General features: G+C 61.5%; 100 protein-coding genes and 2 pseudogenes (1 of these 102 running past the window's edge). 50 read left to right on the forward strand and 52 right to left on the reverse strand.

Translation table 11 applies throughout. The annotated features are described in order from the left end of the window. Positions 1–1341, forward strand: partial view of a beta-glucosidase gene (locus CO667_RS22925; RefSeq protein WP_097620592.1) — the 3' portion only. It extends 1122 nt beyond the left edge of the window; the window shows 1341 of its 2463 coding nt (coding positions 1123–2463); its start codon lies off the left edge, out of view; it ends in the stop codon at positions 1339–1341. 85 nt (positions 1342–1426) lie between these two features. On the opposite strand, the gene CO667_RS22930 is transcribed toward CO667_RS22925, so the two are convergent. The 11 genes from CO667_RS22930 to CO667_RS22980 form a co-directional block, all read right to left on the reverse strand. After that, positions 1427–1963 carry an OmpA family protein gene (locus CO667_RS22930; protein ID WP_097620594.1) on the reverse strand — a complete coding sequence of 179 codons (537 nt, stop codon included), beginning with the start codon at positions 1961–1963 and terminating at the stop codon, positions 1427–1429. 13 nt (positions 1964–1976) lie between these two features. Further along, complete coding sequence (locus tag CO667_RS22935) at positions 1977–2651, reverse strand: L,D-transpeptidase (protein ID WP_097620596.1); 675 nt, start codon at positions 2649–2651, stop codon at positions 1977–1979. 130 nt (positions 2652–2781) lie between these two features. Then, positions 2782–3717 (reverse strand): dihydrodipicolinate synthase family protein, encoded by a 936-nt coding sequence (locus CO667_RS22940; protein ID WP_097620597.1) that lies wholly within the window; start codon positions 3715–3717, stop codon positions 2782–2784. A 24-nt stretch (positions 3718–3741) separates the two neighbouring features. Continuing rightward, complete coding sequence (locus CO667_RS22945; protein ID WP_097620598.1) at positions 3742–4695, reverse strand: ABC transporter ATP-binding protein; 954 nt, start codon at positions 4693–4695, stop codon at positions 3742–3744. Then, entirely contained in the window at positions 4696–5712 is a 1017-nt protein-coding gene (locus CO667_RS22950; protein ID WP_097620599.1) for an ABC transporter ATP-binding protein, read from the reverse strand. Between the two features lie 7 nt (positions 5713–5719). Further along, positions 5720–6637: a dihydrodipicolinate synthase family protein gene (locus CO667_RS22955; protein WP_097620600.1), complete on the reverse strand. Its 918-nt coding sequence runs from the start codon at positions 6635–6637 to the stop codon at positions 5720–5722. An 18-nt stretch (positions 6638–6655) separates the two neighbouring features. Further along, positions 6656–7534 carry an ABC transporter permease gene (locus tag CO667_RS22960; RefSeq protein WP_097620601.1) on the reverse strand — a complete coding sequence of 293 codons (879 nt, stop codon included), beginning with the start codon at positions 7532–7534 and terminating at the stop codon, positions 6656–6658. Positions 7535–7536: 2 nt separating this feature from the next. Beyond that, entirely contained in the window at positions 7537–8496 is a 960-nt protein-coding gene (locus tag CO667_RS22965; protein ID WP_097620686.1) for an ABC transporter permease, read from the reverse strand. A gap of 56 nt (positions 8497–8552) precedes the next feature. Continuing rightward, on the reverse strand, positions 8553–10151 hold the full coding sequence (locus CO667_RS22970; protein WP_097620602.1) for an ABC transporter substrate-binding protein: 1599 nt from the start codon (positions 10149–10151) through the stop codon (positions 8553–8555). Continuing rightward, positions 10135–10878, reverse strand: coding sequence for a FadR/GntR family transcriptional regulator (locus tag CO667_RS22975; RefSeq protein ID WP_097620603.1), 744 nt, complete (start codon positions 10876–10878; stop codon positions 10135–10137). Before CO667_RS22975 ends, CO667_RS22970 begins: the two co-directional genes overlap by 17 nt. A gap of 148 nt (positions 10879–11026) precedes the next feature. After that, positions 11027–12307, reverse strand: coding sequence for a GGDEF domain-containing protein (locus tag CO667_RS22980; protein ID WP_097620604.1), 1281 nt, complete (start codon positions 12305–12307; stop codon positions 11027–11029). 419 nt (positions 12308–12726) lie between these two features. Between CO667_RS22980 and CO667_RS22985 the strand changes: the two genes are divergently transcribed. After that, positions 12727–14898, forward strand: coding sequence for a TonB-dependent siderophore receptor (locus CO667_RS22985; protein WP_097620605.1), 2172 nt, complete (start codon positions 12727–12729; stop codon positions 14896–14898). A 167-nt stretch (positions 14899–15065) separates the two neighbouring features. Here CO667_RS22985 and CO667_RS22990 read toward each other — a convergent pair whose 3' ends face one another. From CO667_RS22990 to CO667_RS23005, 4 genes are all read right to left on the reverse strand, one after another. Continuing rightward, entirely contained in the window at positions 15066–16472 is a 1407-nt protein-coding gene (locus CO667_RS22990) for a M20 family metallopeptidase (protein ID WP_097620606.1), read from the reverse strand. A gap of 104 nt (positions 16473–16576) precedes the next feature. Then, positions 16577–18541, reverse strand: a complete 1965-nt coding sequence (fhuB, locus tag CO667_RS22995; protein ID WP_097620607.1) for a Fe(3+)-hydroxamate ABC transporter permease FhuB — start codon at positions 18539–18541, stop codon at positions 16577–16579. Further along, positions 18541–19401, reverse strand: coding sequence for an iron-siderophore ABC transporter substrate-binding protein (locus tag CO667_RS23000; RefSeq protein ID WP_097620687.1), 861 nt, complete (start codon positions 19399–19401; stop codon positions 18541–18543). Before CO667_RS23000 ends, fhuB begins: the two co-directional genes overlap by 1 nt. Before the next feature lie 26 nt (positions 19402–19427). Further along, positions 19428–19919, reverse strand: a complete 492-nt coding sequence (locus CO667_RS23005) for a GNAT family N-acetyltransferase (protein WP_097620608.1) — start codon at positions 19917–19919, stop codon at positions 19428–19430. Positions 19920–20084: 165 nt separating this feature from the next. Here CO667_RS23005 and CO667_RS23010 point away from each other — a divergent pair, with 165 nt between their 5' ends. Next, entirely contained in the window at positions 20085–20744 is a 660-nt protein-coding gene (locus CO667_RS23010; protein WP_097620609.1) for a sigma-70 family RNA polymerase sigma factor, read from the forward strand. Here CO667_RS23010 and CO667_RS23015 read toward each other — a convergent pair. Genes CO667_RS23015 through CO667_RS23025 form a run of 3 tightly spaced genes read right to left on the reverse strand, consistent with a single transcriptional unit; the run spans position 20635 to position 24248 of the window. After that, positions 20635–21822 carry a PLP-dependent transferase gene (locus CO667_RS23015; protein ID WP_097620610.1) on the reverse strand — a complete coding sequence of 396 codons (1188 nt, stop codon included), beginning with the start codon at positions 21820–21822 and terminating at the stop codon, positions 20635–20637. The genes CO667_RS23010 and CO667_RS23015 overlap by 110 nt on opposite strands. A 21-nt stretch (positions 21823–21843) precedes the next feature. After that, positions 21844–23262: an MATE family efflux transporter gene (locus CO667_RS23020; protein WP_097620611.1), complete on the reverse strand. Its 1419-nt coding sequence runs from the start codon at positions 23260–23262 to the stop codon at positions 21844–21846. After that, positions 23259–24248 carry a GNAT family N-acetyltransferase gene (locus CO667_RS23025; protein ID WP_179874205.1) on the reverse strand — a complete coding sequence of 330 codons (990 nt, stop codon included), beginning with the start codon at positions 24246–24248 and terminating at the stop codon, positions 23259–23261. Before CO667_RS23025 ends, CO667_RS23020 begins: the two co-directional genes overlap by 4 nt. A gap of 194 nt (positions 24249–24442) precedes the next feature. Here CO667_RS23025 and CO667_RS23030 point away from each other — a divergent pair, with 194 nt between their 5' ends. The 3 genes from CO667_RS23030 to CO667_RS23040 are packed head-to-tail and all read left to right on the forward strand — an operon-like array spanning position 24443 to position 30025. Further along, complete coding sequence (locus tag CO667_RS23030) at positions 24443–24661, forward strand: MbtH family NRPS accessory protein (RefSeq protein WP_097620613.1); 219 nt, start codon at positions 24443–24445, stop codon at positions 24659–24661. 16 nt (positions 24662–24677) lie between these two features. After that, positions 24678–28670, forward strand: a complete 3993-nt coding sequence (locus tag CO667_RS23035; protein WP_097620614.1) for a non-ribosomal peptide synthetase — start codon at positions 24678–24680, stop codon at positions 28668–28670. Continuing rightward, on the forward strand, positions 28667–30025 hold the full coding sequence (locus tag CO667_RS23040; RefSeq protein WP_097620615.1) for a SidA/IucD/PvdA family monooxygenase: 1359 nt from the start codon (positions 28667–28669) through the stop codon (positions 30023–30025). The genes CO667_RS23035 and CO667_RS23040 overlap by 4 nt, the downstream gene beginning before the upstream one ends. Here the strand turns inward: CO667_RS23040 and CO667_RS23045 are convergent. Next, on the reverse strand, positions 29998–30717 hold the full coding sequence (locus CO667_RS23045) for a 4'-phosphopantetheinyl transferase superfamily protein (protein ID WP_097620616.1): 720 nt from the start codon (positions 30715–30717) through the stop codon (positions 29998–30000). The two genes, CO667_RS23040 and CO667_RS23045, sit on opposite strands and share 28 nt — an antisense overlap. 296 nt (positions 30718–31013) lie before the next feature. Between CO667_RS23045 and CO667_RS23050 the strand changes: the two genes are divergently transcribed. After that, the gene (locus CO667_RS23050; protein ID WP_097620617.1) at positions 31014–32891 is read left to right on the forward strand and encodes a HAMP domain-containing methyl-accepting chemotaxis protein; all 1878 of its coding nucleotides are present in this window, start codon (positions 31014–31016) and stop codon (positions 32889–32891) included. 192 nt (positions 32892–33083) lie between these two features. After that, positions 33084–33473 carry a RidA family protein gene (locus CO667_RS23055; RefSeq protein ID WP_097620618.1) on the forward strand — a complete coding sequence of 130 codons (390 nt, stop codon included), beginning with the start codon at positions 33084–33086 and terminating at the stop codon, positions 33471–33473. Here CO667_RS23055 and CO667_RS23060 read toward each other — a convergent pair. From CO667_RS23060 to CO667_RS23085, 6 genes are all read right to left on the reverse strand, one after another. After that, a complete protein-coding gene (locus CO667_RS23060) occupies positions 33470–34051 on the reverse strand; it encodes an NAD(P)H-dependent oxidoreductase (protein WP_097620619.1) in 582 nt (193 codons plus the stop codon). The genes CO667_RS23055 and CO667_RS23060 overlap by 4 nt on opposite strands. Then, positions 34048–35457, reverse strand: coding sequence for an FAD-binding oxidoreductase (locus tag CO667_RS23065; RefSeq protein ID WP_097620620.1), 1410 nt, complete (start codon positions 35455–35457; stop codon positions 34048–34050). Before CO667_RS23065 ends, CO667_RS23060 begins: the two co-directional genes overlap by 4 nt. A gap of 1 nt (position 35458) precedes the next feature. Next, a complete protein-coding gene (locus CO667_RS23070) occupies positions 35459–36772 on the reverse strand; it encodes a cytosine deaminase (protein ID WP_097620621.1) in 1314 nt (437 codons plus the stop codon). Then, positions 36772–37626, reverse strand: a complete 855-nt coding sequence (locus tag CO667_RS23075; protein ID WP_097620622.1) for an ABC transporter permease — start codon at positions 37624–37626, stop codon at positions 36772–36774. The genes CO667_RS23070 and CO667_RS23075 overlap by 1 nt, the downstream gene beginning before the upstream one ends. Then, complete coding sequence (locus CO667_RS23080; RefSeq protein WP_097620688.1) at positions 37626–38450, reverse strand: ABC transporter ATP-binding protein; 825 nt, start codon at positions 38448–38450, stop codon at positions 37626–37628. The genes CO667_RS23075 and CO667_RS23080 overlap by 1 nt, the downstream gene beginning before the upstream one ends. Before the next feature lie 64 nt (positions 38451–38514). Then, complete coding sequence (locus CO667_RS23085) at positions 38515–39531, reverse strand: ABC transporter substrate-binding protein (RefSeq protein ID WP_097620689.1); 1017 nt, start codon at positions 39529–39531, stop codon at positions 38515–38517. A gap of 183 nt (positions 39532–39714) precedes the next feature. Here CO667_RS23085 and CO667_RS23090 point away from each other — a divergent pair, with 183 nt between their 5' ends. Continuing rightward, a complete protein-coding gene (locus CO667_RS23090; protein ID WP_097620623.1) occupies positions 39715–40704 on the forward strand; it encodes a LysR family transcriptional regulator in 990 nt (329 codons plus the stop codon). Here CO667_RS23090 and CO667_RS23095 read toward each other — a convergent pair. The 3 genes from CO667_RS23095 to CO667_RS23105 form a co-directional block, all read right to left on the reverse strand. Further along, on the reverse strand, positions 40667–41533 hold the full coding sequence (locus tag CO667_RS23095; protein ID WP_179874206.1) for a creatininase family protein: 867 nt from the start codon (positions 41531–41533) through the stop codon (positions 40667–40669). The genes CO667_RS23090 and CO667_RS23095 overlap by 38 nt on opposite strands. Positions 41534–41728: 195 nt before the next feature. Then, positions 41729–42373 (reverse strand): NrsF family protein, encoded by a 645-nt coding sequence (locus tag CO667_RS23100; protein WP_097620624.1) that lies wholly within the window; start codon positions 42371–42373, stop codon positions 41729–41731. Continuing rightward, entirely contained in the window at positions 42370–42918 is a 549-nt protein-coding gene (locus tag CO667_RS23105) for a sigma-70 family RNA polymerase sigma factor (RefSeq protein WP_097620625.1), read from the reverse strand. The genes CO667_RS23100 and CO667_RS23105 overlap by 4 nt, the downstream gene beginning before the upstream one ends. A gap of 186 nt (positions 42919–43104) precedes the next feature. Between CO667_RS23105 and CO667_RS23110 the strand changes: the two genes are divergently transcribed. The 22 genes and pseudogenes from CO667_RS23110 to CO667_RS23215 all read left to right on the forward strand — a co-directional run bounded on the left by CO667_RS23110 (position 43105) and on the right by CO667_RS23215 (position 66437). Continuing rightward, entirely contained in the window at positions 43105–43353 is a 249-nt protein-coding gene (locus CO667_RS23110; protein ID WP_097620626.1) for a pentapeptide MXKDX repeat protein, read from the forward strand. 88 nt (positions 43354–43441) lie between these two features. Beyond that, positions 43442–44284, forward strand: coding sequence for a cytochrome b/b6 domain-containing protein (locus CO667_RS23115; RefSeq protein ID WP_097620627.1), 843 nt, complete (start codon positions 43442–43444; stop codon positions 44282–44284). Beyond that, the gene (locus CO667_RS23120) at positions 44281–45057 is read left to right on the forward strand and encodes a molybdopterin-dependent oxidoreductase (RefSeq protein ID WP_097620628.1); all 777 of its coding nucleotides are present in this window, start codon (positions 44281–44283) and stop codon (positions 45055–45057) included. The genes CO667_RS23115 and CO667_RS23120 overlap by 4 nt, the downstream gene beginning before the upstream one ends. Positions 45058–45199: 142 nt before the next feature. Next, positions 45200–45958: a FadR/GntR family transcriptional regulator gene (locus tag CO667_RS23125; protein ID WP_097620629.1), complete on the forward strand. Its 759-nt coding sequence runs from the start codon at positions 45200–45202 to the stop codon at positions 45956–45958. Positions 45959–45981: 23 nt separating this feature from the next. Beyond that, entirely contained in the window at positions 45982–46956 is a 975-nt protein-coding gene (locus CO667_RS23130; RefSeq protein WP_097620630.1) for a sialic acid TRAP transporter substrate-binding protein SiaP, read from the forward strand. A 319-nt stretch (positions 46957–47275) separates the two neighbouring features. Beyond that, the gene (locus tag CO667_RS23135; RefSeq protein ID WP_097620631.1) at positions 47276–47848 is read left to right on the forward strand and encodes a TRAP transporter small permease; all 573 of its coding nucleotides are present in this window, start codon (positions 47276–47278) and stop codon (positions 47846–47848) included. A 4-nt stretch (positions 47849–47852) separates the two neighbouring features. Then, positions 47853–49259 carry a TRAP transporter large permease gene (locus CO667_RS23140; RefSeq protein WP_097620632.1) on the forward strand — a complete coding sequence of 469 codons (1407 nt, stop codon included), beginning with the start codon at positions 47853–47855 and terminating at the stop codon, positions 49257–49259. 10 nt (positions 49260–49269) lie between these two features. Continuing rightward, positions 49270–50304 (forward strand): L-idonate 5-dehydrogenase, encoded by a 1035-nt coding sequence (locus CO667_RS23145; protein WP_097620633.1) that lies wholly within the window; start codon positions 49270–49272, stop codon positions 50302–50304. A gap of 298 nt (positions 50305–50602) precedes the next feature. Continuing rightward, positions 50603–51295 (forward strand): GntR family transcriptional regulator, encoded by a 693-nt coding sequence (locus CO667_RS23150; protein ID WP_097620634.1) that lies wholly within the window; start codon positions 50603–50605, stop codon positions 51293–51295. 132 nt (positions 51296–51427) lie between these two features. Continuing rightward, positions 51428–52314, forward strand: a pseudogene (locus CO667_RS23155) (dihydrodipicolinate synthase family protein). A gap of 1 nt (position 52315) precedes the next feature. Further along, positions 52316–53662, forward strand: a complete 1347-nt coding sequence (locus tag CO667_RS23160; protein ID WP_097620635.1) for an FAD-binding oxidoreductase — start codon at positions 52316–52318, stop codon at positions 53660–53662. Between the two features lie 418 nt (positions 53663–54080). Beyond that, positions 54081–55274, forward strand: a complete 1194-nt coding sequence (locus CO667_RS23165; protein ID WP_097620636.1) for an ABC transporter substrate-binding protein — start codon at positions 54081–54083, stop codon at positions 55272–55274. Between the two features lie 22 nt (positions 55275–55296). Further along, on the forward strand, positions 55297–56169 hold the full coding sequence (locus CO667_RS23170) for a branched-chain amino acid ABC transporter permease (RefSeq protein WP_097620637.1): 873 nt from the start codon (positions 55297–55299) through the stop codon (positions 56167–56169). A 43-nt stretch (positions 56170–56212) separates the two neighbouring features. Further along, positions 56213–57199 carry a branched-chain amino acid ABC transporter permease gene (locus CO667_RS23175; RefSeq protein WP_097620638.1) on the forward strand — a complete coding sequence of 329 codons (987 nt, stop codon included), beginning with the start codon at positions 56213–56215 and terminating at the stop codon, positions 57197–57199. After that, complete coding sequence (locus CO667_RS23180; protein ID WP_097620639.1) at positions 57196–57969, forward strand: ABC transporter ATP-binding protein; 774 nt, start codon at positions 57196–57198, stop codon at positions 57967–57969. Before CO667_RS23175 ends, CO667_RS23180 begins: the two co-directional genes overlap by 4 nt. After that, positions 57959–58702, forward strand: a complete 744-nt coding sequence (locus CO667_RS23185) for an ABC transporter ATP-binding protein (RefSeq protein WP_097620640.1) — start codon at positions 57959–57961, stop codon at positions 58700–58702. The genes CO667_RS23180 and CO667_RS23185 overlap by 11 nt, the downstream gene beginning before the upstream one ends. Positions 58703–58736: 34 nt before the next feature. After that, positions 58737–59945 carry an aspartate transaminase gene (locus CO667_RS23190; protein WP_097620641.1) on the forward strand — a complete coding sequence of 403 codons (1209 nt, stop codon included), beginning with the start codon at positions 58737–58739 and terminating at the stop codon, positions 59943–59945. 77 nt (positions 59946–60022) lie between these two features. Further along, on the forward strand, positions 60023–60961 hold the full coding sequence (nac, locus tag CO667_RS23195) for a nitrogen assimilation transcriptional regulator NAC (RefSeq protein ID WP_097620642.1): 939 nt from the start codon (positions 60023–60025) through the stop codon (positions 60959–60961). 193 nt (positions 60962–61154) lie between these two features. Further along, the gene (locus CO667_RS23200; RefSeq protein WP_097620643.1) at positions 61155–63218 is read left to right on the forward strand and encodes a hydantoinase/oxoprolinase family protein; all 2064 of its coding nucleotides are present in this window, start codon (positions 61155–61157) and stop codon (positions 63216–63218) included. 11 nt (positions 63219–63229) lie between these two features. Next, the gene (locus tag CO667_RS23205; protein ID WP_097620644.1) at positions 63230–64906 is read left to right on the forward strand and encodes a hydantoinase B/oxoprolinase family protein; all 1677 of its coding nucleotides are present in this window, start codon (positions 63230–63232) and stop codon (positions 64904–64906) included. Between the two features lie 9 nt (positions 64907–64915). Further along, positions 64916–65719, forward strand: coding sequence for an SDR family oxidoreductase (locus CO667_RS23210; RefSeq protein ID WP_097620645.1), 804 nt, complete (start codon positions 64916–64918; stop codon positions 65717–65719). Positions 65720–65735: 16 nt separating this feature from the next. Continuing rightward, positions 65736–66437 (forward strand): aldolase/citrate lyase family protein, encoded by a 702-nt coding sequence (locus CO667_RS23215; RefSeq protein ID WP_097620646.1) that lies wholly within the window; start codon positions 65736–65738, stop codon positions 66435–66437. A gap of 177 nt (positions 66438–66614) precedes the next feature. Here CO667_RS23215 and CO667_RS23220 read toward each other — a convergent pair whose 3' ends face one another. The 9 genes from CO667_RS23220 to CO667_RS23260 all read right to left on the reverse strand — a co-directional run bounded on the left by CO667_RS23220 (position 66615) and on the right by CO667_RS23260 (position 77166). Next, positions 66615–68270, reverse strand: coding sequence for a thiamine pyrophosphate-dependent enzyme (locus CO667_RS23220; protein WP_097620647.1), 1656 nt, complete (start codon positions 68268–68270; stop codon positions 66615–66617). Positions 68271–68411: 141 nt separating this feature from the next. After that, on the reverse strand, positions 68412–69236 hold the full coding sequence (locus CO667_RS23225) for an MBL fold metallo-hydrolase (RefSeq protein ID WP_097620648.1): 825 nt from the start codon (positions 69234–69236) through the stop codon (positions 68412–68414). Positions 69237–69389: 153 nt separating this feature from the next. Further along, positions 69390–70406 carry a TIM barrel protein gene (locus tag CO667_RS23230; protein WP_179874207.1) on the reverse strand — a complete coding sequence of 339 codons (1017 nt, stop codon included), beginning with the start codon at positions 70404–70406 and terminating at the stop codon, positions 69390–69392. A 120-nt stretch (positions 70407–70526) separates the two neighbouring features. After that, positions 70527–71465: a myo-inosose-2 dehydratase gene (gene iolE / locus CO667_RS23235; protein ID WP_097620649.1), complete on the reverse strand. Its 939-nt coding sequence runs from the start codon at positions 71463–71465 to the stop codon at positions 70527–70529. Positions 71466–71504: 39 nt separating this feature from the next. Then, entirely contained in the window at positions 71505–71993 is a 489-nt protein-coding gene (locus tag CO667_RS23240; RefSeq protein WP_097620650.1) for a hypothetical protein, read from the reverse strand. Next, a complete protein-coding gene (locus tag CO667_RS23245) occupies positions 71990–73108 on the reverse strand; it encodes a ferritin-like protein (RefSeq protein ID WP_097620651.1) in 1119 nt (372 codons plus the stop codon). The genes CO667_RS23240 and CO667_RS23245 overlap by 4 nt, the downstream gene beginning before the upstream one ends. Before the next feature lie 100 nt (positions 73109–73208). Further along, complete coding sequence (locus CO667_RS23250) at positions 73209–75080, reverse strand: GMC family oxidoreductase (protein ID WP_097620652.1); 1872 nt, start codon at positions 75078–75080, stop codon at positions 73209–73211. Between the two features lie 96 nt (positions 75081–75176). After that, the gene (locus CO667_RS23255) at positions 75177–76610 is read right to left on the reverse strand and encodes a glycoside hydrolase family 15 protein (protein ID WP_097620653.1); all 1434 of its coding nucleotides are present in this window, start codon (positions 76608–76610) and stop codon (positions 75177–75179) included. Positions 76611–76821: 211 nt separating this feature from the next. Beyond that, positions 76822–77166 carry a helix-turn-helix transcriptional regulator gene (locus tag CO667_RS23260; RefSeq protein WP_097620654.1) on the reverse strand — a complete coding sequence of 115 codons (345 nt, stop codon included), beginning with the start codon at positions 77164–77166 and terminating at the stop codon, positions 76822–76824. A 288-nt stretch (positions 77167–77454) separates the two neighbouring features. Between CO667_RS23260 and CO667_RS23265 the strand changes: the two genes are divergently transcribed. Both CO667_RS23265 and CO667_RS23270 read left to right on the forward strand, forming a co-directional pair. Further along, positions 77455–78093 carry an acyl-homoserine-lactone synthase gene (locus CO667_RS23265; protein WP_097620655.1) on the forward strand — a complete coding sequence of 213 codons (639 nt, stop codon included), beginning with the start codon at positions 77455–77457 and terminating at the stop codon, positions 78091–78093. Positions 78094–78255: 162 nt separating this feature from the next. Continuing rightward, positions 78256–78981, forward strand: coding sequence for a LuxR family transcriptional regulator (locus CO667_RS23270; protein ID WP_097620656.1), 726 nt, complete (start codon positions 78256–78258; stop codon positions 78979–78981). Between the two features lie 16 nt (positions 78982–78997). On the opposite strand, the gene CO667_RS23275 is transcribed toward CO667_RS23270, so the two are convergent. Continuing rightward, complete coding sequence (locus CO667_RS23275) at positions 78998–79462, reverse strand: Lrp/AsnC family transcriptional regulator (protein ID WP_097620657.1); 465 nt, start codon at positions 79460–79462, stop codon at positions 78998–79000. A gap of 138 nt (positions 79463–79600) precedes the next feature. Here CO667_RS23275 and alr point away from each other — a divergent pair, with 138 nt between their 5' ends. Then, a complete protein-coding gene (gene alr, locus CO667_RS23280) occupies positions 79601–80734 on the forward strand; it encodes an alanine racemase (RefSeq protein WP_097620658.1) in 1134 nt (377 codons plus the stop codon). Positions 80735–80764: 30 nt separating this feature from the next. Next, a complete protein-coding gene (locus CO667_RS23285) occupies positions 80765–82051 on the forward strand; it encodes a D-amino acid dehydrogenase (protein WP_097620659.1) in 1287 nt (428 codons plus the stop codon). A 129-nt stretch (positions 82052–82180) separates the two neighbouring features. On the opposite strand, the gene CO667_RS23290 is transcribed toward CO667_RS23285, so the two are convergent. Next, positions 82181–83515 (reverse strand): aspartate aminotransferase family protein, encoded by a 1335-nt coding sequence (locus CO667_RS23290; protein WP_097620660.1) that lies wholly within the window; start codon positions 83513–83515, stop codon positions 82181–82183. A gap of 142 nt (positions 83516–83657) precedes the next feature. Between CO667_RS23290 and CO667_RS23295 the strand changes: the two genes are divergently transcribed. Further along, complete coding sequence (locus tag CO667_RS23295; protein ID WP_003592244.1) at positions 83658–84206, forward strand: cupin domain-containing protein; 549 nt, start codon at positions 83658–83660, stop codon at positions 84204–84206. A gap of 81 nt (positions 84207–84287) precedes the next feature. Here CO667_RS23295 and CO667_RS23300 read toward each other — a convergent pair whose 3' ends face one another. The 3 genes from CO667_RS23300 to CO667_RS23310 are packed head-to-tail and all read right to left on the reverse strand — an operon-like array spanning position 84288 to position 86219. Then, entirely contained in the window at positions 84288–84713 is a 426-nt protein-coding gene (locus CO667_RS23300) for a DUF5086 family protein (RefSeq protein ID WP_097620661.1), read from the reverse strand. After that, positions 84710–85495: a pyrroline-5-carboxylate reductase gene (locus CO667_RS23305; protein WP_097620662.1), complete on the reverse strand. Its 786-nt coding sequence runs from the start codon at positions 85493–85495 to the stop codon at positions 84710–84712. Before CO667_RS23305 ends, CO667_RS23300 begins: the two co-directional genes overlap by 4 nt. Positions 85496–85499: 4 nt before the next feature. Next, positions 85500–86219: a GntR family transcriptional regulator gene (locus tag CO667_RS23310; protein WP_097620663.1), complete on the reverse strand. Its 720-nt coding sequence runs from the start codon at positions 86217–86219 to the stop codon at positions 85500–85502. A 199-nt stretch (positions 86220–86418) separates the two neighbouring features. Here CO667_RS23310 and CO667_RS23315 point away from each other — a divergent pair, with 199 nt between their 5' ends. The 11 genes from CO667_RS23315 (at position 86419) to CO667_RS23365 (ending at position 96498) form a co-directional block, all read left to right on the forward strand. Further along, a complete protein-coding gene (locus CO667_RS23315) occupies positions 86419–87249 on the forward strand; it encodes a transporter substrate-binding domain-containing protein (RefSeq protein ID WP_097620692.1) in 831 nt (276 codons plus the stop codon). 63 nt (positions 87250–87312) lie between these two features. Further along, positions 87313–88095: an amino acid ABC transporter ATP-binding protein gene (locus CO667_RS23320; RefSeq protein ID WP_097620664.1), complete on the forward strand. Its 783-nt coding sequence runs from the start codon at positions 87313–87315 to the stop codon at positions 88093–88095. 12 nt (positions 88096–88107) lie between these two features. After that, the gene (locus tag CO667_RS23325) at positions 88108–88770 is read left to right on the forward strand and encodes an amino acid ABC transporter permease (protein ID WP_097620665.1); all 663 of its coding nucleotides are present in this window, start codon (positions 88108–88110) and stop codon (positions 88768–88770) included. Between the two features lie 9 nt (positions 88771–88779). Beyond that, complete coding sequence (locus CO667_RS23330) at positions 88780–89445, forward strand: amino acid ABC transporter permease (RefSeq protein ID WP_097620666.1); 666 nt, start codon at positions 88780–88782, stop codon at positions 89443–89445. 30 nt (positions 89446–89475) lie between these two features. Further along, positions 89476–90354 carry a dihydrodipicolinate synthase family protein gene (locus CO667_RS23335; protein ID WP_097620667.1) on the forward strand — a complete coding sequence of 293 codons (879 nt, stop codon included), beginning with the start codon at positions 89476–89478 and terminating at the stop codon, positions 90352–90354. A 60-nt stretch (positions 90355–90414) separates the two neighbouring features. After that, complete coding sequence (locus CO667_RS23340; protein WP_097620668.1) at positions 90415–91653, forward strand: FAD-binding oxidoreductase; 1239 nt, start codon at positions 90415–90417, stop codon at positions 91651–91653. Positions 91654–91684: 31 nt separating this feature from the next. Then, on the forward strand, positions 91685–93175 hold the full coding sequence (locus tag CO667_RS23345) for an aldehyde dehydrogenase family protein (RefSeq protein ID WP_097620693.1): 1491 nt from the start codon (positions 91685–91687) through the stop codon (positions 93173–93175). Further along, a complete protein-coding gene (locus CO667_RS23350) occupies positions 93172–94206 on the forward strand; it encodes a proline racemase family protein (RefSeq protein ID WP_097620669.1) in 1035 nt (344 codons plus the stop codon). Before CO667_RS23345 ends, CO667_RS23350 begins: the two co-directional genes overlap by 4 nt. 8 nt (positions 94207–94214) lie before the next feature. Continuing rightward, a complete protein-coding gene (locus tag CO667_RS23355; RefSeq protein WP_097620670.1) occupies positions 94215–94979 on the forward strand; it encodes an SDR family oxidoreductase in 765 nt (254 codons plus the stop codon). A 10-nt stretch (positions 94980–94989) separates the two neighbouring features. Beyond that, on the forward strand, positions 94990–95745 hold the full coding sequence (locus CO667_RS23360) for an SDR family NAD(P)-dependent oxidoreductase (protein WP_097620671.1): 756 nt from the start codon (positions 94990–94992) through the stop codon (positions 95743–95745). A gap of 75 nt (positions 95746–95820) precedes the next feature. Next, positions 95821–96498 carry a GntR family transcriptional regulator gene (locus tag CO667_RS23365; protein ID WP_097620672.1) on the forward strand — a complete coding sequence of 226 codons (678 nt, stop codon included), beginning with the start codon at positions 95821–95823 and terminating at the stop codon, positions 96496–96498. A gap of 27 nt (positions 96499–96525) precedes the next feature. Here the strand turns inward: CO667_RS23365 and CO667_RS23370 are convergent, their stop codons facing one another. Beyond that, the gene (locus CO667_RS23370) at positions 96526–97527 is read right to left on the reverse strand and encodes an Ldh family oxidoreductase (RefSeq protein WP_097620673.1); all 1002 of its coding nucleotides are present in this window, start codon (positions 97525–97527) and stop codon (positions 96526–96528) included. 263 nt (positions 97528–97790) lie between these two features. Here CO667_RS23370 and CO667_RS23375 point away from each other — a divergent pair, with 263 nt between their 5' ends. Both CO667_RS23375 and CO667_RS23380 read left to right on the forward strand, forming a co-directional pair. Beyond that, positions 97791–98843, forward strand: a complete 1053-nt coding sequence (locus CO667_RS23375) for a proline racemase family protein (protein ID WP_097620674.1) — start codon at positions 97791–97793, stop codon at positions 98841–98843. Between the two features lie 108 nt (positions 98844–98951). Further along, positions 98952–99803 carry a hypothetical protein gene (locus CO667_RS23380; protein WP_097620675.1) on the forward strand — a complete coding sequence of 284 codons (852 nt, stop codon included), beginning with the start codon at positions 98952–98954 and terminating at the stop codon, positions 99801–99803. Between the two features lie 10 nt (positions 99804–99813). Here CO667_RS23380 and CO667_RS23385 read toward each other — a convergent pair whose 3' ends face one another. From CO667_RS23385 to CO667_RS34955, 8 genes are all read right to left on the reverse strand, one after another. Next, positions 99814–100944 (reverse strand): hypothetical protein, encoded by a 1131-nt coding sequence (locus CO667_RS23385; RefSeq protein ID WP_210421748.1) that lies wholly within the window; start codon positions 100942–100944, stop codon positions 99814–99816. An 11-nt stretch (positions 100945–100955) separates the two neighbouring features. Then, positions 100956–101477: a hypothetical protein gene (locus CO667_RS23390; RefSeq protein WP_097620694.1), complete on the reverse strand. Its 522-nt coding sequence runs from the start codon at positions 101475–101477 to the stop codon at positions 100956–100958. Positions 101478–101612: 135 nt separating this feature from the next. After that, positions 101613–102197 (reverse strand): TadE/TadG family type IV pilus assembly protein, encoded by a 585-nt coding sequence (locus CO667_RS23395; protein ID WP_097620677.1) that lies wholly within the window; start codon positions 102195–102197, stop codon positions 101613–101615. A gap of 1 nt (position 102198) precedes the next feature. Next, positions 102199–102729, reverse strand: coding sequence for a TadE/TadG family type IV pilus assembly protein (locus CO667_RS23400; protein ID WP_097620678.1), 531 nt, complete (start codon positions 102727–102729; stop codon positions 102199–102201). Continuing rightward, positions 102726–104090, reverse strand: coding sequence for a TadE/TadG family type IV pilus assembly protein (locus tag CO667_RS23405; protein WP_097620679.1), 1365 nt, complete (start codon positions 104088–104090; stop codon positions 102726–102728). The genes CO667_RS23400 and CO667_RS23405 overlap by 4 nt, the downstream gene beginning before the upstream one ends. A gap of 345 nt (positions 104091–104435) precedes the next feature. Continuing rightward, positions 104436–105686: an ABC transporter substrate-binding protein gene (locus CO667_RS23410; RefSeq protein WP_097620680.1), complete on the reverse strand. Its 1251-nt coding sequence runs from the start codon at positions 105684–105686 to the stop codon at positions 104436–104438. A gap of 56 nt (positions 105687–105742) precedes the next feature. After that, complete coding sequence (locus CO667_RS23415) at positions 105743–107854, reverse strand: EAL domain-containing protein (RefSeq protein WP_097620681.1); 2112 nt, start codon at positions 107852–107854, stop codon at positions 105743–105745. 643 nt (positions 107855–108497) lie between these two features. After that, complete coding sequence (locus CO667_RS34955; RefSeq protein ID WP_143540743.1) at positions 108498–108803, reverse strand: hypothetical protein; 306 nt, start codon at positions 108801–108803, stop codon at positions 108498–108500. 1 nt (position 108804) lies between these two features. On the opposite strand from CO667_RS34955, the gene CO667_RS23420 reads away from it, so the two are divergent. Beyond that, the gene (locus tag CO667_RS23420) at positions 108805–111354 is read left to right on the forward strand and encodes an EAL domain-containing protein (RefSeq protein WP_097620695.1); all 2550 of its coding nucleotides are present in this window, start codon (positions 108805–108807) and stop codon (positions 111352–111354) included. A gap of 36 nt (positions 111355–111390) precedes the next feature. On the opposite strand, the pseudogene CO667_RS23425 reads toward CO667_RS23420, so the two are convergent. Continuing rightward, positions 111391–111999: pseudogene (locus CO667_RS23425) on the reverse strand (substrate-binding domain-containing protein); the annotation flags it as partial. Between the last annotated feature and the right edge of the window lie 82 nt (positions 112000–112081).

The raw sequence follows: 112081 nt of genomic DNA on the forward strand, positions 1-112081 counted from the left end.
GCCGTCGGCTGCCGCCATAACCGTCTGATCGACGTGTTCAAGGGAAAGATCACGGTCGAATATTTCAAGGGCCGCGGCTGCCAGGGCAATCCGCTGCATGTCGAGACTGTCGACAAGGGCGAGTTCTTCTGGTTCGAGCTGCCGTCCGATGAGCTCGATCCAGCCGATTTCTCGGCCCGGATGACCATGCAATTCGTGCCGGAGGAGAGCGGCGATCATGTTTTCGGCATGACCAATGCCGGCCTGGCGCGGCTCTTCGTCGATGCTGCGCTGACGGTTGACGGCCATGATGGCTGGACGCGCGGCGAAAACTACTTCGGCACCGCCAATGACGAACAGCGCGGCACCGTGGCGCTCGAAGCCGGCCGGGCCTATGCGGTCGCCGTCGAATATGAGCCGTCCACCGCGAGCGGCGAGGGCATCAACCTCATCGCCGTTCGTTTCGGCGTTGAAAAGCCGCTCGGCGACGCCGATATCGCGGCAGCCGTCGAGACGGCCGGCAATGCCGATGTCGCGCTTCTCTTCGTCGGCCGCGACGGTGAATGGGATACCGAAGGGTTGGATCTGCCCGACATGCGGCTTCCGGGCCGGCAGGAGGAGCTGATCGAGAAGGTGGCCGCCGCCAATGCCAATACCGTCGTCGTGCTGCAGACCGGCGGCCCGGTGGAAATGCCCTGGCTTGGCAAGGTTCGCGCCGTGCTGCAGATCTGGTATCCGGGGCAGGAGCTCGGCAATGCCGTCGCCGATGTGCTGTTCGGCGATGTCGAGCCCGGCGGGCGCCTGCCGCAGACCTTCCCGAAGGCGCTGGCCGACAATTCCGCCATTACGAGCGATCCCGCCATCTATCCCGGCAAGGACGGGCATGTGCGCTATGCCGAAGGCGTGTTCGTCGGCTACCGTCATCACGACACACGCGCCGTCGAGCCGCTCTTCCCCTTCGGCTTCGGCCTTGGCTATACACGCTTCAGCTGGGGTGAGCCGCGGCTGTCGGCCGGCGAAATGGGGGCTGACGGCATCACCGTCAGCCTCGGCCTGACCAATACAGGCGATCGGGCCGGCTCGGAACTGGTGCAGCTCTACGTGCGTTCGCCGAAGGCCAAGGTGGAACGGCCGGACAAGGAGCTGCGCGCCTTCGCAAAGCTGTCGCTGCAGCCCGGCGAGACCGGCACGGCCGTGATGACGATCCGGCCGCGCGATCTCGCTTATTTCGACGTCGAGGCCGGCGCCTTCCGTGCCGAGCCGGGCGACTACCAGCTGGTCGTGGCGGCGAATGCAGGGGATATCAGGTTCGTCATCGATTTGCCGTCGCCACGCGAGTATGTGCTGCCGCCCTCGCAATAAAGGCAGGCTGGCGACACTATGGCGTAGTCGAGCCGAGCCTGGCCGTTAGCGTGCCTGCGCAAACGTTAAATGGTTTTGGCTGCGGTCAGACCGCGTCGGGCTGAGTGCGCAGATTGGTGACGACGCGCCGGTTCTGCACCTTGCAGGAGCGCTCCGTGCAGTCGCGGACTTCCCGGTCGTTGCCGTAGCCCTTGGCCCACATGCGTTTGGCGTCCACGCCCTTCGAGGCGAGATAGGCCATCGCCGCATCGGCGCGCTTCTGCGACAGCGTCTGCATTTTCGACGCGGAACCGGAATCGTCGGCAAATCCCTGCAGCTTGAGCAGCCAGGTCGGGTTGTTGTTGAGCCAGACGGCCTGGTTGTCCAAGGTTGCCATGGCGACGGAATCGAGAGCGGCGGAATCCTGCTTGAAGTAGATCCGCCGGCCGACATTGAGGATAAAATCCTCTTCGCTGCCGGCTGCGACATTCTCGAAACCGGGCGCGGGATCGTTGGTCTGGCCGGTCATCGGCGCGGCCGTCGGTTCTTCCAGGGAGGCGACCTCCGTGGTGGAGCAGGCGGCAAGCGCCAGGAGCATGGCCGCGGCGAGAAGGCGCCTCGTATATTCTGCTGTAGCAGACATCAGGGTGATATCCTTATTCGACCGGGGTTGTTTGGCTGACCTGAGTGGCGCTTTCGGCCTGGTCGGCAATATGCGGCAGAACCTGTACAGCCGTGCCGATGGGGCACCGCTGATAAAGGTCGATGGCGTCTTCGTTGAACATGCGGATACAGCCGCTGGAGGCATCCTTGCCGATGCTCCACGGCTCAAGCGTGCCATGGAAGCGATAGCCGGTGTCGACGCCGTCGCGATGCAGGTACATGGCGCGGGGGCCGAGCGGGTTCTTCGGTGAGCCTCCCGCCACGAATTCAGGCAGTTCGGGATGGCGCTTGCGCATTTCCGGCGGCGGCGTCCAGCGCGGCCAAAGGGATTTGGCGTCGATCGTGGCGCGGCCGAACCATTTGAAGCCCTCGCGGCCGACGCCAACGCCATAGCGGATGGCCGTCTTGTTCTCCATGATCACGTAGAGAAAATGGTGTCTGGTATCGACGACGACGGTGCCGATCGGCTCGCTGCTGAAATATTTGACAACCTGACGCTGCCACTTCCTGTCGATCTTGGCGAAGTTGGTCCTTTGGAAGGTCACGCCATTGTCGACGGCGGTGCCGGCAAAATTGGAAGACGCCGCGGCAAATGCGGGTTTCTGAACTGCACCGGCGCCAAGTAACGCCAATCCACCAAGCACAATATCTCTGCGTGTCCACGGCATCGGCAATATCCCCCTCAAAGCCAAGCAGCGGAGTAGCAGTAAATCAGATTTTTCATTTGCGACAACAGAAAATTCTTCTTCTGCGCCTGGAGATCGGGATCGAGCGGGTCTGCACTCAACCCGAGCAAAGTCAGGGGAAAAGATCGGGCAGTTCGGAGCGGGCGATGCGTCGCAGCCTGACCGCTTCCGCCTGATCTATCGAGCGATAAGGAGACCGTAAACGCGTGCCGACAGGTCCCCAATTGCCGATGGCGCTCAACAATTTGTCGAGAGCGGCGTTCGAATAGCCGAATTCCTGCCGAAACGGGACGATATGCGCGTCCATGAACGTGCAGATGCGTCGTTCCAGATCGAGTGCGGCGTCGATGTCACTTCGCATCGAGGCCGTCCAGCTCTGCGCACCGCGGGGGCTAAGGCAGGCGACATTGGAAAAGGAGCCTGCCGCGACGCCCTCTTTGATGCCGGTTGCGAGATGATGGCCGGGGACGAAGAGCGAAAGCCCGGACAGATGTCGGCGTGCATCGCCATACCAGGAGGCGTCGCCATCGGCGAGCTTGATGCCGATCACGTCAGGGGACGCCGCACAGACCATGCCCAACTCCTTTGGCGTCAACACGCGTTTGGCATGCGGCGGATTGTAGAGGATGAGCGGAATTCCGTCGGCAGCGCCGGCCGCCCGGTTGAGGAAGTCGACTGCTTCGGCATTGGTGAGCGGCCACCAGTCGGGCAATATGACCTGGATGGCGCTGGGATCGAGCGTGGCGGCACGGCGGACGCGGTTGAGCATGATCGATGGGTCCGGTTGGCAGGCGCCGATCACGAACGGGGTTGAAGACGCTGTGCAGCGTCCGGCCAGCATCTCCTGGATGCTGTCGAATTCCTCCTCTGTCTGGTTATGGAATTCGCCGGCGGTGCCATTCGAATAAATACCGTCGACACCGGCCTCGGTGAGGATGTCAATCTCTTCGCCAAGTTTGTCGAATTCGATGCTGTCATCGGCTGCGATCGGCAGAAGCATGCTCGCCCAATTTCCGCCGATGGCGGCATGCGGCGTCTTGGCGTTCATCTGTTTTCTCCGATGAATGACGGATCAGTCGAGGTCGTCGCGGATGCAGGCCTTGAGGTGGCCGGGTGCTATTTCACGTAATTGCGGAACGGCGCCGGCACAGGCCCCGAGCGCACTCGGACAGCGCGTGCGAAAAACACATCCGCTCGGCGGATTAGCCGGACTTGGAATATCGCCTTTCAGGATCTGCCTGTTACGGCGGGCATCCGGATCGGGTGATGGGATCGCCGAGAGCAAAGCGCGCGTATAGGGATGCTGCGGTCTCGCATAGAGATCGGCACTCGGCGCGATTTCCATGATGCGGCCGAGATAAAGCACGATCACCCGGTCGCAGATATATTCGACGACGGCGAGGTCATGCGAGATGAACAGCATGGTCAGGCCAAGCCGCTGCTGCAGGTCGCGCAGCAGGTTGATCACCTGCGCCTGGATCGACACGTCGAGCGCCGAGACCGGCTCGTCGGCGACGATGAATTCGGGCGACAAGGTCAAAGCCCGGGCGATCCCGATGCGCTGGCGCTGGCCGCCGGAAAATTCATGCGCGTAGCGATTGATCGCTTCAGCAGGCAAGTCGACCTGGGCCAAGGCCGACAGCGCCCGATCGAGCCTGTCGCGGGCGGTGCCGATCCCCTGGATCTTCAGGCCTTCCGTCAGGATTTCGCCGATCGTCATGCGCGGCGACAGGCTGGCGAAGGGGTCCTGGAAAATATACTGCATGCGCGGCCGTTGCCGTCTGAGCGCCGAGGCGGAAAGTGCCGTGAGTTCCTTCCCGTCAAAGCGGACGCTGCCGGACGACGGTTCGACGAGGCGGAGGACGGAACGCCCGATCGTGGTCTTGCCGCTGCCGGATTCGCCGACAAGCCCGACCACTTCACCCTTGCCGATATCGAAGGAAATGCCCTGAAGAATGTTCAGCCGCGTGCCGCGGGAGGTATAGTGTTTCGAAAGGTCGCGGACGGAGAGCAGCGGTGCGTTCATCTAGATCTCCTGCCATCTCACGCAGCGGCTGCGGTGCTGCGGATTGACCTGTTCGAGCGCCGGAACGGCAGCGCGACAGGCTTCGATCGCGAATTTGCAGCGTGGGGAAAAGGCGCAGCCGCTCGGCATGTTCATCAGGCTCGGGACCATGCCGGGAATGGCGGCGAGTTTTTCGCCGGCCTGTTTCATCCGCGCGGCATCGCCGAGGCGCGGCATGGAGGCGAGAAGGCCCATCGTGTAGGGATGTTTGGGATTGCGGAACACCTCGCCGACCGGCCCTTCCTCGACGATCCGGCCAGCATACATCACCGCGACGCGATGGGCGATTTCGGCGACGACGCCGAGATTGTGGGTGACGAAGAGCATGGCCATGCCGCGCTCACGCTGCAGTTTGAGCAGCAGATCGAGAATCTGCGCCTGGATCGTCACGTCGAGCGCCGTGGTCGGCTCATCGGCGATCAGCAGCGCCGGATCGCAGGCGAGGGCCATGGCGATGGTGGCGCGTTGCCGCATGCCGCCCGAGAGTTCGTGCGGATATTGGCCGGCACGGCGCCGGGCGTCCGGTATGCCGACGCTTTCAAGCAGCGCGACGGCTGCCTCCATCGCCGCCTTGCGGCCCGCCCCGCGATGGATGCGGATCGGCTCGGCGATCTGGTCGCCGATCGTGAAAACCGGATTGAGACTCGACATCGGCTCCTGGAACACCATGCCGATATCGTCGCCCCTGATCCTGCGCATGCTCTCTTCGTCGAGGCAGACAAGATCCCGGGCCGCGCCGCCCCTGGTCGTCAAGCGGATGCTGCCTGCGGCGATCACGCCGATGCCGCGGGTGAGCAGCCGCATGACCGACAGGCTGGTGACCGACTTGCCGGAGCCGGATTCGCCGACGAGCGCCAGCGTCTCGCCGGCGGCGATGCTGAGGTCGATATCGTTGACCGCCGTGATCTCGCCGCCGCGGATGCGGAAGATCGTTCGCAATCCCCTGATGTCGAGTACGGGTTCGGCGGCCTGTTCCATCGGCCGCTCAGTTCAGCAGGCCGGTTGCACGCAGGATCTCGTCGATCCGCGCCGTTTCCGCATCGTTGAGCGAGGCGCGCGGCCGCGGCATGACGGCGGTGTCGATGATGCCGAGGCTCTGCATGGCGGCCTTGAAGGCGCCGATGCCGGCTGCGCCGCCGCTGACACGGCCCTGCGCGACCCAAACGATTTCGAAGAGGCGGCAAAGGCGCTCCTGCTCCTTTTTCGCGGCGGCCCAATCGCCGCGCTGCGCGGCATCCCAAAGCCTGATATAGCCGTGCGGATCGACATTGGCGATGCCGGGAACGACGCCGTGGGCGCCCATCAACAGGGCGGTGTCGACGACGATCTCGGAGCCGGTCATCAGGAAGACGTCCTTGTGTTCGGCAAGGTCGAGCAGCGCATAGCGGAAATTGCCGTCATCACCGCTGGAATCCTTGAGGCCGATAATGGCGCCTTCCCTGGCAAGGGTGACGACGGTCTGGCGCTGCAGCTTGACGTGAACGCAGACGGGAATGTCGTAAGCGACCAGCGGAACGTCCACCGCATCTCTGACATAACGGAAATGATCGAGGATCTCGGACTGGCTGGTGACGGTATAGAATGGCGCCGTCACCACCACCGCGTCGGCGCCGGCGGTCTTTGCGACCTTCGCATGGGCAATGACGCGATCCGTGGTCGGGTCGATGACGCCGACGATCAGCGGCACACGGCCATTCACCACCTTGGCCGAATGCTCGATGATTTCGCGCCGGGTCTTGTCGTCATGGAAGATCACCTCGCTCGTCGAGCCGAGCACGAATACGCCGTGGCAGCCGGCATCGATCAGATGTTCGAGCACACGCGTATAGGAGCGGTAGTCGACGGTGAAATCCGGATTAAGCGGTGTTACGACGGGGGGAACGACACCCTTGAATTTGGTCATTTTCGCTTCTTTCGATTGTCAGTTCAGTTCGGCACGCGGGTCGAAGGCATCTCTGAGGCCATCGCCGATGAAGTTGATCGCAAGGACGGCAAGGATGAGCGCGGCGCCGGGGAAGAGCCATTGCCAGGGATATTGTTCGAGCACGGCCGTCGAGCGGGCGGCGTTCAGCATGTTGCCCCAGCTTGCCGCCGGCTGAGCGATGCCGAGACCGAGGAAAGACAAGCCGGCCTCGAGCAGGATGGCATTGGCGATCTGCAGCGTCGCATAGACCACGAGGATATCGATCGAGTTCGGCAGGCCGTGGCGAAAGAGCAGATGTCCGATGCCGGCGCCCATGCCGCGCGCGGCCATGACGAAGTCGCGCTCACGCAATTCCAGCAGCCGGGAGCGGATCATGCGCGCCAGCAGCGGCCAGGAAAGCAGCGAGATGACGAGTACGGTCGGCCAGATGCCGGTGCCGGCAATCGAGGCGAGCACGAGCAGGAAGATGACGGGCGGCAGGGTCATCACCAGATCGACGAAGCGCATCGAGACGGCATCCGCCCAACGTCCCGCAAGCGCCGAGACGGCGCCGAAGAGAAAGCCGATGACCGCGGACAGCGCGGTCGATGCAACGGCGACCAGAAGCGAAATCCGGCCGCCTTCGAGCACGCGCGCAAAGACATCGCGGCCGACGCCGTCGGTTCCGAACCAGTGCGTGGCCGTCGGGCCGCTGTTCATCGCCAGAAGATCGATGTCGTTCGGCCGGTAAGCCCACCACAGCGGATAGGAGAGGATCAAGAGCAGCATCGGAAGGACGATGCCGACGCCGGCAACGGCTGCGCGGTTGAGCAGAAAACGATCGAAGGCGCGGGCAAGTGGCCCCGGGCTGCGGCGTTGCGGGGAGCGTGCCAGCATGGTCAGCCCACCTTGATGCGCGGGTCGACGACCGCATAGGTGATGTCGGTCAGAAGATTGACTGTGATAACGCAAGTGCCGATGACGAGCGTCGCTCCCATGATAACGGGATAGTCGCGGGTCTGTACGGCATCGACGAGCAGAAGCCCCATGCCCGGCCAGTTGAAGACACTCTCGATGAAGATGGCACCGCCGATGGCAAGCCCGATGGTGGAGCCGATCAGGGTGACGATCGGAAGCAGCGCATTGCGCAACGCATGTTTGGTGATGACCCAAAACTCGAGAACGCCCTTGGCGCGGGCCGTGCGCACGTAATCCTGGTTCAGGACTTCGAGCAGCGAGGCGCGCATGTAACGCATGATCAATGCGGCTTGCGCGACGGACAGAAGGGCGGCCGGCAGGATCAGATGATGGAGGAGATCGCCCACCGAGAACGCCTCGCCGGGTGTCAGCATGCCGCCCGATGGCATCCAGTGCAGGCGGACGGAGAAGATATAAAGGCCGAGCAGCGCGCTGAGGAATGCCGGGCTCGAAATGCCGGCAAGTGCTGCCACCGATAGGGAGAGATCGGCGAGCGAATTGCGGCGAACGGCGCCGATCACCCCGCAGGCGATGCCTGCGACGATGGCGAAGACAAGGGCGGTGCCCATCAACAGCACCGTCGGCCCGATCCGCGACAGCACCAGAGCCAGAACCGGCTGGTCGAGACGCTTGATCGAATAGCCGAGATTGCCCGTCAGCGCCTGCTGCAGCCAGCCGAGATACTGGACGGGCAAGGGCTGATCGAGCCCGAGGCTTCGGCGCAGATCGGCAAGATCCGACGGCGACATCGGCAGGTTCGGATCGATATAGGCATCGATCGGGTCGCCTGGTGTCAGGCGCAGCAGCAGGAAGATCAGCATGCTCAGGGCGACGAGCATGCCCATTCCTATGATCAGGCGTCTGAGACTGTATCGGAGCATCATGAATCCGTCGTGTCAGCGTGGCCGAAGCCACCCTCAAGGCTTTGCGGAAACGCCTATTCGGCGATCGACCATTTCTGCGGGTCGGCCTGGTAGGGGCCGCCGCCCGGCGCCGGCGTCCAGACGAAATCCTTCAACTTGGTCGAGACGATGCCGTAACGGTTTGCCACCCAGAGCGTCGCCCAGGGCAGCTCCGTGTTCATCACCTTGCAGACGTCCTGGTAGGCGGCATCCCGCTTGGCGCTGTCCGGCTCGGCCAAGGCACTATCGAGCGCCTTGGTGAGGTCAGGCATGCGCACCCTGGCGACATTCGGTCCGGCCGGAGGGATCTGCTTCTCGTTGAGGCCGACATTGATGCTGCCGGCATCCGGCCCGTTCTGCAGCCCGGCATAGACCATCTGGAACTGGGCCATGTCCGGCGCCGCATTGAGCACGATGCTGTTATAGGTCGGCGCATCGACGGCGCGCGGGACGATGTTGATGCCGACCTGGGCAAGCATCGCCTGAACTGCGGCAAGCACGTTGGTAGCCAGCGGCGTGGTGTAATAGGTCAGAAGCGTGATCGGCTTGCCGCCATTGATCTGGTCCCAGCCGGCTTCCGTCAGCAACTTCTTGGCCTTCTCAGGATCATAGGCATAGGTGTCGATATCAGGAGGTATCAGCTGTTCGGCGACATAGGCGCAGTTGGCAGGCTTGGCCGCGCCGCCATAGAGGCTCTGGATGATGGCATCGCGATTGATCGCGTACATCACCGCCTGGCGGACGCGCACATCCTTCCAGAGCGGGGAATCGTGGTTGAAGCCGAGATAGTTGACGACGAAAGAGTTGCCTTCGATGACCTGGAAGTCCTTGTTTTCCTTGAAGGTCGGTACGTCGTTGGAATCGACATAGGTGAACTGGATTTCGCCGGATCTCAGCGCCGCGATCGCCGCGGCCGGGTTGGCGAAATAGCGATTGATGACGCGTTCCAGGGCGGGTTTGCCACCGCGATAATCGGTGTTTGCGGCAAGTTCGACATATTGATCCGAGACGTATTTGGTGAACTTGAACGGACCGGTGCCGATCGGAGCGGTCGACCACCAGGTGTTCTTCGCCAGCTGGTCGGCAGGAATCGAGGAGAGCGCATGCTCGGGTAGCATCATCACCTTGGTCATCGTGTCGGGAAAGCTGCTGCTCGGGGCGCTGAGCTTGATGACAACCGTGTGCTCATCCGGCGTCTCGACGGACGATATGCCCTTCAGCCGGGCAGCGAGCACCGAGCCGGTTTTCGCATCCATAGCAAGGCCCATGGTGAACTTCGCGTCCTTGGCGGTGAACGGTTTACCGTCATGCCATTTGGCGTCCGCCAGCTTGAACGTGTAGGTCATCTGGTCGGAGCTGACCTCGTAGGAGCTTGCCAGCGCGCCGACGACCTTCTGCAGCTTCTCGTCATAGGTGATCAGCGGTTCGTAGTAGACGCTGAGCCAGGTGAAGCCGGCGGTCGCGGCGAGCGGATTGAAGTTGCCCTGGAAGCCTCCTGGGCCGACATCGAAGCCGCCCGACAGCGTGGCTGCCTGCGCCTGGTTTGCAACGCCCGAAACGACAAGAGCCGGAACGGCAGCCGTCGACAGCAAGGCGCCAAGCGCAATAACGGATAATCTAGACAGTCTTTTCATGTGTTCCTCCCACGTTTGAACTTGTCTTGTTGTTGGCGATCACCCGGGCAATGCCCTCGTAGTGACGATCCAGGCGTCTGCGCGCCTCCTCCAGATCTTTTGCCTCGATCGCATCGACGATCGCGGCATGGTCGCGCCACGTCGCCATCGGATCGGCATTTTCAAGATTGACGAAATCGGATGCCTTGTAGAAGGCGAGCCAGAAGACATCGATCAGCCGCACGAGTGTTTCATTGTCCTGGCAGCGAAACAGCAATCGGTGGAACAGCTGGTCGTCTGTCGCAAAGGTTTCGCCGCGTTCGGCATGGGCGCGCATGCGATTGACGGTGGCACGCAGCTCGGCGATGTCCTCTTCCCCGATCACGTCGATCGTCTTGCCGATCAAGCCCACTTCCAGCGTGCGCCGGATTTCAAGCACCTCTTCGATCTGCCGCAGGGCGCCGCCGAGGCCGTAAGCGAGATTGTCGAGAAGCGGCTCGAAGGAAAAGGCCTTCACGAAGATGCCGACGCCGCGCCGGGTCTCCAGCACGCCGAGCGATTCCAGCGCCTTGATGCCTTCCCTCAGCGAATTTCGGCTAACGCCGAGCTGGGTGGCAAGCTCTCCTTCCGCCGGAAGCAGGGTTCCGGGCGCCAGGCCATTGTCGTCGATATAGGCGCGCAGACTTTCTTGCACGGAGACATGCAGCAGTGGCGCGCGCGTCAGCGGCTTCATCGATTTCAATGTCATGCGGATCGCTTTCTAGCATCGTCAATCAGACACATCCTGCATATATACTCGTAGGATATCTGTCAAATGGTCAGGTTGGGCGCGAAAGCTGCCCCGCCTTGCAGCTATCTAAGAAGTTTGGTTTTGGGCAGGGTATTCCTGGGTTGCTTCAGTCGGCTTGATTGGCCTCTAGAGCGTGGACCACCACGCAGTTGCGGCCGGTCTTTTTGGCAAGGTAGAGCGCCGCATCCGCTTGGCGCTGCATGTGCTCTGCGGACACGACGTTGCCATTTTGCAATATCGCTATTCCAATGCTGACAGTGACCCAGGGGACGACGCGAGAGGTGGGATTTGGAAGAGACGCAGCTTCAACTCGGCTGCGAATTCTCTCCGCAACCGCCCTGGCCTCTTGTCCATCGGAGCCAGGCAGAAAGACGAGAAACTCTTCGCCGCCGTAACGGGCGACCTCATCCCGCTCATCTCTCATGCTGCTCTGAATGATGCCGGCCACTTTCACCAGGCAGCGGTCGCCTTCGGCATGCCCGAGATTATCGTTGAGATGCTTGAAGTCATCGAGATCGCACATCAGCATCGCGGCGCCGCTCGTTTGTCTAAGCTCCTGGTTCCAGAAATGATGGAGCGTTTCCATCATCGAACGCCGGTTGGCGACACCCGTCAGCGGATCGGTCCGTGCCAGCAATTCCAGCTGCGAATTGGCGTCGGTGAGCTCTGCGAGGCGACTTCGATCTCGTAACTCGAGCAGGAAAGTCTTCTGAGCGAAGATGGTTGTGGTGCGTCGGGCAACGACGGTTGCTGCCACTCCGCTCGCGAAAAACAGCGTCCCGGCGAGCGCGCTTCCCGCCTCGATGCCTGGATTGCGCAATTGAAACACGAGGTAGAGACCGAGGGCAGAAGCACCGATCGCCATCGCCCAACCGAGTGGAACGGGAAAGATGATGATGGCGGTGACGGCAACAAAGAGCATGATGGTCAAATGCCGCTCATAAAATTCGCCGCCGCTGTTCACGCCCACCAGGGCGACGGACAGCAAGATGAGAAACACCGCCGAGAGGATGAAAACGCCCTGCAGCCACAAAGGGTGCGGCCGCCGGAAGACGAGCACGGCGACAAGAGCCGCAGGCGGAAGGATAGACGCCGGCCAAAGCATCGACATCACGGTTTCGGCCGGAAGCAAGATCGCGTTGAGCCCCCATGTCAGGATGTCGAGCACGATGACCCACACCATCCAGGCGCGGATGATCTTGGCAGTCCGCGGCCAGGAGCGTTCGCGAAAAAGCTGGGCCAGCTCGCCATGCAGGCGGATATCGCGCGTGCGACCGCCGAGCAGGCGCTCGACTTGCTCGACAATGGCCGGGCTCAACCTCTGGAGAGGTTTCCGCGAAGACGCCCTTACCGATTTGATAGGAGCTGTGGTTCGCTCGGTATCCATCTGTCGGATTTAGGGAGCAGAGGGCCGGAGACAAGACGGACCGTGGAGTTCGCCCGAAAAGACGACATGCTTGCCCTAATGATTTTGTAGCAGGTGATGACAGTATGTCGTTCACATGCGTCACATCGGGCCAATGTCTTACCCATGCCGGGCCGAATTCACCGGTTCGATTCCCATCAAGCCCGGCAGGTTGACGGTTGTCTCGGTCCGCACTTGCCCTCTCGCACGACAAAACCGCCCTCCGCCGGCAATGATCCGGCGGAGAACGATGAAGACCTCGATGCTGCGTGCAACCTGCTCGGGAGAGCCAGGCGCGGAGATTTTATCGGTTAAAAGATGACTAAAATAATCACCTTATGTTGACAAGGCCAATTTCGCTCCATAGGTTCCGCGCGCATCTGTGATGTAGGGACCAAGTGATGGCGCGTGTTTTTTTGAATGTTTCTAATAATCTACCGCGAATTTATAGAGATGGGCTATTTGCCACGACAGCGGTCGTTCTGATCGGCTTTGCGGCATCGCCGGCTTCCGCCCAGAGCGCCTCCACAGGCGACACCGCGACAGCGCTGGAACCGATCGTCATTCAAGGTGCAGCCTCTGATAGCAAGACCGACCGGACGTCGGTTACGGCCAAGAACAGCGCGGGCGCGACCAAGATCAGCACGCCACTCGTCGAGACGCCGCGTTCGATCTCGGTCACCACCGAGAAGGAAATCGAGCAGCGCGGCGCGCAGACGGTCATCGAGGCGGTGCGTTATACAGCCGGCGTGACGACAGGAACGAGCGGCTTCGATCCGCGTTTCGACCAGATCTATATTCGCGGCTACAACGCCACGACGGTCGGCGACTATCGTGACGGATTGCGCCAGCCCTATATCAATTACGGCATGTTCCGAACCGATCCCTATCAACTGCAGCGCGTCGAGGTGATCAAGGGGCCGGTTTCCGTTCTCTATGGCTCGGGTTCGCCGGGCGGCCTCGTCAACAAGATCTCGAAGCTCCCGACCGAGGAGCCGATCCGCGAAGTCGATATCACCTACGGCACCAAGGATCGGGTGCAGGGGATGTTCGATTTCGGCGGACCGATCAGCGAAGGCAACGACGATTTTCTTTATCGCATCGTCGGCCTTGCGCGGCGCGGCGATACCAATTTCGATATTGCCGACGACCGCTATTTCCTGGCGCCGTCCTTTACCTGGAAGCCGGACGAGGCCACGTCTCTGACGGTGTACGGTCTGGCGCAGTCCGACGAGACCGACGCCAATGTCGGCGCGATCACGACCTCGGACGGCAGGATCCTCGATCTCAGGCAGAGCGATCCCGACTATGACTACCAGAAGGTCAAGCAGCAGCAGGTCGGCTATCAGTTCGAGCACGAGTTCGACAACGGCCTGACGTTCCGGCAGAACCTGCGTTATTCGCATCTCGATCTGGAGGCCCGCTACCTCGGTGTTACCAGCTGGACCGGGACCGTCGCGCATCGCGGCACCAATGCGATCCGGGACGAAATGAACGTCTTCCAGGTCGACAATCAGCTCGAGGCGAAGTTCGATACAGGCCCTGTTGCCCACACGATGCTGTTCGGGCTCGACTACAGCAATCTCGACTCGAGCTTTGGCTACGGCTTCGGAGCCGCCGATCCGGCCTTCGACTTCGATATCGCCAATCCGACCTATGGAGTCTCCGGCGCTACGCCGGACTATAATTTCTTGGCTTCCAAAGCCGATATGCGGCAGGTCGGCATCTATGCCATGGACCAGATCGAGGTCGGAAACTGGCGTTTCAACCTCGGCGGCCGGCAGACATGGGTGAACCAGACGCGCGATTCGACCTTGCCCACGGTCAGCTCGGAGGATGTCGACAAGAATGCCTTCTCCGTCCAGGCCGGTGCGCTCTACCTCTTCGACAGCGGCATTGCGCCCTTCGTTTCTTACGCCACCTCTTTCGATCCAGTCACCAACCGGTCGGCCGCCAACACAATTCTTCCGCCGACGAAGGGTGAGCAATTCGAGGTCGGGGTGAAGTACCAGCCGCCCGGCTCCGATATCCTGCTGTCGGCCGTCGCCTATCACATCGTCGAGCAGAACAAGCCGAGGCTCGCCGATCCGCTGACCTTCGCCTACGATTCCCAGGGCGAGGTGACCGGAAAGGGCATCGAGCTCGAAGCCCGCGCGGCCATCGCCGACGGCCTCGATATCATCGCGGGCTACACCTACAACGACTCCGAAGTCACCGGGGGCAACAACGTCGGAAATACCCCGGCCGTCACCCCGACCCATATTGCGAGCCTGTGGACGAATTACACCTTCCAGGAAGGCAATCCCTTCAACGGTCTGTCGGCTGGCGCCGGCGTGCGCTACATCGGCGAGACCTGGACGGATGTCGCCAATACCTCGAAGAACGCTGCAAGTTTCTATGTCGATGCAGCCCTCTCCTATGATTTCGGGGCGGTCGACAAGAAATATGAAGGGCTGACGGCAGCCTTCAACATCCGCAACATCGCCGACGAGCGCGAAACAGTTTGCGAAGAAGGCTTCTGCTATCTCGGCCAGGGCCGCAACATGACCGGCACACTGAAGTATCGGTGGTAAGCACGGCGGTTGAGATGAACCAGGCCGTCGCCCTCGACGGCCTGGTGGGGGAGGGCCGATCTCCTTGTTGCCGCGGGAAGCTGCTCGGTTCTCCCTGCAGACGGGCATAATCGTACCCCCACAGGGATATTTGCGGCATCAAGGAGCAAGTGCCATCAACCGCGCGCTCATTTACGAGCGTGATCGCTACTTGATACTCCCGGAACGTTTCGCTCTCCGAGGTCCCAATAAAGCCCGGCCATCAACGCGAGTCCTTCACGCGCGATATCAATGGGCAGATGTTCGTTCGGCGCATGCTGAGAGCACCCCGGATATGAATGCGGTATCCACACGGTCGGAAGCTGCAGAGTTTCAGAGAAGGCATCATTCGGCAGAGAGGCGCCAAGGTTCGGCAGGATGGCCGGCTTTTTGCCTGTTGTACGGCCGATCGAGTCCACGACCCAGTTGACCCAAGGATGCTTGGGATCGAGCCGCGTGGCACGAAAGACCTCATCGCTCGGCTGCGCTATTTGAACCTGGGAAAAACCGTGCTGATCCAGGTGACGGCGCAGAGCCGGCAAGACATTTTCCACGTCAATACCGACGACGAACCGTAACTGACAGCGAGCCGAGGCTCTCGCAGGGATAGCCCCGACAGGCGTCCTCGGGTTTCCGGCCTCGAAGGCGAGTACAGCAAACGAACACCAGGCGAACAGCTTTTCCGCTGGCGTCAACCCAGGTTCGCCCCAGTTCGGATCAATCTGCGGGCCTTCGGCATCGCTCTCGATCTCACAATCGGCAAGAACGTGACGCACATTGTCGGGGATGCTCACCGGGCGCCATTCCGGAACCAGAATCTTGCCGGAGGGCTCGGTGATACTGGCGATCGCATGGGCAAGCTGGATTGCAGGATCGGAGAGAAGACCGCCCCAGTTGCCCGAATGATAACCGCCCTTGCGCGCATCGATCCAGATGTCAAAGCTGATCGCGCCGCGTGATCCCAGAAAGACGGTCGGCCGTGCGGCGGAAAGTCGGGGACCATCCGAGGCGATCAGCACGTCGGCGCGGAATAATTCCTTATGCGCGTCAACGAGTGCGTGCAGGCCAGGAGAAATTCTTTCCTCCCCCATCTCGATCAGATACTTGGCATTGAATCCGAGCTTCCCGCGCGTCTCCAAGACGGCCCGGAGCGCGCCGATGTTGACGGTATGCTGACCTTTATTATCGGCGACACCGCGACCGTACCACCTGCCATCCCGCTCGATGAGTCGCCAGGGCGAAAGACCGTCGGCCCATTTATTGTCGAGCCCTCGTATGACGTCGCCGTGGCCATAACCCAGCACCGTCGGCCGAAGGGCGTCCTCGTGGCGCTCGACGTAAAGGAAAGGCCAGCCGTTTTGGGAAAGCTTGCGACATTGAAAGCCGAGGGCCTCAAAGGCGGGCGTCATCTCGCTGTCGAGATACTGATCGAGAACCGCTGCGCGATCAGGATTCTGACTCTCGGTCGGCATCGCGACACGTCGCGCCAGATCCTTCCGAAAATCGCCGGAAGCGAAGTAAGACTCTGCTCTGGCAATAGCGGCGTCTCGGGTCATACCTGCAACCTAACACGAGAGAGAATTGGCCGGAACGGTCAAAGAGGAATGCAACGACGATTGCGTTGGAGCATGAGCGGGCCTTGCCGATTGCCACCTGCCTGTCACGCCCGCCGGCGCAGAACGATCAGCAGCATCGGCGCTCCGACCAGAGCCGAGATCAATCCGGCGGGAATCTGATAGGGAAAAGCGATCATCCGCCCCGTCCAGTCGGCAATGACCAGCAGGACCGCTCCAATCAGGGCGGCGGCGAGGAGCTGGGCGGAGGGGCGGCGAAGACCGAGCCCATGGGCAAGGTGCGGCGCCATCAATCCGACGAAGCTCAAAGGGCCGACGACGAGCGTCGCCGCCGCCGTCATGATCGCGGAGAGCCCGAACAAAACAGCGCGTGCGGGAACGATCCTCAGGCCGAGTTCGCTCGCCGTCTCGGTTCCAAGCTGCAGCAGGGCAAGCCACCGGCTGGCGAGAAAGGCGGCGGCCAGGCAGGCGAGCGCAATCAGAAGGGCGCTTGCGGCCACCGCATTGTCGACGAAATAGGTCGAGCCCGCCATCCAGCGTATCAGCGCCAGGCCTCTCGGATCGCCGCTCGCGGCAAGGACGCCGATCCCGGCGTCGAGCATCGCGCCGAAGGCGATGCCGGCGAGCAGCACGCGGTTCGGGCCGCAGCCCGAACGGGCGCTCAAGAGGAAGATCAGCGTCAGCACCGCAAGGGCGCCCCCGCCGGCAAAGACAAGCTGGAGCGTCAGTCCCGGTGCAGCAAAGGCAAACATGGCGGCCGCAACACCGAGCGTTGCTCCGGCCGATACCCCAAGCACTTCGGGGCTCGCCATTTCGTTTCCGGTCAGCCGCTGCAGGATCAGCCCCGTCACGCCGAGCACGGTTCCGGCGCCGAATGCGGCGGCGACCCGCGGCAGCCGAAGCGGAAGGATTTCATCCCATGAGGCGGCCGGCAGCCATGCCCAGGCTCCGTCGGGTGCGCGGCCGAAGAAGATCGCGGCCATCGCCAAGGCAATGATGCAGGCGAGCAGAATGGCGAATGATGCCGCTCTGCTGCCGGCTGCAGGCCGCGGCGACGTCACGCCGGGCAGCGTGCGCGAGGCCGTGGCGAGGCGCGGGAGCATGGCAATCAGGATCGGTCCGCCGAGCAGCGCGGTCACCGCCCCGGTCGGCACGAAGTCGCCGGGAGCAAGAAGCTTGATGGTCTGATCCGTCAGCAGGAGAAGGCCGGCGCCGGCAACCGGCGACCAGATCAATTGGCTGATGATCCGCCTTGCGCCGGCCAGGCGAACGATCTGCGGGGCTACCAGCCCGATGAAGCCGATGACGCCGACGGCGCTGGTGACGAGGGCGCAGAGTGCGATGGCAATCGCCAGGATGAAACTCCGTGCCCATTTGACCGGCAGGCCAAGGCTCGTTGCGCCGGCATCGCCGAGCTGGCTCAGCGTCAACGGCCTTGTGGCCAGAAGGGCAAGCCCCGCCAGCAGCGCCACCTTCGGCAGCAGCGACGTCGGGATCGCCCAGCTTTGCTGCGACAGCGATCCGGCGCCCCAGATGAAAATTCCTGAGAGATATTGATCGTTCATCAGCACCAGAATGGCTGCCGCCGCCCCGCACCAGAGGCCGACGATCATGCCCGACAGGATGAGAGAAAAGGGCGAGAAGCCGTGCCGGGCGCTGATCGAAAAAATGGCGAGGGCAGCAAGTGCACTTCCGCCGAGCGCGACGGCGTCCCGGCCCCATCCCGTCAGCGAGGGAACGGCGAGCATGACGGAAACCAGTGCCAGATTGGCGCCGGCCGAGACGCCGAGCGTCGTCGGCGAGGCCAGCGGATTGCGCAGCATCTGCTGCAGCATCGTCCCCGACAGTGCGAGGGCGGCGCCCGCGATCAGGGCGGTCGCCATGCGCGGAAGCGTGGAATAGAGGAGGAGAAGATGCTGCGCATCGTAACCGGCGGTCGCCTCCCGATGCGGCAGCGCCGGCAGGCGATCGAGGACGGCCAGGCCCAGGCCTGAAAACAGCAGCAGCGCCGCTAGTGCCGGCGCGCCGAAGCGGGAATATCGAGGCTTCATCAGGCGGCAGTCTCCAGAACATCGACCATCAAGGTCGAAAAGCGCAGCGCCTCCTGGACCATTCCAAACATCAGGACGCCTGGGACGACCGAGATCCGCTGCCGCCGGACGAAGGGAAGGCTGGTCCAGAGCGGGCTTTCGGAAAGCCGGGTCAGGACATCGGGCGGAAGCAACGGCGACACGACGACGAGGTGGGCCTCTTCATCGAGTTCGGCGAGCTGTTCCAGGCCGACCGTCTGAAATCCCCAGTAGCTGGCCTCGCCTTTCCAGGCATTCTCAAGGCCGATGCGTCGCATGGCGCCGCCGTAAAGGCCGGGGCCGCCATAGATGCGCGCATGCCTGATGTCGACGAAGTTGATGACGGCGACCGGAGGCACCGACAGGCTCTTCACCCGCTCGCGCAGCCGGCCGAACGTGGTGTCGGCGCGGGAGAGAAATGCTTCCGCTTCCTGCTGTCGCCCGATCATGGCGCCGAGACGCCGCGTTTCGGCGTAGGAGCGCTCGAGCGCCTCGCCACCCCTAGCATAGATGGTGAAGGTCTCCACAGGCGCGATGCGGGAGAGCTTTTCATCCATCGCCGCAAGGAAAGGCGTGCTGAGGATGAGCGATGGCCGGATGCTGGTGAGGACTTCGAGATTGATCTCCGCCGTGGTGCCGATATCGACGACGCCTTGCGGCATGGTCGGCTCGACAACCCATTCCGACCAGTTCCGCAGCGAGGCGATCGCACGCGGCACGCTGCCGAGCGCCAGCATCGTCGATGCCAATCCGTAATCGAGCGAAACGACGCCGCCATCCCCGGCGCGCGCGATGGCGGGTGCCGCGGCGCGCGCGACGGCGGGTGTGCCCGCCGTTGCCAGCGCGCCCAGAAGAAAATCCCGTCGTCTCAAGGCGCGGTCTCGCATAGCTGTCCCCCGGCGAGCGGCTTGACCATGAACAGACACGGATGATCCTCGTGCCAGAGCGTGGCAAAGACCTCCGCCCTGACGAAGCCGTTCCGGTCGTAGAATCGCCGCGTTGCCTCGAATTGCGGCTCGTCGCGGTCACGCGGGGCGAGCGTTTTGACCGTCAGCAGCCGGGCGCCCGATTGATGGCCGAAGCGTTCGGCCTCGTCGAGCAGATGGCGTCCGGCGCCGCGACCGTGATATTCGGGGCGCGTCGCAATCAGTGCGATTTCGACGGCGCCGGGTAGATGCGGCTTCAACGCCATCAACGCCGTCACGACATCCGCCTCGACATAGCCGAACACCGGCAGATCTTCGACTGCCGCGGCACTCGCTTCAATGACCTCCGGTTCTGAAAACCAGTCGGGCAAAGCCCCCATGATCGAGCGGCAGAGCTCCGCCTTGCCTGTCAGGATCTCGACTGTTCTTCCCATTTTTTCTCGCATTCATCCGGTCGATTTAAACTTGACTCCTGTTATCACCTTAAAATAGACACTGCAATCAAATCGTGCACTTCCGCTCAAAATAAGGAGCGCCAAGACCGAGCCGACCAGCAACGACAGAGCCTGATTTTCCATTTGTAAAAAGGGTACAGGACTATGCGAGCATCGCATCGTGATGTGAACGGAAATGCCGTGGTCAACGCTATGATCGAGAACAAGGATAAACTCCTTAAAACGATTGAAAGCGTTGTCAAATCAAGATTATATTCCGAGGATATCTTTCAGGACGGAGTTATCAAAGCCTATGGGGTGAAAACCGACGACATTCGTTGCCCGATCGGTTACGCCTTTCGCATGGTCTATAATCTCGCGCTCGACGAGAGCCGCCGGCGGCGCCAGCAGATGAACAACTATAGGTCGATCGATCAGGTTCAGGAGATCACTGCTCCCATCCCCACCGTGCTCGACCAGCTTGTCGCTGCCGAGACCCTGCGCGATGTGCTGGCCTCGCTCGAGGCTTTGCCGAAGCGTACCAACGATGCCTTCATCCGCCACCGCCTCAACGGCGTGCCGCAAAAGGATATTGCAGCCGAACTCGGCGTCTCCCGCACCCTCGTCAACTTCATGATCAAGGCGGCGGAGCAGCATTGCCATCTGGCAATCACCGAGCCTGCCATCCTCCCCGATCATGAACATCGGCAGGCGTCTAGCGTCTCGCGGCGTGCAGCGCCTGCTGCAGATCGCTCCACAGCAATTCCGGTTCTTCCAGCCCAACGGCGAAACGGATCGTCTGCTCGCTCACGCCGAACCGGATGAAAGAGGTCATCCGGTCGAGGATCTGCAGCGCGACCTTGGCGGGAACGACCAGCGTTTCCGGTCCTCCCCAGCTGACGCCGAGGCGGATCTCGCGAAGCCCGTTGACGAAGCGCGCGACATCGATATCGGGCGTGAGGTCGAAGGCAAACAGCCCGGCATAACCCGACAGCGTCGCCCGCCCGGGGTGATCCTGAAAAGCCGGGTGGCGAACGCGGGCGATGGCGGAATGCTGTTTCAGCCGGTCGGCCAGCAAAAGCCCGCTGCGCTCATGCTCCTTGAGGCGGACACGCAGCGTGCGCATGCCGCGCAGCAAGAGCCAGGCCTCAAACGGCGAGAGCTTGGCGCCGACATAGGGGTAGGAGGTCGAGTTGATCTTGGCGATCGCCTCCTTCGAGCCGACGACGACGCCGGCGACCGTATCGCTGTGGCCGCCGAGATATTTCGAAGCGGCGTGAATGACGATATCGACGCCGTGCTGGATCGGCTTCTGAAAGAGCGGCGTTGCCCAGGAATTGTCGATGATGGTGGTAACACCGGCCTCCTTCGCCATGGCCGAGAGCGCCGTTATGTCCTGCAGCTCGAAGACGAAAGAGGTCGGGTTCTCGAGATAGAGCAGCTTGGCGCCCGACAGCGCCTTGCGGACCTCGTCGTGATCGGCAGGGTCGACGAAATCCACCGCGACGCCGAGCCGGCCGAGCAGTTTCACCAGAAGGCGGTAGACATCGTTATAGAGGTGGCGGACCGCAACGACCCGGTCGCCGGCTTCCACGAGGCTGAGGATCGTCGAGGTGATGGCGGCCGTTCCGCTCGAGAAAGCGCGTCCGTCCTCCGCGCCCTCGAGGCGGGCAACCAAAAGTTCGAATTCCCGAACGGTCGGATTGTCGCCGCGCGAATAGATGTAATTGCGCGCCCGGCCTGCAAAGACATCCTCCATCGCCTCGTAACTGTCGTAGGTGAAGAGCGACGTCTGGAAGATCGGTGGAGACACGGCGTTGAATGGTGCGGGATCGACGGGCGTGAAGAGATCGTCGGCGATCGCATGGGCGCCAAGATCGTGCGGATTGATCGACTGGTTCATGGTGATCCTCTCATGGGCAAATCACGGGCAAAAGCGGGGGTAGGGACGGATGGAGGCCAGGCGGTCGGCCGAGCGCTGCCGGAGTGCATTGAGCGCCCTCACCAGGCAGACGGCCGACAGCAGGCCGGTCAGGGCAGAGGCCAGAAACATTGCCGCCAGCAAGCCCGAAAAGCCGAAGAACGGCGGCAGAAGAGCCAGCAGAGGAAAGAGAAGATAGCCATTCTGCGCCAGACCGATGGCAACCGCCGCTTTCGGCCTGCCCTGCGCCTGGAAGAGGACCAGCAGCGTTTGCCGCAGGCCGAACAGCAGAAAGGGAAGATGGGTCGCGACGATCGCCTGGCTTGCGACCGAAAGCACGGCCTGATCCTTGGTGAAGAACGAGGCGAGATGTTCGGAAAAGCCGAGTGCGACCAGTCCGTAAGCGCCGCCGACCGCGCTGGTGACCACTGTCAGGATGCGGACTGCCGACAGCACCCGGGCCACATCCCCGCTGCCCCAGGCGAAGCTCAGAATGGACTGGGCCCCGAGTGAAAGGCCGATAACCGGAAGTGTTCCGACAGCGAGCAGCCGCAAGGCAATCCCGACGCCGGGAATGCCGGCTTCTCCATGATAGGTGCCGGCGAGCGACAGCATGGCCGCAATCGCGCCCGCCGTTGCGAGACTGGTCAGCGTCGTCGGCGCGCCCACCGCAAGAACCGGTCTGAGGCCGCCGATATCTCTCAACCGCCAGCCAAGCGTCAGCCGAACCGTCCCCAGGCGCCTGGCGTGGTAAGCGCCGTAGATGGAAAGTGCGACGAGCTGGGACAGGATGGTCGCGATTGCCACGCCCTGCAGGCCGAGGCCGAATCCGAAGATCATGATCGGGTCGAGGATCATGTTCAGCGCGAAGCAGGCGACCAGCGTCCACATGCTGAAGCGGGCATTGCCCTCGGCGATCGCCAGGAAATCGAGAATGATCTGCGCCATCGTCAGCGGGATCGAGACCGCGATGATGAGGAGATAATGCTGCGCCAGCGGCTCGATGGCGGGCGTGGCGCCGAACAGCAGGAAAGAGGGGAAGGCAACGATTGCGACGGCGCTTGCCGCGCCGAAGGCGACGCCCGCGGCAAGGCTGACCGAGGCAAGCGTGCCGGCCCTTGACCGGTTGCCGGCACCGAGCGCGCGGCCGACCTCGGTTGCCACGCCGACGCCGATGCCCTCGCCGAAGGCCGCGACGAGCATCAGGATAGGCAGCACGATCATGATCGCGGCGATCTGGTCCTCGCCGATCATGCCGACGAAGACCATGTTGATCGTGTGATGCGCGGCATTGATCGACAGGCCGAACATGGCCGGCAGCCCGAGCCGCAGCAGCAGCCGGAAAAGCTGCGGACTGGCAAGATCTTCCGGAGCAAGCCGCCGTTTCCGAAGCCTGCCGCTCATCTCACTCATGTCGTTCATGATGCGGGCACCCAGAGATGGTCGCCGAAGAAACGCTCACGGGTCAGCATCACCAGCAGCGCCCGCTTATGCGGAAAGTCGAAATGCTTGACCTTCGCAAAGCCGGAGCGATCGAGATTGCGGATCTGCTGCTCGTGGCTGGCGCGCGGCTCGCCGACGATGCGCCTGGTGCGGGGATCGTCGAGGAAGATGAAATGCATCAGCGAGGGTAGCCATGCGCTGATCCATTTCTTGCCGCGATAGCCGGGCTCACCGATTGCGACATGCCAGCCGCGATCATAATCGTCGGCGTCGTAGAAGGGACCGAGCCGGTTTTCCTTGGCCCAGTAGACCTCGAAATAGCCGAAGGGGATGTCTGCGAAACTGCCGATCAGCGGCAGGACATGCGGATCGGCGATCCTTTCCTGCAGCATCTCCCGGTGCTTGTCGAGCGAGCCCGCATCCTCCCAGATCGTGTTGACCTGCTCATCGTTCATCCAGCGATGAAAGGCGGCAAGATCGGTCTCCGGGTCGGCGACCCTGAAGGCGATATCCCGTTCGAGCCACGGGATGAACCGCTGGTAGACCGTGCCTTTCGGCTTTGCCGGCCGGCGCGGATGGTAGCGCCCCGCGGTCATCTCCGGCACGGGCGGCAGCGGATAGGAAAGCTGCGGCAGCCACAGCGACGGCCATTGCCAGAGGATCGCGGAATCGAGCCTTCCGTCGATGCCCGTGATGTGCCGGGGAAGGCTTGTCTGATGCCCCTCGAAGGCGACCGACGTGATCGAGCGATCTTGCGCCGTCACCGCTTCGGCAGCGGCCATGAGAAGCTCGGCCGATTGCACGGGATTGCCCTCATAGAAGGTCAGCGAGGCGATGCCGGCTTCGACTTCGAGGGCGACTCCGTGATTCCCGTGCGTGGTGTTGAGATGGACGAGATTAGGGGCAAGCCTGACATAGCTGCGCGCCTGCAGAGCCCGCCTTTGTTTGGCGGCGTCGAAATCCATGATGTTTCTCCTTGATCGGTAGGGTTTTGATGCTGCGAGCATGAAGCCCGCTCCTGCGCCGATTTGGTAGAATGACGATCCATCCTTGGCGGGATTTAGGGTTGGGAAAAGAAAAAAATTCTCAACAATTTTCTAAACTGGGGCTGGCGGGATCCGTCATTTGCGCATGACGTCAATCACGGCAGGAGCCTTCAATGGATAATCTCGAGCCCGGCGACGATCTCTGGATCGTCGTCTACGACACCGAGCATCACTACTCGGTCTGGCCGCAGGACAAGCGGATTCCGGTGAGCTGGCAGCCCGCGGGCTTTGCCGGTTCGCGCCAGGAATGCCTGGCGCATATCCGCGACGTCTGGGCCGATCCGCGCCCGCTCTCCCTCCGCTCGGCAATATCAAGCGACGCCCGTCTCTAAACATCCGGATGGCAAGATGAACAAGCAGATCACCAATTTCGCCGACGCCCGCCCGACCGATGCGGCAGTGGACACAGTCTTCGAGAGCTTTCCGCTGACGATCGCGCAGAAGCGCATCTGGTCGCTGGAGCAGATCGGCAATTACACGGTCTTTCCCGACCAGATCATCGGGCTGCGATTGAGCGCCACGATCGACGCTGAGACGATTGCCGGCGCCTGCCGCGGGCTGGTGGCTGAAAATCCGTCGCTCACCACTCGTTTCCGCCGGCTGGCGGGCGGCCGCATCGAGCAATATCGCGGCGCGTCGAACGCCGTGCCGATCGAGCTCCTCGGAAAAGAGGGAGCCGCTCTTTCAGAGGCTGATGCCTTGGCCGCGCGGAAAGCCTTCCGCGACAGGCGCTTCGATCTCCTGGAACGGCCGGGGGCGCGCATCCAGATCATCCAGCTGGCCGATGGGCAGTCGCTGCTGACGATCGTGCTGCATCCGATCATCTCAGACGACCGCGAAAAATCCGTTCTTGCCGGTTTCCTGGCGCGAATTCTCGACGGCGAACCCGCCGGCAACATGCAGCCGGCGGAGATCTCGGCTGGAACGCGGGAGGAAGAATGGCTGGAGACGGATGAGGCGCGGGAAGCGCTTGCCTATTGGCGTGACACGATCGGTCTCGACTATGCGGCCTCGACTTTTCCCACCCGCTTCAACAGCGGCGGGCTTGCAGGCGTGGCGCGCGCCGAGCATCGGTTCGCCATCGCGCCCGACCTCTGGAGCAAGCTCGAACGGCATGCGGGGAGCAAGGGATTTCAGGTCGAGCGTGTACTGCACGCCGCCTTCTGCGCGCTGCTGGCGCGCTACGGCGGCAATTATGCTTTGCTGACCGGCCTGCTGGTCGCACGGCCGCGCACGGAGCATTTCGCCAGCCGCGGCCGCGCCGAACAGATCCTTCCGCTCGTCCTGCCGCTCGCCTCCCGACATTCTCTCGATGACGTCGTCGCGGCGATCTCCTCGGTGACGGGGGAGGGGCTTCGCCGGCTCGTGCCGCTGGAGCGCATCACGCAGGAACTGGTCGTCGACGAGGCGGCCGCACAGGAAGCCGTGGTCAAGGCGCTGTTCGAATTCCGCGAACCCTATCCGGTCGCGAGAGATGCTGGGAATCTGGAGCCACTAGGCCCACGCGCCGACAGCGAGCTTTCCCTGGTGATCGAGGCGCATCCCGATGGGAGCGCATCCGGGCTGATCGACTATGCCCAGGATCTTTACGACGGCGCCCTGATCGCCCGTGTCGCCAGGCATTTCGGCCTGGCGCTTGAGCAGATCGTCGCGCAGCCGGGCCTCCGGATCGAGGACATCGAACTTGTCGGCAGCGACGAACTCGACTGGTTGTCCGCCCCCTACGAGGATGACGTCGTCAATGACAACCGGCCGGTCCACGAGCTGATATCGGCCCATTCGCGCCGGACGCCTGAGAAGACGGCGATCGTCTATGGCGACGAGGAATGGAGCCATGGCTGGCTGGAGGCAAGCACCAACCGCCTCGGGCATCGGCTGCGGCAGCTCGGCGTTCGCGCCGAGGTGACGGTCGCGATCTTCATCAAGCGTTCGCCGGAGGCGATCGTCGGCATCCTCGCCACGCTGAAGGCGGGCGGCGCCTATATTCCCGTCGAGCCCGATCATCCGCCGGTGCGCAACCATCACATCCTGCGCGATGGCGGCGTCAAGATCGTTCTCACCCACAGCTGGCTGCGCCATCGCCTGCCGGAAGAGCTCGACGCCGTTATCCTCGAACTCGACAAGCTCGATCTCGACGGCGAGCCTGAAACGCCGCTCTATGTCCCCATCCACAAGGATCAGCTCGCCTATGTCATGTACACCTCGGGATCAACGGGATTGCCGAAGGGGGTCGCCGTCGAGCACGGCCCGCTGACGCATCATCTGCAGAATACCTCGCGCGTCTACGGCATGAGCTCGGAATCCCGCGAATTGCCGTTCCTGCCCTTCAGTTCGGACGGTGGCCATGAGCGGTGGATGAACGCGCTGATGGAAGGCGGCAGCATCATCCTTCCAGACCAGCCGCTGTGGACGCCGGAAGAGACGCTGACGGCGATGCGCAAGCACGGTGCCAACAATGCCAGCATTCCCACAACCTATCTGCAGCAGCTGGCGGAATGGGCCGACATGTCAGATGGGGCGCCGCCGATGCGGCTTTATTCCTTCGGCGGCGAAGGGCTGGCGCAACCGACCTTCGATCTTCTGTCGCGGGCGCTGAAATCGGAATGGCTGATCAACGGCTACGGTCCCACAGAAACCATCATGACGCCGATGGTCTGGAAGGTCAGGGCCGGCACGAAGTTCCAGGGGGTCTATGCTCCGCTCGGCCGCGCCGTCGGGGCAAGGCGCGTCTATGTGCTCGATCCCGATCTCAATCCGTGCCCGATCGGCGTGACCGGCGAGCTTTATATCGGCGGCGAGGGCATCGCCCGCGGTTATCTCGGCAAGCCGGATACAACCGCCGACCGCTTCATCCCCGACCCATTCTCGACGGAGGGCGGCCGGCTTTACCGCTCCGGCGACCTGACGCGTTGGCGCGAGGACGGAACCGTCGAATTCGTCGGCCGTGTCGATCATCAGGTGAAGCTGCGCGGTTACCGCATCGAACTCGGCGAGATCGAAGCGGCGCTCCTGCAGCAGCCCGGCGTCGGCGAAGCCCTGGTCGTGCTGCGCGATGACGATGGCGGCGAAAAGGCGCTCGTCGCCTATGTCGTTCCGAAGAAGGATGAGATGCTTGAGGTCGAGACGGTCCGCGCCGGCCTCGAACGCAGCCTGCCCTCCTATATGGTGCCGGCGGCGGTGGTCGAACTGGAAAAGATGCCGACCAATCCGAACAGCAAGCTCGACCGCTTCGCGCTGCCGGCGCCGCAACCGGTCAAGCGTGAAATCGTCGTGCCGGCGACCACACTCGAAGAAGAGGTGCTGGATGTCTGGCGCCAGGTTCTCAAGCTGGAGGCGATCAGCGTCGAGGATAATTTCTTCGCGATCGGCGGCAATTCGCTGGGCGCGATCCGCATCCTTTCCCTGCTGCGGCAGCGCCGGCCGAAGGTGCCGCTCACCGTCGCCGATATCTTCAACAACCCGACCATCCGCGCCTTTGCCGGCGTGATGGAGCAGGGGGCGGAACGGGATCTCTCCGAGGTGATCGTGCTGCGCGCTTCCGGCGCCAAGCCGCGGCTCTATTGCTTCCCCGGGCTTCTCGTCAGCACCCGCGAATATGTGAAGCTCGTCGATTATCTCGGTGCCGATCAGCCGGCGACCGGCTTCATTTGCCACTCGCTGTCCGAGAAGAAGCAAGTCGGCGCGCCGGTCGAAGAGATCGTCGAGAGCTATGCCGACTATATCAGGACGCACAGCAGGGGCGCGCCCTGCACTTTCCTCGGCTGGTCCTGGGGCGGACTTCTGGCCTATGAGGCTGCCCGCACGCTGGGCAACGAGGTCGATGTCAGGATGATGGCGATGGTCGATGTGTGCGACCTCGGATCGGAATTTGCGATCGGCGCCAAGCCGCGCTTCCGGCCGGGCGAACGCGACATGCTTCACCGGGACGTGCAGGCTTGGCTGCAAAAGACGGCGATGCGCCCGGAATGGGACCGGCTGCTGTCGACGATGGACGCCGATACCTACGATCAGTTCCTGCGCTTCGTCGCCGACGAAAAGGACCCGCTTCCCACAGATGGGCCCGATATCAGCAGCCGCGAGCATACGTTCTGGGTGCTGATCGACAATGCGCTGATCTTCCGCAAGCACCGGCTCGTTCCCCACGATGTGCCGATCTATCCCTGGGCGGCCGACGACAGCCTCAACCGTGGCCTCAACCTGATCGATTGGCGCCGCCTGTCGCCGCGGGCGTATGCGGCCGAAGTCATCACCGGCACCAACCACCTGCACATGATCGGGTCTCCCGCCTTCCACTCAAGGCTTGCCCTGCGTCTCAAGGAAACAGAGAAGGATTTCGCATGACCGTCGCTTTTACCCGCAGGGATGCCCTCCACGAGTCGCTCGATCTTGCCGGTATCGGCATCGGCCCCTCCAATCTGAGCCTTGCCTGCCTGCTGGAATCGGTGCCTGAGGTTCGCAGCCGCTTCTTCGAGCGGCGCGGCGCCTTCGACTGGCATCCCGGCATGATGATGCCCGGCGTCGAGCTGCAATCGTCCTTCCTGAAAGACCTCGTCACCCCGGTCCTGCCGACCAGCCGCTGGTCGTTCGTCTCCTATCTGGTCGCCCATAAGAGGCTCTACGCTTTCCTGAACGCCAATTACGACGCCGTTCCCCGGCAGGAATTTGCACGCTATCTCGCCTGGGTCGCCAAGGGCGTGGAGGATTTGCGTTTTGGAACGGATATTCGCGACGTCGAACACCGCGACGACCGCTTCGTCCTGCGCTTCGACAATGGCCAGGAAGAAGCGCGGAACCTGGCGATCGGCACGGGATCTTCGCCCTTCGTGCCCGACTGGGCAAAACCGTTTCTGGGCGCCGATTGCTTTCACAACAGCGAGGCCAAGTCGCGTCTCGCCGATCTCGGTGCTGCCCGCATCGTCGTGGTCGGCGGCGGCCAGAGCGGCGGCGAAGTGGTCGAAGCGCTGCTTGGGAATCCCAGTTCAATGACGGAACTGACCTGGATCAGCCGGCGTCACAATTTCGAGCCGATCAACGATACGCCGTTTTCGAACCAGGTCTTTTCACCGGAATACGTGCAGGCCTATCTGAAGCTCGGCGGCGAGCAAAAGCAGGCCGCTTTGAAGAACTCGATCCTGACCAGCGACGGCCTGTCGATTTCGACGATCCATTCGATCTACCGTCGCCTCTATGCCTTGCGTTATCTCGAGCCGAGCATGCTCAATGCATCTCTGGCGCCCAATCGCGACGTGATCCAGATGGAGCGGAACGGCAATGCCTATCGGCTCATCGTCAGGAATCAATTCGATGGCGGCATCGAGGTGCTCCACGCCGATGCGGTGGTTCTGGCAACCGGCTACCGATTCCGCTTGCCGGATGCTTTGGGCTCGCTGGGTGAACGGATAACGCTCGACAGAAACGGCTATCCCATCCTCAACGACGATTACACGATGCAATGGACAGGCCCGAGGGCAAACCGGCTGCTTGCGCAGAATGCCGGCCGATATTCGCATGGCATCGCCGACTCTCAGCTCAGCCTGATGGCCTGGCGGAGCGCAATGATCGTCAATACGCTGCTTGGCCGGCAGCATTTCGACGCGGAACCGGACAATGCGCAATTGGCCTGGGCGAGCGAGACCGCTTCGGCAATGCCGCATCAGCTCCGCGCCGGCTATTCGGACGGCATGCTGTCGTCCTGAAACATACGCGTGGAAATGCCGGGCAACCCGGATTGGCAACAGGCAGCCAGCGCAACGACATGCTGGCTGCCGCTTTGGATCAGACGATGATGCCATCGCCGATCACGATCGCTGCCGTCGATCATCACAGGGATGCCGTCCTTCCAGGAAAAAACGACATTGCGAGGATCCTCGCGCAGCCCGACGCCGAGGGCCTTCAAATGGCTCTCCTTGAGCGTCCAGAGCGCGACAGCCGCCCGCGCGCGTTCGCGGGCAGGCAATTCTGCGAGCCGGCGCCGTTCGTCTGCGCTGCAATAGCTAGCCACCGCCGCCTCTTCGATCTCGGCGTCGGCGCGTTCGCAGTCTATTCCGAGGTGATCACATCCTGACGCGACAGCGACCGCCACCAGCCCGTCGGCATTGGCGAGGCTGAATTGTGGGATATCACGCCCCTCCATCTTCAGCTTGCCGTGCTTGTCCGGAGACAACAGAACCTTGCTCGGCGATACCCCGCTATGCACGCTCAATAGCCGCCGCAAGAGATAGCGGCCGGCAACGAACGAAGCCCGATCTCGCTCAAACCGGTAGGTCGCTGCGCGCTCCCGTTCATCCGCTGAAAGTGACTGCATCCAGCGGTTCCAGTCGCGTTCGTTCTTGGAGTAATGCCAGAGGGCGATTTCAATGCCGGCAGGTTGGTTTTCTGATTGCTGCATGGATCCAGTATGTGTCCCCTGGACCGATTGGCAAGCATGCAGGTGCTTGCCAACGGCAGGGCAACTGCGTCGGGCGAGACATTTTCGCTCGCCATGGCTGCTTTTTTCTGACGTTTCCAGGAACCCTGAGTCGTGCTGTTTTCCAACTAATCGCGGAAGTGTCGTTCAGCGCAAAAGTTTTCTAAAAACGACACCGAGGTCATTATTTAGTTAACACTAAATTATTGAATCTGGTGCGAGATTTTGCCTCAAACCGGCACGCCGGTCGTCCCAGGTAAACCTTCGAGGAGACCCGCATGAAGCGCCCGAGTATCAAGCAAGCCCTGATCTTAACGCTGTCGATCATCAGCCTGTTCATGGTTGGCCTGTCCTATGTCTCGCTGACCACGACCTCGACGCTTAGGGCCAATGCCGAGCAGATCGGAACCTTCTGGATGCAGCGGCTGGTGACGGCTCGCGAGATCAAGGGCAACTTCCTCGATCTGAAACTGGTCTATGCCCAGTATCTCCTCGAAGACACGGCGGAGGAGCAGAAAACAGGAAAGCAAGGGATCGACGCTGCCGCCGTTGCGCTCGAAAAGGTTGTCACCGAATACGAAAACGGCGTCCGCACGGCGCGTGGGCGCGAACTGATCAACCAGATCAAGCCGGAACTCAGCAAATATCGCGAACTGGCAGATCAAATGATCGCGCTCGAAAACAGCGGGAAGACGCCTGACGCAGTCCGTTTCTTCAAGGAAAAGATGGAACCGCAAGGCGAACTGGTGAACAAGGCGGTGGCGGATCTGGTTGCTTTCAGTCTTAGCCAGGCCGAAGGCTTTGTGGCCGCAAGCGGTGCTTCTGCGGATTCAGCTTTCATGTTGACGGCAGTCATCGCAGCGGTAGCCGTGCTCGTTGCTGTGGCCGGCATCGTGTTTGCGATATCGGGAATCGCCAATCCGATCCGAAGGACCGCATCCGCCATGAAGCGTTTGTCAGATGGCGACCTCGACAGTGATATTCCCTATGCCGGCCGCACCGACGAAGTTGGCGAAATGGCCGGCGCAGTCGAAATCTTCCGGCAGAACGCGCTCAACGTCGTCAGGCTCGAGAAGGAAGCCGCCGAATCCCGCAGTGAGAGCGAGGCGGTGCGCGCTTCGGCCCAGCAGCGCGCCGAACGCGAGGCGGAACAATTGCGCTTCGCAACCACGACATTGGGCGGAGGCCTCCGGCGGCTTGCAGCAGGCGACATATCCTTCCAGCTTTCGGAGCAGTTTGCAGCCGAATACGAAACCTTGCGCGAAGACTTCAACGCTTCGCTCCGGCAGTTGGGCGCGACGATCGGCGCGGTGCTCCAGACGGTGCAGAGCATAGATAATGGTACCGGTGAAATTGCATCTGCTGCGCAGGATCTTTCCAAGCGTACCGAACAACAAGCGGCCTCTCTCGAGGAGACGGCTGCAGCTTTGGACGAGATCACGTCGAATGTGGCGATGGCGACCAAACGCACCGACGAGGCACGCAATGTGGCCCTGGAGGCCGATATTAGCGCTCAACGGTCGGCAACTGTCGTATCGGAGGCGGAACAGGCCATGCGGCGCATCGAGGAGAGTTCACAACAGATTTCGAACATCATTGGTGCAATCGATGAAATCGCCTTTCAGACGAACCTCTTGGCGCTGAACGCCGGCGTGGAGGCTGCCCGTGCGGGTGAGGCGGGCAAGGGTTTTGCAGTGGTCGCACAAGAGGTCCGTGAGCTTGCCCAGCGTGCCGCGCAAGCAGCCAAGGAAATCAAGGGCTTTATTCAAAAGTCATCAACTGAAGTGCAAAATGGCGTGAAACTGGTTCTCGAAACCGGAACGTCGCTCAAGTCGATCGGTGAGTACGTCGTACAGATCAACCAACTCATGGATGCGATTGCCACTTCGGCGCGCGAGCAGTCAACTGGACTTGCTGAGATCAACACCGCGGTCAATCAAATGGACCAGGCGACCCAGCAAAATGCGGCAATGGTCGAGCAGTCGACGGCTGCCGCCGCATCTCTGTCCTCCGAGGCAGGCCGCCTGCGGGATCTGGTCAATCAGTTTCAATTGGACGGTGACAAGGGCGCGCCGGACGTGCAGCTCAGCGGGAGGCCCTTCGAAGGCAGCATGTCAATCCGGTTGGTCACGCCGCGGCGCGTGATGCAAAGATGAAGCGCAACTGAGGTCAGATCAGATACCGAGAGATATTGAATTGGCGCCTAGACGATCTCGGTTCGTTCTCCCGGGACGCTCGTCCTGCATCATATGTCGCAAGGCATCATGGGTGAGCCGATATTCTCATATCCCGCCGTATCCTGTAGGGTCGCGGTATCTGCGGACCTATGGGAAATTTCAGAGCGATCGATGAAGAAGATCTTCAATCCGGCCTCGGTGCGCCGGCCTTTCGGAAATTATAATCACGGCTTGCTCGTGCCGCCCGGCGCATCGTTGCTGGTCACGTCGGGTCAGCTTGGTATCGGTCTCGACGATACGGTTCCAGATGACGTCACTGCGCAGACGGAACTCTGCTTCGAGGCGATCAAGGCGATCCTCGAAGAGGCGGAGATGAGTTTTGCCGATGTGATCCGCATTGCGGGGTTCGTCACCGGCCGTGAGGATTTTCCGGCCTATATGGCCGTGCGGGATCGCTATACCCTTGATCCGAAGCCTGTTTCCACCCTAATCATCGTCGGCGGTTTTACCCGCCCGGAATTCCTCGTCGAGGTCGAAGTGACGGCCGCCAAAATCTTTTAAAAACGCTCCATCGCGTCGCCGACGCGGGCGAGGAATTTTGCCCGCGTCTCCGGCGTGCAATTGTTCATGTCGTAATGGGCGAGGAAGGTCACCGGCCTCAGCGGGTTGATCTGCGCCCTCAGCACCCGCTTGACGATCTTCTTCGGCGGGTTGCCGGCGGCAAACGCCCGAAAGGGGGTTGCGCCATAAGTCAGGACGGCGGCAAGCTTGCGGATGTGGCGCAGCCGCGATTCCACCTTACCGTCGACCAGTTCGAAGGAAACGCCCGGCAGCCATACGCGGTCGAAATATCCCTTGAGGATCGCTGGAAAGCCGAAATTCCAGATCGGGGTGCAGATGACAAGCCCTTCGGCCGCCTTCAGCCTGTCGACATGGGATTCCACCAGCTTCAGATTTTCCGGATAGTCGTGATAGACGAGCCGGTCGCGGCGTGAGAGCACCGGGTCGAACTGCTCTTCATAAAGGTCGCAGGCATCCACCGTGTGCCCGGCCTTCCCAAGGCTCTCGACGGTCTGCCGGTAAAGCGCCTTGCCGTAACTTTCCTCGACCGGGTGGGAGTGGAGGACGAGAACCCTCATGAGGCCTCCATCAGGGCCGCCAGGCCGGGGAAGAGATAGTTCTTGCCGGCATTGAAGTCGAAATCGGGATTTTCCCACGCAATCATCTTGCCGGGATTGAGCAGGCCCTTCGGGTCGGTCTCCTGTTTGAAGGCGAGTTGCACCGTGTCGGTGCGCTTCATGCCGCCTTCCTCAAGCGTATAGCGGTGCGGGTTGAAGATCGGGCATCCATTGTCCTGGTGGATCTTGATGATCTCCTCCAGCCGCTCCTCGGTGGTATAGCGCACCAGCGGCAGGCCGGAGCACTGGATCTGGCCGTCGAACTTGATGAATTCGAGATGACCGGGCACTTCGTCCCCGAAGATTTCCACCATCTTCCGGACCTTGGCGACATGATCCGGTCCCGGATATTGCACCTGCAGATAGGTGAAGCTCGGATCGACCTTGAGGGCGCGCAATGTCGTGTGGTTCCACGCCAGTTCATAGGCATGCGGGATACCGCGCATGCTTTCCACCTTGTCGGAGCGGAACATGATCTCGCCCTTCTGCGCCGCCGTGAAGGCAAGAAAGGCATCCAGGGAGTGCGGCGCGATCATCAGCACGACAATCGACTGACCCTGACGGATATAGGGCTTGTGGCGGGTGAAATAGTCGTGAGGGATGGGAGCGGCGATCGGGGCGATCTCCTTGACGAGGATGCCGTTGCATTTCGCCAGTACGTCGGAAAAGCGCACCGCTTCCATGAAGTCGTCATAGCCGACCAGCACGTCGACCCAGTCATAGGCGGGGGCAAGCGGCATCTCGATCTCGGTGATGATGCCATTTGTGCCGTAGGCGTGGCTGACCTTCTGCAGATCCCAGCCGGTGAGATCGAGGACACGCGGCTCGGCTTCCATGGTGACGACGCGCAGCCGCAATATATTGCCGATATCGCGCAAGCCGCCCCAGGTGATCGAGCCGACGCCGCCCGAACCGCCGGCGATGAAGCCGCCGACCGTCGCCGTCTGGGCGGTGGAGGGGTGGAAGCGCAGCTCCTGGCCGGAATGGGCCTTGGTCTGCTTGTCGAGCTGGGCAAGGACGATGCCGGGCTCGCAGATGACGCGGCCGGGGTGGATTTCCTTGATCTTGTCCATGGCGGCAAGGTTCAGCACGATGCCGCCGGAAAGCGGCATGGCCTGGCCGTAATTGCCGGTGCCGGCGCCGCGCGGCGTGACCGGCACGCCATGGGCATAGGCGACCTTCAGCGTCCGGATGACCTCTTCCTCGGTCTTCGGCGTGACGACGAGATCGGCCGTCACATTGTCGAGCTGCGCCTTCAGGATCGGCGAGTACCAATAGAAGTCCCGGCTTTTCTGGCGCACCAGCGCCGGATTATCCTCGACGGCGATGCCTTCGAGTTCCTTTTTGATCTTCTGATAATCGGCCATGTCAGCCTCCAACGACGTTATCGAGTTCACGGTAGTCCGGTAGGCTGCGGTCGATCACCTTGCCGCGGCGAAGCACGACGCGGTCAGACTGCGGACGCGACAGGAATTCACTCCAGCGCCGGGCGCTGAAGAGCACGAGATCGGCCGGATCGCCGGCGGCGATCCGGCCCTTGTCCGGCCGCCCGACGATGGCGGCGGGCGAGGTGGTGACGACACGGGCGGCGGTATCGAGCGGGTGGTCGAGATGCAGGATCCGGACGGCCTCGCGGAAGACCTCGACCGGATCGAGATCGCCATAGGCATAGAAGGGGTCGCGGGTATTGTCGGAGGCGACCGCGGTCGCGACCCCGGCGGCGGCCAGCTCGTGGAACAGAGTGACGCCGCGCCAGCGCGGGGTGCGGCCGGGATAGCGGTCCTGCAGATACATGTTGCACATCGGCAGCGAGACGACGGCAATGCCTGCCTTGGCGACCAACTCGACGGTGCGCGCGGCGGTATCGTCGTCCTGACGGGCGAGCGAGCAGCAATGGCCGGCGGTGACCTTGCCCTTAAACCCATTGCGCAGCACCGCCTCGGCAATTGCCTTGAGCGTCTCGGCGCCGGGGTCATCCGTCTCGTCGACATGCAGATCGACATCCAGGCCATGCTCTGCAGCCGTTCTGAAGAGTGTGTCGAGCTGCCAGACAAGCTCCGGCCCCATCCGCGTGACGCCGCCAAGCAGGCCGCCGGTTTGCCGGATCGTTGTGACGAGATCGGCAAAGAAGGGGCTGTCCGCCATGGCGTCCAGCGGGAAGAGGGCGACCGCCTGCAGCGCGATCCTGTCCTTCCAGGCATCGCGGATTTCGGCAAAGACCTCGAAGGAGATGCGATGCTGGGGCGCCAGCGAATCCAAATGCGTGCGGATCAGGCTGGTGCCGTGGGCATAGGCGGAGCGCAGCGAGAAATCCATGCGCCGATTCACGTCCGCGGCCGACCAGTTGGCTTCCCGGTCGGCCCTGACGGCGTCGAGCGCGCCCATGAAACTGCCGTCGGGGTTGGCCTGGCGCGGCCAGATATGGCCCTTGTCGAGATGGGTATGGATATCGGCAAAACATGGCCAGACCATGCCGTCCTTGAGATCGATCCTGGCATAATCGGCGGGTGCGGCGCCGGCCGGCCGGATGGCGGCAATCGTGCCGTCGCTGATGACGATATCGACTGTGGCCAGTCCTTCCGTCACCGGCACGCCGATAGGCTCGACGGTGACGGCGGGCACTGTCGCATTGCACAGCACGAAGCGGGCCGCATTCGGCGGGGATATGAAGGAATAGGTCATCAGTTTTCCCGTTTGATGCTGCTTTCATGCCAGCGATGAAGGCAGAGCCAGGCGATCAGGGTGGTGAGGCCGAAGATTGCCACGCCGAGCATGGAGAGCATCAAGAGAGCCGCGAAGAGCCGCGGGATGTTCATCCGGTATTGCGCTTCCAGCAGGCGGAAGGCGAGGCCGGAGCCGGCGCCGGCCGAGCCCGCGGCAAATTCGGCGACGACGGCGGCGATCAGCGCAAGACCGCCGCCGATGCGAAGGCCGGTCATGAAATAGGGTTGGGCGGCCGGGATCTTCAGATAGATGAGCGTCTGCCAGCGCGAGGCGCCGTAGAGTTCGAACAGGTTGATGAGGTTATGGTCGACGCTCTTCAGACCCTGCACCATGTTCGACAGGATCGGGAAGAATGCGACGAGGAAGGCGCAGATCAGCAGCGCCACCTGCGTCGAGGGGGCATAGATCAGGATCAGCGGCGAGATCGCCACGATCGGCGTCACCTGCAGGATGACGGCGAGCGGATAGAAGGCGATCTCGATCCAGCGCGATTGCACCAGGAAGATCGCAAAACCCACGCCGCCGATCAGCGCCAACGCCAGCGAGATGAAGGTGATCTGGGTCGTGACCCAGAGGGCAGGCGCCAGCGTGCCCCAATCATTGACGAAGGCTGCGGCCACGGCGCCGGGTCCGGGCAGGATGTAAGGCGGTACACCCGATAGAGCCACGTAAAGCTCCCAGATGACGATAAGCACGGTGATGACCAGGAAAGGCACGGCGATGCGCAGTGCCAGGTCGCGCCGCCGGGCGTTGGCAGGTTTGGGGACAGGCAGGGACGCGGCCTCGGCGGTTTTAATGCTTTCGACGCTCATCAGTGCTCCTCCGATCCGCCCATGGCCTCGATCAGCGACCGCGATGCCGTCTCGCAGGCCTGCCGATATTGTTCCGAGGTTCGATAATGCGAATCCCGATCGAGGCTGGTCGCCAGCGGAAAATCGGCATGCACGCGGCCGGGCCTTGCCTTCATCACCACGATCCGGTTCGAGAGATAAGCGGATTCGAAGACGGAATGGGTGACGAAGATCACCGTGATACCGGTCGCCTGCCACAGCCGCAGCACGTCGTCATTGAGCTTCTGGCGGGTGATCTCGTCGAGCGCGGCGAAAGGCTCGTCCATCAGGAGCAGCTTCGGCTTCGTCACCAGCGCGCGGGCTATCGATACGCGCATCTTCATGCCCCCGGAGAGTTCGCGCGGATAGGCATCGGCGAAATCCTGAAGACCGACGGTCGACAGCGCTTCGACGATCCGGTCGCGGGCTTCCGCCTTCGAAATCCCGCGCAGTTTCAGGGGCAGGTAGACGTTGCCGGAGACAGTCTTCCACGGCATCAGCGTCGGCTCCTGGAAGACGAAGCCGATATCGCCTTCAGGCAGCCCCTTCGCATTGATGCGTGAACTCGGCCAGTCGATCTTGCCAGCAGTGATGTCGCCGAGGCCGGCGATGATGCGCAACGCCGTGGACTTGCCGCAGCCGGAGGGGCCGAGCAGGCTGATGAATTCGCCGCTTTCGACCGTCAGCGACATGCCCGAGAGTGCTGTCGTGCCGCTGGAAAAGACCTTCGAAACCGCCTGCATGACGACCAGCGGTCGCTTTCGCGTTTCCTTCGAAGGCGCCGCCTTGGTTTCGGCTGGGGACATTTTCTCGCTCATTTATCGAAAGGGATGCGGTCCGCCGCCGGGCGGCGGACCGAGCCTGGGAGGCTTATTTCTTCAGCGCCATTCCGGCGCCCTTGCATACGAACTTCGTCGTGAAGGCCTTGGTATAGTCGGTATCGGTCTTGAACACCTTGATGGCGGTCATCTCGTCGAAGAACTTCTTGTAATGGGCGTCGGTGATGCAGCCGATGCCCTTGTCGAGGCTGTCACCGGATTCGATGATGCCGTATTCCTTCATCTTGGCGATCGAATAGGCGATCTGGCCATCCGTTATTTCTGGATTGTCCTTCTTGATCAGCGCGTTCGCCTTGGTGTTGTCGCCGTAGAGGTAGTTGTACCAGCCCTCGACCGAGGCATCGACGAAGCGCTGCACAACATCGGGCTTGCCGTCGATCATCGCCTGCGTCGTCGTGATCATCGTCGAATAGGGCGAGTAACCGTTGTCGGCGAGCAGGAAGACTTTTGGCTCGAAGCCCGCCTGCTTCTGGATCTCGTAAGGTTCTGATGTCAGGTAGCCCTGCTGAGCGGAGTCCTTGTCTGCGAGGAAGGGGGCGGGGCTGAAGTTATAAGGCTTGTATTGTTCGTCCTTGAAGCCTTTGAAGTTGGCCTTCATCCATTCGAAATAGGTGAGGTAGCCGTCCTTGCTGAGGAACAGCGTCTTCAGCTTGGCGAGGTCCTCGAATGTGTCGACGCCGTTATCCGGATGGGCAATCAGCACCTGCGGATCCTTTTGGAAGATCGCCGCGACATCGACCAGCGGAATGCCCTGCTCGACGGCGGATATTTCTCCCTGAGGACCGCCCATGTAAAAATCGAGCTTGCCGGAGATCAGCAGCGCGCTGTTTGCAGCATTCGGGCCGCCTTGGACGATGGTGACGTCGAGGCCGTATTTTGCATAGGTGCCGTCGGCGACGGCTTGGTAGAAGCCGCCATGTTCCGCTTGGGCAAGCCAGTTCGTCCCGTAGCTTACCTTGTCGAGGGCAAGCGCCGGCGAGGCGGCGGCAAGCATCACGGCGAGGCCGAGGCAGTTCAGGAATTGCGTCTTCGTCAGTGCTTTCAACATGGCAGGCAGTTCCCCTTTTTGGCCGAGGGAAGCCTTGGCCGGCTCCCTTTTGAGGGAATTTGAGCCATTGCCATGCGCTTTGAAAAGCATCAAAATTCGTGCGCATTGATGCCTTTTCGGCATCTGTTGGAAAGCTGAAGATAATTTGTGCGCCCTGCGCAAAATTTATGCACCGGAGAGATCGTGTTGCACTCCAGACGCCTTCTTTACATCAACGAGATCGCCCGTTGCGGTTCGATCCGCAAGGCGGCAGCGCGCCTCAATGTGGCGTCATCGGCGGTCAACAGGCAGATTCTGGCGCTGGAGGAGGAGATCGGCGCACCGCTTTTCGAGCGACTGCCGCGTGGCCTGCGGCTGACGGCTGCCGGCGAACTCTGCATCGAACATATCCGGGAGGTGCTGAAGAATTACGAGCGTCTGGAGGGGCGTATCCGCAGCCTCAAGATGCAGCAGGCGGGCAAGGTGCGCATGGTGACGACCGTTGGCCTTGCCGCCGGGCCGCTGCCCGAAATCATCGCGCGTTTTCTGTCAGAGCATCCGCGCGTCTTCGTCCAGCTGCGCAACGATGCCGGCGGCACGACGGCCAGCACCGTTGTATCAGGCGAGGTGGATATCGGTCTCGGCTTCAACATCCCCGCCATGCCCGGCATCCGCACCCTCGGAAATTTCGATATCCCGATCGGTGTCGTGCTGCCGCCGGGCCATCAGCTGATCGGTCCCGGACCGATCAACCTCGCCGATGTCACTCAGGAAAAACTGGTTCTGGCACAGCCGGGCACCAGCCTGCGCGAGGTGATCAACCTTGCTTTTGCGCGCCTGCCCATCCCCGTCGAGCCGGTGCTGGAGACCAATGCATCGGAGATGCTGAAGCAACTCGTCAAATGCGGCACGGGCCTGACGCTGCTCAATCCGCTCGACGTCATCACCGAATGCCGGCGCGGCGAACTGGTCTTCCGGCCGATCGCCGAACCGCATGCGCGTTACCAGCAGATGAAGCTGTTTGCCCGCGCCAGGGCGCCGCTCGATGCGGCCACCAGCCTTTTCGTCGAATATCTGCTCGCCGAACTGCTCGGCCTGGTGCAGGAATTGCAGGCCAAGGGTCATATCCCGCCGGATACGAGATCCGCGGCCGAAGCTATTTCACATAGAGATTCGAAAGCGGATAGGCCTTGAGGTCTTCGAGCAATTCGACAAACCCCTTGACTTGATGGCGGCAGATCGCATCGCCCTTTTCGGCGGTGGCGATCGAGGCATCGCCGACCACGCCGAGGGGATTGAGGTCATGCGCAATCCAGGCCAGCGAATGCGGCGGCAGGGGCTGAAGATATTTGGATTGCTGCCGCATCCATTCGGCCTTCGAGGCGAAATTCTCTGCCTTGTCCATCCGTACCAGCTCAGGGCGGAAGTGCAGCATCAACGACGTCTCGACATCGCCGCCGTGGATGCCGTATTTGCTCTCGTGGTCGCTGACCATGCCTTCCGGATGGCCAAAACGGCCCCATTGCGTCGAGACCACCGCCATTTGATGGCGTACGCGCAGTTCGCGCGCGACGATGCTCATGATGTCGACATTGCCGCCATGGGAATTGACGATCACCATCTTCCGCAATCCAGCTTCGGCAACCTTTGCACCGATCGCCGTCCAGATAGGGATGAGCAGCTCGGCGCTGAGCGACAGTGTGCCGGGACCGTAGACATGTTCGTTGGCCTTGCCGATCTCCTGTGTCGGCAGCACCAATATGTCCAAATCCTCCGGCCGCTGCCTCTTCAGTTCCGCCAGCATGCCGGTCGCGATAGCGACATCGGTTGCGACCGGCAGATGCGGGCCGTGCTGTTCGGTCGAGGCGATGGGCAGAACGGCAATCGTGGTCTCGGGGGAGAGGCCGGCAAAATCATATGTGTTGAGCTCGTTCCAGTAAAACGGCGTCGCCATGCGGTCGTCCCCTTTTGTCACCTGTCTTGACAGGGAGTAGGGAATAACGATGAGCGCGAAAAGCATCATTTTGTGTGCATGGCGCTGCTTTTTTTCGTGCGCCGATACCCCAATTGCCATCGTCCCCGGTGTGATGCTGAAGGCCGGTGCGAAATAACGGTGGCTGGGATAGTAGAGATGATAGCCTTGCCTCGTTTGCGCAAAGGCTTAGCGTGCGCAACGATCGATCTTTTCGGATTGCGAATTGTCTCGACAGAGAAGGATCTACCAGCGGAGCAGCCGAGGACCGGTGAAGGCGCCGAGCGCGCCGGTGAGCAGGATCCCGAGGGAATACCAGATCAGCACGAAGGGCATGCCGTTTTCGGTGCAAAACCACGAATAGACCCAGGCGCCCGCTGCTCCCGCGGCAATGCCGGCGACGAAGCCGGTCAGCCTGAGATCCGAGGGCGCCGCGCGGCGCAATGCCCAGACCACGCCGGCATAGACCGGCAATGCGAAGCCGACGATCAGCAACGGGCAATGGAGCGCCGAAGAGCCGAGGATCAGCACCCGGTAAGACCCAGCGGGAGCCATCATCAGCTGGATCGCTGCGACCGCCGTCATGGCGGCGATGATCGAGACCAGCCAACCGAAAAACCGTCCTTCGGAACCGTCGGGGCGGGAAAGCCGGAAGACGGCGAAGAGAGCCACCACGGCAATCACGGCATTGTAGGCCGATTTGATCCAGAAGACCGGCAGCATCAGCACATCAGGCATATCGACCCTGAGGCCGAGAATGGCCAGCATCAGCAGCAGCGAGAGCCCGAGGGCCGGCAAGAGGCCAAGCGCGAAGCGGCGCCGCAGCGCATGGCGCGGCACCGGCTTCAGGTCGCTGACCAAGCTTTCGATGATGTCGTCCGTCTTTGTCACGATGCGCCTCGCAATCTCTCTCCGAGCGCCTTGAGCGCCCGGTGGATGCCGACTTTCACCGCCGATTCCGACTGGCCGGTGCGGCTTGCGGTGTCGGCGACCGATTGGCCCTCGAGTTTTACCTGCCGGATCAGTTCCTGCTGTCTCAGCGGCAAGCCGTCGAGCAACCGCTCGACATCCATGCGGGCCGTCAGCGCATCTTCGCTGAAGTCGCTTTCGATCTCCTCGCCAAGCTCGGTCTCACTAAGCTTGCGTCCACCGTGGCCGCGATGATGGTCGATCAGCTTGTAGCGGGCGATCGAGAAGAACCATGCCGTGAAAGGTCTGTTTCGGTCATAGGTGGATCGACGGGAATGCAGGGCCAGCAATGTCTCCTGCACCAGATCTTCCATATCCGCCTTCGTCGCCGCAGCCATCCGGCGGCTGTAATAACCGACAAGCAGCGCGCGCAAAACCGTCAGCAAACGCCGATAGGCCGCCTCGTCCCCGTCGAGGGACAGAAGCATCAGGGCTTTCAGGGCTTCTTCCGAACGGGCGGTTGTCATGCTGTCAGAGACTTCATTCGGAAAAGCAGCCAATCGGTTACAGAGAAGATCAAAAACAATATCGGCATCACAGCTCTATCACATGCGCGTGAAGCTGTAACGCATCCCCACACTCGCTCGAATGGGCTGATGTGAGCCATCGGCAGACCGCCGGCGGACACGGCAATTCCATTTCAGGAGAATTCCATGACCAAGTTTCTTTCCAGCCTTGCAGCCTGCACCTTCATCATCGGCCTTTCACTCGCCGGCGTGGCGTCGGCTGAGGACGCCATGAAGTCCGATGCGATGAAGAAGGACACGATGCACAGCGACGCGATGTCGAAGGACGCGATGAAGACATCAGGCACCAAGATGGACTGCACTCATAAGGCCGGCATGGAAAAGGACGCGATGAAAAAGGCCGACATGATGAAGACCTGCGACGCGATGAAGTAGGCGTCTCGCAGTTGCGCGGCCGCTGAAACTTTATCCGCGGCGGCCGCGTCTTCTTCTTCCGAAATGTCCATTCATCCGGAGAACCATCATGGCGACGATCGATGCCGGCGAACAAACCGGTCACACCCTCATCTACCGCCACAGCCTTGTCGTCCGCCTGTCGCACTGGGTGAACGTGCTTTGCCTCACGCTGCTGCTGTTCAGCGGCCTGCAGATATTCAATGCTCACCCGGCGCTCTATTGGGGCCAGTATGGCGCCGACAACGACCCTTCCTTCATCTCCATGGAAGCCATCGACGATGGCGACCAGGTGAAGGGGCTGACGCATTTGGGTTCGCTGACCTTCGATACGACAGGCTTGCTCGGACTCTCGGATGTCGACGGCGAGGCGACAGCGAGGGGGTTCCCAAGCTGGCTCACGGTTCCCAGCTATCAGGACCTGTCGGCCGGCCGGCGCTGGCATTTCTTCTTTGCCTGGCTCTTCGTCCTCAACGGCCTCGTCTATCTCGTCTACGGACTGGTCAGCCGGCATTTCCGCAGGGATCTCGCCCCGAGCGGCAACGAGCTGAGACCCACGCATCTCGGTCATGAAGTCGTCAATCATATCAGGCTGCGCTTTCCGAAAGGCCCCGAGGCACGGCACTACAACACGCTGCAGAAGCTGACCTATCTCCTGGTGATCTTCCTGCTGCTGCCGTTGATGGTTGCGACGGGGCTCACCATGTCGCCGGGCTTCAACGCCGTGGCGCCCTGGCTGCTCGATGTCTTCGGCGGACGGCAATCGGCCCGCACCCTCCATTTCCTCACCGCCTTTTCGCTCGTCGCCTTCGTCGTCGTGCATGTCGCCATGGTGATCCTGTCGGGTGTCTTCAACAATCTGCGATCGATGATCACCGGCTACTACGCTATCGAACAGGGAGACAGACAATGAGCCGCCTGATCACCCGCCGCCGCTTCCTGATCGGCTCGACCCTGACCGCCTCTGCTTTGGGACTAAGCGGATGCGACGCATTGGTCGAAAACGACCGGACGAAGTCGGTTCTGAAGATCGCCGAGGGTTTCAGCATGAAGACGCAGCGCTTGCTGCTCGGCGACAAGGCGTTGGCCCGTGAATTCAGCGAGGCCGATCTGTCGCCGATCTTTCGCTCCAACGGCACCAGCATGCCTGACAATCCGCAATATCTCGACTGGATGAGCCGGCAGTTCTCGACCTGGAGACTTGATGTCGGCGGACTGGTGGAAAAGCGGTCGCAATTTTCGCTCGCGCAGCTGAAGACGATGCCGTCGCGCACCCAGATCACCCGGCACGACTGCGTCGAAGGCTGGAGCGCGATCGGCAAATGGACGGGCCTGCCGCTCGGCGCCCTGCTCCAATCGGTCGGGCTGAAACCCCAGGCGCGCTACATCGTGTTCCACTGCGCCGATGAATACGAAAAGACGCTGGATAGTACCGGCTGGTACTATGAGAGTATCGATCTGGTCGATGCCTTCCATCCGCAGACGATCCTTGCCTATTCGATGAATGGACGCGACCTGGAAGTGGCGCATGGCGCGCCGCTGAGGCTCAGGGTCGAGCGGCAGCTCGGCTATAAGCAGGCGAAGTATCTGACCGGCATCGAAGCGGTCGCGGATCTTGGCCAGCTTTACGGCGGCAATGGCGGTTTCTGGGAAGATCGCGGCTACGAATGGTATGCCGGGATCTAAGTCCCGCAGGCCGGCTTTGGCACTCGTGTTCTACGTTTATGCGGCGGATTGACGCACAACTCTTGCGATGATATCTATGCCTGAATTGGTCAGGCCATTTGACCAGCTGCGCGCTTGAGGAGAAGCCGCCGAGGAGGCCACGATGTTTTCGCCTGTTGAATCACGCCGCCTCTATCGGCAGGTGGCGGACCAGATCCGCTTGATGATCGCGAGCGGCGAGCTTGCCGTCGGCCAGCGGTTGCCGGCCGAGCGCGACCTGGCGGAGCAGTTGTCGGTGTCACGCCCGACCGTCCGCGAGGCGCTGATCGTCCTAGAGGTCGAAGGCCTGGTCAATATCCGCATGGGATCCGGCATCTATGTCGTGCGCCAGCATGCCGCTGATGTGGCCGGGGCCGAGCGCGAGCCGGTGGAGGGGCCTTTCGAGCTGCTGCAGGCGCGCGCCATCATCGAATGCGCCATTGCCGAAGAGGCCGCAGGCCGCGCCAGGCCCGAGGATATCGCTCTGCTCGACGAAACGCTGATGCGCATGAGCGGCGTGGTCAATGATGCGAGCGCCGTGCTTGCCGCCGATCGAGCCTTCCACACCGGCATTGCCGCCATTGTCGGCAATGCGACATTGATCCGGGTGACTGGCGAGATGTTCGACATGCGCATGACCCCTTATTTCGCGCGGCTCGCGAGCCATTTCGAGGGGCCGGGCACATGGCGCAGCGCCGTGGATGAGCATCGGGCCATTCGCGACGCAATCGCCGCCAGCGATGCCGCGGGCGCGAAGGCCGCCATGCGCGCCCATCTCACCATGTCGCAGAAGAGGTTTTCCGAGAGCTTCGGGGAGGAGTTTTCGGGAGAGGAGGAGCGCGGCCGCGGCAAGCGGTCCGCGAAAGGAACGACCAAGACTTAAACATGAGCTCGGAGGAGAGAGCGATGAAGAAGAGACTGGCAACGATACTGTGCACCGCAGCCGCGATCATGGCGAGCAGCGCGATCGCGCATGCCGAGACCGTGCTGAAATGGGCGCATGTTTATGAAACGTCCGAGCCCTTCCACACGGATTCCGTCTGGGCTGCGGAAGAGATCAACAAGCGCACCGACGGGCGTTACAAGATCGAGGTCTACCCGGCCTCGCAGCTCGGCAAGGAAGCGGATATCAACCAGGGTCTCAAGCTCGGGACGGTCGACATCATCATCTCGGGATCGAGCTTTGCGGCCCGCGACTACAAGCCGATCGGCGTCACCTACTTCCCCTATATTTTCCGCGGCCCCGATCACCTGATCGCCTACACCAAGAGCGATGTCTTCAAGCGCCTTGCCAAAGGCTATGAAGACAAGACCGGCAACCACATCGCCGCCGTCAGCTATTACGGCACGCGTCATACGACATCGAACAAGCCGATTGCCAAATGCGCCGACATGCAGGGCTTGAAGATCCGCGTGCCCGACGTTCCGGCCTATCTCGCCATGCCGCGCGCCTGCGGCGCCAACACCACGCCGATCGCCTTTGCCGAAGTCTATCTCGCTCTGCAGAACGGCACGGTCGAGGCGCAGGAAAACCCGCTGACGACCATCGAGGCGAAGAAGTTCTACGAAGTCCAGAAGAACATCATCCTCACCGGTCACATCGTCGATCATCTCAACACCGTGGTCTCGAAGACCCGATGGGCAAGCCTTTCCGACGAAGACAAGAAGATCTTCGGCGAGGTCATGCAGGAGGCCGCCGAGCGCACCAGCAAGACGATCGCCGGCAAGGAAAACAGCCTCATCGCGACCTTCAAGGAAAAGGGCCTGAATGTCGCCGAAGTCGACAAGACCGATTTCGAAAAGACCGTGATGGAAAAGGTCAAGTTCGAGGACTTCGGCTACGAAAAGGCCGATTGGGAAGCGATCCGCGCGATCCAGTAAAGCACGGCCAACGACACTTTCGTAATGCATGTTCGTGGCGATGACCGCCCCTCACCCTAACCTTACCGGGGTCGAGCCACTCGTCTCGACCCGTCCTTCGGACCCCCGTAAACGGGGCGAGGGGACGTGCTCTGCGAGACGTGGTCGAGAGACCGAGAGATTGCGGCATGGTCCCTTCGCCCCGTTCACGGGGAGAAGGTGGCGGCAGCCGGATGAGGGGCAGATACGACCGAGCAAAGGACGATGTTTGTCACCAAATTGAAGCGCGCGCCGCCCGCACGCCGCGCGCCTTCCTTCTCCAACCGCAACAAGGCCGATCATGTCGCAAGAAATTCACACCCCCATCACGGCCGAGGAGATCGGCCACGAATTCGAAGGACACGCGCCAACTGCAAACGTCTCGGACTACGCCGTCGAAGACTGGATCACGCTGGTCGTCTTCTGGCTGATGGCGGGTTGCGTCTTTCTGCAGTTCTTCACGCGCTATGTGCTGAACGACAGCTATGCGTGGACCGAGGAGATTGCGATCAACTGCCTGATCGGCGTGGTTTTTCTCGGTTCCGTCATGTGCGTGCGGACGTCGCGGCATATCCAGGTGGACGTGTTCTATCACTATACGCCGGCAGGTCTGGCGCGCGTGCTCGCCACCTTCGTCGATATCGTCCGCATCGGCTTCTTCGCCTATGGCTGCCATCTGATGTGGCGCTACGTCGACATCGTCGCCGACGAGCAGATGGTCACCATCGACCTGCCGCGCAACATCGTCTTCTACTCCGTTCTCGTCGCCTTCGCGCTGATGCTGATCCGCGCGATCATCGTCTTCGTCGCCAATATCCGTCGCGGCTACTCCGTTCTGGAGCGCCCCGAAGAATTCCAGACCATCGAGGGGTGATCCGATGCTGCTGCTTCTTGGCTCGTTTCTGGTCCTGATGCTGGTCGGCGTGCCCGTCGCCATTTCAATGGCCGTGGCCTCCGTGCTTTACATCGTCCTCTACGGCGTGGCGCCCGACATCATCGTTGCCCAGCGCATGATCGCCGGCGTCGAAAGCTTCCCGCTGCTCGCGGTCCCCTTCTTCATCCTCGCCGGCAATCTGATGAACTCGGCTGGTGTCACCGGCCGCATCTACTCCTTTGCCGTCGCTCTCGTCGGCTGGATGAAGGGCGGTCTCGCCCAGGTCAACATCATCGGTTCCGTCATCTTCTCCGGCATGTCCGGCACCGCACTTGCCGATGCGGCGGGGATCGGCACGATCGAAATCAAGGCGATGAAGGATCACGGCTATCCGGTCGAGGCGGCAGTCGGCGTGACGGCGGCTTCGGCCACGCTCGGGCCGATCTTCCCGCCATCGCTGCCTTTCGTCATCTACGGGATGATGGCGAACGTTTCGATCGGCGCTCTTTTCATGGCCGGCATCCTGCCCGGCGTGGTCATGACGCTGTTGATGATGATCACCGTCGCCGCCTTCGCCTATTGGAAGCGCTGGGGCTCGGATGCGCCCTTCGATGTCAGGCAGCTCCTGTCGGCGGGACTGGAAATCCTCGTCGTCCTGGCGGTGCCCGTGGCCATCTATCTGCTGATGTTAGCCGGCGTCTCGATGAATGCGGCGGCGGGCATTGCTCTTGCCGGGCTTCTCGCGCTCGACTGGTATTTCCGCTTCTCCGCCGTCATGGCCCTGATGACGCCCGTCATCCTCATCGGCGGCATGACGATGGGCTGGTTCACGCCGACGGAGGCCGCCGTCGCCGCCGTCCTCTGGTCGCTGTTCCTCGGTCTGGTGCGCTACCGAACGATGACGCCTTCGACGCTCGCCAAGGCAAGCTTCGATACGATCGAGACGACGGCATCGGTTCTCTTCATCGTCACCGCGGCATCGGTCTTCGCCTGGCTGCTGACGGTGAGCCAGGCGGCCCAGCTGCTCTCCGATGCGATCCTGTCGATCACCGACAACAAATGGGTTTTCCTGATTCTGGTGAACCTCTTGATGCTGTTCGTCGGCTGCTTCCTGGATACGATCGCGGCCATCACCATCCTCGTGCCGATCCTGCTGCCGATCGTCGTGAAGTTCGGGATCGATCCGGTCCAGTTCGGCCTCATCATGACGCTGAACCTGATGATCGGCCTGCTGCATCCGCCGCTTGGCATGGTGCTTTTCGTGCTGTCGCGGGTCGCGAAACTCTCCGTCGAACGCACGACCATGGCGATCCTGCCCTGGCTGGTGCCGTTGTTCCTGGCGCTGATCCTGATCACCTTCGTTCCGGCCATATCGCTCTGGCTGCCGCAGCAGCTCGGGCTGCTGAGATAGGAGGGACACAATGCAGACACGTCTGGCACGGCTTTACCAAAAGGGCGATCTCAGGGTCGAAACCGCCGCGGTTGCGGCCCCCGGTCCCGGCGAGGTGCTTCTCAAAATGGCGGCCGCGGGCATCTGCGGCTCCGACCTGCATTATTATCAGGATGGCGGCTTCGGGCCGGTCAGGGTTCGCGAGCCGATCATACCGGGCCACGAGGCATCGGGGACCATCAGCCAGGCGGGCGAGGGCGTCGAGCTCTCGGCCGGAACGCTGGTGGCGGTCAATCCCAGCCAACCCTGCGGGCATTGCGAATATTGCGACAAGGACATGCCGATCCACTGCCTTGACATGCGCTTCATGGGCAGCGCGATGCGCCTGCCGCATGAGCAGGGCATGTTCCGGGAGTGGCTGGTGGTGCCCGCCAAGCAGTGCTTTGCGGCAGGCGTCGCGACGACCGCTGCGGAAGCAGCCTGCAGCGAACCGCTCTCCGTCTGTCTGCACGCTGCATCACGCGCCGGAGATATTGCCGGCAAACGTGTGCTCATCACCGGGGCCGGCCCGATCGGCGCGCTGATGGTCGCCGTCGCCCGTTATCACGGTGCAAGCGAGATCGTCGTGAACGATCTCGCCGATGCGGCGCTCACCCGGGCCAAGGCAATGGGCGCCAGCCGCACGATCAATGTCTCCAGGGATGCCCAGGCGCTTGCCGAATTCGAGGCGGGCAAGGGTTATTTCGATCTCGTTTTCGAATGCTCGGCCGCCGTCCCGGCGATCCGCAGCGCGATCGCCGCCATCAGGCCGCGCGGCACGATCGTGCAGGTCGGTGTCACAGGCGAGATCCCGATCCCTCTCAACGCCATTGTCGGCAAGGAGCTTCACATTCACGGAACGCAGCGCTTCCACGAGGAATTCGCCGCCGCCGTGGAGCTGATCTCCAGCCGCAAGATCGACGTGCGTCCGATCATCAGCCACAGCCTGCCGCTCGAGCAAGCCGATGCAGCTTTCATTCTCGCCGGCGACCGCGCGGTCGCCTGCAAGGTGCAGCTTATTTTTTAAGCCCGGCGCAGCAGCCAACGTTGGCTGTGCCCTCAGACCCGCAACTGCCGTTCCGGCAGCCTCAACGGCCCCCCTCCCGCATTCGATCGACGCAGTTAGCAATTCCGTCGGGATCGGCGGAAGGTCGGCTAGCCCTCTACGGTTGCCCGCAATTGCTGCAATTTTCGACGCTCGGAGCAGTCTGCGCGGGCAAAGCGCTTTCGCCACAATCGGCACCATGTGGCAGTCCTAATTCCAAAGGGGTATTGACGCCTATCTTATGTCTACATATTGTCTTCTCAAAGTAGGAGATGATGATATGGATGCCGAGATCAATCCCGACCGCAAAGGCAATCTTGGCCTTGCGCTCCGCAGACGCATCTTGACGATGGAACTGCCGCCGGGGGCGGTGTTGGACGAAGTGGCGCTGAGTGAAGAGTTCGGGCTATCCCGTCCGCCGGTTCGCGAGCTGATGCGCCAGATGGCTGGCGAAGGCTACATCGAGCTGGAAGCCAACCGCGCGGCGCGCGTCAGTTCGATGAGCTACCAGTCGCTGCGCGACTTCTTTCTTCTTGCGCCGATGATCTACATCACCGCCAACAGGCTGGCTGCCGAGAATGGCAATCGCGGGCAGCTCGACGTGCTCAAGCAGATCCAGCAGTCATTCCGAAAGGCAGTCGACAACTGCGATGTCGAGGGGCGCGTCTTCTATAACGACCAGTTCCACCGCCAGATCGGCGAGATGGCGCACAATGTCTATCTGGTTCCGAGCCTGCGGCGACTGCAGATCGACCACGCCCGGATAGGCAAGGTCTTCTACACATATCCCAACACGCCGCGCATGCAGGAAGAGCTCGAGCTCGCCACGCAGCAGCACGACGAGATGATCGCGACCATCGAGAAGCGGGACGTCGACGCGGCCGGAGAACTGGCGCGGCTTCACCTCGAACTTTCACGACGAAACATGGCCATGTACGCGGCCCCGGAGGGCCTGGAGACGCCGAGCCTCTAGGGCCGGCGTTTCGAAGAACAGATCGAACACTGCCGGCGAGACCAATGAGCGAACGTCCGGGCAAGTGGGAATCCACCCAGATCAAGACCATTTGGCTCGACCTTCGGGCAGCCCAACACGGGACACACACGAATGTCTGACTTCCAGTTTCCAGGCCTCAATCTTGCTATCGCCACACCGTTCGACGATGCCGGACGCATCGACTACGCAAGGCTCGAACACAATGTCGAGCGCTACCTCGCGGCAGGCGTCAGGAGTTTTCTATTCAGTTCCGGCACCGGCATGCACGTCTACCTTTCCAAGGTGGAATCCGAGGAACTGATCCGGCGCGGAGCACGGATCGTCAACGGACGGGCGAAGGTGATCGCGCAGACCTCTGCCTGCTCATCGAGGACGTCGTCGAGCGCACCATGCGGGCGCGCGATGCCGGCGCCGAAGGCGTCATGGTTCTTCCGCCCTTTTTCGAAGGGCCGACCGACGATCAGGGCATCCTCGATTTCTACAGCGAGGTCGCGAAGGCCGGTCTTCCGGTGATCGGCTATAACGTTCCCCAGGCGGTCGGCGTCGCCGTCACACCGGAACTTCTCGACAAGCTGAACGAAATCCCCGGCTTCTGTGCCGTCAAGGACAGCGGCGGCGATCTCGGAAAGCAGGCCGCACTCATCCGCTCCGGCCGCTTCGTCATGAACGGCGCCGACCCTCTCGTTCCCTACGCGCTCTATGCCGGATGCGACGGCCTGATCTGGGGTGGGGCGAACTTCGCTCCGAAAACCTGCGTCGCCCTCGTCGAGGCTGCCGCCGAGCACAAGTGGGATGAGGTTCGCGCGCTCTGGAAAATCCTGGAGTCGGCGATGGGGCTGATCTGGGAAGGCGACTACGTGCAGTCCGTCTATGCGGCGGCGGATCTGGTGGGTTACGGCGCCGGCGTTCCGCGAAAACCGCTGCGCGCGCTTGCCGCGGAAAAGCTTCCGGCCATCCGGCGCTCCCTTGAAACGCTCATGGAGCGGGAAGCGATCTGACGTGACCCAGGCCGCAAAGAACGTCTTCGTTGCATCGAGGCTTCCGAAACGCGCCGGCGTTTCGGGCTGGGTCGCCACGCTTGCCCCGCGCACGCCACGGCCGGTGTTGAACGGACCGATCATGGCGGATGTCGCGATCATCGGCGGTGGTTTCGCCGGCCTTTCCGCGGCCCGGCGCATCTCCCGCCTGGACCTTAGCGTGCGGGTCGCCATCCTCGAAGCGGGTGTCGTCGGCGAAGGGCCTGCGGGCGCCAATTCGGGTTTCATCATCGATCTGCCGCATGAAGTCTCGTCCGACGATTTCAGCGGCGAGTGGGAGGCGAGGTTCAGGCAGTCCGTCCTCATCCAGCGCTCGGCCATCGCTCTGGCGAGCGAGATGGCGGCCGAGAACGGCTGGGGCAAGGACGTGTTCGACCCCTGTGGCCGATACAGCGTCGCCATCAGCGCGGAAGGCGATAAGCACCTCGAGGACTATGCGCGGCAGCTCTCGAACATGGGCGAAGCCCACCGGCTCCTGAATCTCAGGGAGATCCAGGCGGTAACGGGATCGCCGGTCTACACCTCCGGTCTGTTCACGCCCGGCACGGTCATCGTGCAGCCCGCCGCCTATATACGCGGGGTCGCCGACTGCCTGAAGGAGCCGGTCGCCCTTTACGAGCGGACGCCGGCGCTCTCTTTCGAGCGCTTGGGCACAGGCTGGCTCGTCAAGACGCCGGAGGGTTCCGTGCAGGCGGCAAAGATCATCATGGCGAACAACGGACATTCCGAGAGCTTCGGTTTCTTCCGCGGGCGCCTGCTCCACGTCTTCACCTACGCCTCCCTCACCGAGGCGTTCGACCCCTCGTGCCTTGATGGAGAGCGCAAGTGGGCCGCCACTCCGGCCCTGCCGATGGGAACAACCGTTCGCCGCATCGGCACGGGCGGCGGCGATCGAATCCTGGTGCGCTCGCGCTACAGCTACAATCCGGGCATCGACATCAGCGACGCCGCGATCCGGCGGGCCGGACGCCTGCACGACGGCAAATTCTCCCAACGCTTTCCCACGCTCAGCGGCGTCGGGATGCAGTATCGCTGGGCCGGCGCCATGGCGCTCACACGCAATCATGTTCCGGCCTTCGGGGAAATCGAGCGCGGCGTATTCGCAGCATGCGGCTGCAACGGCCTTGGCGCGTCGAATTCGACGGCGTCGGGGATCGCGGCCGCCGAACTGGCGCTCGGACACCAATCCGAACTCGGCCGCATCTATGCGCGCCTGGTTGCCCCGACGGCATTGCCGCCGCAGCCTTTCACGACGATCGGAGCAAAGGCCCATCTCGCCTATCGCGAATGGCGTGCCGGACCGGAGTGATGCGAGGGATCTCCAATCTGCGCCAGCGGCGCAGGTGACAATGCGGCGAGGCCGGCCATCTGGCGGCCTGGCTCGGTGTTACGACGCGCCGCAACATCCGCGAGCGAATACCGCCATCGATTTCGAGATTTCGCCTCGACAAAGAGCGTCCCCGCCCGCAGCGAGGGACGACGGCATCGGTATGGCCGATGGCCCGTCCGGCGCGGAAGGCGGATGCCGCCCGCAATGCCGAATCGATCGGTTCGCTATAAATAAACGCTATAGCGGCAGAATGGAGTTGTGTTGGCCAGCGACGCTTTCCTGAACCTACTGTGACGGTGTCAGCGCTGGGCTGATGCAACAAGAACCGCGGAAAGCGGTCAGGACTACGCTGGGCCATAAGCCCAAGCGTTTGCACCCGAGAACATGGAGTGGGAACATGAAACTTACCGTAAGCCGCAGAGCACTTTTCCTTTCGACAGCAGTCCTTTCGCTGGCGGTTGCAGTTTCCGGCCTGCCGGCTGGCGCGCTGGCAGCGGACGGGACGATCAAACTCGGACTCGTTGCGCCGATGAGCGGCCCGAATGCGCGCTACGGCGCATTTTCGATGCATGGCGCCGAACTCGCCGTCAAAGACATCAATGATGCCGGGGGCATCGACGGGATGAAAATCGAGCTCCTCAACGCCGACAGCCAGGGCACGCCGGTCGAAGGCGTCTCGGCGGCCCGTCGTCTGATCGACCAGGATGGCGTCGACTTCATCATCGGCGATGTTTCCAGCTCGGTGACGCTCGCCATCCAGCCCGTCGCGGAAGATGCCGAAGTGCTTCTCCTGAATGCGGCATCATCCAATCCGAAGATCACCTACCAGGCCGGCGTCGGCGGCTTCAAGTGGACCTATCGCAACTATCCGACAGATGAGAACCGGGCGCTGATCGTCGCCAAATATGCCGCAGAGCAGCGCGGATTTACCAAGTTTGCAGTGCTCTCCGTCGACAGCGACTATGGCCGCTCGGCGATCACCTTCACGAAGAAGTACCTGCCTGACTTCAAAGGCGAGATTCTCAGCGAAGACTATTACAAGGAAGGCGAAGTCGACTTCCGCAGCGTTCTCGCCAAGATCCGCGACAATGGCGCTCAGGCCATCATCATGTACGGCCTCGCCGATACGACGCCCATCGTCGCCCGCCAGATGGTCGAACTCGGGATAGCCGGGAAGGTCACGCTGATCGGCAATGGTGAGTTCAACACGGAAAAGACCATCAAATCAGCCCCGTCGGCGCTCGAAGGCGCGGTCGAAGCTGCCGCATGGCTTCCGCAGTTCGACTCGCCGGAAAGCAAGGCCTTCGTCGAGAAGTTCACGGCGACCTACAACGAAGCCCCGAACAACCACGCCTATGTTCACTGGGATACCGTCAATCTCCTTGCCGCGGCGATCAAGCAGGCCGGCAGCGCCGACAAAGTGAAGGTGCGCGACGCACTCTCGAAGATCAAGTATAAGAGCCCGGTCGGCGAGGTCACGTTCGACGACCACAACCAGGCCCGCCTGCCGATGATCCTGCTGCAGATCGAGAACGGCAAGCCGAGCATCAAGGGTGCATATACGGCGGACATTCAGTACCCCGCCAACTGATTTGCCGGGAGGAGGCGCACCCATGCTCTCGACCATAGTTGAGCAAACTGTGAATGGCATCGTCACGGGTTCCGTTTACGCAATCGTCGCCGTCGGCATGACCATGATTTTCGGCGTGCTGAGAGCCATCAACTTTGCTCACGGCGAATACTACATGCTCGGCACGTTCGGGGCGTGGTTTGCGATCGACTATCTCGGCCTGTCCTACGAAGCGTCGATTGTCGTGGGGGTTCTTGCGACAATCGTCGTTGCCTATGCGGTCGGGCAACTCGTCATGCGCCGGATGGTCGGCGCGCCCGCGGAGTCGGGCGTGCTCGCCACCCTCGGCATCGCGCTGATCCTGCAGAACACCATCATTCTCGTCTTCGGCGGGGGCTACAAGTTCTTCGCCGGAGGTTATATCGAGCCGGTTTCCATCCTCGGCTTCAGCCTAGCCCAGCAGCGTATACTCATTCTCGTCGTCTGTTTGCTGGTGTTCATCTGCCTCGAACTGATGGTCAGCTACACCCGCCTGGGAATGGCGATGCGCGCGGTTTCCCAGAACGTCGAATGCTGCGGCGTCGTCGGCATCGATGTGCCGCAGGTGGTGCTTCGAACCTTCATGCTGGGGGCGGGCCTTGCAGCACTTTCGGGGGTTCTGACGGCGCCGGTCAATGTCAGCGTCTATGGCGGCATGGGCGAGCTGATCACCTTCAAGACGCTGCCGATCATCATCATGGGCGGTTTGGGCAATGTGCGCGGCACGTTCGTCGCGGCGATGATCCTCGGCGTGGCCGAGAGCCTGGTCGCCACCTATGTCGGCCTGCAATTCCGCGACACCGTCGGCTTCGCCACGCTGATCCTGATGCTGATGTGGCGGCCGCATGGCCTCTTTTCGACGCAGGCGCGCTTCTAGCAGCAGCGCCCGCCGACCTTTCTCGAACGACCGAGGATACGACATGTCTCTGACGGAAACCGCTCAACAGGTACGCAGGCGCGATCTTCGCATACCGCTCGCCGCAGTCCTGATCGTCGTCGCGCTCGCCGCCCCTTTCATCGGCAGCCGTTACATCACCCATTCCCTGATCATCGCCCTGATTTTCATGCTTCCGGCCCATGGGCTCAATCTGCTTGTGGGATACACCGGTCTGCTGTCATTGGCCCAGGCCGCGTTTTTCGGCATCGGCGCCTATACGGCAGGTCTTCTCGCCGTCGCCTACGGCACACCGTTCTACGTCAATCTGATCGCCGCGGGCGCCGTCTCCGGCGCCCTGGCTCTTCCGCTCGGCATTCCCGCCCTGCGGCTGCGCTCGACGTCCTTCGTAATGTGTACGCTCGGTTTCGTGATCATCGGTCAGGCGATCGCCAAGAACTGGATCTCGCTGACCCGCGGCGATATGGGGCTTTCGGGCATTCCAAAACCCTATTTCGAACTGGGCCCGCTGTCGTTCACCGTATCCGGCACGACGAACTTCTATTATCTCGCCTTGGTCGTCGGCATCCTCGCCACCTTCGCCGTCTGGGCGATCGTCCGCTCGCCCGCCGGCCGCAACATGGTGGCGATCCGCGAGAACGAGACGCTGGCCGAATCTCTCGGCGTTCCCACCTGGCACTATAAGCTGATCGTCTTCATGATCAGCGCCGTGTTTGCCGGCATCGGCGGCTGCCTTTACGCCTATTACCTGACGGTCGTCAGCCCGCTGACCTTCCAGATGTATTATTCGACAACGATGCTGATCATCGTGCTGGGCGGCGGGGCGGGCATGATTTCCGGCACCGTCTTCGGAAGCCTGCTCTTCGTCGGGCTGACGGAGGCGCTGCGCATTACACCCGAACTGCGCATGATCGCCTACGGCGTTTGCCTTCTCGTCCTGGTCTTCTGGTTCAAGAAGGGATTTGCGCCGCTGATCAATCGCTTCTGGAATGCGATCGGAGGCGCGAAATGACCGGTCATCTTCCGCTTCTCGAAATCAAGAACCTCAGCAAGTCCTACGGTGCGGTGAAGGCCGTCAACGATGTCAGCATTCATATCGACCGCGGTGAGATCGCAGGCCTGATCGGGCCGAACGGCTCCGGAAAATCGACCTTCTTCGATTGCAGCACCGGCCTTGCGAAGCCGGATACCGGCACGGTCGTCCTCGACGGACAGGACATTACCGGCTGGTCCCTGAACCGCATCGCCAGGGAAGGCCGCATGCTGCGCTCCTTCCAGAAGACCGTGACCTTCAAGTCGCTCGATGTCGAAGAGAACCTGGTCATCGCCGGTCAGATGTTCACCTTCCCGTCGATCGCATCGACCTTCGGCTCGGGAAAGATGTCCCGCCAGCGCATCGATGGTCTCAGGGAAAGAGCCCGCGACCTGATCAAGATGGCGGGTCTCTGGGATGTGCGCCACCAGCCGGCGGGCAATCTATCGGGCGGGCAGCAGAAGCTGATCCAGTTCGCATCCATGCTAATGCCCGAACCCAAGCTCATCCTGCTGGACGAGCCGATGGCCGGGATCAATCCGAAGATCATCGAACGCGTCGTCGACACCATCCTCTATGCCAACAAGTCGCTTGGCGTGAGCTTCCTGGTGATCGAACACAATATCGATGTCGTCACCAGCATCTGCCAGCGCGTCATCGTGCTCGACCAGGGAGCCAAGCTCGTCGAAGGCTTGCCGGGCGACATCATTCAGGATCAGCGCGTCAGGGAGGCCTATCTTGGCAGGTAATTCGAACCTTTCGATCCGTGACCTCAGTGCAGGTTACGGCAATCTGGACATCCTCAACGGCGTCGATCTCGACGTGCCGGCGGGACAGTTCGTGGCCCTGATGGGGCCGAACGGGGCGGGCAAATCAACGCTCCTCAAGACGCTCTACGGCATGACGACCATCAAGCAGGGCAACATCGACTGGCGCGGCAAGAATATTGCCGGCAGCAAGTCGCGGGCCATTCTGGGCGAGGGGATTTCCTTCGTGCCGCAGGGGCGCTGCAACTTCCCTGTCATGACCGTCGACGAAAATCTTCAGATGGCGGCCTATACAATCCGTGACGCCCAGGTGAAAGCCGACCGCGATTACGTCTACGACCTCTTTCCGATCCTCAAGAAACGCCGCGCGACACTCGCCGGCAACATGTCCGGCGGCGAGCAGCAGCTGCTCGAAGTGGCGATGGCGGTGCTGCAGCGGCCGAAGGTGCTGCTGGTCGACGAGCCGTCGGTCGGGCTGTCGCCGGCGGCGATCGGCATCGTCTTCGACGAGCTTCTTCGGCTTCACGCCGACGGCATGACGATCCTGCTCGTCGAGCAGAACACCAAGAAAGCCATGGAAGTGGCGGAGCGTGCGGTCATCCTGAGGCTTGGCAAAGTCATCTGGGACGGCCTGCCGAAAGACATCACCCATGACGAACTCGGCGAACTTTTCCTGACCGGGAAGATGCGCGGCGAAACCGAAGCCGTTCACTGAAGCCGATCTCACCCTTAGAAACGAGGAAATCCCAATGAGCGCCTTCGTGCCTGCATCACGTGTGTCCAGTATCAAGGTTTCGCCAAGCACGGCTGCGGCGGCCCGGGCACGCGAACTGAAGGCGGCGGGTCGCGACATCGTCGATCTGACGGTCGGCGAGCCGGACTTCGACACACCAGACAACATCAAGGCTGCGGCGCATGCCGCCATCGACAGGGGCGAAACGAAATATACCGCCGTCAACGGCACGCCGGCGCTGCGCAAGGCAATCATCGGCGATTTCAAGCGCCGGCTCGGACTCAACTATGCCGATAACGAAATCTGCGTGGGCGGCGGCGCCAAGCAGATTCTGTTTCTCGCGCTGATGGCGAGCGTCGAAAACGATGCCGAGGTGATCATTCCCGCGCCCTACTGGGTTTCCTATCCCGATATGGTCATCGCCAACGAAGGCAAGCCGGTCATTATCGAATGCCCGCAGGAAACCGGCTTCAAGCTGACGCCGGAGGCTTTGGAAAGGGCGATCACGCCGAGGACCCTGTGGCTCATCCTCAACGCGCCGTCCAATCCGACGGGTGCGGCCTATGACAGGCACGAGCTCGAAGCCCTCGGTAAGGTGCTGCTGCGCCATCCCCACGTCTTCGTGCTGTCAGACGATATTTACGACCAGGTCTGGTTCAAGGACGAACCGATGACGACGCTGGTTGCCGCCGTCCCGGAACTGAAGGAGCGTGTTCTGCTCACCAACGGCGTCTCCAAGTCCTACGCCATGACCGGATGGCGTATCGGTTATGCGGCGGGTCCGGCGGCGTTGATCGCCGCCATCAACAAGCTGCAGTCGCAGATGTCGTCCTGCCCGTCGTCGGTCAGCCAGGCGGCGGCCGCCTATGCGCTGTCTTCGGACCAGTCATTCGTCGCCGAAAGCGTCAAGGTCTATAAGGAACGCCGGGATTATGCGTGCGCCCGGCTCAATGCCGTGCCCGGCCTCTCCTGCCTCGTACCGGACGGGGCCTTTTATCTGTTTCCGAACTGCGCTGGTGTCATCGGCAAGAAGACGCCCGAAGGCAAGACGATCGAGACGGATCTCGATTTTGTGCTCTATCTGCTCGATGGCGTCGGGGTCGCTGCGCTGCAGGGGGCTGCCTACGGAATATCGCCTCATTTCCGCCTCTCGATTGCAACGTCGATGGAGGCAATCACCCAAGCATGCGATCGCATCGAACGGGCTGTTGCCGGCCTGCGTTAACCGCAAAAGGCCGGTAGGCCTTGCGCCCCACCGGCCGCAGGCTTTACGTTTTTTCGTGAAACAAGAAGCCGGTGGCCATGAGCGTCGATTTCCGAAAACTGAAGAGCTTCGTCAAGATCGTCGATACCGGCAGCGTATCGCGCGCGGCAAGCCTTCTGCGGACGGCCCAGCCGGCGCTATCGCAGCAGATTGCCGCTCTGGAGGCACACTTCAAGCACAAGCTTCTCATCCGCAGCAATGTCGGCATTACGCCGACGGAGGCGGGGCTCATCCTCTATCGGCATGCGCAGCTGATGTTGAAGCAGATCGAGCAGGCGCAGGTCGACATCGATCAGTCCGCCAAGTCGGTGGCGGGCCGCGTCTCGATCGGGCTGGCGACCTATTCCTCGTCAAGCGCCTTGTCGCTGCCGATCCTCAAGGAGATGAAAGCGCGGCATCCCCATATCGTCGTCCACATCAATGACAGTTTCGGCCAGATCCTCAGCGAACTGATCATGACGGGCAAGATGGATATGGCGCTGATCTATGCCGCCGCGCCGATCAAGGGCGTCACCCTGCAGCCATTGTTCCGCGAGGAAATGTTCCTCGTCTCGCCGCCGGGCATCGAACTCCCGGGGGACAGCAGCGCGCCGCTTCCGCTTGCCGCCCTCCAGGAAATCCCGCTGCTTCTTCCCAGCAAGGCGCATCTGCTCCGCCGGCTGATCGACGACGCGCTGGCGAGAGCCAGAGCCACCCCTGAGGTTGTCTCGGAAATCGAATCCGTTCCCGCCCTCAGCGCAGCGGTCCTCGAGGGGCTTGGATCGACCATTCTCCCGGCTTCAGTGGTCACCGAGACGGCGATCTTCTCCGGCGCGCAGGTGCGGGCGCTGACCAAGCCGGTGATCGACGCGACCGTATCGCTCTGCGTCGCCGATCATCTTCCCCTGTCGGAACCCGCCATCGCCGCCCGCTCCGTCCTCCTCGATGTCGTCGGCAAGCTGATGAGCAGTCATCATCAGGGGATCAAGCCGGCTTAGCCGGTGGCTGCTCCTCGCAGCGGCAGTCCGACGGTGGATCGCCGCGCCGCCATAAGCAAAGCCTATAGCGGCAGACTGTAGTTGTGTTAGCCAACGCGCCGGGCATTCCCCTAACCTTCAAGCAGACACCGGGTCCGGGCATCGGATCCGCATAGCGGCGCCTGCCGCGCCGAACAGTCGCTTCGAGGACAACATGGCAAAACTGGCTTTCGACACGGGTGGTACCTTTACCGACTTCGCGCTCCTGGACGACAAGGGCGACCTCCACCTCCACAAGGTTCTGAGCACGCCGAAGAACCCTGCCGAAGCCGTCGTGCAGGGTGTGTCCGAATTGCTGGAGAAGTTCGCCGGCGCCATCGCCATCGACAAGCTGCAGGTGCTGGGCGCCACCACCGTCGTCACCAATGCCGTGCTCGAGCGCAAGGGTGTGGAGACCGGCTTCGTCACCACCGACGGCTTCCAGGACATGCTGCGTATCCGCAACGAAGGGCGCTACGACCTCTACGACCTGAACATCAAATATCCCGACCCGCTGGTCACCCGCGCAAACAGCTTCGGCGCCAGGGAGCGGATCGCTGCCGACGGTTCCGTCATGACTGAGCTCGAGGAGGAGACGGTGCGCGAGATCGCCGGCCGCCTGAAGGAGAAGGGCATCCGCTCCGTCGCTGTCTGCCTTCTCCATGCCTATAAATATCCGCAGCACGAGCAGCGCGTCGCAGCGCTGCTGCGCGAGGAAGCCCCAGATATCTTCGTCTCGCTCTCCTCCGAAGTCTGCCCTGAAATGCGCGAATTCGACCGCGCGTCGACGACTGTCGTCAACGCCTATACCAGGCCGCAGATGGCCGGACACGTCGCCCATCTCCAGCGTGAGTTCGCTGCGAAGGGCATCGATCGCCAGGTCCTGTGGATGACATCCTCCGGCGGGCTGGTGCCGAGCCGGCGTGCCGCGGAACTGCCGGTGCGCCTGATCGAGTCAGGTCCGGCGGCGGGTGCTGTCGCCGCGGCCGAATTCGGCCGCACGGCCGGCGAGGCGAGCGTCCTCTCCTTCGATATGGGCGGTACGACCGCGAAGCTCTGCCTGATCCCGGACGGCGAGCCGAATGTCGGCACCGATCTCGAGGTCGCCCACTATCAGCGCTTCCGCAAGGGATCCGGTTTCCCACTGAAGATCCAGTCGATCCAGATGATCGAGATCGGCGCGGGCGGCGGCTCGATCGCCGCGAAGAATCCTCTCGGTCTGCTCGACGTCGGCCCACACTCCGCAGGCGCCATGCCCGGCCCGGCCGCCTACCAGCGCGGCGGCACCCAGCCGACTGTCACAGATGCCGACATCCTGCTCGGATATATGGGCACCGAATCCTTCGTCGGCGGCTCGTTCAAGGTATCCAGGGAGGCCGCTCACGAGGCGATGGCCAAACTCGCCACTTCACTGGAGGTTTCGGTCGAGCGCTGCGCATGGGGCATCCATGACCTCGTCAACGAATCCATGAGCAAGGCGGCCGCCATGCATGCGACCGATCTCGGCGTCGATCCACGTTCGCTGCCCATGGTCGCCTTCGGCGGCGCCGGCCCGGTCCACGCCTATGGCATCGCCCGCAAGCTCGGCATTTCCCGCATCATCTGCCCGACCGGTGCAGGCGTCAGTTCGGCGATCGGCCTGTTGATCGCGCCGGTGGCGGTCGATCTTTCCGCAAGCCATCCGATGGTGCTCGACGCCTGGGATGTCGGCGCCATGAACCGCCTGCTGGACGAGCTGTCGGCCCAGGGCGCCGAAGTCGTGTCGGCGGCGGGCGTCCCGAAGGATACGATCAGCAACCGCTATACCGTCGACATGCGCCATGTCGGTCAGGGCCATGAAATCACCGTGGTTCTGCCCGACCGGACCTTGCCGAAGGAAGAGTTTCTCAGCGAGCTCCGCGGCAACTTTTTCAAGCTCTACCGTGAACTGTTCGGCCGCACCGTTGCCGCTCCGCTGGAGGTCATCACCTGGCGCCTGCGCGCCGGCGGCGAAAAGGATCAGGTCACGCGCCCGCACGAGACCGTCGTTGCCGACGCCAGCAAGGGCAGCCGCAAGGTCTATTTCCAGGAGATCGGCGGCTTTGCCGAGACCGCGGTCTACGACCATTACAAGCTTCCCGTCGGCGAAGAGGTCAAGGGTCCGGCAATCGTCGAACAGCGTGAATCGACCGCGGTCGTCGGCCCGAGCGGCGTCTTCCATGTGGATGCCCATGGCAACCTCGTGATCAACATTCACTAAAGGTTACTCAGATGTCGAAACCCGTCACCGATTTTAACGACCCGATCAATCTTCAGGTCATGTGGAACCGCCTGATCTTCATCGCCGACCAGGCCGACAACGTTCTCGGCAAGACGGCATTCTCGCCGATCGTCCGCGAGAACCACGACTACGTCACCGTCCTGCTGGACAGCAAGGGACGGGCGCTGGCGCAATGCACCTGGTCGATCCCGGTCTTCATCACCTCGCTGCCGGCCGCGGCCCAGAACTATTTCCTGCCGAAGTTCCCGGCAGACAAGCTCGAAGAGGGCGACGTGCTGGCGACCAACGATCCGGAGATCGGCACCGGCCATCTTCCCGATGTCACGATGATCACGCCGATCTTCAAGAACGGTAAGGTCGTCGCCTATGCCGGATCCATCGCCCATCTTCCCGATATCGGCGGCGCCCCTCTGCATTCCGAAGCGAGCGACATCTATGAGGAAGGCATCCGCTTCCCGATTATCAAGCTGCTGAAATCAGGCGTTCCGAACCAGGACGTCTTCGACATCATCGAAGCGTCGGTCCGCCTTCCGACCGAAGTGCGCGGCGATCTCGAGTCGATGATCGCTGCCAACAACGTCATGGGCCGCGAACTCGTCAAATTCCTGGATGAGTACGGTCTCGACGATGTCGAAGGCCTGGCGACCGCCATTCATTCCCGCTCTGAAGCGCAGACCCGCAAGGCGATCCGGGAATGGCCGAACGGCAGCTACGCGGCCGAGGTTCTGCTCGACGGTTACGATGTCGACGTGACGCTGAAGGCTTCAGTCATCATCAAGGACGACTCTGTTCACGTCGACTACACCGGCACGTCAGACCAGGTTCTGCATTCGATCAACTGCCGGACGAACTATCGCTACGCCCATTCCGTCTATGCTCTGAAGTGCCTGCTCGACCCCGAGACGCCGAACAACGAAGGCTGCATCGTCCCGATCACCGACGAGGCTCCGCTCGGTTGCATCCTCAATCCGCAGCACTGGACGGCGGGCAATTCGCGGAACCTGATCGGGCACGTGATTCCCTCGCTGATCTTCAAGGCGCTCGAAGGCGTCGTGCCCGAAAAGGTCATGGGCGACAGCGGCGGCGCCCCGATCTGGGCCGCCAATTGCGTCGGCCAGCGCAATGACGGTACGCAATATGGCTCCGTCCAGAATTTCCACGGCGGGCAGGGCGCGCGCGCCGAGTTCGATGGCCTGGACACGCTGAGCTTCCCGTCGAACTGCAAGGTGACGGCCATCGAGATGTTCGAAGTCGCCGTGCCGGTCCTGACCGAGCGGAAGGAACTGATCGCCGACTCCGGCGGCGCAGGCAAACATCGCGGCGGTCTCGGCCAGCGTGTCGTGCTGCGCAACCTCGGCAAAAGCCCGATGAACATCTATCTCGCCTCCGAGCGCGTCCGCCATCCCTGCTTCGGCGTCGTCGAAGGACAGAGCGGATCGGCCGGAAAGGTCTTGAAAGACGGCAAGCCACAGTTCCCCAAGGGCAAGGTGGTGCTGAAGACGGGCCAGCGCCTCGAGGTCGAGACGCCGGGCGGCGGCGGTTGGGGACTTGCCAGCGAACGTTCGCGCGCCCTCATCGAGCAGGATCTTTCCGAGAACCTGATCACGGCGAAGGCTGCGCGGGAAATTTACGGCTATTCTGGCCCGATCGCTGCAGCGGCCGAATAGGGGAAAGACATGGGACTTCTTCAAGGAAAAATCGCTCTGGTAACGGGAGCCGGCTCCGGGATCGGTCGCGAGACCGCCCTGCTGCTGGCAAAAGACGGCGCCACCGTCGTGCTGACCGGGCGGCGGATCGAACCGCTGCGCGAGGTGGCGGCCTTGATTGAAGAGGCTGGTGGCAAGGCCGTCGTGCACGCGCTCGATATCGAGACGCGCGAAGAGATCTTCGCCGCGGTAAAGCAGATCAAGGATAGCGTCGGATCCGTCGATATCCTGGTGAACAATGCCGGCAGCGCAAGCAAGGTGCTGAATGCGCGCTTCTTGAGCGAGGCCGAGTGGACCTCCACCATCAACGTCAATCTGACCGCCGTTTTCAACCTCACCCAGGCGGTCCTTCCGGACATGATCGCTAAGGGCGAGGGGACGATCATCACGGTCTCATCGCTTGCCGTGATCAATCCCAACCTGCTCGGCGGCGCGGCCTATGGTGCGGCCAAGGCCGGCGTGAAAAACTTCATGACCTTCCTGCACAACACCTATCGCAATCAGGGGATCCGGGCGACGACGATCCTGCCCGGCGAGACGAATACGCCGATCATGAACAATCGCGCGCGCCCGCCTTTGCAGGAGGAACGGGCCGTCATGATGGATCCTCATGACGTCGCCCGCGCGATCGCCCTTTGCGCCAGCCTGAACAAGAGCGCGGTGATCCCCGAGCTTCACATCTGCCCGACATTCATGCGGGACACGTCGGCGGATATCGAAATTGCCCGTTGGGTCGGGGCGCCGGCCGATACGCCGGATATGCCGAAAAAGTAGAATTGGGAGGATATCGATGAACGGAGCGAAGTTGCGCGCGCGGCTATTGGCCGGCGAGGTTGTCACCATGTATACGCCGCACCATTCTTCGTCGGGCCTAGCAGCCCGACTGGTGGAGCTCGGCGCCGATTCCGTCTTCGTCGACTGCGAGCACGGAAGCTGGAGTTTCGAAGATGTGCGCATGACGGCGCAGATCGTCCGCTCCGTCGGCGGAGCGGCGATCATTCGGCCGCATTCGCATGAGCGCCCGATCATCATCCGCTACCTCAACGCGGGCGCCGACGGGATCATGGTCCCGATGGTGGACACGGCTGGACAGGCGCGCGCCGTCGTCGATGCCGTCCGTTACGCTCTTCCGTCCGACTTCGACAAGCGCCTGGTGGTGGCGATGATCGAGACGGTGGATGCCATCGACAATCTCGACGAGATGCTGGAGGTCGACGGCATCGACGTCTTCTTCATCGGACCTGGCGATCTCTCGCAGAATATGGGCTATCCGCCGGCCCCGCCTTTCGGCGAGCCGCGCCCTGAAGCGGTCATGGACAAGGTCGCGGTCGCCGTCGATAAGATCCGCGCGGCAGGCAAGGTTGCCGGCACGCTCGCCACCGCCGACGAACTGCCGCATTGGCTGCAGAAGGGGGTTCAGTTCTTCTACATCCACACCGATCCCTTCCTGCGCCGCGGGATTGTCGGCATCAGGCAGACGCTCGCGCGATAGCGGGCGGAGCGCTCGATTGTTGAGATCGCCGAATGTGGTTCGGCATGCCGGTGGAAAATCGAACAGTCCGCAAGGGATCCAACGGGCGACTATCGCTCAATCCGAACGCTATGAGCGCTGAACTCTCCTTTGCGCCGGTGGGCAAAAGCCGCAGAATTTCTGCGGCATCGGCCCATTCTAGTTTGCTTTCCAGTTCGCATTATCGGGGATCGACCGCTGCGGCACGACGACCTGGATGATGGACGGACTGTTCAGGTTTTCTTTGGCACCGTTTATGGCCTCCCTCAGTTCGCCATAGGTGCCTACTTTCCAGCCTTGGCAGCCAAAGACCTCTGCCAACTTGCTGTAATTCCACCGGTGCAGGATGCATGAATTGTAGAACGGTTTGTCGTCATGGAAAACCGATGCATCGGCAAGCCATTGCTCCACGCCATAGATGCCGTTGTCCATCACGAAGATGATCGGGTTGAGATTGAAACGGGTTTGGGTCGAAAGGCATTGAGCGGTCATCTGAAACCCGCCATCCCCCGCAAAGACCATCAGCCTCTGTTGATTTTGCTTCGCCAGCGAAACCCCTGTCGCGGCCGGGCCGATATAACCGATCGCCGAATAGGATGATTGTATGATGAAACCGCGGCGAGCACCCACTTCAAGAAGCAGGCTCCCGAAATAATTCAAACTCGCATCGGCACCAACGATGGTGTTTCCGTCGATCTGCGGCTGAATGAAATCGTAGAAGCCCTGATAGGTAATTTCGCCTGCCGGATTGATGGCTGGCATTTGCCGGGCCGTTTTCGCCGGAAGACTTTGGGCTTTGCACGTCAGCCTTTTGTCAATCAAGCCATTGACGAGATCCGCCAGCGCAACCTGTGCGTTGAAGATCGTGCCATATTTCACTGTATCCCAGGAGGCGAATGCGGTTTTATCGAGATCGATAGGCCAGCCTAAATCATTGATATCGGTCAACCAGACGCCCAGCGCCAATACGAAGTCGGAGTCTTTGACCAAGGACTGGACATAGGGCGACGACGATTTGCCATCGAACACCCCGGCAAATTGTAGATCGTCTTCCGATAGGATGGCCTTGCTCAAAAGCTCGGTCACGTAGGGAATTTTGAGGTCCCGGATGAGCCGCTCCGCCTGGTCGTGAAGGCCAAACCGGTCGATCTCGACACCGATCCAGATCAGGGGTTTGGTGGCATTTTGCAATCTTTCGCTGATTTGCGCGATCGACTGATCGAGACTGCCCTCGTCGGATATAACAGGCGCCGCTTTTAATGTATTCGACGGGCGCGTGCATTCCAGGTCCACCATATCCTCCAGCAACTCGATATAGACCGGACGTCTTTCCGTGATGCACTGCGTCAGCGCATAATCTATGAGCATTGGCGCAAGATGAGGGCTGTCGATGCGGACGGCAGCGGCCGTTATGTATTCGAACACCTGAAGATCGGTTTCCCGTCCGCTGATGAAGTGATGCGAACTGTAGCCGGTTTGTTCGAATGTGAGCGTTTTCTGGATGCTTGGCGCACCGTTGATCAGAACGACCGGCACCTTCTCGACGTAAGATCCGGCGATCGCATTTGTTGCGCAAAGCGAGCCTGCGGAATAGGTAACGCACAGCGCGCCAATTCCTTTCAGTCGCGCATAGCCGTCAGCCGCATAACCGGCATTCAGTTCATTCACCTCCTCGATGACCTGAATATCGCTCTTCTCGACATAACTGTTCACCCATTCGATCGAATAATCGCCCGCTACGGAAAACAGGTGCCCCAGGCCCAGTTCGCGAAGTCTGTCGACCAGATATTGTCCAACCGTGTATGTGTCGCCCATGTTCCAACGGCTCCCCTGTTGACGACAATTGACGGATATTAGAGCGCCGTGCGTCCTTTCGGACGCACAAAGGACGCACTAACCCTTTGAAACTACGCATCGTGCTTTCCGAAAATCGATTCGGATTTTCGGGCCGATGCGCTAGAACTGGCTCGCGTTATCGAATAAGCGCGGTATGTATATGTCGAATATTCCGGGGCATTTTCGCTCGGGAAAGCTTTCCAGCAGGAAGTGCTTGAAAGCATCATTGGTCAGCCCTTTGCCGGCGGCCTCCAAGGCGACGGACAAATACTCTATATTTTTTGCAACCTCGTTTTTGTCGGCCGGGAAGCCGTGACCGGGAAGGAACAGGTCATAGTCGGACAGCAGCATACCCTGCAAAATCCCAATCCAATGCTCCATGTATTTCGTCAGATAAAGGTGCGTTCCGCTGTAGATCAGGTCTTGCGCAATAAAAACGCCTACGTCCGGGAGACCTATGGTGAGAAGAAAATCGATCTCCGTATCGACGACTTCATCAAATAGGTATTTGACTCCGTCGATGGTTTCTTCGCCGGCGCGAACGGTTCTTTCGGGAATGATCAGGCTCTTCGGAGCAAGATTGCCCAATTTCCAATGGTCATTCAGGGAATCCTCCCCATGCTGCTTCAGGAACTCTATCGTTTCCGGCAATGCATAAATCGGAATGTCGCCGAATGCGGCTCCCAGCCCGAACCAATGGTCGGGGTGCCTGTGCGACAGGTAGATCCGGTCGATCTTCTTGCCGATACTGTTGGCATATTCCCTGAATTGCAGCGCATAGGGAACGAGGAATTGCCCATCGACGAGAACAAGCTTGTTCCTGCTTTCGATGATGTGCGTTGCATTGGCGATATTGTCATCCGTGAAAGCTGAAATGAAGGTATGAATACGGACATCGCCTGCTCGCCTGACGATTTTAATGGGATCCGGCAATTGCGTGACCATAGGTATCTCCCTGATTGAAAGGTCGTTTGCTGAGGTTTGACGTTCACTCGGGCGCGGCGGAGATGAGAGGTCCCCGGCATTCCTGGCCAACATTCCCGGCCAGCATTCCCCGCTTGTTTCCAACATGTGCGCCCGAGCGCCGTCACGGATGGATCAACGGCCGCGGGACGCGATCTTTTCCTCCAATGTCTTCAGGGCGGTGCGCGCAACGTCGTAGGCGCTGTCGACGCCCGCCTCCGGCGCGTCCTCGCCGGGCCGCCAGAAGCGTCTGCGCGTCATTCGCATCGAACTCTCGAAGGGTGGAATCGCGTTGAAGACTTCGACGAGATAGGGGCCGGAATAGACCGGCTCGATTTCGTCCAGCATGATCTCCCAGGGAATCCAGCTATCTCTAACCGCGCCCCGGTCCGGCGCTGAGATGTGAACGTAATTCAGCCGGCTCTGCTGTACGGCACGGGCGACATTTTTCCTGAAGATTGCCGGCCCCTGGCTTTCCATCACGACCTGGGCTGTGTCGATCGTGACGCCACAGGCCGGAATGTCGGCGCTTTCGAGAAAATCCAGCGCTTCCGAGACCATGGTCGGCCCGGGCGTTTCCCAATTCTTGACGGGTTCGATGGCGAGCTTCACCCTCTTCCCCGCAGAATATTGCGCCAACTCCCGGAAGATGGAGGCCGCCGCCGCGTATCGTGGCTTCATCCAATCCTGAAGCGCGTCGCTCCAGATCCCTTCACCGTCATCCGTCAGCGGAAAGATGCCATAGGGGTACAGGAACGGCCCCGACATGATCGTATTCTCCCCGCCCAGCACCGAGGTGATGTCGACGCGGGATTTGAGATAGGACAGAGCCTGCTTGCGCTGTTCCTCGTAGGGCGAGGTGGGATCGAAGGTTCGCGTGGTCCCCACATTGGTTGTGAACTTCACATCCCGGAAGCCGGCCCGATCGAACGCCCTCTTGAGGCTGATATAGCTTTCGACCTCAGCGTGATGACCGACATCGGCCGGTCCTGGGGCGATATGCACATCGAAGCCGGTGTAGCCGATTTCGGTAAGAGCTTTCAGATGCCGGATGAGAACCTGGGTATAGTCCGCGTCATTCGGCCTCAAATCCGCTGTAAACATAAAGAAGCTGAAATATATATCTCGCCTGCGTGCCTCTTCCATCTTCATCGCTCCAGCTGTCGCTATCCTATGATGCGTGGTTCAGATGATTTTTCGCCCGACATTGTCATGAGGCGAGATCCCCCGCCTCACATCGCCATCGGGCTGAAACAAACGGTCCGCGCCGGGCTACCATCCGAGCAGCTTGCGCAGATATTCGCGGCCCATTTTCGCGTATTGCAGCGGATTGGCTTTGGCCGGGTCCTGCTCTGCCTCGACGCAGATCCAACCGGCGAAATCCGCCTCGGCCAACGCATCGAGGATTTCCGGAAAGGTCCCTATGGAGCCGTCACCCGGGACGGTGAAGATCCCCGCCTCGATCCCTTGCTGAAAGGACAATCCATCTTTGTGAATCTTCGCAACCACATCGGCGCGAATGTCTTTCAGATGAACATGCTTGATGCGGTGGGCGTATTTTCTGGCCAGCGCCAGCGGATCGACACCGGCAGCCGCCTGGTGCGCGGTATCGAGAAGCATGTTGACCAGGCGAGGATCCGTCTCGTCCATGAGCCGGTGGATCGCTTCCGTCTTCATCACCCCTGTCCCCAGATGCGGGTGGTAGCAGAGCCGGCGGTTACGGGCCTTGGCTTTCGCTCCCGCCTCATGCAGGCCGTCGATCAGCTGTTTCCACTGATCCTCGGAGAATTCGGGGCAATTCGGAAACAGGGCGACCGGAAGCGGATTGACCGCTCCGCCAAATTCGGCGACGACCAGATCGGCCCTGCGCGGATCGTCGCTGCCGCCTTCCATGGCTTCGAGGAAGTCGAGCTGAGCATCGACATTATCAAGCGTGTGACGCTTCATCGCATTGATGGTGAAGTAAGTGCTCACCCAAGGCTCGGAAATCCGCAATCCCCTGTGTTCGAGGACAGGCCGCAATATTTTCGGGTCCGTCGGATATTTGTGGCCGACGCCGCATCCGACATAGCCGGCGAGCGCCATTTCACTCAGAGCCTGCTCATAAGGGATGCCGATGTCGATATTGATGAAATCGTCATTCCACCAGAGCGTGGGGATGACACCGAGCCAGACCTTGGCGGGCGTCAGTCGATGCAGATGTGTCGTCATGACAATGATCCAGTTCTTTGAAGACAAACGGAAGTGGCGTCAGGTCAGGTTTTGGATTCGAGAGCCGGAAAAAGCCGGAATTTTCGGCGGAAGGGCCCAGGAGCCGAAACCCGGCCCCTTGGCGCCTGCAGGGTGGGCGCCGATCGCCTTCCAGAGCAGACCCTCGACATAGGCATCGGGAGAAACGACGAAGGTGATATTCGCAACCCTGGGGCCAAAGCGCTCCGTCCAGGCGGAGGACAGCTCGAACCAGGTGCCGGAATACCAGAGCTTGATCAGCGCACGGGCCACGTCTCCCAGCAATTCATTGCCCAGAATGGTCGTGCGCACTGCCTGCGTACGGGCCTCACCTTCCGCCGGTGGCAGGGCGGAGAAGGCGGCCAGCAGCGCGTCGACGATCTCGCCGCCGACCACCTTGTCGAGCGTGGCGAGATAGCGGTCCGCCAGGCCCGTTCCCAGAAGATCGAAGTGGGAGAAGGCCGTCAATTCGCCGGAAAGACTCAGAAATGCCTCGAAACGGTTGCTCATGCGTTCACCTCCGCCTGCCGGGTGGCGGCTGGCTGTTTGATGGCGCCGGGGATCTCATAGGTGGGGCTGCCGTTCTTACCGGGATGTTTCGGCAGGGGATTGCGGATGAGTTCGAGGATCATGTTGCGGAATTCGAACATCATCGGAACGGCTTCCAGCAGCAGGTTCGGCTGGCCGTTATAGGCACGCGTCAAAAGCTGCAGAAATTCGCCATAGTGCGTGTTGAAGGCGATCGCCGCCTCACGCAGTTCCGAGCCTTCGTGTATGTCCCCCACTTTCAGGTTCTCTTTGATGGGATAGGCACCTTCCCAGTCGACCTGCAACTCAGGACCTGTGGGGTGGCCGGGCTGGTCGCCCTTCTGGTAGTAGCGGCCTTTGACCAGTTCCTCGAAGCGGTAGTAATGGGCCAGTTCGTGGTCGTCATCGTCGTAGATACCGCCACCGTCGCCCTCGCCCTGTTCGATGATGAGCTCGATGGCTTCCAAGGCGCTTTTGAGATTGGTCACGGGAAACAGCTCGCCGCCGCCGGAGTAATAATATTCCGAGGTGATCTGGCGCGAGCTGTCGCCGGTAAAGATGGTTTTGCCCGCCCCATGCGCTTCGGCTTCCAGGTATTTGATGCCTTCCGCGATGGCCGAGTAGAACTCGCCGATACTGTAGAAATGGAGGTCCTCATGGCTCGGATGGCTGGCAAGCGCGGTGATATGAGGGGGAGTTTTGCGATATATCAGGCCTTTGCCGACGAGATGTTCAGGGCGCCGGGCCGGCCGCTCGATTTTCAGGAAAGTCGCCAGCGCCTCACGGCCGAAAGCCTGGATGCCGACCTTGAAATCGATCTCGCCGTCCGGCAGGGCGGCGGGGTAGCGGGCGACGAAGTCCGGCCTGACAAGATCCGGCGTGCCGCCGATGGCATTGAGAATATTGGCCGCGATGGTCAGATGCAGCATTTCTTCCACGACGATCACGCGCAGAACCTGGGTCGCATCCTGGTTGACGCCGGGCTTGATCGAGTAAAGCGCCGTCAGATACGGCGGAATCGTCGCATGTTCGAGCTGCATCGCCCGGAAGAGAAACTCTTTCAGCTCATCGAGCGTCTTAATACTGGAGGAATACATGCTCAGGCTCCATGAAAGATAAGTTGGGTGCAGAGGCCGGCTTCGTGTCGCTTGCGTCGAGCCCATCGGTTCGGTCCGCGCAGCGGATGCCGGTCTTCGTTCAATGCAGAGACTTCAGAATGTCGCGGCCGCTTCGGAAGCACATGGCGGCCAGCGTCAAGGTGACATTGGCCGTGCCGATCGTCGGCATGCTGCCGCCGCCCACGAGATAGAGGTTTTCGTGGTCCCAGCTGCGCTGGTTCTTGTCCACGACGGAATTGGTCTTCGTCGTTCCCATGATATGGGTGCCGGCCAGATGATTGCCGCCGCGGATCGCATAGCCTTGCCCCTCATAGGCCACATAGCCGAAATCGCTGGGGTCGTATTGGGTATGATCCTGCGCGCCCAGACGCGTGAAGACGGTGCGCGCAAACTGGCGGCCATAGGCGGCACCCTTCATGGTATATTCCGGAACCGTGAAGGACAGGATGGGCCGCATGTTGCCCAGAGCATCGGTATATTGCGGATCCACCGTGATGCGGTTGCTTTCGACGGGCATGACCTCGATCATGAATGCCAGCAGCAACTGCCGCGAAACCTGGTCGATCATGCCCCGCCGAAGATCCGCCCCGTAGAGGTTGCGATCATCCACCAGTTCGAGAAGGTCGGAGGTCGGCGCGCCCGTGGCCCAGCCCCAACCGTCATTATGGATATCGATGGCGAAGGCGGCCTGTTTTTCCCGGAAAGGGCCGTCCCGCAGGTCCACGATACCGCCCGTCGAGCTGGTTCCGCGCATCGTGCCGCAGATTTCCGGCATCAGCGCCCAGTTCAGCAGGTAGGCGTGGTCCATCAGATTGCGTCCGACAAGACCGCTGGTGCTGCGCAGGCCGGAGGCCAGCATGAGACGCGCCGTTTCGATGGCGCCTGCCGCAAGCACGAAAACCTTGCCCTTCACGGTGATGGTCTCGTGAGCAGGTGAGGCCGGGTCCTTGTAAATCTTGACCTCGAGAGAGCGGACTTTCCCGCTATCGGGATCGATGTTGACCTTCGATGCGACCGCCTGCGGCAACAGTTCGACAAGCCGCTCGCCCCATTTCCCGTTTACCGCGAACGCCTTGGCAAGCGTTTTACCGGAGTGGTAGCGCGCTTGCACGGGACAGAGCGGTACGCAGTTGGTGTTGCCCTGGCAGCGACCGCCCTCTTCGACCTGATGCGTATCGACTGCACCGATTGGACGGTAGCCCTTCCCGCCGTCATAGGCCGGGTTTGGTATGCTGTTGCGCCCCTGCGGATAGGGCCTGACCTTCAGGGGATAGGTCTTGTCGTAAAGTTCGACACTGGTGCCTTCGATGCCCTTGTTGACCCGCTGATCCAGATAGGAAAGCGGCAGGCCGCGCATGGGAAAGACATAGTCTTCCGGGAAGGTCTGCCCCAGATATTGCTGATCTTCGACATCTGCCGATACGCCGATTTCCCGCTCGGCCAGGCGGTAATCATCCTCGACTTCCTCAAAGCTCAGCGGCCAGTCCAGCCCTTGGCCGAAAATGCTGCGCGTCTTGAAATCCGAGCGAAGCAGGCGAGGCGTTTTCGCCTCCCAGTGCATGGTCGTTCCGCCGAAAATACGGGTATATGTCGTATCGCTGACATAGGGGCCGGATTGAACGATATAAGTCGAGCTATCGGTTTCCCCCGCCTGCAGCTTGCGAAGCTGCGGGCTGCGAGGCATGGCGGCGTTCGCATTCAGCGGAAACGGCGACTGGTTGTCCTTGGAGGCTGCCGAATAGAAAGTCGTCAGCAGATTGTCGTAGCCTTCCAGAGTGCTATTGGCACCGGTTCCGGCTTCAAGGATAAGGACACGCTTGCCCGCCTCCGCAGCCTGCTTGGCAATGATTGCTCCGGAAATGCCGCTGCCGACGATCACGATATCGTATTCGCCAGAGGCTGCGACGGTCTTGGCATCGGCTTTTATCGCGGATTCGAGGGGAAAAAGCACGTTAGTCCTCCATTATTCCCGGAAAGCCGCATCAGGCTTTGCGGATCATGCGGTTCTGAACTCAATCGAGATTTCAGGCCGGACGGCCTGAAATCGTCACGATCTCGGGCCGCGGGAGTTTCGGGGCTTGGACTTGGCAGCGGCCGGGGCGGCGGCGGAACGGGCTCTGACTGCCGAGAGAAAGGAGGCGTAGCTCCAGGTCAGGTTCCGGACGCTTTTCTCGTAACCAACGGTTCCATCGAACTGTTCGCTGAGTTCATAGTGATCGCTGTGATAGACGATGGCGCGCAGCATGACGTCAGACGAAGCCCGCAAGGCAGCTGACGCGTCGGCGGCGCTGCTGGATGCGCCAAGTCCCAGTTCCGCGAAGAAGGGCTCGGAGAGCTGATCCAGGGGGATGGCGCCGCTGGCCTCAATGGCATTGGCAAGCCGATATTGAAACTCGGCGAAGTTGGCGGTGCACAGAGCCCATGGATGCCCGCCGACCACCGGAGCCGCCACATCGCCATCGTAGTGATCGCCTGGATAGCGCCCGAAGAGTGGTCCGAGCCCTTTGGCCGCGTCGGCGCCATTGATCGGGTAATAGTTCGATGACGAGGGATCGGCCCACTGGCGCCGCAAGATGGCCGCCGTTGCCAAAAGCTTGGTATCTGTCGGCTCGATCCCGCCATAGCAGACCGAAGAGACGATATCGATGTTGGCATCGTAACCGGCTTGCTCCGCAGCATCCAGAATGCTCACATAGAGTTGCCCGTTCCAGTGGGTGGCCAGCTGGCTTTCCAGCCAGGAGATGGCGCCGGCTACCCCGGCAGGCACCGCAATACCGATCGTGTTTGTGGAAATTTCCCGGAAAAAGCGCAGCTGTACCGCTCTTGCGAAAAAGGAATAGCCCTCATATTCCTCCCAGAGATTTGTGGTCTTGTTCTGGTAAACTTCGAGAAGATAAGAGAGGTTGGTCTCGACCAATTGTTTAGCGATCGTCTGCGTGGCGCCATCCAGCTGATTGAACAAGGTCAGGATCGCAATCGACTGAATGGCCGGTCCGTCATTCTGCTCCGACCACGGACGAACCTCGCCGGTGATGGTGAAGCAGGCGTGGCCAAGTGTGCCGGTCGCAGAATTCTTCGCATTCGCCTGACAGAGCGCGGCGAAGTTCACGTAGTCGACCAGGCTCGGCGAAACCCCGCCCGGAACGGGCAGCAAGCCGGCAAGGGCGATCTCGATGGCCGTAATGGCCCCATCACGGACCCAGTTGAAAACATAGTCCTGGTCGACACCAGGCGTGTTCGCTGGATAGGAGGGGGCGGCGATGACGCAGCCCGGGGCCGAAAAGACGCCGGGCGATGCCGGATCCTCGATGACATAACCATCGCTTGTGACGTTGCGCATCATCAGAAGAGAAAAATAGCGCGACAATGCGACCAGATCGGTCTGCGCGAAGGCGGGCCGCGGTTTGACTGCAGGCGCATTGGCGCCGATATGGGCCGGGTTAGCAACTGTCGTTGGCTCATTCCAAAACGCAACTGTCATGGCTGACTCCGAAATCGGTTGAGACTTGCCGGGACCGGATCGAAAAAATAGGCGGTCCCGGATGAGAGAAATTGGCCGAATGGGTGGCGTTACTTTCCGTGCAGCATGCCGCTGTTGAAGCTCCGATCAGAATGATGGTTGAGTATCTTACTTTTATCAACCTGAAGATGTTGAGCGGAGATCAAAAAACGGCATAAAATTGCGCTTGGCGTTACGGGTATGCCGGGGGGATGGATTCGAGCAGCCCGATGAGATTGGACCGGGTAGACGCGGGCCGGTCGCGCAGCGCCAGAACCAATTGCAGTTCGGTGGTCGAGATCGGGCTGTTCCTGTGCCAATCCATGGTGCCCCGCCCGAGCAGCAGCCAGTCGAGGGAGACATCTAAAAGGTGCGCGAGGGCGCAGGCGCTTTCGAGCGAGGTGTGACCGCCATTCTGCCAGCGCGAGACGGCGGCGACGGACACGTTCAGTTCGGCAGCGAGTGCGTGAACTTTCCGGTACTTGCCGCGGGATATCGCCTCGCGAATGCGTTTGCCGCGTGCTAGGTCGAACGTCATCGGAATCCTCCCCATGGTTGTATTGAACTTGACAGCCATTGAGGGCGCTCGGCCGATCAAATATCAGAAATCGCTTATGAAGGTGAAAGGCAAAGCGGGGCGCCGGTCAATCTGGTGAAATATCCATATTGTCCGAGGTCGGTCTCCTGTTGTGAAACATCTAGAAGCATGGTCGCGCAAAGCTGTGCGGCGGTTTTGCGACCCCGACATGCGGAAAACCAAAGACCTCAAGCGCGGTCAGCGAATCTGAAAGATCACGGCACGCTTTTAGGATCGGGAGGGACGGAGATGTTGCGGATACTCACCAGGGACATGCTCGAGACTGAGCCGCATGCATTCGATCAAATGTTTCGGGCGCGCGCCGCCGTTTTTCGCGATCGTCTGGGATGGCAGGTCGATGTCAGGGACCAGTGGGAAAGGGACCGTTACGATGAGGCGGAAGATCCCGTATATCTCGTCACGCAACGGCCTTCCGGCACGCTGACGGGTTCGCTGCGTCTGCTGCCGACCACGGGAGCGACGATGCTCAAAAGCGAGTTCCGGCATTTCTTCGATGAGCCTATCGACGTCGATAGCCCGACGACCTGGGAATGTACCCGCTTTTGCCTTCATCCGCTTGCCGGACACATTGATCAATCGCGCACAGTCGCCACGGAACTGCTCTCGGGGCTTTGCGATCTTGCGCTCGACACCGGTATCGAAAGCATCGTCGGCCTCTATGATGTCGCGATGGTCGGGGTGTACCGCAGGATCGGCTGGAGGCCGACGCCGCTTGCCCGATCCCGGCCCGAAATTGGCAAGCTGTATGTCGGCCTATGGGATGTGACGGCGGACAATTGTCGGACACTTCGGGCCAACCTGTCCCGACTGCTGGAGCAAGCCTCTCCCTCTCCTGACAGAGCCCTTGTCGACGGCGACATGCGCTAAGCGCGGTCGCTGTCCCATCGCTCAGCAGTGGAATGGTCTCGTCAGCTTTTAACTCATTCTTCATCTCGCGGCATGGTTGCTGTAAAATAACGCTGTTCCCGGTAGTCGCGAAATGTTACTTCTGCGGGTAGTTGAGGAATCGCACAATCACGAGTCCATCTCATGCTGAGCAGTTCTCGTTTTTTCTATAGTTTGGACCGGATCTCCGCATCGCCGACATTGCGGGATCTGGAAACGACTCTGGACGAAGTTCGCCATATTTATGCGATATCGCACATGGTTTTACATGTGACGCGTTCCTCGGGGGCGGCGGCCAGCAATCCATTGCTGATGCTGACCTACCCGCCCGAATGGGTAAAACAATATCTCGACCGGGACTATTTCAGCATCGATCCCGTCGTACGCCTCGGCCGGAACGGCTTCCTGCCGGTGGAATGGTCCGCGTCGAAATGGGATTCAGGCCGGGCCTACGGCTTCTTCAAGGAGGCCATGGCCTTCGGTATCGGCCGGCAAGGCGTGACCCTGCCGGTGCGGGGACCTCAAGGGGAGCGATCGCTGTTTACGGTCACGTCCAATCATCCCGATGCCTACTGGCGGCAATTCCGCATGGACAGTATGCGCGACCTCCAGTTTCTCGCCCACCATCTCCACGACAGGGCCATGGTTCTGTCGGGCCTGAGAAAAATGGCCGATATTCCGCAATTGTCCCGCCGCGAACTGCAATGTCTTGAAATGACGGCCAGCGGCCTGATGGCAAAGCAGATCTGCGCCCGCCTGTCCATTTCGGTAAGCGCGGTGCAACTCTATCTCGCCTCGGCACGCCGGAAGCTGACCGTCGCCACGACGAGTGAAGCAGTCGCCAAGGCCACGGCACTCGAATTGATATGAGCATGGGGATCGCGGTTCAGCGTCTGCCCCTCGTGCGCGTCGCCAGAACATTGCGGATCGAGAAGCTGGAATGAATCCTGAGGACGCCGGGCAGAGTCGACAGGATCTCCTTGTGGATCCGCTCGAACTCGCCCGCATTGGCGACCTCGACGCGCAGCAGATAATCGGAACCGCCGGTCATCAGAAAACACTCGCGAATCTCGGGATGCCGCCGGACCGCCGCCTCGAAGCGATCGAGATGGTCCTCGGTCTGTCGCTCGAGGGTGATATTGATGATGACGGCGATCGTCTCATCCGCATTGCCGGTGTCCACCAGCGCCGTATAGCCGCGGATCACGCCTGATTTTTCCATGATCTTGATGCGCCTGAGGCAGGCCGATGGCGACAGGCCGATCTCGGCGGCGAGCTTGGCATTGCTCATGCGCGCATCGAGGCGCAGCAGCCTCAGTATATTGCGATCGATGGAGTCGAGGGCAGACATGACGGATCATCCCAAATTTTTGTCGATTATGCGAAGAATATACAAGAGACGCAATAATCGGCTACGGAATGACAGGCAATTTCGCTCGTTATTTCATAATCTCGCTCTCATCCGGGAAGCGGCCGGGAAGGGGTGGAGATGGACGGCGATATTTTGGTTTCTCGCACGCGCACGGCCAGGATCACGCCGGGAGCTACAGGCTATCTGACGATTGATCTTGCGGCACTCGGCCGTAATTATCGTAAGCTCGTCTCGATGCTGGCGCCGGTCCGCGCAGGCGCCGTCGTCAAGGCCGACGCCTATGGCCTCGGCGCCGAACGGGTTGCGGCAACGCTCTATGGTGAAGGTTGCCGGCACTTCTTCGTCGCCCAGTTCGTCGAGGCCGTGAGGCTGCGGCCGACGCTTGCCCTTGACGCCCAGATTTTCGTGCTGAATGGCCTGCAGCCGGGCAACGAGATCGCCTGTGCCGAGATGGGCATCGTCCCGGTTCTCAATTCGCTGGCCCAGTGGCGGCAATGGTCGACGACGGCGCGCATGCTGAAGCGCTGCCTGCCGGCCGTCCTGCAGTTCGACACCGGCATGTCGCGGCTCGGCTTTCCCCGGGAAGAACGAGCCGAGCTTGCGGCCGCCCTGGGCGACGGCACCAATATCGAGATCCTGTTCATCATGAGCCATCTGGCGTCGGCCGACGACATGGAGAGCGAACAGAATGCCGAGCAATTTGCCGAGATGTCCTGCATCGCCGACGAATTTCCGGGCTTCGACATATCCTTCGCCAATTCCGGCGGCGTCTTCCTCGGCGATGCCTATCACGGCGTGCTCGCCCGGCCCGGCATCGCGCTTTATGGCGGTGCCCCGAACGCCGGCGAGACGAACCCGATGGAGCCGGTCGTCAGTCTCGACGTTGCCGTCGTGCAGACGCGCACCGTGCCATCAGGCGCGAAAGTCGGCTATGGCGGCGCCCATGTCACGCAACGGGAAATGCGTCTCGCCACCATTGCCGCCGGCTATGCTGATGGCCTGCCGAGGTCACTGGGCGACCGCGGCGCCGTCTATTTCAATGGCATCCGCCTGCCGATCGTCGGCCGTGTGTCGATGGACAGCGCGACCGTCGATATCTCGGCACTCCCCGAAGGCGCCCTGACGCTGGGCAGTCTGGTCGAAGTGCTCGGCCCGAACCAGACGTTGGAAGACGTCGGCAGGGATGCCGGAACGATATCTTACGAAATCCTAACCGGTCTGGGCGATCGTTACGACAGGCAATATTGCTGAGAGCCCGGCGGCTCCATCATTGGGGACATCATGAAAGTCATCGTTCTGGGTGCCGGCATCGTCGGCGTCACATCCGCTTACCAGCTGGCCAAATCAGGCCATGAGGTCACCGTCGTCGACCGGCAGAAGGGGCCGGCGCTGGAGACGAGCTTTGCCAATGCCGGCGAAGTGTCCTTCGGTTATTGCTCGCCATGGGCAGCCCCCGGCATTCCGGCGAAGGCGATGAAGTGGCTGTTCATGAAACATGCGCCGCTCATCCTGCGCCCGAAATTGGACATGGCGATGCTCGCCTGGATGGCGAGGATGCTGTCGAACTGCACCTCAGAGCGGTACGCGATCAACAAGAGCCGCATGCTGCAGCTTGCCGATTACAGCCGCATCGCGCTGGCCGAGCTTCGCACCGAGACCGGCATCGCCTATGATGAACGCATGCAGGGAACCCTGCAGCTGTTCCGCACGCAGCAGCAGCTCGACGCCTCGGCAAAGGATGTCAAGGCTCTGGCGGCCGACGGCATTCCCTATGAGGTGCTGGACCGGGACGGCTGCATTCGCGTCGAACCGGCGCTCAAGCACGTGCGCGACAAAATCGTCGGCGGCCTGCTGACGCCGAAGGACGAAACCGGCGACTGCTTCAAGTTCACCAATGCGCTGGCCGCCAAAGCCGAGGCGCTCGGCGTCCGCTTCGCTTATGGCACGACGATCAGGGCGCTGGATGTCGAGGCCGGCCGCGTGCGCGGCGTCATCACCGCTCGCCATCGCGATGGCGACCGCGATCCCGATCGCGAGCGCGAGCAGATGAGCGCCGACGCGGTGGTAGTCGCGCTCGGCAGCTATTCGCCGCTGCTGCTCAAGCCGTTCGGCATCAGGCTGCCGGTCTATCCGGTCAAGGGTTATTCGCTGACCATCCCGATCACCGATGCTTCCCGCGCACCGGAATCGACCGTCATGGACGAAACCTACAAGATTGCGATCACCCGGCTCGGCGACCGCATCCGCGTCGGCGGCATGGCCGAGATATCAGGCTATACCAACGATCTCGGGCTCGCCCGGCGCAGCACGCTGGAACATTCGGTCACCGATCTTTTCCCCGGCGGCGATGTCTCCAAGGCTTCCTTCTGGTCCGGCCTGCGCCCGATGACACCGGATGGCACGCCGGTGATCGGCCCGACGAAAATCAAAGGCCTCTTCCTCAATACCGGCCACGGCACGCTCGGCTGGACGATGAGCACCGGTTCGGCGCGGCTTATCGGCGACCTCGTCAGCGGCGCCAAGCCGGAAATCGACGCGCGGGATCTCGCCGTCAGCCGATACGGCTGAAACCGCCCGGGCGACGCCAAGGAAAGCAAATACTTTTAGAAAAGTGACTGCGCCATGTCGGCGGCCGGATGGTTCCGTCGGCGATGGAGCAAATGCCCGATCGCCGACGAGGGGATGCCGGATGCAGCTCTATGCCGCGCGCTTCAGCGCATCGCCGAGCGTCGAGACGATCGTGTCGATCTGGCCTTTCTCGATGATGAGCGGCGGCGACAGTGCGATGATGTCGCCGGTCACCCGGATCAGCAGACCCTTGTTGAAGCAGTCGACGAAGACGTCGTAGCCGCGGGTTCCCGGTGCCCCGTCACGGGGCGCCAGTTCGACCGCGCCGACCAGGCCGAGATTGCGGATGTCGACGACATGAGGCAGGCCCTTCAGCGAATGAAGGCCGTCCTGCCAGTGGTCGGCAAGCTCGGACGCGCGTGTCAGCAGGCCTTCTTCCTCGTAGATTTCGAGGGTGGCGAGGCCGGCGGCGCAGGCGACCGGATGGCCGGAATAGGTATAGCCGTGGAAGAGCTCGATGGCATTTTCCGGCCCGACCATCAGGCTGTCATAGACCTTGCGGCTGGCAAAGACCGCACCCATGGGGATCGCGCCGTTGGTGAGGCCCTTTGCGGTGGTGACGAGATCGGGCACGACGCCGAAATAGTCCACCGCGAAAGGCGTGCCGAGGCGGCCGAAGCCCGTGATGACCTCGTCGAAGATCAGCAGGATGCCGTATTTGTCGGCGGTGGCGCGCAGCTTTTCCAGATAGCCCTTCGGCGGCAGGACCACGCCCGCTGATCCCGACATCGGCTCGACGATGACGGCGGCGATGGTTTCGGCGCCGTGCAACTGCACCAGGCGTTCGAGATCGTCGGCCAGTTCTACGCCGTGCGCGGGAAGCCCCTTCGAAAAGGCATTGCGCTCGACGTCGAGCGTATGGCGCATATGGTCGGCCGGGATCTGCGGGAAGACCCGCCGGTTGTTGACGAGGCCGCCGACGGAAATGCCGCCGAAGCCGACGCCATGATATCCCTTTTCGCGCCCGATGATCCGTGTGCGCGTGCCCTGGCCGATCGCACGCTGGTAAGCGATGGCGATCTTCAGCGCCGTATCGACCGATTCCGAGCCGGAGCCGGTGAAGAAGACCCGGTCGAGCTTGGCTTCCGGGCCGCCCGGCGCGTTCGCAGCCAGCTTCGCGGCGAAGTCGAAGGCGATCGGATGGCCCATCTGGAAGGTCGGGGCGTAGTCGAGCGTCGCAAGCTGCCGCTCGACCGCCCGGGCGATCTTCTTGCGGCCGTGGCCGGCATTGCAGCACCAGAGCCCGGCCGTGCCGTCAAGCACCTGATTTCCATCGACGTCGGTGTAATACATGCCGTCTGCGGCTGCCAGAAGGCGCGGCGTCGCCTTGAATTGCCGGTTCGCGGTGAACGGCATCCAGAAATTCTCGAGTACGGGCGCGTTCGTCTTGCTGATCTGGTCCATCCTGGCCTCCTGTGGTCGGCGCCGAGAATGGCAATTTCCATCCGTCAAACAAGTCCTTTTCTTTGCCGGTACAAGTTATTGAAATTAAATGGATGAATAGATAACATTTTCGATATTCTGAACAACACAAACGGACCGCACCATGTCAGTCGATATCGGCAGCCGCCTTCGCCATCTCCGTATCGCCCATAAGCTTTCCCAGCGTGAGCTCGCCAAGCGGACCGGCGTCCCCAATTCGACGATTTCGCTGATCGAATCGAACGCCTCCAACCCCTCGGTCGGCGCCTTGAAGCGCATTCTCGACGGCATCCCCATCGGGCTGGCGGAATTCTTCGCCTTCGAGCCCGAGCGTCCAAGGAAGGCCTTCTATGCGGCCGAAGAACTGGTGGAGATCGGCAAGGGCGCCATCTCCTACAGGCAGGTTGGAGAGAACCTGTTCGGCCGCAGCCTGCAGATGCTCAAGGAATGTTATCAGCCGGGCGCCGACACCGGAAAGATTCCGCTTGTTCACGAGGGAGAAGAAGGCGGGATCGTGCTCTCGGGAAGGCTCGAGGTGACGGTCGATGACGAGCGGCGTATCCTCGGGCCGGGTGATGCCTATTATTTCGAAAGTCGGCGACCGCACCGCTTCCGTTGCGTCGGGCCGGTGCCTTGCGAAGTCATCAGCGCCTGCACGCCGCCGACCTTCTAAAACATGTCTCATAAAACTGTGCCGCAGTTTCCTTTCGTTCACGCTCCGGCGGCATCGACACGTATCCGCGTCTCTTTATAGTCAGGGGGCGATAGTGCCAGCGGCGCCGATGCATTCAAGAATTGTCGTGCGGCAAACCCCGGTCTCCCGTTGCAGTAGAGATTGCGCCCACCAGGCTCGGTAGGAGATCCGGAATTCGATGTCCTTATAAAAATAGGTCCTGACCTTTTGTCTCAAGCGGCTCCTATCCAAAGCATCTGCCGTCACGACGATATGTGCGGCTAGCCGTTTGAATTGCCATGGCGGCGTATGTCGCTCCTTCTCGATCACCTCCACATGGTAATAGGGATCGTGATCGGCGGGATCGGGCACCTTGTAGACGGTGGCCCAACGAACGATCCGCGGCGATGCGGAGAGAGTGACGGTGGAAACGACCGGTGGTTTCACCGCTTCGGCCTGCACCAGGACCGGCGCGGCCAGAAGGATCGTTCCAGGACCGCGCTTCAGCTCGTACGCCCCTCGATGCGCGCAAGCACGCCGTCGAGCGCCGCGGTCAGCGCGGCAACGCCGCCCTTCTTCTCGAAGTCAGAAAGAACCTGCTCGTTCAGCCCGCCCTTGGTCGCGAATTCGCGGCTCAGCGCGCTGAACGGCTCGTTGCCGGGGTTGTTCGCTTTCTGCGCCAGGCTTGCGAAAAGCGGGGCGATGTAGGCCTGTCCCTTCCTCCTTTCGAGCCCGCTTCCTTCCAGCCAGACGGTAACCTGCTCCATGATGCCGAAATAGGTCGACATGACAGCGCTCGCGGCTGCGAGAAGATCATATTCCTTCCTCGACTGGCATTGGACGGCTGTTCCGAGCGTATCGAACAGCGCGGCGACGGCGGTATCGGCCGGATAGACGGCGGTCACGCCCTGCCGCCTTGCGACAAAGGGCAGGGGGATCGCCTGGACGAGATGCACGTCGGCGCCGATCCAGTCGAGCAGCGCCTGGCGCTCCGTCGCCGCTACAACGCTGACGATCGTCTGGCCGGCCTTAAACGAAAGCCCGCGAACGACCTCCTCGGCGACCTGTGGCCGTATCGCCAGGAACACCATGTCGCTGCGATCGACGACGTCCTGGTTGTCTTCGGCAACCCTCACGGCAGAAAATTCGTCCGCCAGTGTCGCGGCGATGTGAGCGCTTCGTGGAGAAACGTGAATCTCGAAGGCATAGGCCGGCTCAGTGAGAAGCCCGCGAACCATTGCTTCAGTGATGGCGCCGGTGCCGACGAACCCAATGCTGTTGATGTGCATATGATTACTCCGCGGCCCGCAACGGCCCCAGCGCGACATCGGTCGTGTAGTTCTCGCGCATGAAGTTGATGAAATTGTCCTGGAACTGGCGCGTATGGGCGTGGGCGAGCTCGTCTGCGAGCTCGACATTCTTGTCCCTGATCGCATCGAGCATCAGCGTGTGCTCGTCGGTCAGAAGATAGCCCTCGTGAGTCCGTTCCAGATATTCGAAATGCAGGTGGAGCATGCGCTGGCCTTGCGACAGCAGCTTCTCGTAGAACGAGGCGAGATACTGGTTTTTTCCGGCATGGGCGATCGCCATGTGGAATTCCTTGTTGGCCTCCGACATGGCGAGATGATTGCCTGCCTTAACAGCTGTTTCGAACGACTTCAGCCGCTTGGCGATGGTTTTCAGATCGGTTTCGGTTCTTAGCGCTGCGGCAAGCCGGGTATTCATGCGCTGGGCGATGTCGAGGGCTTCGACATATTTCGGAAAGGTCGCCACTTCGATCGGGGCGACGATGGTGCTGCGGTTCGAGAGTGTTACCACCAGCTCGTCGGCGCCGAGCCGGATCAGCGCTTCGCGCACCGGCGAACGCGACATGTCGAAACGTTCGGCCAGCGTCATCTCGTCGAGAAGCTGGCCGGGCGGCAGAGCGAGCGACAGGATCTCATTGCGGAGCGTTTCATAGACGTTCTTCCAGCCGGTCCCGCGGATCCGTTTCACTTCCGATTCATCAGACACTTAAGTCCCTTTCTCCAGGCGCGGGTCCATTGGGCCAGAAAAACAGCGTGTCGGCAATGTAATTTTTCCGCTTGACTTTGTCGACACGCTGTTGACATATTTCTACCAGTCGACACTAAGCCGACAAGAAAACGACAGAAGCGGCTACAGCCGACGAGTGGAACCCGCGCGCTTCGCGCACAGCAAAAGAGGAATGCCGATGCTTTCTTTGATAACGTCCGCCTTGCGGGCGCTGCCCGCGCTCGCCCTGATGGGAGGTCTTTCCGCAACCGCCGCACACGCCCAGACTGCTGAGGGATATTGGCAGGGCGTGCAGAAGGCGGGCACCTTGCGCTGCGGCGCGGCCGTCGCGCCGCCCTATGTCATGCGCGACCCGGCGACCGGCGAATATTCCGGCTTCTTCGCCGATCTCTGCAAGGAATTCGCCGACGTCCTGAAGGTGAAGCCCGAATTCGTCGACACGACCTGGGACAATATCGTCGCCGGCCTGCAGGCCGGCAAATGGGATCTGTCGCTGGCGCTGAACCGGACGCCGACGCGCGCCATGGCGGTGCAGTTCTCGATCCCGGCGATGGAGTACCAGATCTCGCTCGCCTATAACAAAAACAATCTGAAAATTACGGCCGGCGCCGCTTCGGTCGCCGATATCGACAAGGCGGGCGTGACGCTCGCCGTCATGTCCGGCACGGCGCAGGACAAGGCCATTTCCGCGGCAGTGAAGAACGCCACGATCATGCGTCTTCCCGGAAATGACGAGACCCGCCTGGCGGTGACCTCGAAGCGTGCCGACATCCTGGTCGACGCCTCCGACACCAATCAGCTCTTCACCCAGTCGAACCCGGAATGGGCGGTGGCGCTCAACCCGACGCCGGCGCTCGCCAAGCAGGGCGTCGCCTTCGGCCTGCCGCACAATCTTTCGGCAGCCGACGTCGAAGTGGTTGATATCTTCCTCGAGGAGAAGGTCGCCACCGGTCATGTCGACGCGCTGATCAAGAAGGCGGTCGACGAAGTGCTCAAGGGCGCAAAGTAATCTCGCCGGGCCGGTGCGGGGAAACGCGCCGGCCCTCTCCAGCTTCGATCATCGGAGATTGGCATGACCACGTCCTTCAGCCTTCCCCTCGTGAAAATGCAGGCGCTCCACAAAAGCTATGGCGACGGAGCCATTCAGGTGCTGAAAGGCATCGACATCGAAATGAAGCCCGGCGAACGTGTCGTCGTTATCGGCCCCAGCGGCGGCGGCAAGAGTACGCTGCTGAGAGTGATGATGGGGCTGGAGCAGATCGACAGCGGGTCGATCAATTTCGATGGAAAGCCCTATATTTCTTCCGACAGTACAGCGGGGAAGACCCAGATCGACACCAATGTCCGCCGTTCGATCGGCATGGTCTTTCAGCACTACACGCTGTTTCCGCATCTCAACGTCCTTCAGAACCTGATCCTCGCTCCCTGCAAGGTGCGCGGGGAAGCCAAGGCGAAAGCCGCGGCGCGCGCCCAGGCGCTGCTCGAGCGGTTCGGGCTCGGCGCCAAGGCCAATGCCTATCCCGCCCAGCTTTCCGGCGGGCAGAAGCAGCGTGTCGCTATCGCCCGCGCGTTGATGCTCGATCCGAAGCTGATGCTTTTCGACGAAGTCACCTCGGCTCTGGATCCGGAACTCGTCAGCGAAGTGGAGCAGGTCATCCTGCAGCTCGCCGCCCAGGATATGCCGATGATGATCGTCACCCACGACATGTGGTTCGCCAAGAACATCGCCTCCCGCGTGATCTTCTGCGCCGGCGGCGTGGTCGTCGAGGACGGCCCACCCGAGCAGGTGCTCGGCGCTCCGCGCGAGGAGCGCACCAAGGAATTCATCGACCGCGTCTTCCACATCAAGCAATAGGGAGGGCATGCCGTGAACTACACGTTCGATTTCAACGCGGTCACCCTTGCTCCACTTCTGCAGGGGCTGTGGGTTTCGCTGCAGCTGACGGCGGCGGCGAACTTCATCGGCATCGTCTTCGGCTTCGCGCTCGCGCTTCTGATCATGAGCCCCTACCGGGTTCTGCGGCTGCCCTTCATGCTGTTCGTCGAATTCTTCCGCTGCACGCCGGCGATCGTCCAGATCGTCTGGATATTCTACTGCGTGCCGATGCTGTTCGACGTCTTTCTCGATCCGATGACGATGGGCATCATGGCGCTCGGGCTCAATCTGATGGCGTTCAACGCCGAGGCCTACCGGGCCTCCATCCAGGCGGTGCCGCGCGAGCAGCTCGACGCCGGCATCGCGCTCGGCCTCAATCCGCTGCAGCGGGTGCTCTATATCGTCTTCCCGACGGCCTTCCGCGCCTCGATCCCGGTGCTTCTGACCAACGGTATCGTCATCTTCCAGCAGAGCGCGCTGGTCGCGATCGTTGCGATCCAGGACCTGATGTACCAGGGCAAGACGTTGGCCACCGAGACCTATCGCCCGATCGAGACCTTCACGGTCGTCGCTCTCATCTATTTCGCCGTGTCCTTCCCGATAACCCAGATCGTCGGCCTGCTCGAACGCCGCCGCCAGATCCTCGTCAGCTAGGAGGCCAGAATGACGCTCGACTTCTCGATCCTGCTGCGCTTCGAAAACGCGCTTCTGCTCGGCCTGTGGATGACGATCAAGCTGACGGTCATCTGCATCGTACTCGGATGCACCCTCGGCTTTCTCGTCGGCCTGATGAGGACGTCGCGCAACCTCGCGCTTCGCGCGGTCGCCGGCGCCTATGTCGAATTCTTCCGCGGCACGCCGGTCCTGATCCAGCTCTTCTGGATCTTCTTCTGCCTGCCGCTGCTCCTCGGCGTCGAACTCTCGAATCTCGCCTCCGGCGTCATTGCGCTGACGCTTTATATGGGAGCGATCACCAGCGAGACCTTCCGGGCGAGCCTCAAGTCGATCGGACGGGAGCAACTGGACGCCTGCGTCGCCCTCGGCCTGCCGAAGAGGGCGCAGGTCGTCAACGTCGTGCTGCCGCAAGCGGTGCTGCGCGCAATCCCGACGCTGTTGTCGAACTGCGTCAGCCTCTTCAAGGAGAGCGCCCTGGTCTCGGCCGTCGGCATGGCGGACCTGATGTTCGTCGGCCAGAACATCTCGAACAACACGGCCCGTCCCGTCGAAGTGCTGACGGTGGTCGCCCTCATCTACTTCGTCATTGCCTTCCCACTCACGCGGGCCGTCTCCCTTATCGAGGGACGGATTCTCAAGAAGCTCGCAATCTAGAAACCGTCGTTCCCAGGACAGGAGAATCCCATGAAACTTTCCGGCGTCATGCCCGCCCTCATCACCCCCTTCGATGCCAACAACAGGATCGACTTCAAGGCGTTCGAAAGGCTTCTGATCCACCTCCGCGAGGCAGGGGTCACTGGCTGGGTTCCGAACGGCTCGACCGGAGAATATTTCAGCCAGTCCAGGGAAGAGCGCCGTGACGTCCTGCAGTTCGTCAAGGACTTTGCCAAGCCGGGCGAAATTCTGATCGCCGGCACCAATGCGCCCGCCACCCGCGAGGTGATCGAACAGACGGCGCTGGCTAGGGATATCGGCTACGACACGGTCCTGCTGGCGCCGCCATTTTATACCCGTCCGACACAAGAAGAGCTCATCAGGCACTACGAAGCCGTCCTCGGCGCCGTCGATGTGAACCTCGTGCTCTATTCCTATCCGGCTAAGGATGGTTCGGACATTGGCTTCGAGCTGCTGGATCATTTTGCCGATAATCCGCGCGTCATCGGGATCAAGGAAAGCTCGGGCGTGCTGCAGCGGGCGATCGACATCGCCAGCCGCTATGAGGGCAAGATCCAGCTCGTCAGCGGCTCGGACGATATCGCGCTCGATTTCATGTTCTGGGGCGCGGAAAGCTGGATCTGCGGACCGTCGAACTGCATGGCCAAGGCCTGCTGCGACCTCGACCGCACGTTCAAGTCAGGCGATCTGGACAAGGCGCGCGAGCAGATGAAAACGCTCTACCGGGCGATGAACATCCTCGAAAGCGGCAAATTCGTGCAGAAGATCAAATATGGCTGCGAGCTTCAGGGCTTGCCCGTCGGTCAGTGCCGCGCGCCGCTCGGCGAACTGACGGCGGAGGAAAAGGCCGAGTTCAAGGCGGCGATGCAGCCGATCCTCAATTGGTAACGGATAACAGGTCCGGGGCGGCCAGGCCGCCCCAAGATCTTTGAAATTGCGAGGTTCGCCGTGTCATCCATCGTGGTCGTCGGCGCCGGTATCATCGGCGTCGCCATCGCCTATGAACTCCAACGCCGCGACCTTGCCGTGACGCTTGTCGATCGCGACGCGCCGGGCCGCGGCGCTTCCTATGGCAATATGGCAAGCATCGCCGTCACCGAATTCATGCCGGCCTCGCGGCCCGGCATCTGGGCGCAGATGCCGAAATGGCTGCTCGACCCGGAGGGGCCGGTGCGCATCCGGCCCGGCTATATGCCGAAACTGGTGCCCTGGTTCCTGCGGTTCCTCGCCGCCAGCCGTCCCTCCAAGCTCAGGGAGCTGGAGGCGGCCGGCGCCGTGCTCTGCCGGCGCGTCTATGAAGATCTCGACGCGCTGCTGAAGGAGACCGGCCTGACGCACATGCTGACGGCCGAGGGCTGCTTCAGCCTCTATGCCGACGAGGCCGAATTCAAGGCCGATCGAGAGCATATCGAGATCCTGGAACGCTTCGGCCTCAGGCACGAAATCCTCGGCGGCAACGCCATCCGCGATCTCGAGCCCGCCTTGACCACGAAGATCGGCAAGGCGGTGCTCTTTCCCGATAACCGATCGATCACGGACCCTTACAGGCTGGTCACCGCTCTTGCCGAAACGTTCCAAGCTCTTGGCGGCAAGGTCGTCGAGGGCGACGTCGCCGGTTTCGAGCAAAGCGAGGCCGGCGTTTCCGCTCTCCGGCTGGCGGATGGGCGAAGCCTTGCGGCAGGCAAGGTCGTTCTTGCGGCCGGCGCCTTCACCGCCCGGCTTTCGGCGCTGCTGCGCGAATATATCCCGCTCGAAACCGAGCGCGGCTACCACACGCAGATCATGGAGCCCGGCATTTCGATGCGCCACTCGATCATCTGGCCGGCCCGCGCCTTCATGGTCACGCCGACGGCAGGCGGCATCCGTGTCGGCGGCACGGTCGAGATGGCCGGCCTCGATGCGCCTCCGGATTACCGGCGTGCGCGGATTCTGGTGATGCGGGCTCGGGAGGCATTGCCGGAGCTGAAGACCGGAGAGGTGACGGAGTGGATGGGGCATCGCCCGGCATTGCCCGACACCGTGCCGGTCATAGGCCCGTCCGCCAAGCGCGGCAACGTCTGGTATGCGACCGGCCATGGACATCTCGGCCTCACCTATGCGGCCACGACTGGCCGGCTGATGGCCGATCTCGTCACGGGCGTTCAACCGCCCGTGGACATGAAACCCTATCGCGTCGACCGCTTCTGAGCGGATCGGCGCAAGGCGAAAGGGAATGAGCATGCGAAGCGAACTTTATATCGACGGACAATGGGTGAAGCCGGTCAAGGGCGGCACCTGCGCGGTGACGAACCCGGCGACGGAGGAGGTGATCCAGACCATCGCAGCCGCAACGGCAGAAGATGTCGACATCGCCGTGAAGGCGGCGCGCCGGGCTTTCGACAAGGACGGCTGGCCGAAACTTTCAGGCGCCCAGCGGGCCAGATATCTCCGCGCGATTGCCGAAGGCATCCGCGCTCGCCAGGCCGAGATCGCCCGCCTCGAAGTTCTCGACAACGGCAAGCCGTTTCCCGAGGCCGACTGGGATGTTGCCGATGCGGCGGGCTGCTTCGATTTCTATGCGGGGCTTGCCGAACAGCTCGACAATAACCCGGAGGAGACAATCTCTCTTCCGGACGACAGGTTCACCTCGAAGGTCGTCAAGGAACCCATTGGCGTGGCGGGTGCGATCATCCCGTGGAATTATCCGCTGCTGATGGCGGCGTGGAAGGTGGCTCCGGCGCTTGCCGCAGGCTGCACGATCGTCCTGAAGCCCGCGGAACTTACCTCGTTGACCGCGCTCGAACTTGCTGCCGTCGCGGATGAGGCAGGCCTTCCCGCAGGTGTGCTGAACATCCTTACGGGCTCCGGATCGATCGCCGGCCAGGCGATCATCGATCACAGGCAAGTCGACAAGCTCGCCTTTACCGGCTCCGGGCCGGTCGGCTCGAAGATCATGGCGGCGGCTGCCCGCGACATCAAGCGCGTCAGCCTGGAGCTCGGCGGCAAGTCGCCCTTCGTCGTCTTCGAAGACGCCGATATCGACAAGGCCGTCGAATGGATCATGTTCGGCATCTTCTGGAACCAGGGCCAAGTCTGCTCGGCGACGTCAAGAGTCCTCGTGCAGGACACCATCTACGAACGGTTGCTTGCGCGTCTCGTCGACGAAACGAACAAGATCAGGATCGGCAACGGCCTGGACGAGGGCGTGCTGCTCGGGCCGCTGGTTTCCAAGCGCCAGCACGAGCAGGTCGTCGCGGCAATCGAAGAGGCCCGGCGGGCGGGTGCTACGATTGCCTGCGGCGGCACGCGCCCTGAAGGGTTCGACAAGGGCTACTACCTCCAGCCGACCATTTTGACCGACGTTCCGCTCGACAGCGCCGCCTGGGTGGAGGAGATCTTCGGCCCGGTCGTCTGCATCCGGCCGTTCAAGACCGAAGCGGAGGCGATCGAACTCGCCAATGATTCCCGCTTCGGGCTTGCCGCCGCCGTCATGTCGAAAGACGATGTCCGGGCCGAGCGCGTCGCGGCCGCCTTCCGCGCCGGCATCGTCTGGATCAACTGCTCGCAGCCGACATTCACCGAGGCGCCCTGGGGCGGTTACAAGGAATCCGGCATCGGCCGCGAACTCGGACGCTGGGGCCTCGACAATTATCTCGAGACCAAGCAGATCACCCGCTTCGCCAGCGAGGATCCCTGGGGCTGGTACATCAAGCCGGAGGCGGCCGAATGAACTGGAACCGGAGCCTCGATCTGCTGCAGGTCCACTGCCAGGGCGAGATCGGCAAGGTCATTATGTCGGGAGCGCCTGAGGTACCGGGCGCGACGATGCTCGACAAGATGAACCACATCAACACGGTCGACGACAGCCTGCGCCGCTTCGTCACCTTCGAGCCGCGCGCCAATGTCGCCATGTCGGTGAACCTGCTGGTCGAGCCGACGCGCGCCGATGCGGACGCCGGCTTCATCGTGCTGCAGGCCGACCGCGCCCATCCGATGTCCGGCAGCAACTGCATCTGCGTGGTCACCGCGCTTCTCGAAAGCGGCCGGGTGCCGATGTCCAAACCGGAGACGGTGGTTCGCCTGGATACGCCGGCCGGCCTCATCGTTGCGCGCGCCGCCTGCCGCGACGGGCGCTGCCTCTCCGTCAGCCTCGACAACGTGCCGAGCTTTGCCGAAGCGCTGGACCGGGAGGTGGAGACGCCGAAATGGGGCCGCATCAAGATCGACGTCGCCTTCGGCGGCGTCTATTACGCGCTGGTGGATGTCGAGCAGCTCGGCCTCGATATCGCGCCTGCCAATGCCCGGCGGCTGGCGGAAGCCGGCATCGAGCTCAAGTCGTTGCTGGCAGACCAGGTTTCCGTCGCCCATCCCGTGCTGAGCGGTGTCAATGAGATCGCTTATGTGATGTTTCGCGGCCGCGAGGCCGACGGCGCGGTGAGGACCTGCACGACGCTGCAGCCGGGCCGCGTCGACCGCTCGCCCTGCGGAACCGGCAGCTCGGCCAACCTAGCGACGCTCTACGCCCGCGGTGAGGTTGCGGTCGGAGACCGCAGAACGTCGCGGTCGATTATCGGCGGGGAATTCCTGGTGGAGGCGATCGGCGAAACGGAAGTCGGCGGCCGCCGCGCGGTGCTGCCGAGAATAACCGGCCGCGCCTTCATCTATGGCCGCGAACAGCTGCGCCTTTCCGACGAAGATCCCTTCACCGCCGGATTCGCGCTGTCCGACACCTGGGGTCCCCAGGTCGCTCTGCACGGTTAGGAGTCATCATGTCCCACGTTCAATCCCTGGCCGGCCAGAACGTCCTCGTCGCCGGAGCATCGGGCGGGATCGGCGCCGCCATCGTCGAGCGCCTGTCTGCCGAGGGTGCGCGGCCCGTGATCCATTACGGGCGCGACAGAGAGAGGGCGCAAGCTCTGCTCGGCAAGCTGGGTGGAAAGGGCCTGATCGTCCAGGCCGACCTCTCCAGCCCGGGCGGTGCCTTCGCGCTATGGCGCGAGGCGCTCGCGGCGGCGGGGCGGATCCATGCCGTTGTCAACAATGCCGGCATCCGCAGCGAGATTTCGATCGAAGCCGATCCCGCCGATTGGCGGGCCGCCTGGCAGACAGAGTTCCAGGTGAATTTCTTCGCAGCCGCCGATCTCTGCAAGGAAGCCCTCGCGCATTTCAAGCAGAATGGCGGCGGGCGGATCGTCAACATGGCAAGCCGCGCTGGACAGCGCGGCTATGCGGCCGACGCCATGCCTTACGGCGCGACCAAGGCGGCGCTGATCAATCTCACAAAGTCGATCGCAAGAAGCTTTGGGCGCGACGGCGTCGTCGCGGTCTCCGTCGCGCCGGGATGGGTGCGGACCGAGATGGCCGAGGAGTTCGTGGCGAAGCACGGCAAGGAGGCAGCGGTCGGCGATATCCCGATCGGCGAGATGGCCGAAACCGCAGAGATCGCCGAGCTGGTGGCCTTCCTGCTTCGCCCTTCGCAGGCCTCGGTCAACGGGGCGACGTTCGACGTCAACGGCGGCAGCTACATCAGATAGGAGGTTCTGTATGAAAAGGTTTGTGGGTAAGGTCGCGGTGGTCACGGGTGGCGGCGGCGGTATAGGGTCGGCCATATCGAAGAGATTGGCCGACGAAGGCGCCTTGGTGGTGGTGACCGATGCCAATGCGCAAGCCGCAGGTGAAATCGCTTCGCTCATCGAGGCGGCGGGCGGATCGGCGACCGCCATCGCGGCCGACATCTCCCGCAAGCCGGAATGCGTCGAACTCATCGAGAAGGCCTTTGCGATCAAGGGGCGGTTGGATGTGCTGGTCAACAATGCCGGCATCAACCGGCGCGGAAACCTGCTTTCCCTTTCGGATGAAGACTGGCAGCTGAGTTTCGCGGTCAACCTGGATTCGATGTTCCATCTCTGTCGTGCGGCTCTCCCGCATATGATCGCTGCCGGCGGCGGCGCGATCGTCAACACGGCCTCGCAATGGGGACTCTACCCGGCGCCCAACCACATCGCCTATAACACGACCAAGGCGGCGGTTGCCGCCTTCACCCAGAACCTCGCCCGCGACTATGCGCCCGACAAGGTCCGGGTCAATGCGGTCTGCCCGGGCGAAATCCATACGCCGATGCTGGAGGCCGGCGTCAGGCGCTCCGGCCGGACGATCGCCGATCTCGACAAGCTCGTCCCCTACGGCCGCATCGGCAAGCCGGAGGAGGTCGCGGCCCTCGTCGCCTTCCTGGCATCGGATGAGGCGGCCTTCATGTGCGGTTCGCTGGTTGAAATCACCGGCGCGCAAGCCGTTGCTTGAAGCCGCGCGGCTTGAGGAAAGAGATCGTCTACGATATCCCAAGCAGCATCTTGTCCCACACGAGGAGCTTGGGAAATGCCATTCAACACCGCGCAGGTGACCGATCTCGGGAAGGCGCCCACGGCCTCGGATGTGATCCTGAAATATATCCGCAATTCGATCGCGGACGGTTCGCTTGATGAAGGCGAACCGATCCGTCAGGACGATGTCGCCCGGCTGTTCAACGTCAGCAAGATTCCGGTGCGGGAGGCGCTCAAACGGCTCGAGGCCGAAGGTCTGGTGGAATTTCACCGCAACAAGGGCGCGATCGTCACGAGCGTCTCGGAGCCCGAGATCGCGCAGATTTTCGAGGTGCGCGCGATCCTGGAATCGAACGCCATCAAGCTCTCGGTCCCTCACATGACGGAAGAGACCTTTGAAAAGGCGCTTGCCTATTGCGACGCCTTCGCTGGGGAAACCGATGTCGCCCGGTGGTCGGAATTGAACTGGCAATTCCACAGCTGCCTTTACGAGGATGCGCAGCGGCCATTCCTCGTCACCACGATCCGTTCCGTCAACGATCGGCTGGAGCGATATCTCCGGGTGCAATTGACGCTGTCGCATGGCAAGCAGACGGCGGATCGCGAACACCGGCAGATCCTCGAAGCGTGCCGTGAGCGCGACGAAGAAAAGGCGGCAGGCCTGCTCTATGCGCACATCATGAGCGCCTGCCAATCACTTCTCGAACATCTTCCGGCAAAAAAGCCCCGCTGAGCGTCATCGCTTCGATGGCGGGAACCGTCAGGCGCCTGCGATCTTCACGACAGCTTCGAATACGGTGCGCGGCACTTTCAGTCCTTCCGTCGCCGGCCTTGGATATTCGATGCCGCTGACGCCGGGCACGAATACGCCGTGGCTCTGAAGGCGGTCAGCCTGGCGGCGGGCGCGTTCGACAAGGCCATCGTCCGTGCGCCCCGGCATCATCGCGACGACGGTCAATCCCACGGCGGGGCTGGCGCTCCCCTCTCTGAAAGACGGCGTGTCCAATGACCAGGGGCCTCCGGATAGGCCGGCCGACAGCATTTCCACCATCAGCGCCACATTGGCGCCCTTGCGCCCGCCGAAGGGAAGCAGCGCCCCACCGAGTGCTCTTGCCGCATCCTGGGTGTCGATACCCACTTCGTCGACGGCCCATCCCTCCGGGATGGCGCGCCCCTCGGCCGCGGCAGCGACGATATTGACATAGGCGGTCGCGCTGGAGGCCTGGTCGATGATGAGAGGCAGCGACCCTTCACCCAGCGGAAAGCCGAAGGCCATCGGGTTGGTGCTGTAGACGGCCGGACCGCCCGCTTTGGCGACCACCATGGCGTTGGCGTTGGTGGCGGCGATGCCGACGATCCCTTCGCCGGCAAGCCTGCGAACATAATAGCCGAGTTCTCCCGCGGTATAGCTGTTCGTCTGCGTGAAGACCGCCAGCCCGAAATTGCGCACCGCTGCCACGAGATCGTCGAACGCAAGATCGAAGCCGAGCTGCGCGATGCCCCGATCGGCATCCGCGGCGAAGAAGGCGGGATAGGGACGCTCGCATGTCGGCGCTGGGTCGCAATTGATGCGGCCCTCGCGGAAGCTGTCGAGATAATCCACCATATGCGGAAATCCGAGCATGGCAGGTCCATAAAGCGCGGCGGACAAGGTGGCGTCCACGAGGGAGCGGGCAGTGGCTTCCCCCGCGCCGGCCGCCAGGCAGGCGCGCATCGCTAGGGCCTCGGCTTCCACCTGATCGAGCACGACCTCATCCGACATCTTGATCTCCTCCTGTTTTTCTCCCGACCGACGGAGCGGTCCGGGCCGTTCTAAGGCTTGTTAGCAAAAGTGGGGAAGCGCTGACAGGTAAAATGTACAGCTATGTCTATTTTTCTGTCTTCCCGGTTGACGAGTTTGCATTTTCAGATATCGTATACGATATTACAAAGGCTATATCCAGATGAGACGCGCCGATTTCCTGACAGGGAAACCGACGGCGCTCATGAAAACGAGTTCGCAACCGGACAGAGGGAGAAGCAAAAATGGGATTCAAAAGGACGATTCACGCGGTCGATACGCACGCCGGCACGCCGATGCGCGTGATCACGGGCGGCGTTCCGCATATTCCCGGCAATTCCGTTTATGAAAAGATGAAATGGCTGGAGAGCAATGACGACCAACTGCGCAAGCTGATGCTGCGCGAGCCGCGCGGCTATCCCGCCCATTGCTGCAACATCATCGTGCCGCCCTGTCATCCGGAGGCCGATGCCGGTTATGTCATCATGGAGCAGATCGAATATCCGATGATGTCGGGCGGCAACACCATCTCGGTGGTCACGGTCCTGCTTGAGATGGGTATGCTTCCGATGAAGGAGCCCGTCACCGAGCTGGTTCTCGAGGCACCGGCCGGCCTCATTCGCGTCAAGGCCGAATGCCGGAACGGCAAGGTCAAGAGCGTCACCTTCAAGAACGTGCCGGCATTTGCCGCCCATCTCGACGCCGTCATCGACGTACCGCATCTTGGAAAGGTCACCGTCGATGTCGGCTGGGGCGGCATGTTCTATGTCATCGCCGATGTCAGGCAGTTCAAGGGCCTTGAACTTATCCCGGCACATGGGCGGGAGATCGCGCGTGTTTCCGCGATGATCCGGCAGGCGGCGATCGAACAGTTGCCGGTTGCCCATCCGCATTATCCCGGCGTCGGCATTACGATCTCACAGCTGTCGGGACCGACGGATGATCCGAACGCCGACTGGAAGAATACGGTGACAATGGCCACGGGTGATCTTTCCTGGGCCGATCCCGCCACCTGGACGGGAGCGCTCGATCGCTGCCCCTGCGGTACCGGTACCTGCGCGAAGATGGCCGTTCTGCATGCGAAGGGTGAATTGCCGCTCAATCAGGATTTCCGGCATCAGGGTATCCTGGGAAATATCTACACCGGCAGGCTGGTCGAAGAGGCCAGGATTGGCGACAAATCCGCCGTTGTCCCGACGCTGACCGGCACCAGCTGGATCTCCGGCCTGAATACCCTCGTTCTCGACAATGACGATCCCTTCACCGAAGGTTTCACCCCAGGCGACATCTGGGCCTGACCGTCGGCGTGCGGCGGCATCATCTCTTTCATGATGATCCTGCTTTCGTTTCGGATTTCGGATGTTTACAAGGCTGAGCCGTGAACATTCGACCGAACGGAAGGCTTGATGAAGCTCATGCGTCGCGCGCTCCTCGGCTCCATATGGGCCATGATCGGCTGGAAACCATCTCTGGGCAAGGAATCCAGCCCGGAATCCGGCGAAGAAACGACGACGCAGGAGGAGGCATCGTCGGTGACACCTCGGCATGTCCTGTGTTTTCTCGGGCGGGATCGCGATCTCAGCCATCTGTCCGAGGCGGCATCGCAGGCGATCCGTGACTTTGCCACCGGATTCAGCCTCGATGAGGAGTATTCGCAGGCCGAGCCTGATGACCGGATGAGCCGGTCGTTCGACGTTTGCTGGGACCGGGTCGAGCCCGATGCGTGGGATCCGGCGGACGAACAAGCCGTCGCCGATCATCAATCCGTGCTCTACATCCTCGGGCCGAGCATGGCGCAGGCCGAGACGCTGAAGGTTTCGATGCTGGCGCTCCGCCTCGTCGACCGCTTGATCGGCGCGGGAGCGGTTGCCGTGAAGGGTGAAAGCGCCGGTATTGCACATGGGCTCGATCGGTGGAGAGAGCTGATCCGGCAGGCAGACGAGGCGCAGAAGGCCGCCGACCGGCTCGCAGAGCAGCGGATCGGCCGGCTGGCCTTCGCGAAGCGGCCGCTCTCTGCGCGGGGGTATCTGGAGAGTGTCGGCTTCCATCTCGTCGGACTGCCGGAGGTCTATGTGCCCGACACAGCCGGCAGCGAACGACAGATCGTCGCCATCATCGATGCGGTTGCCGGGGAGATCGCCGAGCGGGGACTCGAGCCGACGCTGAAGGAGCGCCGGGCAAGCCTCTCCTTCAATTCCACCTATGAGGTGGACGAATTCAAGTTCAATCCATACGGCATCGTCAGGCTCCCGGAATGAGCCCGACGGCTCAGTAGAGGCTGTAATGATAGTCGTAGCTGCGCAGCCAGAGCCGCGGGCTTTTCGGCCCGTCGAAATTGAGCTGCAGCAGATTGCGGGGATGGGCGCTGTCGATGACGAGCTCGTCTTCGGTCTCGGGATAGGCGGCCTGCGACAGGGCGAAGCGCTGGAACGCGTTGGTCAGCGCGGCTTCAGCGTTTCGGGGGAGATAATCGTCGTCCAGCAGCAGTTCGGGCTCGTCAATATGCTCCTGGTGCAGCCAGTACCATACGCCCTCATTCGGCGTCGCGGGTTGCGCGCCCGGATTTCCCTTGTCGCCCCAGCCATTCGGCGGCTCCTGCGGGCTGACGCCGGCCGGATCCCAGGCCAGTGCGCCAAGACCGTCGCCGACTTCCACGAACACTGCCACGCTCCTGTCATAGCGCGCCCGCACAGCCTCGGGCAGCAGCGTGTCGAGTGCGGTTGCGCCCCCGCTGCGGGTATAACCCCAATCCTTGAGCAGCAGTTCGCTCACCGTCCCGAGATCCTGCGGCGGCCGGAAAAAGGAATCGTCGATCTGTATGTCCGCTCCACCTAATAGCTGGCGCAGCGGCACGGGCAGCTGGACATTCAGACGCTTTTCCAACTGCTGGAAAGCCGCCTCCGCCGTCATGCCGGCGGGCAGGCGAGGCGCGTCCACCTCCGCCAGTCCGGATCGTTGGGCAAAAGCACGCACCCGGTCGATCAGCGGCTGCGAGCTGTCATAGAGTGGAGCGGAAATCGGCGCCATGTCGCGTACGGTCCATGTCTTCGAGAACGATCCGGCCCGGCCTTCGGAGTCTCTCAGCGCGCCGCGCAACTGCAGCCGCTTGAGCCCCGGCGGCAGATCGAACACCACGGCCGGCGGCTTTTTCAGGCCGGGAAGCGTCGCGGTATAATCCAGCCGGCCCACCACCCTGCCGTCCAGCATGATCTCCGCGCTCACCTCTTCGCCGACGTTGATCCAGGGATGAATGCCGGCCTTGCCTTCGCGGCCTTCGGCATCTCCTGGTGCGCGTGGCGGCTGGTTCGCCGCCGACGCCGGCCGCATCGACCCTAATATGGCCGATAGGCCTGCCCATAATCCCGCCAGGAAGGATCGTCGCTGCAGCGTCTCGCTCATGTGGCTATCGCTCAATCGTTCTGCTGTTCCAAGGTCTTGGCAAGTTCTTCATAGTGGCGGGCCGATGCCGCATTCTTCTCGGCGGCATATTTGGCGCCGACCAGCCGCGCGGCTTCGGCCGCGATGCGAAAGGCGTTTATCCGGTCCTGCGGATCGGACTCGGTCTGACTGCCGATGTCGCCGTCACTGAAACTGCCGGCTCTATATCCCTCGGTCAGATCGACGACGCCGATCTCGGGAACGCCGTCCTTCATCCGGCCGAAGAAGGCTGCTCCGACCTTGTCGCCATCCCGGCGGCGCAGCATGCCTTCCCCGGACGCCTTGCCGTCGACGCAGGCGCCGATCCAGAAAGTAGGGCCGCTGGTCAGGGAGACCGGTGCGACGAATTTGCAATGGCTGCCCGGATCCTGCGCCCATTGCCAGTCTCCCGGTGCCGCACCGGCACGGCCTAACGAATATAGTACGGCCGCCACAGTGATCGCCGCAATGATCGGCAACCGTCCCATGCAGTCGCAAACTCTTCCTAGTGACATTTCCATACCTCTTGTCGCTGAAGCGTGTCCTTAGCGCGTGTTTGGACGCGACGCTCTGATCGGCTGAGGCAATGCACCATTGTTGGCCCGACGACAACTGATCCGAGCGTCCGGAGATTGCGAGGGACTTTTGGCTCAGTTGTATTTGATCGTGTCGCTGACTCTTGGGCGATTGAAGAAATAGCGATCGAAGCTGTAGCCGTTCTGTCCGGTGAAAGTTGAGAAAAATGCCGAGACCGGTGTCGTCAACGTGTATTGAACACGGGTCAGCACGACCTGCACGCCTGTCTCCTGGATTGTCGCGGGGATCGCGACGGCGCTCGTGGTGCCGGAATTCACTGCTGAGGTGTTCAGCGCGGCAGACCAGTTGACGGTCGGGCTGCCGCTCGCTTTGACATCATTCACCGCGACCGAGATCGTCAGCTCGCTGGTGTCATAGGGCTGCAGGATGAAACTGGCGCCGGAAAGAAGCTTAGCGACGTCGGACTTCGTCCAGGAGCTCTGCTGGGCTATCATGTCGCCTGTGGACGAGGCGATCTCGTCTATCTTTCGGCTGACCGTCAGCGCATGGCCGAGATCGACGGTGCCGAACAGCAGCATCACCAGGATCGGCAGCACGAGCGCAAATTCCACCCCCGAAGCAGCCGACCTGTCGCGTGCGAGATGTCGGATGCGGGACTGCGCGAACCGGAAAAGGGACAGGTTCCGTTTCATGGTCATGTCAGAAGGGCTCGTTGCGGAACAGAGCGGAAGATCCAAGCAGATAGCTGCCGTCGGAAAGCTTGGCGCTCGAGAGGCTGAGGAAATTGACGACGGCCGTCCATGGCAGGAACGCCTGAACCAGGATGTAGTCGCTGCCCTTGCCGATATCATACGTCTCGGTAACGGCAAGTTTGCCGCTGCTGTCGATGGGATCGGTGCTGGCAGCCGACGACATGTCGGAAAGCACGTTCACCTTGACGACGAGACCGCTGGAGCAGTTGAAGGACAGAAGCATGTCGCCGCATATCTTGGCCTTGAAGCCGGCCAGCGTGATCTTGGAGGACGCCGCCTCGCCGGTGCGGATCATTCGGGAAATCTTGTGAACCGAAGCGTCCAGCGCGGAGTTGACGAAAAACATCAGCGACACTTCGATAATGCCGAACAGTATGATGAAGAGCGGCAGGGCCAGGATCGCAAATTCGATCGCGGCAGCCCCCTTGCGGTCGCCGACCAGACGGCGCAGCGGTGCGAATGGTTTTCTCCGGCTCATTGGGTCAGCCGCACGGAAGAGAGATATTGGGTGAAGAGCGCCGACAGGCCCGCGGTGATCTCGGTCGACGAGGATGCCGATATGAACAGGCTCTTCGACGACGCGCAATCGGCTAGCGCATAGGGGATGTAGTCCCGCCGCGTGATGCTGGTCGATACGCCGCTTTGCATAGTGCCGCCATAGGTGTTCTTCCAGTTGGCGCTCGCCATGGTCGAGCCGACGGTCGCGTTGTAACCCCAGTCCGAGGTGATCGGCAGATATTCGGTGTAAAGCACTGCCATCGTATTGGATTGATTTTTCAGATAGCCGCACCAATCGGGGTTGAGCGGCGCGACTTTATTCCAGTATGCGCCGGAGATCGCCTTGCCGTTACTCCATACGACGCTGTCGGTCACCCATTCGCGTTTTGATTGGACGCCATCCGTCAACAGAAGAACCAGCTTGAGCGGCGAGCCCGAGGAGGTTCCATCCCCCCCGGCGCCGACTTTCTGTTTGAGCGTGGCGAGCGAAACGTCGAAATAGGTGGCGGCCTTCGAGGTCGCGCTGGTGAGGCCGTAACTCGAGTCCAAAAGGCGTGCGCGCGCCGTGCTCGTGCTCAGCGTCGGGGCGAGAACCTCCGTCAGCGTATCGCCCAGGCTATACAGTCCGACCTTGATCCGTTCGTGATTCTGGTCGGATGTGTCGATCAGGGCGAGCACGTCCTTGACGGCGTCGCCGGCGACATCGGCGCGCAGCTTGATCTTCTTTTCCGAGCTGTATTCATAGTTGTTGGCGTATGTCTTGTTGCCGATTTTGTGTGAGTCGCCGGTGTGGCAGGCGAACTGACAGCCGATGCCGGCAGCCATGGCCGACTGGCCCGCCGTCGTTGCCGCCAGAAGCATCGACGGCGAGGTGTCGATGACGATATAGACATTGAGATAGGACGTTGACGGCCCCTTGACGGCGCTTGCCACGCTGACGGGGACGGTGTCGATATTGGCGATCTTCATGAACGTCGTCGGCACGGTGCCGTTCGCCGTCGCCGTGATGTTGTGATTTGATGTATCGATGTTGATTTCGCCAAGCGTGTAGCTGTTTTCCACTTGTGCGTGGAACCAGTCGGAGACCTTCAGCTTGAGGGCGTCGGTGTCCGCGGTATTGTTGATCTGCTTGACGGCGGCGATCAGGGCCGAATCGAGGTCGCTCTGCATCCTCTGGCGGACATTGTAGCTGCGAATGTAGTCGAAGCTCGCGCCGACTGCGACGAGCATCGGCACCAGGCTCAGGGCAACCACAATCCCGACGTTGCCGGATTTGTTCCCTCGCAGACCGCGAAGGGCGTCGAGGGCCTGGCCGAATAAATATGAATGAAACGACTTCAATTAAACACCGCCGCACAGAACATAAAAAGAGTGAGGGCAAGATGTGTTAAGGACGCTTAAGCCTTTGTTAATTCTTGCAAGTTCCGGCGAAAACAGGCTGCGGAGGCGCCGTTTTCTGCGCGTATTGGATATGCCTGCGAATTATGGATATCGAGGAGCCGGCATCGGCAATCGTCATCCATATGTCAACGCTGTCACTGCGCCGATGCGTGGCGCCCTCGGGGCCGCGTGAGATCGCCGCACCGACGGCAAAACCGTACTGAAATATTGGATGATGGGCAGGCGAGGGTCGACGGGCACTCCCGAGCGCCGGCCAACAACGGTCCCTGCCCATGAAACCTGTGTTCAGCGTTGCATCAGCAGGTCGTGCAGGCGTTCTTGAACTTCTCTAGGGGACATGTTCCGATTGTTGAAGAAGTCGCCCACGACGGCGATCCAGCCTTCCGACATCTGGGTCGGCATGGCCTGGGATTGGGCACTGACTTCGCCTTTCCTTGCCTTGATCATCTCCAATCCAAGCTTGCCGCAACGATCAAGTCCGGACGGATCGACATCGGTGCGGACGGGCAACGATCCCTTGATCCGGCTGAAGGCCACCTGATTATCGCGATCGAGCACCATGCGTGCGAAAGCCTGCTGCGCCTCTGCCGTGCCGTCCCGATTGGTCAGCGGAAAGGCAAAGGCGTCGATGACCATGAAATAGGCGATTGATGTGCCCGGAACCAGACTGCAATCGAAATCCCTGTCGACGTTGTAGCCGCGCGCTGAAAGCTCGCCCTTGGCCCAGTCGCCCATGAACTGCATGCCGGCCTTGCCTTGGCCTACCGCCGCCGTGGCATCAGCCCATGTCTTGTCCTTTCGCTGTTCGATCGGTTCCACATAGTTGGAGAGACGCAGCAGCAGATCGAGGGCCTCGATCATGCGGGGATCCTGCACGAGCTCGGCGTCGCCGCTCATCAGGCGAGCATAACCTTCCGGACCGAACTTGTGATAGATGATGTCATTGAAAATGAGAGATACCTCCCATCTCGCCCCGCCGAGTGCAATCGCCAGACGTCCCGTCGCTTTGATTTTTTCAGCCGCGTCGAAGAGCTCGTCCCAGGTCTGCGGCGTCTTCACACCCGCTTCGGCCAAGGCCGCCGTGCTGGTCCATAGCCAGTTTTCGGCATGGATATTGGTCGGTGCAAAGTAGACCTTCCCCTTGTAGGAGATTCGGTCGAGAACCGTTGCGGGAATGACGTCTTGCCAATGATCCGCCTGCGCGACATCGTCCATATCCTGCACGATGCCCATTTCCGGCAGTTCGCGCGATCCCTCGTTGGCATTCCACTGCATCACCGCCGGCGCATATCCGTTGGCGATGCGATCGCTCACCGCTCGCTGGACGGCAACCTTGTTCTCCGCCGGCATATCGACCCATCGGTTGCCGGCGGCGGCCCAGGCCTTGCGGTAAACGTCGAGCGCTGCGGACTCGCTTTTCGACACCCAGAAATGCACGACATCAACCGCCATGTCCTGTCCCGCCAAAGCTTGTGCAGCGGGGCCTGCGGCCGCCAGAGCCGCGGCAAGCCATGCCCGTATGATTCCCCGTTTCATTCGTTCCCCTCTTTCTTTGATGAATCCTGCCGCACCGTTCCTGTGCAGCGCCTCTCTCAGGAGACAGTTTCAGCCCGCAATTTGCGTGATCGGCCTGATATCCCGCGCAGAAACGGCCGGCGGGCCAATCGTTCGACCGCCGCGAGAGCCGGTTCCGGCTTGGCATAGAAGTAACCCTGGCCGATCTCGCAGCCGGCGTTCAAAAGGAAATCACGCTGGCTCTCTTCCTCGATGCCTTCGGCGACGCACCGTTTGCCGAGGTTGCGGGCCAGATCGATGATTGCCCTGATGATCTGCTCCGAGCGAATATCCTTGCCGATCTCGGCAACGAAGCTTCGGTCGATCTTCAGTTCGTCGAAGGGGAAGTCGCGCAGATGCACGAGCGAGGCAAAACCGGTGCCGAAATCATCGAGCGAGACCGACACCCCATGTTTGCGGAAACGGGAAATGGTTTCGGCAATCTGATCGGCGCCGCGATTGAGAAAGACGTCCTCGGTGACTTCGATGGCAAAATCACGCCAATCGAGCCGGTTTGCTTTGACCGCCGCGGCGATGAGGTCGTAACCGTCGTGGCTGACCAGCAGGGCTTCCGGCAGGTTGATGGCCACCGATCCGACGCTCAGACCCGCAGCCTTCCATGCTCTCAGATCACGAGCGACGATACCGACGATACAACGCGTCATGCTTTGGATGAGATGACCTTCCATGAGCGGCAGGAAGCGGCCAGGCGGCAGAATGCCGAGCTGGGGGTGGCGCCAGCGCACCAGCGCTTCGAAACCGAGATGCCCGCCGGTCTGCAGATCGACCTTCTGCTGATAGTAGACGACGAACTCGTCGCGATCGGCCGCAAAGGCGAGGGCCGCCGCGAGCCGATTCTGTTCCAGCCGCTGGGCGAAGGATGCCTCATCGAAGATGACGGCGGTGTTACGCTTGGCCTTGGCGGCATAAAGCGCCAGATCGGCGATGCGCATAAGCGTCACCTCATCGGAGGCATGGCCGGGCACGACCGCGCCTCCGACACTGGCCGAAACCGGCAGCAGCCGACCCTCGAAATGACACTCCGTTGCAATGGCCACGACCGCGCGCCTGGCAATTCCTTCCAGCGTCGCCGCATCTGAAATTCCAGGAAGGAGAGCGGCAAACTCGTCTCCGCCAAGCCGTGCAACCACATCGCCGGTGCGGAACGTTTTCTGCAGCGCGCTTGCCACATGGTTCAGAACCGCATCCCCGGCCGGATGGCCGAAACTGTCATTGGTGGCCTTGAAGTGATCGAGATCGACCAGCAGCATGGAAAAACCGGCGCCCGTCCGCTCGACCGAACCGAACAGCCCGTTCAGCGCTTCATTGAAGGAAGATCGGTTGCCAAGGCCTGTCAGCGTGTCCGTATGCGCCAGATGCGTCAGCTTGATCTCGAAATCGAGCGACCGCCGATGCTCCGTGCGCAGCTTTATCAGAAGCGGTATGAACAGAATGATGGTCGCCAGGATCAGTGTTGCCGCAGTGAGGCTGAGAAGCACTGCGCTGATCAGGCGGGTATGATCTATGCTCACGTCGCTCCGATTATGCGCGCTCTCGATCAAGGCGCTGAACTGACGCATGAGCATGCTGTCGGATGAAACGGCGAAGTCGATCGGCCCCCAGAAACTGTAACGCTCCCGCCGATCCAGCATTTTCGCGGACACGACGCGTTCAGCTCTTTCAAGAAAGTCCTCAAGCCGTCCGTCAAGTTCCAGACGCAATTTTTCAGATGCTGCATCCCGCCCGTTCAGCCGTTCGAGGAGGTTCGCCTCGACTTCGACATTCAACGCGTTCAACTGTGTGTTCATGGCGCGGATGTCGTCGATCGCTCGTTGAACGTCCTCGACCATCGGCCTGACAATATATTCAGGCATGTTCGGATCGGCCGAAGCGCGCATGATCGCCCGGGTCTGATTGGCAAGCTGCTGGAAGCGAATGAATTGGCGGCCGATCAGATAGCTGATGTTCTGCTGCAGGGAATGGCGATCGAGTGCCACCTTGACCGTCAGGAAGGTTGCCCCGATCAGAACTGTCATGACGACGACGGCGAGGACGTAATGGCGCCCGATGGAGCGGATATATTTCGCCACGGAGGAATGGGACTCGCCGGGCGGCGTCACCGTGTTTTCCAAATCCGAACCAACCACCATTCACGCTCCATCAGGAAAAGTATAAATCGGCCGAGCTGCCTTCGGCGCACAGGCCGTTGAGCCCGTTCTCAAAGATGCCTTGAATTTTTTGCTGCTGGCCCGCTGCTTGCCGCCGTGTTTTGCGCCGGACGGGAGCGTCACCATGATTTATCGGGAGATCGGCCCTCATGGCCTGGATTCGCGCCGGAAAATGCAAGGCTCACGTCGTGACATCAGCTCTTCGAACCGCCGTCGCCGTCGCTCGCCGGCAAGACTGTTGTGAAGGCTCCCGGACCGACGCGGCTCCGTGCGTCAGGAATGCCAGACGATGGGGATGTTCCGGCCTGTCGGTGCGGACTGGCTCGCGCCGTCTGCTCTATATTGAGAAAAACTGCCGCCATGTGCATGCGAATTATTGAACATTTTCCCCTCTGAGCGCATGCCATCTCCATTGATGAGCAGCGCCTATTCTGGCTTGTCCCGCAACCCGTCTTCATGGCGGAGAGGCACGGGCAGCACCCCGTTCGAATGGTTCAAAACTGCGGACGGTCTGGTTTCAGAAGCGTAAACGCCTGCATGAAAAACCAACGAAACCAGCTTCTTGCGGGAAAAACCGCACGAAAACATCGTAAATTGGCCATGCTGTTCGGATTTCGGATAAGCACTATGTCCCTTCCCGATCCGTTCGCCGGCGATGAAAATCAAAGCAGAGCAGGTCGGCAGTATCCAAATTGCGCGGTTCGATCCGGATCGCGCGCCCAAAGGTGAGGCGCTGCGGGAGTACGCAGCGATCTCTTAATTTTCTGGCCGCAGTATTCAGGGCTGAGTGACGTGCTCGGTTGCAGCGGGCCGGCGCTCCTGCAGTTACATCTTCATCAGTTTGCGCCTCAAATGACTTGGGCGGCTTTTCCAGAGAATTCTCGACCGGATGAATGACACATCCGGCCGGTCGTATGGTGAGGATATCCATGATGAAGTCGTCGTCCCAACCGCTCCAGCAGCCGGCCCTTTTCCTGGAAGGCCACGAGCGGGATGGAGCGCAGCATCAGGACGCCGCTATCACCCGGGAGGCTCTTCCGGAAGTCTTGCTCGGCGCGTGTCCCCTTCCGGTGTTCTACAAGAACACGCATGGCCGTTACATCGGCTGCAACAAGGCTTTCGAAGATTTCGTCGGCCGCAGGCGCGACGAGATCATCGGGAAAACGGATTTCGATCTCAATCCGAAGCATCTGGCTGAACTCTATTTCGCTGAGAATGAGGCGCTCCTCGAAAGGGGTGGAGCCCATTACATCGAAAGGAAGTTTACCACAACGAACGGCGCCGTGCGGGACGTCGCCGTCAACAAGGCGGTATTGACGGGAGAAAACGGCGATCCGGCCGGCCTGATCGGCGCCGTCGTCGACATTACCGAGCACAGGCAGGCGGAACGAGACCTCACGAAGGCGCTCGAATTCGCGGAGGGGATCGTCACCGCCATTCCGGATGTTCTGTTCGAGGTGGATGAGGACGGCCGCTATCTCCAGGTCTGGACGAGAAGCCCCGAACTGTTGGCCCAGCAGAAGGAGATGCTGCTCGGCAGAACGGTCAATGACGTTCTGGCGCCTGACCAGGCGGCTATCGCAATGGAGGCGCTCGGCACGGCTGCCAAAGAGGGGGTGGCCTATGGTCGCTGCATGAGCATCTCCTTGCCGAACGGCGAGACGCGCTGGTTCGAGCTGTCGGTCGCCAAACGCCCGAGCGCCGATCCCACGGTCAACACGCTTCTGGCATTCTCGCGCGACATTACCGAGCGAAAACGGGCGGAAGAAGCCATAAATTCCGTGCGGACGCAGCTGCTCAGCGTGCTTCAGACCATGCCTGATATGGTCTGGGTGAAGGACATGGACGGCGTCTATCTCTTATGCAACCACGCATTCGAGCGACTGACGGGGAAGACGGAGTCCGAGGTCGTCGGAAAAACCGATTTCGAGCTGTTCGACGCCGAAAGGGCTCAGTCCTTCCGGGAGTTCGATGAAGCGGCGATCCAGGCCGGGAGCATCCTCGTCAACGAGGAATGGGTCATTTCCCAGGAGAACGGGCAATCCGTTCTTCTTGAGACACGCAAGGTTCCGGTCTTGGGTGCGCAAGGAGAAGTCGTCGGGGTTCTCGGCGTATCGCGGGATGTGACCGAGTTGAATGTCTCGCGCCAGAAAATCCACCAGATGGCCTTTTACGATCCTCTGACCTCGTTACCGAACCGATCGCTGTTCAACGATCGATTGCGGCAGATGATCACTTCAGCCGTATCGCGCGGCCAGCGGGCCGGCGTGATGCTGATCGACATCGATCATTTCAAGGTGGTCAACGATACGATGGGCCATCCCGTCGGCGATCAGTTGCTCTGCCAGGCCGCCGCGCGACTCAATGCAAGCGTTCGCGACTACGACACCGTCGCGCGTCTCGGCGGCGACGAATTCGCGATCCTGTTGCCGGATATCCGCCAGGCCGGCGATCTCGGCCGGATTGCCGGCACGATCCTCGAGAAGTTCAAGGAACGTTTCCTGCTGGATGGCCAGGAGGTATTCATCTCATGCAGCGTCGGCATCGCGCTTTATCCCGATGACAGCGCTGACGCCAACGATCTCGTGAAATACGCCGACTCGGCGATGTATCTCGCCAAGCGCTCGGGGCGAAACAATTTTCGTTTCTACTCAAAGGACCTGACGGCGAGCGCCGAGGAGCGCATGCGGCTGGAATCGGAATTGCGCCGTGCCATCGAGCGTGGAGAGCTGGAATTGCACTACCAGCCGAAAGTGCTTCTGGACAGCGGCGCAATGGTCGGCTGCGAAGCCCTGCTGAGATGGCGCCACCCCGAGATGGGCATGATCCCTCCAACCCGTTTCATTCCGGTTGCGGAAGATACGGGGCTGATCGTGGAACTCGGGCGATGGGTGCTGCGCGAGGCGTGCCAGACCGCGGCCGAAATGAATGCCGGCAGCCAGGCGCCGCACAAGGTGGCGGTCAATCTGTCCGTCAAGCAATTTCAATCCGCCGGACTGTTAAGGTCGATCGCCGAGATTCTCGAGGAGACCGGCTGCCGCGCGGAATGGGTCGAAATCGAAATCACGGAAAGCCTGCTGCTCGATCAGAAGGATGAAACGCTGAAGATGCTTTCCGAACTGCGCAACATGGGATTTTCGATCGCCATCGACGATTTCGGCACCGGCTATTCGGCGCTGAACTATCTGGCGCGTTTTCCGATCGACACGCTGAAGATCGACCGGTCGTTCATCAACAGCACCGACAGGCGGAACGAGGAACTGGTGAAGGCGATCCTCTCCATCGCCCGCTGTCTCGGACAGAGTGTGGTGGCCGAAGGCGTCGAGACCGCCGAGCAGGCGGCCTTCCTGGCGGCAAACGGATGCGGTTCGGCGCAGGGGTTCCTTTACAGCAAAGCCGTGCCCAAGGCTGAGATCATGGCTCTTTGGCTGAGCTCCCCGGCAGGTGGTTCCAACCTGGGTGAGACACGGCCTAGCGATTAGTCGCCGAACTGAATGCTAATGCGTTCGCCGCCTGCCTCAGCGATCGGCTAATGTGAGGCCGTGTTCGAAACCTTGTTCTCCAGGCTCTCGGCCTTCGCCCTCGCCGGAAAGCCTCGCCTGGAACGCCGCGATCAGCCATCTCGTCGCAGGCCCGGGCGGGTTTGCAATATTGCGGACCGCGTGAACCGGGAATTCGCGCTGATCGAAGGCAGGAAAGTCGAGGCGGACGAGACGGCCGTCGGCGAGATCGTCCTTGGCTACGGACGCCGGAAGTCCGCCCCAGCCCAGTCCGCCGCGGATGAACAGATGTTTCGTCGCGTTGTCACTGACCCGCCAGGTCTTGAGGGAGAATACGTTGAAGTCCCGGCCCTTCATCACCCCCGGGGCGTCGAAGACCACGAGCTGGGTTTCGTCCCGTACGTCGGCAAGCGTCATCGGCCGCCGCAGCATCGCAAGCGGATGATCCGGTGCCGCGACGGGAACCATCGCCTGCTGGCCGATCTTTTCGAAAATGATCTGATCGTTTTTGACCGACATGGTGCCGCCGAAGCCGACGACGGCCCTTCTGTTGATGACCGCATCCATGACCATCCCGGGTGTGCCGGCCGTTACATTCAAAGACACCGTCGGATAATGGCTGCGGAAGGCGCCTAGAGCGTTTCACGTTTTGACGGAAGCATAGCCAGCGTTTGTGAAGTAGTTTGCGCATTCGTCAGGCTTGATGGTG

It is taken from the genome of Rhizobium sp. L43, from assembly GCF_002531725.1.
In the GTDB taxonomy this organism is placed as follows: domain Bacteria; phylum Pseudomonadota; class Alphaproteobacteria; order Rhizobiales; family Rhizobiaceae; genus Rhizobium.

Excerpts from the sequence above, each read along its gene's own strand:
- CO667_RS22930 (WP_097620594.1), bottom strand. The coding sequence starts at position 1,963 with ATGTCTGCTACAGCAGAATATACGAGGCGCCTTCTCGCCGCGGCCATG.
- CO667_RS22935 (WP_097620596.1), bottom strand. The coding sequence starts at position 2,651 with ATGCCGTGGACACGCAGAGATATTGTGCTTGGTGGATTGGCGTTACTT.
- CO667_RS22940 (WP_097620597.1), bottom strand. The coding sequence starts at position 3,717 with ATGAACGCCAAGACGCCGCATGCCGCCATCGGCGGAAATTGGGCGAGC.
- CO667_RS22945 (WP_097620598.1), bottom strand. The coding sequence starts at position 4,695 with ATGAACGCACCGCTGCTCTCCGTCCGCGACCTTTCGAAACACTATACC.
- CO667_RS22950 (WP_097620599.1), bottom strand. The coding sequence starts at position 5,712 with ATGGAACAGGCCGCCGAACCCGTACTCGACATCAGGGGATTGCGAACG.
- CO667_RS22955 (WP_097620600.1), bottom strand. The coding sequence starts at position 6,637 with ATGACCAAATTCAAGGGTGTCGTTCCCCCCGTCGTAACACCGCTTAAT.
- CO667_RS22960 (WP_097620601.1), bottom strand. The coding sequence starts at position 7,534 with ATGCTGGCACGCTCCCCGCAACGCCGCAGCCCGGGGCCACTTGCCCGC.
- CO667_RS22965 (WP_097620686.1), bottom strand. The coding sequence starts at position 8,496 with ATGCTCCGATACAGTCTCAGACGCCTGATCATAGGAATGGGCATGCTC.
- CO667_RS22970 (WP_097620602.1), bottom strand. The coding sequence starts at position 10,151 with ATGAAAAGACTGTCTAGATTATCCGTTATTGCGCTTGGCGCCTTGCTG.
- CO667_RS22975 (WP_097620603.1), bottom strand. The coding sequence starts at position 10,878 with ATGACATTGAAATCGATGAAGCCGCTGACGCGCGCGCCACTGCTGCAT.
- CO667_RS22980 (WP_097620604.1), bottom strand. The coding sequence starts at position 12,307 with ATGGATACCGAGCGAACCACAGCTCCTATCAAATCGGTAAGGGCGTCT.
- CO667_RS22985 (WP_097620605.1), top strand. The coding sequence starts at position 12,727 with ATGGCGCGTGTTTTTTTGAATGTTTCTAATAATCTACCGCGAATTTAT.
- CO667_RS22990 (WP_097620606.1), bottom strand. The coding sequence starts at position 16,472 with ATGACCCGAGACGCCGCTATTGCCAGAGCAGAGTCTTACTTCGCTTCC.
- fhuB (WP_097620607.1), bottom strand. The coding sequence starts at position 18,541 with ATGAAGCCTCGATATTCCCGCTTCGGCGCGCCGGCACTAGCGGCGCTG.
- CO667_RS23005 (WP_097620608.1), bottom strand. The coding sequence starts at position 19,919 with ATGGGAAGAACAGTCGAGATCCTGACAGGCAAGGCGGAGCTCTGCCGC.
- CO667_RS23010 (WP_097620609.1), top strand. The coding sequence starts at position 20,085 with ATGCGAGCATCGCATCGTGATGTGAACGGAAATGCCGTGGTCAACGCT.
- CO667_RS23015 (WP_097620610.1), bottom strand. The coding sequence starts at position 21,822 with ATGAACCAGTCGATCAATCCGCACGATCTTGGCGCCCATGCGATCGCC.
- CO667_RS23020 (WP_097620611.1), bottom strand. The coding sequence starts at position 23,262 with ATGAACGACATGAGTGAGATGAGCGGCAGGCTTCGGAAACGGCGGCTT.
- CO667_RS23025 (WP_179874205.1), bottom strand. The coding sequence starts at position 24,248 with ATGGATTTCGACGCCGCCAAACAAAGGCGGGCTCTGCAGGCGCGCAGC.
- CO667_RS23030 (WP_097620613.1), top strand. The coding sequence starts at position 24,443 with ATGGATAATCTCGAGCCCGGCGACGATCTCTGGATCGTCGTCTACGAC.
- CO667_RS23035 (WP_097620614.1), top strand. The coding sequence starts at position 24,678 with ATGAACAAGCAGATCACCAATTTCGCCGACGCCCGCCCGACCGATGCG.
- CO667_RS23040 (WP_097620615.1), top strand. The coding sequence starts at position 28,667 with ATGACCGTCGCTTTTACCCGCAGGGATGCCCTCCACGAGTCGCTCGAT.
- CO667_RS23045 (WP_097620616.1), bottom strand. The coding sequence starts at position 30,717 with ATGCAGCAATCAGAAAACCAACCTGCCGGCATTGAAATCGCCCTCTGG.
- CO667_RS23050 (WP_097620617.1), top strand. The coding sequence starts at position 31,014 with ATGAAGCGCCCGAGTATCAAGCAAGCCCTGATCTTAACGCTGTCGATC.
- CO667_RS23055 (WP_097620618.1), top strand. The coding sequence starts at position 33,084 with ATGAAGAAGATCTTCAATCCGGCCTCGGTGCGCCGGCCTTTCGGAAAT.
- CO667_RS23060 (WP_097620619.1), bottom strand. The coding sequence starts at position 34,051 with ATGAGGGTTCTCGTCCTCCACTCCCACCCGGTCGAGGAAAGTTACGGC.
- CO667_RS23065 (WP_097620620.1), bottom strand. The coding sequence starts at position 35,457 with ATGGCCGATTATCAGAAGATCAAAAAGGAACTCGAAGGCATCGCCGTC.
- CO667_RS23070 (WP_097620621.1), bottom strand. The coding sequence starts at position 36,772 with ATGACCTATTCCTTCATATCCCCGCCGAATGCGGCCCGCTTCGTGCTG.
- CO667_RS23075 (WP_097620622.1), bottom strand. The coding sequence starts at position 37,626 with ATGAGCGTCGAAAGCATTAAAACCGCCGAGGCCGCGTCCCTGCCTGTC.
- CO667_RS23080 (WP_097620688.1), bottom strand. The coding sequence starts at position 38,450 with ATGTCCCCAGCCGAAACCAAGGCGGCGCCTTCGAAGGAAACGCGAAAG.
- CO667_RS23085 (WP_097620689.1), bottom strand. The coding sequence starts at position 39,531 with ATGTTGAAAGCACTGACGAAGACGCAATTCCTGAACTGCCTCGGCCTC.
- CO667_RS23095 (WP_179874206.1), bottom strand. The coding sequence starts at position 41,533 with ATGATGCTTTTCGCGCTCATCGTTATTCCCTACTCCCTGTCAAGACAG.
- CO667_RS23105 (WP_097620625.1), bottom strand. The coding sequence starts at position 42,918 with ATGACAACCGCCCGTTCGGAAGAAGCCCTGAAAGCCCTGATGCTTCTG.
- CO667_RS23110 (WP_097620626.1), top strand. The coding sequence starts at position 43,105 with ATGACCAAGTTTCTTTCCAGCCTTGCAGCCTGCACCTTCATCATCGGC.
- CO667_RS23115 (WP_097620627.1), top strand. The coding sequence starts at position 43,442 with ATGGCGACGATCGATGCCGGCGAACAAACCGGTCACACCCTCATCTAC.
- CO667_RS23120 (WP_097620628.1), top strand. The coding sequence starts at position 44,281 with ATGAGCCGCCTGATCACCCGCCGCCGCTTCCTGATCGGCTCGACCCTG.
- CO667_RS23125 (WP_097620629.1), top strand. The coding sequence starts at position 45,200 with ATGTTTTCGCCTGTTGAATCACGCCGCCTCTATCGGCAGGTGGCGGAC.
- CO667_RS23130 (WP_097620630.1), top strand. The coding sequence starts at position 45,982 with ATGAAGAAGAGACTGGCAACGATACTGTGCACCGCAGCCGCGATCATG.
- CO667_RS23135 (WP_097620631.1), top strand. The coding sequence starts at position 47,276 with ATGTCGCAAGAAATTCACACCCCCATCACGGCCGAGGAGATCGGCCAC.
- CO667_RS23140 (WP_097620632.1), top strand. The coding sequence starts at position 47,853 with ATGCTGCTGCTTCTTGGCTCGTTTCTGGTCCTGATGCTGGTCGGCGTG.
- CO667_RS23145 (WP_097620633.1), top strand. The coding sequence starts at position 49,270 with ATGCAGACACGTCTGGCACGGCTTTACCAAAAGGGCGATCTCAGGGTC.
- CO667_RS23150 (WP_097620634.1), top strand. The coding sequence starts at position 50,603 with ATGGATGCCGAGATCAATCCCGACCGCAAAGGCAATCTTGGCCTTGCG.
- CO667_RS23165 (WP_097620636.1), top strand. The coding sequence starts at position 54,081 with ATGAAACTTACCGTAAGCCGCAGAGCACTTTTCCTTTCGACAGCAGTC.
- CO667_RS23170 (WP_097620637.1), top strand. The coding sequence starts at position 55,297 with ATGCTCTCGACCATAGTTGAGCAAACTGTGAATGGCATCGTCACGGGT.
- CO667_RS23175 (WP_097620638.1), top strand. The coding sequence starts at position 56,213 with ATGTCTCTGACGGAAACCGCTCAACAGGTACGCAGGCGCGATCTTCGC.
- CO667_RS23180 (WP_097620639.1), top strand. The coding sequence starts at position 57,196 with ATGACCGGTCATCTTCCGCTTCTCGAAATCAAGAACCTCAGCAAGTCC.
- CO667_RS23190 (WP_097620641.1), top strand. The coding sequence starts at position 58,737 with ATGAGCGCCTTCGTGCCTGCATCACGTGTGTCCAGTATCAAGGTTTCG.
- nac (WP_097620642.1), top strand. The coding sequence starts at position 60,023 with ATGAGCGTCGATTTCCGAAAACTGAAGAGCTTCGTCAAGATCGTCGAT.
- CO667_RS23200 (WP_097620643.1), top strand. The coding sequence starts at position 61,155 with ATGGCAAAACTGGCTTTCGACACGGGTGGTACCTTTACCGACTTCGCG.
- CO667_RS23205 (WP_097620644.1), top strand. The coding sequence starts at position 63,230 with ATGTCGAAACCCGTCACCGATTTTAACGACCCGATCAATCTTCAGGTC.
- CO667_RS23210 (WP_097620645.1), top strand. The coding sequence starts at position 64,916 with ATGGGACTTCTTCAAGGAAAAATCGCTCTGGTAACGGGAGCCGGCTCC.
- CO667_RS23215 (WP_097620646.1), top strand. The coding sequence starts at position 65,736 with ATGAACGGAGCGAAGTTGCGCGCGCGGCTATTGGCCGGCGAGGTTGTC.
- CO667_RS23220 (WP_097620647.1), bottom strand. The coding sequence starts at position 68,270 with ATGGGCGACACATACACGGTTGGACAATATCTGGTCGACAGACTTCGC.
- CO667_RS23225 (WP_097620648.1), bottom strand. The coding sequence starts at position 69,236 with ATGGTCACGCAATTGCCGGATCCCATTAAAATCGTCAGGCGAGCAGGC.
- CO667_RS23230 (WP_179874207.1), bottom strand. The coding sequence starts at position 70,406 with ATGAAGATGGAAGAGGCACGCAGGCGAGATATATATTTCAGCTTCTTT.
- iolE (WP_097620649.1), bottom strand. The coding sequence starts at position 71,465 with ATGACGACACATCTGCATCGACTGACGCCCGCCAAGGTCTGGCTCGGT.
- CO667_RS23240 (WP_097620650.1), bottom strand. The coding sequence starts at position 71,993 with ATGAGCAACCGTTTCGAGGCATTTCTGAGTCTTTCCGGCGAATTGACG.
- CO667_RS23245 (WP_097620651.1), bottom strand. The coding sequence starts at position 73,108 with ATGTATTCCTCCAGTATTAAGACGCTCGATGAGCTGAAAGAGTTTCTC.
- CO667_RS23255 (WP_097620653.1), bottom strand. The coding sequence starts at position 76,610 with ATGACAGTTGCGTTTTGGAATGAGCCAACGACAGTTGCTAACCCGGCC.
- CO667_RS23260 (WP_097620654.1), bottom strand. The coding sequence starts at position 77,166 with ATGACGTTCGACCTAGCACGCGGCAAACGCATTCGCGAGGCGATATCC.
- CO667_RS23265 (WP_097620655.1), top strand. The coding sequence starts at position 77,455 with ATGTTGCGGATACTCACCAGGGACATGCTCGAGACTGAGCCGCATGCA.
- CO667_RS23270 (WP_097620656.1), top strand. The coding sequence starts at position 78,256 with ATGCTGAGCAGTTCTCGTTTTTTCTATAGTTTGGACCGGATCTCCGCA.
- CO667_RS23275 (WP_097620657.1), bottom strand. The coding sequence starts at position 79,462 with ATGTCTGCCCTCGACTCCATCGATCGCAATATACTGAGGCTGCTGCGC.
- alr (WP_097620658.1), top strand. The coding sequence starts at position 79,601 with ATGGACGGCGATATTTTGGTTTCTCGCACGCGCACGGCCAGGATCACG.
- CO667_RS23285 (WP_097620659.1), top strand. The coding sequence starts at position 80,765 with ATGAAAGTCATCGTTCTGGGTGCCGGCATCGTCGGCGTCACATCCGCT.
- CO667_RS23290 (WP_097620660.1), bottom strand. The coding sequence starts at position 83,515 with ATGGACCAGATCAGCAAGACGAACGCGCCCGTACTCGAGAATTTCTGG.
- CO667_RS23295 (WP_003592244.1), top strand. The coding sequence starts at position 83,658 with ATGTCAGTCGATATCGGCAGCCGCCTTCGCCATCTCCGTATCGCCCAT.
- CO667_RS23305 (WP_097620662.1), bottom strand. The coding sequence starts at position 85,495 with ATGCACATCAACAGCATTGGGTTCGTCGGCACCGGCGCCATCACTGAA.
- CO667_RS23315 (WP_097620692.1), top strand. The coding sequence starts at position 86,419 with ATGCTTTCTTTGATAACGTCCGCCTTGCGGGCGCTGCCCGCGCTCGCC.
- CO667_RS23320 (WP_097620664.1), top strand. The coding sequence starts at position 87,313 with ATGACCACGTCCTTCAGCCTTCCCCTCGTGAAAATGCAGGCGCTCCAC.
- CO667_RS23330 (WP_097620666.1), top strand. The coding sequence starts at position 88,780 with ATGACGCTCGACTTCTCGATCCTGCTGCGCTTCGAAAACGCGCTTCTG.
- CO667_RS23335 (WP_097620667.1), top strand. The coding sequence starts at position 89,476 with ATGAAACTTTCCGGCGTCATGCCCGCCCTCATCACCCCCTTCGATGCC.
- CO667_RS23345 (WP_097620693.1), top strand. The coding sequence starts at position 91,685 with ATGCGAAGCGAACTTTATATCGACGGACAATGGGTGAAGCCGGTCAAG.
- CO667_RS23350 (WP_097620669.1), top strand. The coding sequence starts at position 93,172 with ATGAACTGGAACCGGAGCCTCGATCTGCTGCAGGTCCACTGCCAGGGC.
- CO667_RS23355 (WP_097620670.1), top strand. The coding sequence starts at position 94,215 with ATGTCCCACGTTCAATCCCTGGCCGGCCAGAACGTCCTCGTCGCCGGA.
- CO667_RS23360 (WP_097620671.1), top strand. The coding sequence starts at position 94,990 with ATGAAAAGGTTTGTGGGTAAGGTCGCGGTGGTCACGGGTGGCGGCGGC.
- CO667_RS23365 (WP_097620672.1), top strand. The coding sequence starts at position 95,821 with ATGCCATTCAACACCGCGCAGGTGACCGATCTCGGGAAGGCGCCCACG.
- CO667_RS23370 (WP_097620673.1), bottom strand. The coding sequence starts at position 97,527 with ATGTCGGATGAGGTCGTGCTCGATCAGGTGGAAGCCGAGGCCCTAGCG.
- CO667_RS23375 (WP_097620674.1), top strand. The coding sequence starts at position 97,791 with ATGGGATTCAAAAGGACGATTCACGCGGTCGATACGCACGCCGGCACG.
- CO667_RS23380 (WP_097620675.1), top strand. The coding sequence starts at position 98,952 with ATGAAGCTCATGCGTCGCGCGCTCCTCGGCTCCATATGGGCCATGATC.
- CO667_RS23385 (WP_210421748.1), bottom strand. The coding sequence starts at position 100,944 with ATGAGCGAGACGCTGCAGCGACGATCCTTCCTGGCGGGATTATGGGCA.
- CO667_RS23390 (WP_097620694.1), bottom strand. The coding sequence starts at position 101,477 with ATGTCACTAGGAAGAGTTTGCGACTGCATGGGACGGTTGCCGATCATT.
- CO667_RS23395 (WP_097620677.1), bottom strand. The coding sequence starts at position 102,197 with ATGACCATGAAACGGAACCTGTCCCTTTTCCGGTTCGCGCAGTCCCGC.
- CO667_RS23400 (WP_097620678.1), bottom strand. The coding sequence starts at position 102,729 with ATGAGCCGGAGAAAACCATTCGCACCGCTGCGCCGTCTGGTCGGCGAC.
- CO667_RS23410 (WP_097620680.1), bottom strand. The coding sequence starts at position 105,686 with ATGAAACGGGGAATCATACGGGCATGGCTTGCCGCGGCTCTGGCGGCC.
- CO667_RS23415 (WP_097620681.1), bottom strand. The coding sequence starts at position 107,854 with ATGGTGGTTGGTTCGGATTTGGAAAACACGGTGACGCCGCCCGGCGAG.
- CO667_RS34955 (WP_143540743.1), bottom strand. The coding sequence starts at position 108,803 with ATGGATATCCTCACCATACGACCGGCCGGATGTGTCATTCATCCGGTC.
- CO667_RS23420 (WP_097620695.1), top strand. The coding sequence starts at position 108,805 with ATGAAGTCGTCGTCCCAACCGCTCCAGCAGCCGGCCCTTTTCCTGGAA.